Genomic DNA, 115,343 nt, shown 5'->3' with positions numbered 1-115,343 from the left:
AATCCCAGCGATACAAGTAATATCAGCCAGTATATCGATTATGATGATACGACAGGTGAATTAAGCTATGATAGTGACGGTTCCGGTATCACAGACCCTATTCATTTTGTCACGATATCACAGGGATTAACGTTTGAAGAAAATTGGTTTAGCGTCGTTTAAGCTATAAGGCCTTTACATTACTAAACTAATTTTTTATCTTTAACTGCTTATATTTATCTACCACAAACACCTAAAATACCTACTGCAAGTAACAGACCCACTTAAATTAATTTTTAAGTGGGTTTTATTTCTTGGGGTGATTACCAATAACTATTTCAGCACTTACACCCATTTGCAGCACATCATTTTTAAACTAAATACTCTCTATTCATGCAATTTAATTGATAATGATTATTATTTGTATTAATTTATCATTTTTAAATAGTTAAGCTACTCAATCATCTATCTCACCATTTATTTATGGTTTAGAATTACAAAAATGGAAAAATAATATGAAAAAAATCAGTATTTTAGTAGGCAGCTTACGTCAAGGTTCGTATGCTCGCAAAATTGCTAAAAATGTTATTCCTATGTTCCCTAAAGACTATGATGTACAAATTGTAGAAATTGGTGATTTACCTTTATATAACTTTGATTATGATGATCCGGAAATGTCTGATTTTCCACTACCCCAGGCCTACACCGAGTTTCGTGAAACCATCAAGGCATCAGATGGTGTTTTATTTATCACTCCAGAGAATAACAGAAGTATTCCAGCTTGCTTAAAGAATGCGGTGGATATTGGCTCAAAACCAAACGCGGATGTAGCATGGACAAACAAACCTAATGGTATTATTAGTCATTCAGTCGGTAAAATGGGAGGGTATAGTAGTCAGAAAAACCTGCGTCTAGCCTTATCTTATTTTGATATGCCAAGCGTTGGACAACCAGAGGTATTTTTGGGTAATTCACCCACTTACTTTGATGAAAATGGCAAACTCAATGCCGAAAGAACCATCGACTTTTTGCAAAGTTATATCAATCGCTTTGTTAAGTTGGTAGAAGAAAAAAGCAAAGTTTAATATCAATTCTGCACTTTTATAAGCCATCAAAAAACTGTTCTTTATTTAGCTTATCACCCTTATCTAGACAGATATTATGTCTATCCAGATAATCGTCATAGTCGAGTAGAGAACACCCCTACCCAACTACCAAACGCATAAGCTGAGTACTAACATAACCGCCAATAGTACCCACAGCATAACCTAAGATACCTAAGAATACACCTACAGGCGCTAATGATGGGTGGAAAGCAGTTGCTACAATCGGCGCTGAGGAGGCGCCCCCAGTATTGGCATTAGAGCCCACTGCTAAGAAGAAGAACGGTGCACGAATTAGTCTGGCCACAATAAAGACGATCATTACATGAATACACATCCATAATAAGCCGATTAATAATAATCGCCACTGAGAGACTAGACCGTTTAAGTTAATTTGCATGCCAATGGCAGCGATAAGTATAAAGATAAATACCGTTCCCATTTTTGAGGCACCTATATGATCTAAGCGGCGTACTTTGGTAAAGGAGAAACCCACGCCAATTAAGGTGATGATAACCACCATCCAGAAGAAGGAGCTGGCAAAGCTGTATTGTACTGCCCAGCTATAAGGAGAGAAGAATTCGGCTATTTGTCCCCCAATGAAATGAGCCAAGCCCACCATGGCAAAACACAGACCAAACATAACCATTAAATCGTTTAAGGTTCCGGGTCGAGCATTTTCACGCTCATAACTTTCCACAGCTGCCACTACCTTCTCAATGCTACCGGTATCTGCTCGTAAAAATCTATCGATTTTATCACTGTGTTTGGCCATGACTAACAGTGCCAGTAGCCACAAAGAGGCATTGGTGGTGTCAACCAATATCATCATGCCAAATAAATCATCACTGACCCCAAACAGCTCCTTCATTGCTGCTTGGTTAGCAGCGCCACCGATCCAGCTACCGGCCACTGCAGAGAAGCCACGCCATAAGGTGTCGTCAGTAAACATCTCAGGGGATATCCATTTGGCGATACCCAAACTTATAGGACCACTAATGATAATGGCTATACTGGCTGCAAAAAACATGGCAACAGCTTTCCAGCCTAGCCCCAAAATTTTGGGCACATCCATTGATAAGGTCATTAGCAATAAGCTGGCGGGTAATAAGTACGTGGCGGTAAAACCGTAGATTTGGGTGCCAATGCCGTCAGCAAATACTCCTAAGCTGTTCAAAATTGCTGGAATAAAACAACACAGTACAATACCAGGTAATACGGCATAGAATCTCCGCCAGAACTTGCCAGGCAATCCTTGGGTGTAAAATACCAGTCCGATAATGGCCATGATAATACCAAAGGCTAAAGGAAGGCTATCAATAGCCAAGTTCTGAAAAGGTAAGTTCGATAAATCTGGCATCTGCTGACTCCAGCATGGCTATAGAGTGAATAAACAATGAACTAAAAAGCGGTCAGTATAATAAAGCGTTATATGACCTGCAACACAATACTGCACTTAGGCATTATGAATTGGTTAATTGTAGCTTTATCAACACTTACTGGTACTTATCCAAGATGTTGTGCGTTAAAGATAGTACTTATTATGAATAGTATGTATTCAGACCCGCCTAAGTTATAAAACCGGTACATACAGCAATCAATGGGTCAGATAATTGGCATAAAATAAGTAAAAAATTTGCTAACTGCTTTTTTATTCGGAATAATGGCAGGGTAATCCTTAAGACGGGTAATCATTCAAAATGCTGAATGATTTATCGATCTAAACAGGAATTAAATTGAAAGATCTTCGACTAGCTAAAGGAAAGTATAATGAAAATAGCCGTCAGCGATGGCATCGACTATGCACTTAACTGTAATTATAGACTAACTGAAGTTGAGGCAACTGATTTTACCAATATCGCCGCCATTGTAGTGACTATGGAAGATCTGCCTAAGGTGCATGCAGAAATTGAGGACTTGGGCTTCTCAATTCCTGTTTTTGTGGCTATTAAATATGGGGATAGTGTTCCTGATGAATGGCTACCACATGTTTATGGCGTGTTAGAGCTGGCTGATGATCAAAAATATTACAATGGCCAGTTGGTAAACGCCGCTGCCGCTCATTATATCGAGACTTTAGACCCGCCTTTTTTCCAAGCGCTGCGTGAATATACCGATTATGGTAATGCGGCGTTTGATTGTCCAGGGCATCAAGGTGGTCAATTCTTCCGTCGCCACCCTTCTGGTCGTCGTTTTTTCTTATATTTCGGCGAGAACTTATTTCGCTCTGACTCCTGTAATGCTGATGTGGGCCTAGGCGATCTTCTGATCCATGAAGGTCCTGCTTATCAAGCTCAGGCGCATGCGGCCAAAGTTTTCAATGCGGACAAAACTTACTTTGTGCTAAACGGCACTTCCTCTTCAAATAAGATAGCCATTGGTGCCTTGGTGGCCCATGATGACTTGGTGTTATTTGACCGCAACAACCATAAGTCAGTATATCAAGGGGCGCTATCTATGAGCGGTGGTACCGCGGTCTATTTGGAAACCGAGCGCAATGCTTATGGTTTAATCGGCGGGATCGCATCACACTGCTTTGATGAAGCTGAAATACGTGATCGTATCCGTGAAGTGGCTCCAGAGCGTGCTGATGCCAAGCGTCCGTTCCGTTTGGCAGTCATTCAGCTCGGCACTTACGATGGTACTATTTATAACGCACGTCAAGTGGTCGATAAAATAGGTCATCTATGCGACTATATTTTATTCGATAGTGCTTGGGTCGGTTATGAGCAGTTTATCCCTATGATGCGTGATTGCTCTCCTCTGCTACTTGATCTAACGCCAGATGATCCTGGTATTTTAGTAACTCAGTCAGTGCATAAGCAGCAGGCAGGCTTCTCGCAAGCATCACAAATCCACAAAAAAGACAATCACATCAGTGGGCAGGCACGTTATGTGAATCACAAACGCTTTAACAATGCGTTTATGATGCATGTGTCAACCAGTCCGTTTTACCCGTTGTTTGCCTCACTCGATGTCAATGCCAAGATGCATGAAGGCAAAGCCGGTCAGCGCATGTGGCATGAGTGTATTATTGGAGGTATTGAAGCCCGTAAGATGCTGCTTGATACCTGCAGCTTAATCAAACCTTTTGTGCCGCCAACTATTGATGGTAAGCCTTGGCAGGACTATGATACCGAGCAAATTGCTAATGACATCCGCTTCTTTGAATTCAAAGCTGGCGAGCGCTGGCATGACTTTGAGCAGTATGAAGATAAGCAGTACTTTATTGATCCTTGTAAGCTGTTATTAACCACACCAGGGATTAATATGGAAACCGGTGAATATGAAGAAACTGGTATACCAGCCCCATTACTGGCTCATTATCTGCGTGAAAGTTCAGTGATACCGGAGAAAGCTGACTTAAACTCTATCCTATTCTTATTGACCCCAGCCGAGACATTGGCGAAGTTCCAACACCTTGTGGCACGCATTGTACGCTTTGAGGCTCACATCAAGGCCAATAGCTTGGTTAGTGAAGTATTGCCTTCATTGGCAAAGTCCTATCCTCAGTACCGCAAGCTAGGTATCAAGGAGCTGTGTCAGCGCTTGCATAGTTTTTATGCTAAGCACAAGCTAAACCTATTGCAGCAACAGATGTTTAAAAGACAGTATCGTCCTAAATTTGCGATGCGAGCCTTTGATGCGCATAACGCTTTTGTCCGTAATGATATTGAACTGGTGCCGTTATCGCACATTGAAGGCCGTATTGCGATGGAGGGGGCATTACCCTACCCGCCTGGCGTATACTGTATCGTTCCTGGTGAGGTTTGGGGCGGTGCCGTCTTAGACTACTTCTTAGCCCTTGAAGAAGGCGTAAATTCGCTTCCAGGCTTTGAGCCAGAAGTACAAGGAGTGTACTGGGAGTATGATGCAAATGGCCGTAAGCGTGCTTGGGCCTATGTGCTAAAAGATGAGTCTAAGCCTAGTTTAGAGTCACAGTTTAAGGCCCATGAAGCGCCTAAAGATTCAGACGCTGAGCCAGATAGTGACGTATTTTTAAATAAACAAGAGGCTCTGACTCCCTTCGGTCATATCTAATTGATTTAAATAAAAATATATTGATATAAAGCTTCTTATTTATAGCAAAAGAGCAATCCAATTGGGTTGCTCTTTTTTTATAGCTGGTTATTAATTACATTTTTTTTGAAATAAAAAATTGTTTTTAAATAAATATTTAGCTCTAAATATCAGCTTTAAGCACACCTATATTAAAAATACTCTCAACTATTATATAAGTATAACTATATACTAAGTAATTGGAGAGTAATTATTCATCTTAGCTTTCATATTAAATAGCACTACAAATCACCACAGCAAATAAGTTGAATGCCTTAACTGATACTTATGGTCCTAACTAACATTTATAGTTCTAACTAAATAAAGGATGAAACAGTTGCCAGTCTAGTTATCTAAATTCATGACGTACCAAAATCAAAAGGAAGTTGATATGCTGCCTGACAAAGAATTGAAAATTAAAAATACCAATTCGAGGCTATATAACGAAGACTTAGCCCCTACATTGGAAACAAAACGTAATTGGGGATGGTTTGAGATATTTAATGTATGGTCAAATGATGTACAAAGTCTTTTTGGTTATACCTTAGCCGCTTCATTATTTCTTACTTATGGGCTAAGTGGCTGGTCGGTGATGGCTGCAATTATGTTAGCAGGGGTTATCGTCATGTTTATGGTCAATCTAACGGGCCGACCTGGTGTTAAATATGGCATTCCTTTTCCGGTAGTTATCAGAGCAAGCATGGGCGTTAATGGCGCCAACTTACCTGCAGTAATGCGAGCCATAATTGGTATATTTTGGTATGGGGTACAAACTTACTTTGCCTCAACCGCGGTTGCTATTTTATTAACCCTAATAATGGGTGAATCATCCAGTACCTTCTTGGGATTATCTGCCACTGCCTGGCTAGCATTTTCAATCGTTTGGGTATTCCAATTAATGCTATTTTGGGCAGGTATTGAGCCTATTAAAGTCTTTCTAAATTGGGCAGGACCTTTGGTCTATGTGGTAATGCTGATATTGATGGGGGTTGTTTGGTACACTGCAGGTGCGGACTTAATGCCGGCTATCAGCACCATATTTAGTGAAAATAATGAATATCCGGGCACTAAAGTTGATGCCTTCACTGCTATTGTTGGTACCATGATTGCTTATTTCTCTGCTGTAGTCATTAATTTTGGTGACTTTTCTCGCTTTGTAAAAAGTGAAAAACAAATGAAAATTGGTAATTTGCTAGGATTACCTCTAAATATGGTATTCTTCTCATTTATTGCCCTAGTTATTACAGCCGGTACCTTAGTTTTATATGGTCAGCCGTTAACCAACCCATCAGATATTGTCGCACGTGTTGATGCATTACCCTTAACCATTGTGTCTGCTCTGACCTTTTTTGCAGCTACCGTCGGCATTAATATGGTCGCCAACTTTATCCCTCCGGCTTATGATTTAGCCAATCTTTTTCCAAAGTATATTAGCTTTAGAATAGGGGGTGTTATCACAGCGGTCATTGCCTTCTTTATCGGTGGTTTGTGGTTATCATTCATTAGCAAAGTCGGCATAGTAGGGTTTGTCAACATAATTGGTTCCATCATTGCGCCATTTTTTGGTATTCTAGTGGTGGATTATTACTTGATTAAAAAACAACAATTAGATATCCAGGCCTTATTTGATGCCTCTCCTTCAGGAAGATATTACTATCAGAATGGATGGAACATACGAGGTGTAATTGCCTTTGTATTAGCAGGTATGGTTTCCTTAATAATCTCATTACAACCCTCTTTAACTGCCCTTGAAGGCTTTGGGTTTATAATAGGTGCTTCTCTTGGTGGTCTAGTGTATTGGTTATTAATGCGCAAGCAAGAAGCTGATACCCTTGTTGAAGTCCCTGTAGTCTGAACACTCAATCATCCAAACTAGTTTAGTTGCAAAGTTTTTGGTTATCTCTATAGCAAAAGGTGAGGGCTTAATGAATTAAGCTCTCACCTTTGTTTGTATTTTTTATTGATTTTATAATAACAATATTCACCAATAATAAGCTTGAGAATAAAATTATGACGCTCAGTACTTTTAAGCATATCAATGTTATTGACAATATGAACGACTATCCTCGTGACTTAAAAGGTTATGCTAATAATCCTCCAGATCCAAAATGGCCGGGTGGAGCTAAGATTGCGGTACAGTTTGTATTGAATGTTGAAGAAGGCGCCGAAAATAATGTCATTCATGGCGACGCTCAATCAGAAAAGTTTCTCTCTGACATTTTAGGCACCCCTGCCTTTGATAACCGTCACCAATCCATTGAATCCGCCTTTGAATACGGTAGCCGAGTTGGGGTCTGGAGGGTATTAGATGCTTTTAAAGAATATAACTACCCTATCACCACCTTCGTATGTGCGGCAGCCGCAATGCGTACTCCACACATTATAGATCGTATTATTGATGATAATCATGAGATTGCCAGTCATGGTTTACGCTGGATTAATTATCAAAATATGTACCGTGAAACAGAACGAGAGCATATCCAGCAGGCAACTGAAATATTCAAAAAGATGCTAGGTTATCAGCCTACAGGCTGGTACACCGGGCGTGACAGTCCCAACACCCGTGAATTAGTGGTTGAGAACGGTGGTTATAGTTATGATAGCGACTCTTATGCTGATGAATTGCCTTATTGGCTCAATGTAAAGACTCAGCAAGACACTAAAATCATCAGAAAACCGCACTTAGTCATACCCTACTCTCTTGAAACCAATGACATGCGCTTTGCTTCAAGTCCAGGTTATACCAATTCAGAGCCTTTTTATCAGTATCTAAAAGACAGCTTTGACACCTTGTATGCAGAAGGTGAGATTAAGAATGGTACTCAAGTTCCTAAAATGTTATCAATAGGACTGCATTGTCGAATGATTGGAAGAGCTGGGAGGATAGTCGCTCTAAAAAAATTCTTAAAGTACATTAGTGAAAAGCCTGATGTGTGGGTATGTCGCCGCGACGAGATTGCCAAGCATTGGTATCAAAATCATCCAGTCACTGCTAATAATATTGCAAACTGGATGTAAATAAGCACAAGGTTATGGATCCAAGTTTGGACTAGACCCAAATACTTTAACTCGATAAATTTAGCTCTAATTTAAAAGGCGAAAATCACATGTCATTAACTACTATTGAACCTGGAAAAATAATTCTTGCTGACAATCTACCAGAAACTCTGCCGGAATTTGTAAAACAAACCAACGTCGCAGACCCCCGTCTAGGTGCCAAAGCTTTATTTGCCACAGATGACTTTTTTGCACCAAAAGAGCGTTTATTAAGTCATGAGCCTCCAGTGTTTGTGGTCGGTAAATTTGATGACAATGGCAAATGGATGGATGGATGGGAGACTCGCCGCAGACGCGGATTTGGTCATGACTATTGCATTATACAGTTGGCTCGCCCAACCCGCATCGCTGGTATTGATATAGATACCAGTCATTTTATTGGTAATTACCCACCTTCTGCCAGTATTGAAGCTGTTTATGCTCCTGAACTTATGAGCGAGGATGACACAGTAATTGCTGCGCGCAGCCAACAAGACTGGGATAATATGGCATGGCATAATCTGGTTGGCATGACCCCTTTAAAAGGCAACTCACATGAATTTATAACGATAGATGAATCTAAATCTGCCGTTACCGTGACTCACTTACGTTTGAATATCTATCCAGATGGTGGAATCGCAAGACTCAGAGTTTATGGCCATATCCAAATAGATGGCAATGAGTATACTGATGACACTATAGATATGGTTGCGGCTGTTAATGGCGGGCGAGCTATAGCCTGTAATGATGCTCACTTTGGCGCAGTAGAGAACTTATTATTACCTAATAAAGCGCCCAACATGGGGGAAGGTTGGGAAACCAGACGCCGACGCGAACCCGGCAATGATTGGTGTATAATTGCACTGGGAAGCGCTGGGATTGCTGAGGCTATCGAAATTGATACCAGCCACTTTAAAGGCAACTATCCGGACAAAGTATCGGTACAAGCTGCCTATGCCCCAACTTTAACTGACTCTACATTGGTTACCCAAAGTATGTTTTGGGAGACGTTATTAGAACCTCAAAAGACCATTGCTCATCATGTCCATGTTTTTGATGATCTAAATATTAAACAACCGATAACCCATATAAGGGTCAATATTTATCCTGATGGCGGTATTAGCCGAGTACGCTTGTATGGTAAGTTTTGTAAGAAGTTATAACCGTCATCTATAGGTAAGCTTATGAGTATTACATTGGTTGCTACACCTTTAACTAAAGCAGCATTTGCAGCTTTTGGTACGGTTATTGAGCCTTTTAATGATACTGAAAAAACAGCGCTGAACTGCTACGACATTAATAATGGTTATGCCACTCGCCACCATGCGATAGCTAAGGCTGATATTGAGGGTGGCGAGGTCGGCATGAGTATATTCATTGCCAAACCCAGAAGTATGCCAATCGAATTAAGTGTCATGGAGTATCACCCTCTCGGTACTCAAGCTTTCTTCTCAATGCAAGGTGAGGATTATATTGTTGTCGTTGCAGCTGCTGGCAAGCCTCCTCAATCGGCTGCTGATCTGTCGGTATTTTATGCCAAATCTGACCAAGGTATTCAATACAATACAGGTGTTTGGCACCATCCCCTATTGGCACTAAACAAAACCAGTGCTTTTTTGGTGGTAGATAGAGTTAACGGAGAAGGTAACAATTGTACTGAGATTGATATTAGTGACTGGAAGGTGCAAGTTGTTGTTTGATTATGAGCTACAAATATCTATAATCTTGCAACCAAACCTGATTTACAAATTGAGCTCTAGCCTTACCAAAGTTTGGTAAACGCTTAATCAAATAGCAATATTTATTTTAGAGAATAAAAAGCCTAGAAAATAATGGCCTTAAAATATTATTGTTTTAATAAAAATAAGGCCTGCCATACTTCGGCTGTATTTATTTGGCTGTATTTAAATCCACAAATTGCGAGCGATAAATGAAATTAATATCAAAAATTTCTGGTTTAGGCTTAACAGTAATGTTTTTGTCTTTAACAGGTTGTGCGACACAGCAGGGTCTTGAATCCTCTACTCAAAACAAAGCTTCCACCATCAGTAGCAGTCAAAGTAAAGATAAAGCAGGGTATAAAAATAAAGCAAACCCTACTGCCGTTCAGCCTCAAAAGAAAACTTTTTTCTTTTCGCCTGATGAAATTAAAGACATTAGCTCAGCCTTTAAATCTGGTAGTTGCGATTTGAGTAATTTGAGCCGCCAAAGTCAAAAGTATGGTTTGGAGGATACCTGGGTTAACTTATATGACAGGACCCCAAAGCCATTATCTGAGCTTAACAAGCAAGAAAAGTGCTTTTTGGCACAAAGCAATGAGTTATACGCTTACAGTGATGAGTTCTATGACGAATCGTCAGAAAGCCTAAACGAAACTTGGTATAAGGGCAATATCCCAAGTAATGCTAAAGTGGCGACCATGCGTTATTTGACTCCCGTTGCATTAATTCCTAAGTGCAATCCTGACCTAGGTCGTCCTGTTATCATTGATTATGAAAAAGATGAGCAAGGTAAAGTGGTACGCACCATCTTGGTAAATGAAGACTTTGACTTTAGTTGTGTCAACTAACGGTTATAGTGAGTTTATAAAAATTAACTCGTTTTAAAAAGCAGCCTAAGGGTTGCTTTTTTATGCGCTAAATTAATTAAAAGCAGAGTCAAATTTAAGGTTTACATCGAAGTTCTAGTGTACTAGAATACTGATACAAGCTGTGAGACTTAATAGTTGTCTTTAATGCTAATCTGATTATGTTTAATAAACCAGCTAACAATGACGCCATACCCTATGACTAATAATACTAATGATGCCTATCAAAGCCTAGTACAGCATCTCACCGAGCTAACCGATAGCCAGGAGATAGATGCCATATTAGCAGCCTTACTAACTGATAAAGAGCTACAAGACATTGCCAACCGAGTGCGAATCTTCGATCTATTACAGCAAGGAGTCACTCAGCGCGCTATCTCTCAGCAGCTTGGAGTTGGCATTGCCACAGTATCTCGAGGCGCCAAAGCCTTGCAAAGACAAGAAGAGGCGATTAATAAGTTATTACAAGTACATAGAAGATAAAGATACACTCTTACTTCTTTGACCCTTATGGCCTACCTTTTTAATCCCTAATTTATTTTACCATTGGAATTTATTTATGAGTCAAGAACCTGGTTACCCCTCACCAAAAATGATTGATATCCCCAGCAAGCCTATACGTATTAAGCTAACCGAAGATATTGATTTTTTTGAATTATTTAAGCGCATAGAGTCAGAGTTCGAAACCTGTTATTTGCTTGAGTCTTTAGGGGCTGAAGGCCATATGTCACGTCATCACGCGATTGGCTTCTCACCAGTAATGACCATTGCTGCCACTAATCGCAATACATTATCAATAACAGACAACTTAACTGGAGAGGTCCACAATTATCAGACAGACAATCCTTATCAGTTATTACGAGAGATAACACCTCAGCATGTATTGGCTCGTGATCAAACGGGCGGGCTGGTTGGCTACTTGGGTTATGATAGTGTTAACTTCTTTGAGCCTAGCTTAAATGCCAAATCCAGTGAGCACTTTGAGGCATTCAAATTTGGGGTTTATCTGGATGGCCTTACCTTGGATAAAATGACTGGCGAGATCTTCTATTTTTATTATCCTACTGAGCAACAGCAAAACCGCATCGATAAGGTGAAATCCCTACTGCAGACGGCTGTACCAGAATATACCAATCCGTCAGTAGAGTTTATAGGTGATGGTATGAGTAAGGAGCAGCATGCCCAAGCGGTTATGCGGGTTAAAGAAGACATCATCGCTGGCCGCATATTCCAATGTGAAGTGGGCTTCAAATCCAAGTATAAAATTAGTGGCGATCACATCCCTATTTATCAAAAGTTAAGAGAGGTCAATCCTTCACCGCACATGTACTTTATGAAATTTGGTGCCCAGCGTATTATTGGCGCTTCACCTGAGTTGTTATTTCGTTTACGCCAGGGGGAGATGGAAACCTATCCGCTGGCAGGAACTGCCAAAAGAGGCAAAGATGAGGTAGAAGACCGTCAATTGGCTCGTGCCCTACTTAATGATGCCAAAGAAATCGCTGAGCACAATATGCTCGTTGATTTGCACAGAAATGATATTGGCCGTGTCGCCCGTTTTGGTACCGTAAAAGTAAGAAATTTGATGGACATCAAACGCTACTCTCATGTACAGCACATCTCATCTGAGATTGTGGGTGTTTTGCACCCTGATGAGGATATGTTTAGCGCTTTGGCAAGTAACTTCCCTGCAGGCACGTTATCTGGTGCGCCGAAGATTGAAGCCATCAAGATTATCAATGAGCTTGAGCCAGATGGTCGCGGTGCTTATGGCGGTGCTTTGGGCTCATTTAACTTTAATGGTGACTGTATCTTTGCTATCCCAATTCGCAGTCTATTTATCAATGGCGAAGAGGCTTATGCCCAAACTTGTGGCGGCAATGTCTATGATTCAAACCCTGAAGATGAGTATCTGGAGATTCAGCGTAAACTATCGGCTATGAAAGTGGTGTTAGATAGCTTTATTAATGCTTAGCCATTAATACTTAGTCACTGCAAATCATCCTCTATCACAACAATATTCAAGGTCTGTCATGAACGTTTTAATTATAGATAACTACGATTCTTTTACCTTTAACTTATATCAATACGTGGGAGAAATCCTACAAACTAAACTTAGTCAACAGTATAGCAACAGTAAGGTCACTGTTAAACGCAACGACGAAATTACCCTAGAGCAAGTTAAGCAACAAGGCTATGATCGCATCATCATCTCGCCTGGCCCGGGATCTCCGGATGATCCAGCTTATTTTGGGGTGTGTGCAGAGGTGATTAGGGAGCTGGGTCCGACGACACCATTATTAGGCGTATGCCTAGGCATGCAAGGCATTGCTCATGTATTTGGTGGTGATGTGGTGCGTGCTGGCGTGCCAATGCATGGCAAGACCTCCCCGATTCGTCATGATGAGCAAGGCGTGTATCAAGGCCTGCCTCAAAATATTGAAATTATGCGTTATCACTCATTAATGGTAAAAGCAGACACCTTACCGCAGTGTCTCACCGTAACTTCTGTGGTAGCCAATGAAGCTTATGCTGATCAAGATTTAATGGTGAGTGTTAACAATGGTGAGGAGATCATGGGCATTCGTCACACTCAGTATCCTATTCAGGGAGTGCAGTTCCACCCTGAATCATTTGCCACCGAAGGTGCTAAACGCCTGCTATCAAACTTCTTATTACAGGTATAACACCGATTAAGGTAGTCAAAAAAGCCCAGTTAATGCAAATAACTGGGTTTTTTAATTAATACAGCTCCTAAGATCATGTTTGATAGATCATAAAAAGATAAGTGTTTACCAAATTTTATTATTATAACCACCAACTTTTAGTTATAATTATCCAGTAAATTTGTATAGATAAATTAATAAAATAAAGTAAGGTATATACCCCTAATGATCAGTTTATTTGATATGTTCAAAATTGGCATTGGCCCCTCAAGCTCACACACTATGGGGCCTATGGTTGCTGCTGGCAAATTTATAGATGAATTGCAGCAGCAATACACCCTAGCTGATATTGAACGTATTCAAATTGATCTCTATGGCTCGTTGGCTTCTACCGGAAAAGGCCATGCTACTGATACCGCTTGTATCTTAGGTCTATTAGGATTTAAAGCAGATAAAATTGATACCAATAAAGTTGATGAATATCTTGCCCCTGTGCTAAACAAAAAGTTATTGAATTTCGCCGGTGATAAGCTTATCTCTTTTAACTATGACACAGATATTGTTTGGCATCCGCAGACCACCTTGCCTCATCACCCAAATGGATTGAGCTTTAGTGCTTATAGTAACGGTAGTATCGTTATTACCAAAAACTATTATTCTATTGGTGGCGGCTTTGTGGCTACTGAAGATGAATACAGCTCAGAAGACACTGAGACAAGTAATAATGAAGCAGATAGCGTCGCTATTACTAGCGATAGCAATGTGCCCTATCCTTTTCGTAATGGTAATGAGCTATTGGCCCAATGCCAACGACATAACTTGAGCATCAGTGACGTGATGATGGCCAATGAGCTGTCTTTGCGAGATGAGACGACAATAAATCAATATTTAGACGAAGTTTGGGAAGTGATGCAGCAATGTGTGAAAAATGGCTGCAAAGGAGAAGGTGTCTTACCTGGCGGATTAAAGGTAAAACGCCGTGCCAAAGACATGTATCGTCAGCTGTTAGATGAGCTACAAAGTCCAAAAAAGAGCAGCGATAAGTTGATGGCCATGGACTGGGTAGATTTATTTGCTTTAGCAGTCAATGAAGAGAATGCCAATGGCGGGCGTGTGGTGACTGCGCCTACTAATGGAGCGGCTGGCATTATCCCTGCTGTACTACACTACTACCGTGATTTTGTACCTCACTACCGTCAACAAGGAGTTCGTGAGTTCCTACTAACTGCGGCTGCTATTGGCACCATAATCAAGCAGAACGCTTCAATATCTGGAGCTGAAGTAGGTTGTCAGGGAGAGGTTGGCTCGGCTTGCTCAATGGCAGCCGCCGGCTTGGCACACGTTATGGGTCTTAGTCCTGCCCAGTGTACCAATGCCGCAGAGATTGGTATTGAACACAATTTAGGACTGACTTGTGACCCGATCGGCGGTCTGGTCCAAGTGCCCTGTATTGAGCGTAATGCAATGGGTGCGGTAAAGGCTATTAATGCCGCTCGATTGGCAAGCCGCGGCGATGGCGAGCATCATGTTTCTCTTGATAAAGCCATCGCTACTATGAAAGCTACTGGCGCGGATATGATGGATAAATATAAAGAGACCGCCATGGGCGGGCTAGCCGTCCATGCTTATAATCCTGAACAGTATGCTGAGGGTAGCCGCATTGAGGTGGTTGAAATCGGTGTGGGCTATCCACAATGTTAAATTAACTACTCGTTATAAATCTGCCTGAGCGCATTTTCAAAATCCTGTTGAGACATAGCCCCCGGTATCGCATAAGTATCATTAATCACAAAGTAAGGCACACCACGTACTCCTAGTCGCATGGCCTCATCTTGATCAGCAATCACTTCTTCTCTAAATTGATCGCTATCAAGCAAAGCTGTTACATCCTTATCTAATCCAATATTTTTAGCAATAGCAGTGAGCACCTCGCGATTTGCTAGCTCTTTTTGGTCAATGAAATAAGCTTTATAAATGGCTTTCTTCAATTTATCGGCAAGTTCTGGCACATTCTGCTGTGCATACTTGGTCAAGCGATGCGCATCCATAGTGTTGGTAAACAAAGTATCGGCATAGTCAAAGCCTATACCCTCTTCTGTTGCTAGCTGTGAGATTTTTTGTAGTTGTTCGCCGGCTTGCTCGTGGCTAATGCCGTATTTTTTGGCAAAGCGCTCTTGAGTTGGACCACTAGACGTAAGTGGCGCATTAGGATCTAGTTGAAAGGCTTTTAATTCAATTTCGACGCTATCGGTTAGCTCATTTTGTGACTGCAATTTGGCAATAGCTTTGTCTAACCTGACCTCACCGATATAACAATAAGGGCAAGCAAAATCCGACCAATAGGTAATTTTCATCTTCATTCTCCACTCTTTTTTTTAATACTAATACAGCATAGCACAGTGTAAAGACTATCAAATTAGTGCGCTACCCGCTTTATTAAAGCTCAAGCATAAAGTCTTAAGCATAAAAAAGACCAACCCTAATCAGGGCTGGTCTCTTTTTAACTAATTAGCTTTTTGAGCTATTAATTAGCCATTGTTGCTACGACGAGCTGGACGACCTTCGCTTGAACGAGCCGCTCCACTACGACGTTGCCCTGCTGGCTTAGCAGCGACTGCGCCTGGCTTGCCACCGCCGCCGAAGCGACGACCTGAAGGTTTACCACCTGGACGACCTGCGCCGTTACCACGTCTTTCGCCACCAGCATTGTCATTAGACTTGCCACGGTAGCCTCCGCCACCATTAGCACCACGACGGTTGCCCGCACCTGGACCACCACGGCGATTACCACCACGACCACGTTTGGCTGCTGCGCCTACGTGCATGTCTTTGGTGTTTTTCTTAGGTTCCATACCCTCGATTTCTTCCACTGACATAGTGCGCTTCAAATAACGGTTGATGGCATCAAGTTGTGGACGGTCATCAATGCTACAAATATTGATAGCAATACCGGTACGGCCGGCACGACCACTACGACCGATGCGATGCACGTAATCTTCAGTTTGACGTGGAAGGTCATAGTTAAATACGTGAGTGATACCACTTACGTCAATACCACGAGCAGCTACGTCAGTCGCTACTAAGATAGTGATTTTGCCCGCTTTCACATCATTGATGATACGAGTACGCTTGGCTTGTGGTAAGTCACCATGCAAGAAGCTGGCTTTGTGACCTTGTTCTTTTAGACTCTTTGCTAGAGTTTCACAGCTACGCTTAGTGGCCGCAAAGATAATGGCTTGATTGACATCTTTTTGAGTTAATAGGTTGTCTAAAATACGGTTTTTGTGATTGAAGTCATCAGCATAATATACTGACTCATCGATGTGCTTGGTTTCAGCTTTGATCGCAATGCGTTCAGGGTTGTTGGTGAAGCTAGCAGCGATTTTGCCGACTGGGCCATCCCAAGTTGCTGAACACATAATAGTTTGGCGGCTCTTAGGCGCAGCTTGCATTACTTTTTCGATATCATCAGCGAAGCCCATGTCTAACATACGATCTGCTTCATCAAGAATTAGGATGTCTAATTCAGATAAATCAATGCGACCTGAGTTCATATGGTCAATGAAACGACCTGGGGTAGCGATAATAACCTGTACACCTTTGTTAAGGGCACGAATCTGACCACCGTAAGGAGCACCGCCCACTAAAGGTACGCTAAAGATATTGCGAGTTTTTGAGCTGTATTGACGAACGCTATCACTTACTTGGTTAGCAAGTTCACGTGTTGGGGTCAAAATTACCGTATGCACAACTTTATTAGTTGCTTTGTCACGAATAATTTTATCAAGCATTGGTAGTACGAATGCAGCAGTTTTACCACTACCCGTTTGCGCAGACAATAATAAATCACGACCGGCTAATGCTGGTGGGATTGATTGTGCTTGAATAGGGGTTGGGTGCTCATAGCCACTTGAAGTTAGCGCAGAAAGAAGTTCTGGAGCCAAATCAAGGTCAACAAAAGTAATCTGATCTTCAGTTTCTACATTGGTGTTTGGGTGGGTCTTGTCGTTTAAATCTTGGGTAGTTACGATACCGTCTACTTCGTTTGCGGCATTGTCTAAAAGAGCGTCTAAATTTGACATAAATGTGTGTCCATTAAGTTACTGCCACTATTAATTCGGCCAATGCTGAGGGCCAGTAGCGAACAGTTAAAGTTTTGTAGGTACAACACAGATAAGCGTAAATTAAGAAGTACATCCGATGTACAAGTTAAGAACGTATTTTGATGGTTGTTACCGGTGAATCGTTAGCGTCAATATCTTCTAATGTTAATAGTTTATTAGAGAGGTTATTGCAAAGGCTAACAGCAAAATCATCGGCAACAATTATAAAAGGTGTCTTCTCCAGACGACAATTGCGGGCGATGTTATCAATCAGCAAGCGCGTAGTATAGCACAACCAATTTAAATAGGTAGATTATTTAAAAATTAATTAAACCACCTACCTATCTTATTGATAAAATAGCTATTTAATCTAGTTGATAGGTTTTAGCTCTAATTCTACCGCCCTTTTCACTGCTGGTCTGGCAGCAATTTGTTTTGCCCAACGTTGTACGTTGCTGTAGCTTGAAGCGTCTAAGAATTCTGCTCCATTTTCATAAAGTTGGTCCAGTACAAGCTGACCGTACCAAGCCCAAATGATCATATCAGCAATAGTGTATCGCTCTTCCCCATCGCCAATCATATACTCTGAGTTGGCCAAGTGTTTATCTAACACATCCAGCTGACGCTTGGTTTCCATAGTAAATCGGTCAATAGGATATTGCATCGGGTAAGGGGCATAGCTAAAGAAATGACCAAAGCCGCCGCCGACATAAGGGGCACTACCCATCTGCCACATTACCCAGCTTAAGCAAACCGCTCGTTTATGAGCATTGTCGGTAGCTAGAGGAATAAACTTAGCAAACTTCTCAGCTAAGTACATCATAATCGCCCCTGACTCAAAGATATGCACAGGGCCCTCTTCATCTGAGTAATCCACTAAAGCAGGAATCTTAGAGTTAGGGTTAATGGTCACAAATTCTGAGCCAAACTGATCACCTTCCATAATATCTATTTTGAAGGCATCGTATTTTGCACCCTCAACCCCCAGCTCAGCTAATTCCTCTAGCAGGATGTTAATCTTCACACCATTAGGGGTATTTAATGAGTATAACTGTAGCGGATTATCGCCTTTGGGTAGTTTTTGTTTATGACGAGCACCAGCGGTAGGTTTATTAGTACCAGCAAACTTACCACCATTACCCTCTACCGGCTGCCAAACTTTTGGTGGAGTGTAATCGTTGTTATTAGGGGTGTCGTTATTGATAGTATCTTGTGTCATAGCAATTCCATTGGTTTATTTAATAATTAGGTCGTCTTTATTAAGCGATATTTATTAGTTTTTATCTTAGTTAATTAATTCAAGTTCATTAATATTAATTAATTTAGTGACCATTATATAGGCTTAGCTAAGCCAGTTGAGTATCAGTCTATTAACAAAGGGTGTGAATGAGTAAGCCTATTTATTATGTGGGCGCATCAGGTTATGAGTGGATATAGATTATCGGCATAAGAGTTGCTATCCTGACAAATTATCAATCTATAAAACCATGATAAAAGCAGTTATTAGCCAACCTGCATTATGCAAAATAGGTCTATATCTCTTTGAGAATCCATCTCTGCACAACATTATGATTAGGGACAATCTTTTATGAGCAGCTTTGACTTTACAACCAAAAAACAAACCTATCCTGTCAAAACCCATGTCAATAGACCCAGTGACAGTCAAAAAAACAACCTTAATATTACCTTGGTACTAATGACTGCCATTGGGGTGCCACATAGGAAGTATGGCACGCTTATTAATGGGCTAACCCAAAAAGGCTTTAGCGTAGTAAGTGCAGACTATCCCTGCTGTGGAGAAAACTTACCACCTATTAAGCGTGGTATAGATTATGGTTATAGAGACTTAGTAACAGACTTTGTGCCGAAACTGATTGACGCTGCCAAGCAAGCCACCCCTGATAACAAAATAATTTTATTTGGTCATAGCCTTGGGGCCCATATTGCAACTCTATACTCTGCCACAACTGACTTTCCGATGATTGGAGTTGCGACAGGTAATATTCATTATAAGAACTGGAAAGGTTTAGGGCAACTCAACATATTAGCCGCCATTGCAGCGTTTGAATTGCTTATTCGAGTTTATGGCTATTTACCAGGCTATAAGATTGGGTTTGGTCATAAAGAAGCCAAAACCTTGATGAAAGACTGGCTGCACATTGCCAAAACAGGTCGCTATGACTTTATGAAACAGTCATTAAATACAGGTCTGGGACATGGCTTGTTTATTAACATTGTTGGCGATGATTATGCCCCTTACCAATCCACCAAAGGACTATCTGACTTGTGCAGCGTATCACGGTTAAATAAAGTAGAAATTGATCCTACATTGAAAGGTAATCCACATAGTATTTGGCTAAAGTCACCCGATGCGATCATAGAAGAGGTGTATAAAAACCTAGATTTTTTTGATTAATATGTTTGGTTTATCAATTTGGCTAACTAAGCTTAACAGCAATTGGCTTACTAACCTTAACACTAAATAGTATTAACCCTAAATAGTAACTGCCATCTTCATGATATTATAGATGGCAGTTTTTTATTACTTACGCTTTTTTATTACTTACGTTTTAATGACGTTCTCATTAATCATAGCTTATTTAGTTACACCATTTAATCACACCTAAGTCTTTAGGTTCATATATGCCTGATAATCAAAAAAAATCTAATAATCGCGCTGCGGACACCCCCTCGCCTGTGCTAGATATTCAGCCCAAAGTTAAGCTTTCGCCATTACAATTAAAATTTTTACCTTATGTATTGGCAGTAGCTTTGTTTATGCAAATTTTGGATGCCACGATCCTAAATACTGCCCTACCTGAAATGGCTTTAGCATTAGGAGAATCACCTCTAAAAATGCAGTGGGCGGTAATCAGCTATGCGCTGACCCTAGCTATTTTTATTCCGATAAGTGGGTTTTTAGCAGACAAATATGGAACTCGAAAAGTCTTTTTAAGTGCAGTCGTTTTATTTAGTATTGGCTCTATATTCTGTGCCATATCGCCAAACTTAGATGTATTAGTCGCCTCTCGAGTAATACAAGGTATTGGCGGGGCGATGATGACTCCGGTAGCCCGCTTAATCTTAGTTAAATCTTATCCGCGCAATCAGTTACTGACCGTCATGAACTTCGCTGTTATTCCAGCGTTAATTGCTCCGCTGCTTGGCCCCCTGGTTGGTGGTTATTTGGTGCAATATGCCAGTTGGCATTGGATTTTTTTGATTAATATCCCTATGGGTGTGTTAGGCCTTATCATTGGCTATAAGCTGATACCTGATATTAGAGAAGTGGCGGGCAGGTTAGACTGGTTAGGGTTTGCTCTTTTTGCCATAGCGGCTGGTCTACTGACCTTGGCAGTTGAGTTCCTGTCTCAGCCCGGTGAAGCGATTTCTGGCATTACCATGTCAGCCATCGCTTTAAGTTTGCTCTATATCTATGTGCGCCATGCCCGTAAAGCGAGCAATCCAATATTTCCCTTAAGCTTATTTAATGTGCGTACCTTTAAAATTGGTATTACTGGTAATCTATTTACCCGTCTTGGCATCAGTGCTGTCCCCTATTTATTGCCCTTATTATTTCAGGTAGCATTTAAATATACCCCCTCGCAGGCAGGCTGGTTATTAACCCCAATTGCAGTAGGTGCGATGGGGATCAAGCCTTTGGTGAGTAAAATTATTCAGCGCTTTAGCTACCGTAAAGTGTTGGTTGCCAATACCACCTTTTTGGGAATTTTGATTATCCTATTGGCTCAATTAGACGCTTCGGTACCTTGGTATTACATTGCCCCACTGTTAGTGATTATGGGGGCTTGCAACTCTATTCAATTTAGTGCCATGAACACCATTACTATTGGTGATCTTGAGGGACCACAAACTAGTAGTGGCAATAGCTTAATGGCCGTAAACCAACAGTTGGCCATAAGTTTTGGTATTGCCTTTGGTGCTGCGATACTGACGGTCTTTAGTGATAGACTTAACTTTGAGATTGTGAGCGCCTTTAACGCCACTTATTATGTGCTCGGTATAATTACTATTGTATCGGGGTTGTCATTTTTACGGTTGAAACCAGAAGATGGTCGAGGTCTCTATTAAGCTCCGCTTTTGTTATATTAAAAAAAGTTATTCAAAATGTCCTATAATGGGGCAAGGGGTACTCCCTGGTACAGTCTATATCTGCAGTAAAGGTAATACTCTTATAAAAAACCCCCTGCATAAGTTATGCATAGCTTTAAGTAATGACTGAACATCAAGGTATAAAAAAATGTTGAATTTATCGCAACATTAGAGTATTTTTTTATTGTAACATCCATGTAACTAATCTGATAAGGACAGGGCCTATGAGCATGCAAGACGTCATTGAACGCATTGAAGAACGCTATCCACATCAACCTGAGTTTATTCAAGCAGTAAAAGAGGTAGCGAGCACTATTGACGTTGTATATGATCGCGATCCACGCTTCGCAAAGCATAAAGTATTTGAGCGTCTAACTGAGCCCGACCGTATTATTAGCTTTCGAATCAACTGGGAAGATGATGAAGGCAATATTCAAATCAACCGTGGTTGGCGTGTCCAGTTCAGCAATGCCTTAGGTCCCTACAAGGGCGGCATTCGCTTCCATCCTACTGTAAATGAGTCTATCTTAAAGTTCTTAGGTTTCGAACAAATCTTCAAAAACGCCCTAACGGGTTTACCTATGGGCGGTGCTAAAGGTGGTTCAGACTTTAACCCTGAGGGCAAATCAGATAGCGAGATCCGTCGTTTTTGCTATGCATTTATGCGTGAGCTTTATCGTTATATTGGCCAAGATATGGATGTCCCAGCCGGTGATATCGGAGTAAGTGGCAGAGAAGTCAGCTACATGTTCGCGATGTATAAGAACTTAACCAATCAATACACTGGGGTGTTAACCGGTAAAGGTGTTGGCTTCGGTGGTAGTTTATGTCGCTCAGAAGCGACGGGTTATGGTGCGGTTTATTTTTTACAAAATATGCTAAAAGCCAATAACGATAAAATGGAAGGCAAAACTGTCTTGGTATCTGGTGCGGGCAACGTGGCAGTACATGCGGCAGAAAAAGCTATTGCCTTGGGCGCTAAAGTCATTACTTTGTCAGACTCAAAAGGTACTTTATATGATGAGTATGGCTTTAACCAAGAAAAGCTGGATTGGGTAAAAGAGCAAAAAGCCAATCGTCAGCCTTTATTTGAGTACCACAGAAAATTTGGTGGTAGCGGTGTTTGGTTGCCTGGTCAAAAACCTTGGCAGTTTGACGGAGATATTGCTATCCCATGCGCTACCCAGAATGAAGTAACTGCAGAGGATGCAGAAGCCATGTATGATCATGGAATTCGCTACGTAGTTGAAGGCGCTAATATGCCACTGGATGCTGGTGCTATTGATTTTGTGCGCGAAAACAAAATGCGTTATGCTCCAGGTAAAGCAGCCAACGCTGGTGGTGTGGCAGTATCTGGTCTTGAGATGTCACAAAACTCAGTGCGCCAGTATCGTACTTTTGAAGATGTGGATAAGCAGCTGCAAATCATCATGAAAAACATCCATGATGATGCTGCACAAGCTTCTGAAGAGTATGGCTTCAATAAAGATGGCTGTATCGACTACATGTCAGGCGCTAACATTGCAGGTTATAAGCGTGTCGCTAATGCTTTAGTGGCTTATGGCATTTTAAACTAAGCAATTAGCTATGTGCTCTTAGTGCGCAAACAAAAGGGTGAACTAAATTAGTTCACCCTTTTTTATTGGTTTTTATTGAACGTTATTGGTTTATTGAGCATCATCGGTCTTTTAAGCGTTATTGATTTATTAAAGGTTATTTAGTTGACTACTGCTCACTTGATGATAGATAGAATCTCTAACGGCAACTCTATCGTCTCCAATATAACCTTCAGCGGTATGACCCCTACTTCAGCCTGAGTTTTGACTCTTTTACGAGTCACTGAATATATTTTGGCAGCTATGCCTTGATCCAATCTAACTTGACTATCAATATTGCTCAAAGGAGCATACATGCCCCCTAGTAATTGCAACTGACAATTTTTATAAGAACTGTCGCTCGATAAATTATCTGAGCAAATATGATCTAACACGCTACGTTGTTGTGGATTTAAGCTAGTATTATTGCTCTGAGTTACTGCATAACTAAAGCTGAAGCTAATATTGGCACTATTATCAGGATAGCGATAAATTGAAATAGGTTGGTCAATGGCGAGATCTGCGGCAGGTAGCTGTAATATCAACTCTAGAGCGTCATTACCTGTCGAAATAAGATAGGAGTAATTATCGCCTACCAATATAGTGCCCTTTTGTCTGACTCCATTTTGGGCTGGATAACCAATATGACGAATTACCTCTGAAATCGCAGCTGTTTTTTGAGTTTGCAAAAGTTTTCCGCTACCTGCCACAACGCTTTTTGTATCGCCAGATTGATAAGTGGATTGATAAATACGCTCACTGCATCCCAATAAGCTCGGAAGAGTTATGGCAATTATTGCACTAATGGCTACTCTGTTAAAAACCGTCGGTGCTAGAGTTTGGATTCGCGACAACATTTGATTCATATCCCAATTAAGCTTAAGGTTAAGTTTGAACCTTAAAAGGCTCAGAGAATTGTAGAATAACGAAGCCTACAATCGATAAGATGATCGCAATTTCATAGCGACCCGTAGCGACCGAAATTCCTATGGCTGCAGTATTCCATAAACTGGCAGCAGTAGCAGTACCCCTAGCCCCCTCTTCACTTTTGAAAATAGCGCCACCACCAATAAAGCCCATACCAGTAATAATGGCATACATTATCCTAGCTTCAGCATCGCCCTCGTATATGTCCATACCAACCAACATAAAAGCGCAGGATGCTATGGTCACTAATGGAAAGGTCCTTAGACCCGCCCCGCTTTCTTTCATCTCTCGATTCAAAGCGATGGGCAGTGACAGCATAAAAGCTATAAACAGCTTAAATAAATGGTAGCCCATCAATTGAAAGTTAATATCTATATCTAGCATGCTCTGCTCCCTATTCTTAGTATCATTAACATCCTTATTGAATAAAATGATAACGGAAATCAGAGTAAAAAACCGTTTATAGTCGGTTAATCTTTATCAGAGTTGGCATAGGTTTTGCTATTTGAGCTTAGTAATTAATTGAGATTTAATAGATTCATTGAGTTTAATGACTGGTAAGAACTTTTGGATTTATTTGCTTAGGCTATTTTATATATTATGTACTCGTATTGACCTTACAAACTTCATTTATATAACTCTACATCTGCTTTTGATTCACCCGCTTCATCAGCTCTTCTGCGCTCTCAACCCTTTCTGAGTATCGGTCTACCAAATAGTCAGCTTGGTCGCGGGTAAGCAAGGTAAAGCGCACCAACTCTTCCATCACATCGACAATACGTAAGTAATACCCTGACGGCTTCATACGCTTGCTGACACTACCATCAGCGTTCTCTACATCCTCAAACTCCAAGAATGCTTTTGGCACTGAAGACTGGTTCGGGATAGTGATCATCCGCATCCAGCGCCCTAATACCCGCAACTGATTCACCGTATTAAACGACTGCGAGCCCCCGCACACTTGCATTACTGCCAGCGTCTTACCTTGCGTAGGACGTACTGCGCCAAGTGACAACGGTATCCAATCAATTTGCGACTTCATAATGCCGGTCATTGCGCCATGACGCTCAGGAGAACACCAAACCATACCCTCACTCCACTGCACCAACTCACGCAGTTTAACAACCTTGGGATGAGTTACCTCTGCACTATCAGGTAGAGGCAATCCAGTTGGATCAAATATCTTAGCTTCAGCGCCCATAGCGTTCAGAATGCGTGCGCATTCCTCTACCACCAGACGACTGTACGATACCTCTCGTAAAGAGCCATATAACAATACAAACTTCGGTTTATGCGTCGACAGCTGACGTTTAAAGTCCTCTATATGCGGTACTTGGAATTGATTTGGATCAATATTGGGTAGGTTGCTAAGATCGGCTTGTGTTGAATTTGTCATAGTACTTTTATTTCAAATTGGTTAATTAATTATGTTGTGAGGTTTTAATCTGTTGTTTTATTTGCTTAGGCTATTTTATTAAGTCTAATAGTGCTTGTTTGCGCTCTACTTCGGGCAACTCTGCTAGCTGTAATAACTGTGCCACTCTCAGCTCAATAGTAGCAATGGCTTGCTCAAAGTTGGCTTTGGTATGCTCTTCATCCTCGGTACTCTTTGAGGGATCAACCAGACCCCAATGCAGCTTGGTTAAACCTGGTAAACTGCCTAGCCAAATTGGGCAAGTCTCGCCTGCTGCATTGTCACAGACGGTGATTAATAGATCCGGTGTAAAGTCGGCCATATAGTCACTATCATCCCAACTATTGCTGGTTAGCCCTTGTGTCGAATACCCAGCTTCTGTTAGATACTTAAGGGTTAACGGGTGCACCTCGCCTGCCGGAAAGCTACCTGCGCTTTTGGCAATCAGCTTAGGCTCACCACCTGTTTCATTATCATTTGCTATGCCCTGTTTGGATGCATATTGATTGGTAATGGCTTCGGACAACACACTGCGACAACGGTTATGGGTACAAATATAAAGGATTTTTAAAGGTTTCATGATTTAGAGTACTTTTATGGATTAAGTTTAGTGGATGGCTTTAAGTTGTGGGATCAGCTACAAGCGTTTTTATTTGCTTAGGCTATTTTATAAAAGTGAGGTTTTATCAATACCTATTGCTCATTGATATTTCACTAATTTCGCACAGGCTTACTGAGAATAACTTACAAATAATAGCTAGCTGATAATAGGTAGCCATAGTGCCAACGTCGTTAAGGTTGCCAACAATACAGGCACAGTTAGGATAATGCCTACCTTAAAGTAATAGCCCCAAGTGACAACCACTTCTTTACTTGCCAGCACATGCAACCATAACAAAGTCGCTAAAGATCCGATTGGGGTAATCTTCGGTCCCAAGTCCGAGCCTATCACGTTGGCATAAACCATCGCTTGGGTAATAGTATCCGGCTGAGTACTATCGGCTATCGCTAACGATTGAATCAGCACTGTGGGCATATTATTCATCACTGAAGACAGTCCTGCAGACATAAAGCCAGTGCCAATAGTAGCGGCCCACAGCCCCTGCTCGCCCAAGGCATTTAGGGCCACTGTTAAGTAAGCGGTTAGCCCTTCATTCTTAAGCCCATACACCACCAAGTACATGCCTAGTGAAAATATCACCACTTGCCAAGGGGCTTCTTTTAGCACTGTAGGCACAGACAACTTATGGTTGATTAAGGCAGTAATCAGCAAGGTAGCCGCCCCTACCCCAGCAATAGCACTGATAGGAATCCCCATCGGCTCTAATACAAAAAACCCTAGCAATAAAGCCGCCAATACTAGCCAGCCCATATAAAAAGTTGCTGGGTCTTTGATAGCGCTAACCGGATCAGGCAAACTGGCCACATCATAATGCTGAGGGATATCACGCCGATAGAATAGATATAACACTACCAAAGAACTGATAACAGAGACGATATTCACTGGCATCATCACTTGTGCATAACGGTCAAAGGTTATGTTAAAGAAGTCGGCCGATACAATATTTACTAAGTTTGAGACCACTAAAGGCAGACTCGCAGTATCGGCAATAAACCCCGCGGCCATAATAAATGCCAAAGTGGTCGCTGCTGACACCCTCATTTTTACCAACATCGCTATCACAATAGGCGTTAGGATTAATGCAGCCCCATCATTAGCAAACAGAGCAGCTACCACAGCACCTAGTAGCACAATAAGCACAAACAGCTTATGAGCACTGCCGCCACCGAAACGTGCTACATGTAACGCTATCCATTCAAAGAATCCAGCCTGATCGAGCAATAAGCTAATAATGATAATGGCAATGAAAGCAAAAGTAGCGTTCCAAACTATGTCCCAAACCACAGGGATATCATGTAGAGATATAACGCCGGTGAGAAGAGCCACCAGCGCACCTATACTGGCACTAATACCGATTCCTAGTCCTTTTGGTTGCCAAATAACAAACACTAGGGTAATGATAAATATTAATGCAGCGACAAGCATGGAACCTCTCTCGTTTAGAGTTAATGTGCTAATATGATTAAGGAATTGGTTCAAGTTATTATATTATATTCGGATAAACGAATATAGACCTAGTTACACAATATTTGAATTTATGTAATTTAAATTCATTTGAACTTTGTAAAAAACACCGAGATAAAACATGCAGCCCGTCACTTTCTTCAAGGCTTTGTCTGACCCAACGCGACTGAAATTGATATTAGAAATAAGCGCTCATGACGCTATTTGCGTTTGTGATTTGATAGAAAAATTACAACAACCGCAGCCTACCATATCGCGTCATTTAAGCCACCTACGTAAAGCTGGCCTAGTGACCAGTGAACGCAAAGGAACCTGGATGTGGTATGCCTTAGCCCCTGATCTGCCACAGTGGTGTATCGAAACCATTCGCCACATTGATCCAGAAGATATTTAGCACCAGCCAAATAAGCAACCAAATCACTATTGATAATTAATTTTTTAAAATCTATATTGATAGGCAGGTAAAAAGTACAAGATATACAAACAATAGGGAAATTATTATGCCTAATTCAGATTTCGCTGCCACAAATAACTCTAATAACCTTAAAACTGACCAAACCATTTTAGCCTGTATCGATGGCTCAAATGTGACAAAGTCTGTTTGTGATTATGCTGCTTGGTATGCCAATGAGTTAAACCTATCCGTAAGTCTATTACACGTTATCGATGTTCCTAAGTCCTACCGTCACGACTTAAGTGGTGCTATAGGTATGGACAGTCGTCACAGTTTATTGCAAGAGCTTACCTCACTTGATGAGCAAACAGCACGCATCGCCAACCAACATGGTGAAGCCTTATTGCAAGATGCCAAAGCACACATTTTAATCTCCTACCCTCAAGCGAATGTCTATAGTCATCTACGCCGTAGTAAGCTGTTACCCGCTATTGAGCATCATGCCAATGAAAGCCGGATTATCGTTTTGGGTCGCCGCGGTAAAGACCATCAAAATGATTACGTTAATATTGGTAGCCAAATTGAAAGCGTGGTGCGTGCTGTCAATCGTCCCATCTTAGTTTGTTCAGATGGATTTATTACTCCAGAATCCTTTATGGTGGCCTTTGATGGCAGCGAAACCTCAAAAAAAGCGGTAGATATTATTTGTAAAAATGAAATCGCCAAAAACTTAGTCGGCCATATTGTTATGGTAGGTCACCAAGACACCATTAATGAAAACGAGCTGTATAAAGCACAAAAGAAAATGAGTGATGCCGGCTTTAATATTACTGCGCACCTTATTGACAGCACTAAGATGGACTATCCTGATGTGGTTAGTGCTTTAACCGCATTCCGTAATGACCATAACATCAGTATGTTTATTATCGGCGCTTATGGTCATTCTAAGTGGCGTCGCTTCTTTGTGGGCAGTACCACCACTAAGCTATTGACCAAGACCACATCCCCTGTAATATTACTGCGTTAAGAGCCAATGTTAAAAGCCACTAAAACCAAAAAAACCTGAGACATGTCTCAGGTTTTTTTAATATTACTAAGCATTAATTAATAAGCCTTAGCAGTTATACCAAGTCCAAGAAGTCTGCCACAAACTCACTGGAAGGATTGGCAATCAACTCTTCTGGGCTGCCAATCTGCTCTACTGAACCATGATTCATAACCACAATCTCATCAGACACATCACGGGCCTCTTCTTGGTCGTGAGTTACCATAATACTGGTCACTCCAAGCTCATGGTGAATGTTCTTCAGCCAAGTACGCAGCTCTTTACGCACCTTAGCATCTAACGCCCCAAATGGCTCATCCAATAATAATAGCTTCGGTTCAACGGCTAAAGCACGAGCCAGAGCAATACGCTGACGTTGACCGCCTGAAAGTTGGTGTGGATATGCATTGGCCAATGTTGGTAGCTGTACCAGCTCTAATAGATAGTCCACTCGTTTTTTTATATCGGTATTGCTTGGGCGACGATCCTTTGGCAATAGCTTTAAACCAAAAGCGATATTCTCAGCAATGGTTTTATGACGAAACAAAGCATAGTGCTGAAACATAAAGCCAATTTGACGCTTTTGTACTGGAGTATCGGTCACATCCACCCCATCAAATAATATTCGGCCACTATCAGCATATTCAAGACCGGCGATAATACGCAATAAAGTGGTCTTACCACAGCCTGAAGGACCCAGTAATGTGGTCAGCTTACCGGTCGGCACAGTTAATGAAATGTCTTCTAAGGCTACGAAGTTACCAAAGCTTTTATGGACGTTTTGAATATCGATGCTCATGTTTATACTCTTTATTTTTTGATAAAGCTTAAAGTTTAATATAGGACTTATAGCTTAATAGGGTCAAATCAAATATATAGTGCTAGATACGCAGCTTACGAATTGCTATTACTAGAGACGGTAACTGCTTTGGGTTTGGTTGCCTTTACTACAAGCTTCGGCGCTGCAATAGCCTCGCGATTGATGCCTTTGGCGTATTTACGTGCCTGCATCTTACTCATGATTTGCTGTACCACTAGGGTTAATAATGCCAAGCCTGCCAATAAGCTCGATAACGCAAAAGCGGCGGTAAAGTTATATTCGTTATAAGCAATCTCAACTAATAAAGGCATGGTGTTGGTTTCACCGCGGATATGCCCTGAGACCACACTAACTGCACCAAATTCACCCATAGCACGGGCATTGGTCAGGATAATGCCGTAAAGCAGTGCCCATTTAATATTGGGTAGAGTCACATGCCAGAAAACCTGCCAGCCTGAAGCCCCCAAGGTTAACGCCGCTTGCTCCTCACTATCGCCCTGAGACTGCATTAAAGGGATTAATTCACGAGCAATAAAGGGAAAGGTAACAAATAAAGTAGCTAGCACAATACCGGGTACCGCAAAGATAACTTGGATGCCCATTGACTCAAGCCAGCCGCCAACGGTTGAGTTAAGACCAAATAACAGCACAAACATTAGACCGGCAACCACAGGCGACACTGAAAACGGCAAATCCAATAAGGTAGTCACCAGCTGCTTACCTTTAAACTGATAACGGGTTACTAGCCATGCGATCGCTAACCCCATGATAATGTTGATTGGTAATACAATGGCCGCTGTCAGCAAAGTTAGCTTGATAGCCGACACAGCTTCAGGCTCGACCAAAGCAGCAACATATAATTCCCAACCTCCTTTAAAAGCTTCATAGAATACCGCCATTAAGGGAATGACCAACATCACAACCATAAATATCGACGCGACACCAATAAACAAGGCGCGCACCCAAGGCGCATCACGTGTAGCGGCATTGTCCTGATAGTTGTAATCATTAGAGATTTGCATAATGCGGTCCTGATTTTAATATTCTAATTGTTCAATAGGCTGGGTTTAGCTTGGTACTACAAAACTGAGTCGGCCTACTTAGCCCCAACACGGCGCGATAAACGCCACTGCAGTAAGTTAATAGACAATAAGATCACAAAAGAGATCATCAGCATAAATAACGCCACTGCAGAAGCCCCTTGGATATCAAACTGCTCAAGCTTACTGATAATAATCAGCGGTAAAATCTCCGACTGCATCGGAATATTACCAGCAATAAAGATCACCGAACCATACTCCCCAGTGGCACGAGCGAACATCATGCCCGCCCCCATCAATAGTGCTGGGAACAGCTCAGGCAAGATTACGGTACGAAAGGTAGTCAAACGATTGGCACCAAGTACCGCAGCCGCCTCTTCATATTCCACCGACAGCTCTTCTAATACCGGCTGTACAGCACGAACAATAAAAGGGAAGCTCACTACCACCAGCGCCAACCAAATACCAATCGGTGTAAAAGCTACCTGAATACCAATCTTGTCAAAGAACTGACCAATCAAGCCATTTGGGGCATACAAGGTAGCCAATGAGATACCAGTAACCGCTGTGGGCAGGGCAAAAGGCAAATCTACCAAAGCATTGATCAAAGATTTCCCAAAGAAGTCATAGCGTACTAATACCCAAGCAACTAAGGTGCCAAAAACCATGTTGGTTAACATCGCATAAAACGACATCTTCAAGGACAAGATAATGGCCGCCTTAACTTGGGCTTGGCTAATGGCCTCTATAAATCCAGTCCAACCCATTTGGGTGGTGGTATACGCCATCATCGCAAAGGGTAAGATAACCAACAGCGATAAGCTGAGAACGGTAATCCCCATAGATAATCCAAAGCCAGGTAGCACATTACGTTGACGCAGCTTGGTTAACCAAGAGCGTTGGCGTACGGGAGTCGCTGTCGATGTGGTCTGCTGGGTCATGGATATCTCACTGCTTTTATTAAAGTTTGCTACTGCTAGAGCCAAAATACGGCGGTTTTATTGATGCTCATCATGCTAACAGGGGTTAGTTAGTAAGTTTAATGATGAATAAGGCTATCGTAGTGAATAAAAGGAATATAGCTCAGCTAGTTAGCCTATTTAACGGGTTACGACTTAACTTTTAACCTGATTTATAGCCAGTTGATCAAATACACCCCCTTCTTTGAAGAACTTATTCATAATCTCATCCCAGCTGCCAAAGACCTCATTGGCACGGAACGTATCAAGGGGTGGCAGCTTATCGCTATTGGCCGCCAAGATACTGGGGTTACTTGGTCGCAAGTAGTTGTTAGCAGCCACTTGCTGCGCCTCATCGCTCCACAAGTACTGTAGATATTCGGTGGCCGCCTCAGTGGTGCCTTTTTTGTCAGTCACTGCATTGACTACTGCCACAGGGTTTTCAGACTGAATGGTGTAACTTGGGTATACAATCTGCACCTGACCTTTACCAAACTTAGTCGCGGATAGATTGGCTTCGTTTTCAAAAGTGATTAGCACATCACCGATGTTACGCTGAACGAAGGTCGTGGTCGCAGCACGGCCGCCGTTTTCATAAACCTTCACATTGTTAAGCAGCTGCTTTATATAGGCTTGGGTTTTTGCTTCGTCGTTATTGAACTGATGCAAGCCATAACCATAAGCGCCTAAGAAGCTATAACGGCCACTGCCAGATGCTTTGGGATTGGCAATGACAATATCCACCCCAGGCTTAGCCAAATCATCCCAGTCTTTAATCTGCTTAGGGTTGCCTTCTCTAACCAAAAACACTGTGGTACTGGTAAAAGGCACTGCATTATTGGCAAAAGCTTGGCTCCAATCATCCGCAACTAAGCCCTTGTCTTGTAGCAGCTCAATGTCAGAGCCTTGGTTCATGGTTGCCACGTCGGCTTGAAGCCCGTTGGCCACGGATAGCGCCTGCTTACTGGAGCCCCCATGCGACTGACTTAAGCTTATGTTGCTGCCTGGGTGCGCCGCTTTATAATGCTTCACAAAAAGCGGGTTGTATTCTTTATAAAAATCGCGAGAGATGTCATAAGACACGTTAAGCAGTTGCACATTTTTATTCTCAATAGTGGTGACGCTGCCATCTGCATTGGTCACTGTGCTTTGCTGCTTTTGATTACCACAGGCGCTTAAAGCTAATGTTAAAGTGGCTAGGCCAACTAAGGTGCCCCACTGCCTTAAGGAGGCTGGCAAGTGAGCAGAAGCCAAATATGATTTATTGCGGTATATGCGATTGGAGTGTTTGCTATTAGCCATGAGTTATTTTTCCTAATACAAGCCAGATAAGTGTTTGTCGACTTAAGTATGCTCATGCTAACAGTCGCCCCTTATTGTATTTAGTGATTAATAAATCTATCTTAATGAGATATAGGAATATAGAAACTGTTGAGTCTTGGCTGCAGTAAAGTCATTAAAAGCATGGAAATTTAAACAAAAAAAAGCAGTGCCCCAAGGCAAGTTATCTTAAGAGGGATAACCGCCTGAGCGCACTGCAGGGTATTAATCAAAGCTCACTGTTAGGTGTTAAGTAAAGACAAGCTTTGACCAATTTGGTACAACAAGGTTTTTTGTTAAGGTCTGCCCTTATTTAGGAGCATTAATAGCTAACTGATCAAACACACCACCATCGCTAAAGAAAGTATCCATGATCTCATCCCACGTGCCAAAGACATCGTTAGGACGGAAAGTATCTACTGGTGGTAGCTTATCCCTGTTGGCCTCTAATACTGACTGTACGCTTGGACGTAGGTATAGATCTGCGGCCAACTGCTGCGCCTCATCACTCCACAGATATTTTAGGTATTCAGTTGCAGCTTCAGTGGTGCCTTTTTTATCAGTCACAGCATTGACTACTGCCACAGGGCTTTCTGATTTAATAGAATAATTAGGATAAACGATATCTACTTGGCCTTTACCAAACTGAGTGGTGGCTAAGTTTGATTCGTTTTCAAAAGTGATTAACACATCACCAATATTACGCTGAACAAAGGTCGTGGTCGCAGCTCGGCCACCATTTTCATAGACTTTTACGTTCTTTAATAAATCTTTGACATAGGCTTTGGTCTTGTCTTCATCTTTATTAAAAGTATGCAGCCCATAACCATAGGCGCCTAAGAACGCATAACGACCATTACCGGTTACCTTTGGATTGGCCATCACAATCTCAATGCCTGGCTTGGTTAAGTCGTCCCAATCTTTGATATTTTTTGGGTTATCCTTACGCACTAAGAAGACAATGGTACTGGTAAAAGGTACTGAGTAATCCGGGAATGCTTCGGTCCAATTGTCTGCAACTAAGCCTTTTTTCTGTAGTAGCTCAATGTCAGAGCCTTGGTTCATGGTCGCCACATCAGCTTGAAGCCCATTGGCCACTGATAGCGCCTGCTTACTTGAGCCACCATGTGACTGGTTGATACTGATATTAGCCCCTGGATGCAGCTCTTTATAATGCTTGACAAACAATGGGTTGTATTCTTTATAGAAGTCACGAGCCACATCATAAGAGACGTTTAACAGCTCAATATCTTGGCCTTCGGTACTGGCCGTTGCACCGTCAGTGCTGTCTGTTGCTGTGTCGTTTTTTTGATTATTACAGGCGGTTAAACCTAAAGCTAAAGTCGCCACTGTAGTGATAGAGGCCAACTTGGCTGCCTTAGTAAAAGGAGTTTCGCCGAATTTAAGGGTTATCGCCATGAGTTATATCCTTGAGAAGCGTTATTGGGTGTTTCATATTTTTTGATTAGTTAATATTGTCTATGCTAACAGCCTCGGTATATGATGTTTAATAACCATTAAGGCTATCTATGTGAATAATTGGAATATAAAAACAATAAGCAAAAGCAATTTTCAAAATAAGTGAATTTGTGGCATAATCAGCATATTTTTCTGTGTTAAATCTTGTAATAATTGTTTTTATCCGCATAATATTGATAAGCACTTGTGTTAATGAACAGTGATTGGAATTTATTTGTAGCAAGGAAGTTACAAATCGCAATTAAGCTATGTATAGCATTCAAGGCGGTATATTTATGAACTCAATTCTGACCCCAATGGCAGTTATCAAAGTGTTAATGCTAAGTGCTTTATGCACCAGCTCTTTAACCTCTTGTTATGTACAGCCAAACTCGCAAGTGGGCCTACCAGACCAGCCAAAACCCACTCAGCTACAGTCTGCAGCCAGCCCGGTTCTGCCAATGGGTCGTTATGTCAAAGTGGATAGCCCAGCCGCCACCCAACTGATCGTTGAAGTGACCAAAACGGGTATGGCAATGCCTGCCAAAGAAATCAAAATAAACTTAAGCAACCAATCTACCGATACCAAAGCCGACCAAACTTCTTGCCGCTACCAAGGTCTGGCCACTCTTATGGGTCAAGATGCGTTGCATGGCATGGTTTATACCGCTCCTATTAGCAATATTACCACGCATACCGATGGCACTAATCTTAATATTAAGCATGATAAAGGGCTGATATTTTTCCGATTTAAAGACAATATCTTGAGCGTAGACAGCAATAACCCTGAAGCGCTTAGCGTATTATGTCAGGGCAATAACACTCTAAAAGGTGACTATACTAAAAGCGGCAATTACACCAAGCTTAATTAGTTCACAGCTACCCAGCCGTTAAATTGACTTACTTTAACCAGCCTTTTGCTAGAGATACATTGAATAGCAAGATATTGAAAACAGAAGATAATCGTATTCGATAGAGGTATTAGCAAGATGCCTTTTGACTTACCAGGACTTAAGACACCTACCCTCAACCTTACCCTCGCTTTAATGACAGCGGCCATACTGATAGTGGGCTGCGAGGGCAATGGCGATACCCCAATCTCAACCCACTCATCTGCGTTAACCTACAATAATAGTGCCACTACCGCTATAGACAGCTCAGAGATTTTAAATAGCACAGACCGACCAGCTCTAGACGGCAAAGCTATAAACAGTGCAAATATAGATGGCTCAAATATAGATAGCATAGAACACAGGACACAGCCTGCTGATTCCGAATGCCCAATTCTCGGCAATGTGATTGTTGCCAAGAGTGTGCGCGTTATTGACGGCGACACTATTGAGATTATTCCAACTAAAGGTGCGTCTGAGCGTATTCGACTGTTGGGTATTGATGCGCCTGAGTCCAATCAAACGCATGGAGCTTATAGCACCCAAACCTTGCAGCAGTGCGTCAGTCAAGGACAAGTCAGCGTAGAATGGTTTGAACAAGATCGCTATCAACGTTTGCTTGGTAAGGTGCGAGCCAATGGCGTTGACTGCAACCTAAATCAGATTAAACAAGGAGCTGCTTGGCATTATAAGCAGTATCAAAACAGTCAGCCTGAGCGTGACCGCTTTACTTATGCCAACGCCGAGGTTAATGCCCGCCAGCAAGCGCTTGGACTTTGGGCCAATGCCTTAGTAACTGCCCCTTGGGATTATCGACGGGGTAAACAGGGTACTTATCAATTTGATAATACCCTATATCCAGTCGAGGGCAGCAACTGTACTATGAACGGACGACGTACTGCTGAGCACAGTAGCTTATCTAATACTCCGACCAACCCCAATCAAAACCCTAACCGAAGTACTAGTCAGCCAAGTGCCTTACTCTCAGCACCAGTAGTACCCTCTAGCAACGCAGCAAGTTCTTTAGATTGTGGCTCTATGATAAAAAAGACCTGCTCACAAATGAGCTCTTGCGAGGAAGCTAAGTGGCAATTGGCTTGTGGCAATACCCGCTTAGACGGTGACAAAGATGGGGTGCCTTGTGAGAGTATCTGTCCTGGCGGTTAATGCCCATCGATTAATCAATTAAGACCAAACAATAAAAAACCCAGTGCGATTATCACACTGGGTTTTTGTATTTTATTGCCGAACAACCACTTAGCTGGCTATTGGCTTATGTGGCAAGCTTATTATTTAGCACACTTATTGTAGTACTGACGGATGAAGTTATCTACTTGCTTATCTTTATCCGCTGCTGACTTAGCTTGTGGCACTTTGTACGCTTCAGCGATGATGTTCTTCGCTAAGGTTTGGTAAGCTTCGTTATCGCTACTGGTCTTCTTGGTAACTTGAGCTTTAGAAACACCATTTTGTCTATCATCCATGATGTTACCGGCCAAGCTGGCAATATCAACGCAAACTTCATTAAGATCCTCATTTGCAGCTTGTGCGCCCACAGAAGGAAGCATCATGGTCGCTGCCAATGCTGCTGCGGCTAAAGTTTTGTGTTTCATATTGGTCATTGTTAACTTGGCCATCACGTAAAATCCTTAAATTTTAATATTTAATTGTTTGGTTAAATAACTTAATTGGTTAATACAACTAAGTTATTCACCCTATTGCGTTTATTGCTCCCAGTATATGGATATTTCATTGCTACAATCATAACTATTCGTATCAATAAGGTTGCTGTAGCAAAAAAAGCTAATAGCAACAAACGCCCAAAAACCAGAAAACCTCTTAACCTAAGTAAGAGGTTTTTTAAAGTTTTGTTTGCAATAACTGCTTTGTATAGCTACCTATATCAGTTACGACAAGCCACTTTTTTAGCAGACTTGTTGATGCAAATATCTTGGTCATTTATGGTAGCCACTTCTGCAACACCGTCACGGAATATAAAGTAGTTGGCTCCCATATAGTTTACGCTGTAACGCTGAACGTTTTTATCTGAATACTGGAATGGGATAACGGTTTTATTGGCGCCATTGATGAAGCCCCACTTGCCATTTTTTAGCACGCCAGCTAGACCTTCGCTAAAAGGTCTAATCTCATCATAGATAAAAGGTATCGCGACTTTACCACTCTTAGTGATATAGCCCCATTTTTTGCCATCATACATGCCAGCCAGTCCTTGCTGGAATCCATAATAACCGCCGAAGTGACCATTGGTACCTTGAAACTTAGGAGGAATCACTTCTTTACCGTTTTTATCGATAAAACCATATTTACCGGATTGCGACTGCACCAGTGCCATGCCTTCGTTTACGCCATCGATAAAGCTGTATTTACTGTTAAAAGGCAGGATTACCTTGTTTGAGGTATCAATGATGCCATATTTACCATTTTTGGCGACGACGATACGGCCTTCAGAAGCGTCATTTGACCAAGTTTCATCATACTTGTCATCGGGGTCAATCAGGTTATCATAGATGGTCGGTACTACGAGTTTGCCTTGGGTGTTGAGATAGCCCACCTTGTCATTTTTCATGACCGCTAATACCCCATCACTGACAGTCCAGCTTACAGAATCATAGCCTTTTAAACTAGCAACAACCTTCCCTTGCTTATTTAACAAGGCTTGATAATTATAGTTTTTATCCTTAGCAATGAAATAGTTGCCATCTTCGGTACAATCAACTTCTGCGTAGCTAGACTTAGGTGGTTTACAGTCGTCCTCATAAGCTTGAGCAGATATAGAAAATAACGCACTTCCAATCATCGCTCCTAGTGGGATAAGTTTGGTAGTAAATGAAGCTAAGGTAGGCTTAATATACACGTCAAATTCCTTCTAAGTATGTGTAGATAAAAGTTGGGAGGTTAATTTCCCTATTGTTAGACTGTTTTTTTGCCTTTTTATTAAACAAATTATTGTTATTTTAGTCAATTACAAATTTAAGTTTTGCTTCATTTTATTTTGTAGTTCGTTTTAAATTTTAATTGTGGTTTTGACGACGTATATTGTCGTATGACAGGCTATTGCGATAGACTAATTCCGGTGGGTCGCTTATTATATTAATAGACTAAGTCTCCTGTATCCTTTTTGCTATAAATCATCATTATAGGAACCTTATTGATAAAAAAGGTAATATTATTATCGCTCAGATTACTGGTGGCTCCTATGACATTTGCTGCTTCTAAATTGGATGAGGCGCTACTAGATGAGGCGCTACTATAGGTTGGACTTATTAATAAAAATTATGAATTTACACATAAAGAGCTAATTACTGAGTTTTTTTGCGTGGTCAATAATGATTACTCGCAATCGCTACCCATGGACATCAAGATGAATGCCGACAACTGTCTTAATGCCATTATCAATTAAATTAAACCCAATATTCCCTAACCACCTATTCTTAAAATAATCCAAAGGATCTAACAAACATGCTGGACCTAAAAAATGCTTCTGCCAGTAACCCTGAACCTATTAAACAAAGTGAGATTAACAAAGCGGTATGGAATGCTTGTGATACCTTCCGCGGCGTTATCAGTGCCGATACTTACAAAGACTTTATCTTAACCATGCTGTTTTTGAAGTATTTATCGGATGTGTATAGAGATGAATACAACACGCTTATGGCGGAATACGGCGATGCGGACTTGGTAAAGGAGCTGATGAACAATCAACGCTTTGTGTTACCTAAAGGAGCAAGCTTCTGGGATCTATATGAGCAACGTCACCAACCGGGCAATGGTCAGCGTATCGATGAAGCGTTACATGCTATTGAAGAAGCCAATGGCAATAAGCTAAAAAACGTATTCCAAGACATAAGCTTTAACACTGACCGCTTGGGCAATGAGAAAAAGAAAAACGAGTTATTGCGTCATTTGCTGGAAGACTTCGGTAAGGATGTTATGAACCTTAGCCCTTCACGTGTGGGTAGCTTAGATGTTATCGGTAATGCCTACGAATTTCTAATTAAGCATTTCGCTGCTGACTCTGGTGCCAGTGCTGGCGAGTTCTATACGCCGCCTGAGGTATCGACTCTATTAGCGACAATACTTGAGCCTGTTGAAGGTGATTCCATCTGTGATCCAGCTTGCGGTTCGGGTTCACTATTAATTAAATGTGGCGCTATGGTTCGTAAGTCTACTGGCTCCAAAAACTATGAGCTGTTTGGACAAGAGGCCATTGGCTCTACGTGGGCATTGGCAAAGATGAACATGTTTTTGCATGGGGAAGACAACCACCGTATTGAGTGGGGCGATACGCTGCGTCATCCGTTATTGTTAGATGACAAAGGTAATCTACTTCAGTTCGATGTGGTGACTGCCAACCCGCCCTTCTCCCTGAGCAAATGGGGCTATGAAGACGCTGCCGATGATCCGCATGGTCGTTTCCACCGAGGTCTACCACCTAAGACCAAAGGCGACTATGCTTTTATTACCCATATGATCGAGACTTTGAAAAATGATACCGGTCGTATGGGTGTGGTGGTGCCTCATGGGGTACTGTTCCGTGGTTCTAGCGAGGGTAAAATCCGTCAACAGATGATTGAAGAGAACTTACTTGATGCGGTAATCGGTTTACCTGAGAAGCTGTTCTTTGGTACGGGTATCCCTGCGGCAATCTTAGTTTTTAAGAAGAATAAAGCGGATAAATCAGTGCTGTTTATTGATGCCAGCCGTGAGTATGAGTCAGGTTCGAACCAAAACAAATTAACTGAAGCAAATTTAGAGAAAATTGTCGAGACTTATCAAAACCGCGAGTTTGTTGATAAATACGCTTATGTTGCCAGCTTTGATGAAATAGCGGAAAACGACTTTAATTTAAACATTCCTCGTTATGTTGATACCTTTGAGCCAGAAGCTGAAATTGATTTAGAAGCAGTGCGGCAAGAGCGTTTGGCACTTAAAGCTGAAATGGCTGAACTTGAAACTCAAATGGAAGGCTTTTTGAAGGAGTTGGGTTATGGTGCCTAATGACTGGCAGATTAAACGTTTTGAAGAAGTTGCTTATGTTGGCAATGGACAAGTTGATCCTAGAGAAGAACCTTATCTTTCTATGTTACATATAGGACCAGAAAATATTGCATCAAACTCAGGACAGTTAAGTGGAACAAAAAAATGTTCAGACTTAAATCTAGTGTCTGGTAAATATGAGTTTGATAAAAACGCTATTGTTTACTCTAAAATTCGACCCAACTTGAATAAAATATGTAGGCCTGATTTTAGCGGGGTATGTAGTGCAGATATGTATCCAATTTGGGCTAAAGCAGATTTAAATATAGACTATCTATTTTACTATATGTTGGGTGAGAGCTTTTATAAAACGGCCGTTTCCATGTCAATGCGCACAGGAATGCCTAAAATCAATAGAACTGATTTAGATGCTATAAATATAAATATACCTCCACTACCCGAACAACAAAAAATAGCCGAAATCCTAACCACTTGGGATAAAGCGATTAATACCACTGAGCGTTTGATTGAAAACAGAAAACAGCAGAAAAAGGCGTTGATGCAACAGTTGCTTACCGGTCAAAAGCGTTTGCTTAATGATTCGGGTCAGCGTTTTTCTGGGGATTGGGAGGAAGTACAGTTAAAAACAGTCCTTGATTTGATGAAGAGCGGTTTATCTAGAAAGCTTGAAAATAATAATATAGGTATAGCTGTAATTCGATCCAATAATATGGGTCCAAAGTATACGACCGATACTGAGCTTAAGTACTGGTATCTTGAAGATCCTCAAGGAGCTAATGTTTCAAACTATATTTTAGATAATGGAGATTTATTGGTTAATTTTATAAATAGTCTAAGTCAAATAGGAAAAGCATGTATTTATAAGAAAATTAATAATACAGAAGCAATATATACTACTAATATTCTTAGGATTAAACCAAATTTGAGTAGAATAGACCCTGTTTATCTGTACTTGGTGACTCAGACCTCTAAATATGATTCGTATATAACTTCAATTACAAAACCTGCAGTTAATCAGGCAAGCTTTACTACAAAGGACTTCGGAAACTACCTATTTGATTTACCGAGTCTTAAAGAACAACAAAAAATCGCCGCGGTATTAACCAATGCTGACAGAGAGATAGAAGTGCTTGAGCAGCAATTGGCTGATTTACAGCAGGAGAAAAAGGCTTTGATGCAGCAGCTTTTGACTGGTAAGAAAAGAGTTAAGGTGGCTGGATAGGGTCATTAACTCAAGGCAAACAGATGGATAAAAAAACCACAATAAGCAACGATACTACTTCATCCAATCCTGTCGATGTTGAAGTAAAACCATTGGTGTGGTTTCGTCACAGTCCCACTATAGGTATCTTCTTATGCTTGCTGTTCATTTTATCTATCGTGGGATTGTATTATGATATCAGGTCGATAGCTTTTGTTATTGTCGTTATCGTCATGACATTCTTTCACTGGATGGATGTTAAAAAGCATTTCCAAGCAGATTCAAACCCCGGATTGGTGATCAGTACTCAACCAACTTTGGTTGCGGTTAGTACAGATTTAACCAAGGGGGTTGGCTCATATCCTGCTATAAAAATTATAAAGTGCTCTAAACTTAAAGGCGTTCACGTAGGTGATATGTTACCTACCGTCGCATCGTACCAAAATTACGAAGAACTCGACTTTCCATTTTGGCCAAACTTTAATCCTATTCCTGTGCGCTATGCCACCGACGATAAAAACACCATAAATAAAGCAATGCAAAGCTACTCAAAATCGCAACTACAAAACTTAAGGCAATACATTAAGCAGATTGAACCACCCTATGAAGAAGGCTTGTATCTTATTCATACCGAAGATAGTGATTGGAATGAATCAGATTACTAACTAGCGTTTATATAACCCACAGCTAAGGCATACCAGTAACAAAATACATCTGCAGCATTAATTAGAATTATTGAGTTAAATGAGTAGGCTCTTACGGGTAAGAAACGGGTTAAGGCGGATTAATAGGTAGGGTGCGTCCCACGCACCGATAAATATAACAATCTTGATGGTGCGCAAGGCGCACCCTACATCAATGTTAAACATAAAAGTAAGGATTAAAATATCGTCGAATCATTAATTAGCTTTCTAATTGCTTTAACATTAGTTGCTTGATATTTTATAAGAAGGACTTATTGAATCTGAGTTAGATTATTACTTATTCCTGCCGAGGTAATTCATAATATCAAAATGTATAGGTTAATATAGCTAGGGTGTTTGAAGAGCTCTAAACTGACCAACAGTGTCACCGCCTATCTTAAAATCCTGATATATATTGATATCAAAAAATGATATTGACTCAATCTCGCTGACAGGAATCAACATTGAAGCCGTATCAGCACATTCTGGATTGTAACAGATACCTTTAGGTATTCTTTCAACAATACCATGTTTTAGATAAACCTCTAAATAATTACAGTCTAAGTGCATATGTAGGTTTTCTTTAGCACGATATCCACTTAACATGGGTAGAATAATCAAGGTTTCGTCAGGTCCACTCGTAAAGTCTTCTTTAAGTAAGACCCCAACATATACTTTGCCTGAACTAAGAGATATTTTAAGATAAGAAGCGTTTTCAAGCGCTGTTATTATGATGTTCATCATGCCATCTAATTTTTTTAAAGCACTTAAATCCGGTGTAGCGTCTAATAGGTTTAAACGTATTTCATTAACGATAAGAGACGTTATCAAAACTATAAGACTGAAGATTAATTTTATGTAATTGTTATTGATAAGCGTGGTTATATGAGACTCAAACAAACTTAAATTAAGTATGTTCAACGATAGCAGGCTACCTATAAATAAAAGAATAATATATATAAGTGCTAATACTGAGATAGCTATGCCGACTGAAATTGCACCATCAGCACCTAGCATGACATAAGAAACCCAACCAGCACTTCGCTTCAGTTTATAATTCTTTTCATCAACTTCTGAATTAATTCTATAACCAAGTAAGAGTATTAAAAGAATGACCAGAATGGCCACTATTAATTGTCTTCATAGGCAGGTAATAATGAATGCATTTTTGCTTGCATGGATATTTGGCTTTCTATTTTGGCTCTTACTTCTGGGTTATCGTAGTTAGATCTAACATTACCATGCTCATCAATTAATAGTTTGCCATTACGACTTAACTTAACTTTAGGTTTATTAATTCCAAACGCTTTTTCTATTAAGTTACGTTCTCTTGAACTATTCATATCCCTCTCCTTTTATAAATATATTCTACAATAGTATTTATATACTTCTGCCATTACACTACTTTTTGGTTAAACAAGCAATATTAATTTTGTGGACCAATGTAGACTACTTAAATTAATTATTAAAATATTTTAACTAAAATCTTATAATTTACTCGTAACTAGCATCTAAAGCTTTGTCTTAGGTAAGGTCTAGCCTTAATTGAAATGGATATAATTAGTAATTTATTTAAAAAAAATATTATAGACCTTCTTGACTAAATATATTGACTCCACATTAATAATTAACTAAACTGGATTTAACATAACCGCCACGCTTAGTGCCCTTAGGGTAACGCGCAACCTTGGCGGTTTTTCTTTGTCTGAAATATAAAGCTCTTTAACAAATAAATATTATTAAAGAGCTTAGGTTAGAAGCGAGTTATAATGAATTAAGTTTTTAATATTTAAAAAAACGATTTAAATAATTAATACCTTTAAAGAGGGTCACATGTTAAAGAAAGCATTAGTTTTATTTTCTGTTTTACCTTTAACTGCTATGGCGGCACCTGTAGTAGAAGGCACTTATGTTAGCGGCACCAATAAAAGAGTACATTTGAGCAGTTTTAATTACGAAGGCTCTAAACATTATGAGCTATTTCTTGCCAATCTTATTGGTGATTCAAGTTTTGTTATAGCCAGTAAAGCCAAGCCTATCCAAGACAATCAAGCCGTTGTGTTTTCTGTACCAGAAAGTGGTTACTTGGACTACCAACCCAATTTAGGATGCCAAGTTGAAGTTTCTTTTACGCCTAATGAAATTCAATTAAAAAGCTTAAATAATTGTACTTCCGTTGAGAAAGCTTTTAATGGCTCTTACGTTTATTCCAAACAATCCAGTGTTGTTCCAAAGAAATATCAAGGTTCTTGGGGTGAGTGTGAATATCCTAAGACAGGTCGCAGCCAAGCTTTTCTAAGTGATAATGAAGGTTCTTCTAATGGAACTCAGAGCTTTAAAGTTATTAAAGTAACGCCCTACTCTTCTAACTTACTAAGCGTTACCGGGGCTTTCAATTACGAATCTGATCCTGTTGTCCATACTGTAGAGTATAAATACTTACCAAATAAGGACGTGCAAACAAAAGCTGATTGGAACGACTCTTTTACTACTTATAAGAAATGTCGCGATTAGATTATTCTGGCTACAAAATAACCGCCACGCTTAGTGCCCTTAGGGTAACGCGCAACCTTGGCGGTTATTCTTTGACTAAAACTTCAAACTAAGTTCTTAATGAATATTTAAAAACATTCATGAGTAAGACAACTGATCTATCAAATAGTTAACTTCTACCAAGTACAACTAGCAAACCTGCCAATAGAAATGCCATAACATACTGACCAATAAAATGAACAATGGACCATACTATTAAAAAAAATAAAACTCCAAAAAAACTATGCGGCTCCACTAAGTTATAACTAATTGTACCTGTAATAAAGAACAAAATTATGTTCATTACAACAGCTAAGCATCCCATAGTTGAATCATCTTGCATTTCAACCTCCTTAAATATTAGTAATTAATAAATTCTATTTGTTGTTATATCTATCGTTCTCATAGAATATAGATGAAATACTCCCTTCATATTCAACTTATCACTATGAGTAATTTAGTATTAAATACTATAAGAGTTAATAGTATATTTAATTATAATTTAACTAATATTAGTTTGACAGATGGATAAATATAGCTTGGCTATCTATTGATTAAATACCCTGTTAGATTACAATTAAATTAATAACTATAAGTAATTACCCACCTCACTTAAGATAAATATTGAAACGAGCCGTATATGGATATCAACCCAACCGTTAATTTTAGAGAAGAGTTTAGTGCCAAAATACCTGCTTTAACATTATTAATGACATTGGGTTATACCTATCTCACGCCAGCACAGTGTTTGGCTCTGCGCGACCCAAAAGGTAACCTACAAGCTTATTCAACGACCAAAAGCACCAATCAAGTGATGCTACTGCCGGTACTGCGTGAGTTCTTAGCAAAGCAAACCTTTCCCTTTGAAGGCAAGCAGCATCATTTATCTGACGCCAGCATTGATAAGATTATCGGACAACTTAATCCCGCCCTAAATCAAGGACTAAACACAGCCAACGAAATAATCTATGACGCCCTACTCTATGGCGTTGGGGTAACCGAATTTATCGATGGCAGAAAGACCTCACCCACTATTCAGCTTATTGACTGGCATAATATTGACAATAACCAGTACCATGTCACCGAAGAAATGGTAATACAGAATGCTGAGGCCACAGGTAATGTCATACCTGATATTGTCTGCTTCGTAAACGGCCTGCCTTTAGTTGTTATTGAAGCCAAACGACCAGACTCCAATAATCCTCACCAATCTACCAACGCCCAAGCCATTTCCCAACATATTCGCAATCAAGGTCAAAAGTACATTCCCCATTTGTACGCGTATAGTCAGCTATTATTAGCCATCAATGGTTATGAGGGCTTATATGGCACTTGTGGCACTCCTGATAAGTTTTGGGCTAAGTGGAAGGAGGAAGAGATTAATGAACTTGAGTTTCAATGCCTCAAAAACAGCCGTTTAGATTCCTCTCAGATTGACACCCTATTCAGTCAACGTAGACCCAATGATAAGGAGCAATACTTATCGCTTATTAACTCAGGGGAGTTGGCGGTCACTGACCAAGACCGACTTATTATTAGCTTGTTACGCCCTGATAGACTGCTGGATATGACCCGCTTCTTTACTTTATTTGACAGTCGTGCCGGCAAGATTATCGCTCGCTATCAGCAAGTATTTGGTATCAAAGCCTTAGTAAAGCGCATTAGTCAATTTGACAAAGATGGTAGCCGCGAAGGTGGGGTTATCTGGCATACCACCGGCAGTGGTAAATCCTTTACCATGGTGTTCTTGTCCAAAGCGCTAATTTGGCTTGATGAATTGGCAAAATGCCGAGTGTTTGTGGTCACAGACCGTATTGATCTTGAGAACCAAATTGCTCGCACTTTTATCTCAGCTGGAGCACTCAGTGATAAAGACAAGGCAAAAGCCAAAGCTTTATCAGGTCGTGATTTGGCTAAAAAAGTAGGACAAGGCAACGAACGTATTATCTTCTCTATCATCAACAAGTTTGGGGCAGCAGCTCAATATCCTGAATTTTATAACCCCAGTAAAAATATTATCGTCTTGGTCGATGAGGGTCACCGCAGCCAAAACGGTGCCAACAATATTATGATGCAAAAGGCATTACCCCATGCGGCCTTTATTGCCTTCACTGGTACGCCACTGCTGAAAGACGATAAGACCGAAAATAAATTTGGTAAGATTATTCACTCTTATACCATGCAGCAAGCAGTGGCGGATAAGACCGTTACCCCTTTATTGTATGAAGAGCGTATTCCAGAGCTAAATACCAACGATGCAGCCATCGATAAATGGTTTGATCGTATCACCCAAGAGCTGACCACTGAACAAAAGGCAGACCTTAAGCGCAAATTTGCCAAAAAAGGACAGCTTTACCAAGTCGAAGGCCGTATTGAACTGATTGCCCATGATATCTCAGACCATTTCCAAAACTTTAAGCAGCAAGGACTAAAAGGTCAGCTGGCATGCGATTCCAAAGCTTCAGCCATTCGCTATAAGCAAGCCTTGGACAGCATAGGTAAAGTGACCTCTGTGGTCGCCATGTCGCCGCCTGACACTAGGGAGGGTCATGCTGAGGTCGATGTAGAGAGTAAAGATATCGTCCAAAACTGGTGGCTAAATAATGTCGCCCCCAAATACGGTATGGACGATGTGCAATATACCAAAGATATCATCGAAGCCTTTAGCACCGACCATGGTCCAGATATTTTGATCGTAGTAGACAAGCTACTTACCGGCTTTGATGAACCCAAAAACACCGTACTTTATATCGATAAACCTCTCAAAAGCCACAACCTTATCCAAGCCATTGCTCGGGTTAACCGGCTACACAACAAGAAGCAATTTGGCTATTTGATTGATTATCGAGGGATACTAAAAGAGTTAGACACCACCATTGAGGACTATCAAAACTTAGCTGAACGCACCCAAGGCGGATTTGATATTGATGACCTGAAAGGTATGTATAGCTCAATGGAGACCGAGTACAAGAAGCTACCCATGCTACATAAGAAGCTTTGGGCTATGTTTGACGGTGTGCCTAATAAACAAGATGGTCATGCCCTACGTCAATCCTTATCGCCTAAAATGCAACAGCGAGACGGTGTCGTGGTGGATACCAACCTTAAACGACGAGATGACTTTTATTCGGCATTAACTGAATTTTCTAACACCATGAAAGTGGCACTACAATCGGCATCTTATTTTGATGACAGCTTCTTCGATAACAAGCGTGATCGGTATAAAAAGGACCTAAAAGCCTTCGTTGAGCTACGCAAACAAGTCCGTGAAGATGCCAATGAGACCATCAACTTTGATGAGTACGAGGATGATATTCGCAACCTTCTCAATAAGCACATTGCCGGTATTGAGGTCAAAGAGCCTGAGGGCGCTTATCTGGTCGGTAATATGGGGAAAGACATTAAGCCTGAGCAGCTAAGTGATGATGAGGCGCGCAACCAGACCGATAAGATTACCAGCCGAGTGACTAGGATGATTGAAGTCGACTTAGCAGATGATCCTTATGCCCAAGAGCACTTCTCAAAGTTATTAAAGCAAGCCATTGAAGAAGCTAAGGCCATGTTTGATGCGCCTGTTAAACAGTACATGATGTTTGCCGACTTTGAGCAAGATGTCAAAGCCCGTAAGGTGCCTGATGTACCCAATAGTTTTGTTGACCAGTCAGGAACGCATAATAAGCATGCTCAGGCTTATTTTGGTCTATTCAAACATTTATTTGGTAGTAATTATCTGCAAGAAAATGATTTAAATGAGGAAGTACTAGTCGACTATGCCTTCAAGATAGACGACTTAGTAAATACTGCTGTCACAGAGAATTCATTAAACCCCTCACAAATGGAGAATGACATCAACTTAGGCATGCTGAAGCTATTATTCCGGGAGATTGGGATAGACAATACCAAAAAACTGGCAAAAGAAGTGATTAATATTGCACGCCTTGGTTTGTCACGAGGCAAATAATGAAAGACAGCTGTTACAACGCCAAGCTACATTACGGACAACAGGTTATTGATTATCAGGTAGTGCGTAAGCCCAATAGCCGTAAATTACGTATTAAAGTACATCCGGATCAGCGGGTGGTAGTCACTGCGCCTATTGAAGCTACAGAAGCATTTATTCAAGCCTCAGTTGTTAAAAAATCTAGCTGGATATGGCAACACCTGCAAGACTTTTCCAATCAGAAAAGCAATGTGCTGCCTAAACGTTATGTCAGCGGTGAAACTCAATTTTACTTGGGTCGCAGATATGTGCTAAAAGTAAGAATTGACCCGGAGCAAGCTGAAAGCGTCAAACTGTATCGTGGTAAGCTCAATGTTAGTCTAGTTCAAGAGCCTTCAAACCGAGCCACCAAAGTTAAGAAGCTATTAGATAACTGGTATCAGCAAAAGGCCAAAGTGGTGTTTCATGAGCGCTTACTGGCGATGCTACCTAAGGCCGACTGGGTAGAAGGTACGCCATCATTTAAATTACTGTCTATGCAAAAACAATGGGGAAGCTGCTCCACTCAAGGTAATCTAGTACTGAATCCGCACTTGGTTAAAGCGCCTAAGGAATGTATTGATTACGTGATATTGCATGAGTTGTGTCATATTGCGGAGCACAACCACAGTGATAAATTTTGGCGACTACTGACTCAAGTGATGCCAAACTGGAAAGAAGTTAAATCACAGTTGGATGGCATGGCTGAGCTATATCTAAATGAATAATAATCAAACAAAAAAAGACGCTAAATAACTTAGCGTCTTTTTTGATCATTCGGTTTTATCATTCAGCCGTCTCAACCACAGGCTGACGCTTGCCGGCCTCAAGTACCGGCAAGTTAGCCTCAGTCGGTACATAGATAATCTGATCAATTTTGCCCTCGCGTAGCGCCTCACCGAAAGCACCAATGAACTCTTGCTCACGGTATTCAGGATATTCCTTGGCGGTTTTACCAATGATTCTAATTGCTTCAGCTCTTAATTGTGCCGACTCTAATTCTGCTCGAGCCTGTTCAATTTGTATCATCTTCGACTGGGTAGCTTCAGCCAAAGCCGCTTTACCCCGCATCTCTTGTGACCAGACTTTATAAAAGGGATAGCCGGCCATTATTACAACTATCAATATCACAGCGGTGATTATCCCCATGATGGTGAGCTTAACTGCAGATTCTGAATTCATACTTTTGTCCTTGTCTTGTGGGTGCGTTGCAAATCTAGCCTATAAAAGGGGGCCCATAGTAGCCACAACATTGATCCAAATACGGTAATAAATCGGCCATTTCCTCACCTCAGAGCGGGTGACCTCGACTGAATCAGCAATATAAGAATTCTGACGGATAATAATTTCTTCGGTCAATGCTTTGTCATAGAAAATGACGTTGTTTTCGTAGTTTAAGTCGAAACTACGCAAATCTAAGTTGGTCGAACCGACCAAGCTAATCTGATCGTCAATGGTCAATGTTTTGGCATGTAGTAGACCAGGTTTATATTCATAAATCTTCACCCCCGCCTCAAGCAGTTGCCAATAGTAGCTATGACTGGTGGCGGCAACGATAAAAGAATCGTTTTTTTGTGGGAAAATGATGGTTACATCGACGCCTCGATAAGCAGTGGCACAGATCATATTAATCAAGGTAAAATCTGGCACAAAGTACGGGGTCGAGATAACCAATGACCGTTTGGCATGCCCCATCAACGTACTCAAAAACTGCGGTGTGGTACCCTGACGCTGGGTAGGTCCATCAGCGAATACTTGTGCAGGATAACCGTCTGCTTGTGACTCTAGTATGAACGGAAAGCTATCAAACGGGGTATCAGGATTTTCCATAAGCCAGTCACTGGCAAACAGCATTTGGTTTTGGGCCACGATAGGACCTTGCACCCTTAGCATGATATCGACCCAAGGGGCGTACTTTGGCTTCACCCGAAATTCAGGATCAGCGCTGTTGCGGCTGCCCACATAACCAATTTTGCCATCAATAATAGTAATCTTACGGTGATTGCGTAAATCAATGCGGCTAAACATCAATATCTTAAAGATGTTGTCGATGGGTAGCGCCACACTCACCTCTACTCCCGATTGCTTCATCCGCTCCCATAGGGGCGATCTCAGCAGTTTGCGAGAGCCCATACCATCCACCATAGCTCGGCACTGCACTCCGCGTTTGGCAGCGCGCATTAACGCCTCAGCAATAGCAGTTCCCATCCCATCGTCCAACCATATATAGTACATGACGTGGATGTGATCGGTAGCAGCATCGAAGTCTGCTATCATTCGCTCTTCCGTGGTCTTAGGGTCTGGCATAAGCTCTGCTTTATTGCCCAAAGTGGTGTGAAAGCCATTTACTGAAGCTGAATAAGCAAAGGCTGGCTGGTACTCTTGATCAATGACCTTAGTCATGGTGTCTTTATTGCCCAGTACTGCCGGAAAGTTGCTGTTTAGCTGCTGAGTAATCTTGTTATAACGGTGCTCAAAGTTAAAGCCTAAATGTACCTCGCCGAACATCCAATACACCACTACCCCGCCGTATGGCAGTATGAATAGCACGACCAACCACGCCAATCGTGCTTGCGCGGTTAAATCGTGACGGGAAAGCACCCGAAGCGATACCGCAAGCCAAGTGAGTAAATGAAGCGCAAAGAGCAAATCTAGTAGCATTAACTATCATCCTTGATTATTTAACAGGATCATTTTATGAGTATACCTAAGCCTAAATAATATTTTAGTTTCAGAATGTTGCCTTGACTCAGCTTTTAACTGCCTGCATTTAACTAAATAGCTTTTAACAGACTATTATTTAACTGACCATAAAAAAACCAGCCTGAGCTGGTTTTACTACAACGGTATAAGATAAAAGCAATGTCAATAAATTTAGTCGGCCATTAATTTTAAAAACTGCGGGTTGGTCACGTTAATTTGTAAATAGTTTTGGTTCTGTGCCACTTTGCCAATGACACAAAAGCGGCTACCCACATAGTTATCAATTTTACCGTAGCGATTTTCAAACCAACGGTAGTCTTTATTCCATATCAAAGCAGTTAACGACTGATTTGGATACTTTCTATCAAAATTCATATAGTGACGGTTGGGCAAATGATTAATCTCAGCCAGCGTGCCACAAGCCATTACCGACTTACCCACATATAAATTCGCTTTACTGGCCTCAATCCTAGGATCAGCTGCAGTCGCTAAGCTACTTAGTAATAGAGCACTGCTTATGGCTGCTACCTTATTCCACATATAAAACTCGCTGTCGTTTATTTCGGTACTGAGATTTATTATAGTACTTAGTACGCTAATCAATGGCTAAAAACAATTTAATATTATACTTTTATTGATTATAACTTTCAGAGTAGTTATGTTCGATAATTGTTTACTAAATCTAGATTGATAATAGCATGATAAAAAGCAACATAAATTAAAAAAGCCAGCATGAGCTGGCTTTTGAAGACCTAATAACTTGACCTCTTATTGCGCAGAAGCCCCTACTAAGTGCACTTCAGCACGCTCTTCTTTGGCGATACCTGCATAGTATTCACGTAAAATCTGTAATACTTCTGGGCGACTGAAGTTCTCAGGTACTTCTTGATCCTCTGACAACGCTTTGCGTAGCTTAGTACCTGAAACTTTTACGTGTTGATCTGCATCATGCGGGCAAGTCTTGGTTGAAGCCATTGCCTGACAGCCATTACACCAGAAGGTCCAGTCTATCTTCAACGGCTGAGTTAACATAGCATCCTTGTCAATCTCATCGAAGATAGCTTGCGCATCAAATGGACCATAATAATCACCCACACCGGCATGATCTCGGCCGACAATCAGATGGCTACAGCCATAGTTTTGACGGAATAACGCATGCAATAATGCTTCACGAGGACCGGCATAACGCATATCTAGCGGATAACCGGCCTGGATTACGGTGTCTTTTTTGAAGTAGTTATCAATTAAAGTTTTGATCGCTTCTTGACGCACTTCGGCAGGGATATCACCTGGCTTCAACGCACCCAATAACGAATGAATCATTACTCCATCACAGATTTCGATAGCAATCTTCGCTAAATATTCGTGTGAACGGTGCATCGGGTTACGGGTCTGGAACGCAGCCACTGTTTGCCAGTTTTTTTCTTCAAATAAGGCACGAGTCTCAGCAGGTGTCTTGTAAATCTCAGGATATAACGTTGGGAACTCACCTTGGCTGAATACTTTAACGCTACCGGCAACGTTAACTTCTCCCTGCTCCATGACTTGTTTTACACCAGGATGCTCTTCATCAGTAGTGGTAAATACTTGCTGACATTCATGAGCCTTATCAATGGTATAGGTTTCTTCAACAGTGATCACCCCCATAATCTCGCCATCTTCAGCGACCAATGCCACCTCATCACCCGGTGCTAAGGTATCGGCCTGCTCTTTGCTGGTCGATAAGGTGATGGGAATGGGCCAGAATAACCCTTTATTATCACCGGTTTTCAGGGTCATCTCATCGACCACACCTTGCCAATCCGCTTGATTCATAAAGCCATCAAGTGGAGTAAAGCCGCCAATACCTAGCATAATTAAATCGCCACGCTCGCGTGAGCTTAGGGTAATTTGTGGTAAATCTTTGGCATTTGCTAAGGCTTGAGTTAACTCCTCACCTTCCAGTAATAAAGGCTTAAGCTCTTCGCTACCATGTGGCGGTACAATGCTGGTCTTGCCAAGGCGTTTTACAATCTTTTGCTCAGTCATATTTAAATCCAGTTGTTTTGATTCCAGTTGGTTGAATATCTAGTTAGTTGAATATACAGCTAGGTGGATGCGAAAAATTAGGTCGAAATCAAACCCTTACATCCCTTTGTAAATGTGATGACTGTAGACTAACGAAATTTACTTATTCTTATCTATGCTGTGTTTGGATATAGATATGACAGATATGAATTTATAAAAAACTTGGGGCATGGTTAGTATAGCTACATGATTTTTTGTTACCTAAGGGCATATTAACTATGTATAAGTACACTCATGCCGACCAAGCCATGGTTGACGAGCGGGTCGAGCAGTTTCGCGATCAGACCCGCCGCTTCTTAGCTGGAGAGCTACCTGAAGAGCAATATTTGCCGCTGCGCCTACAAAACGGCCTGTATATTCAGCGCCATGCGCCTATGCTACGTATCGCTGTGCCTTATGGATTATTGGCAAGCTATCAAGTGCGTAAGCTGGCTGAAATTACCCGCAAATATGACCGCGGTTTTGGTCACTTCACTACCCGTACCAACCTACAGTTAAACTGGCCTAAACTTGAAGAAGTGCCTGATATCCTAGCAGAACTGGCCTCAGTTCAGATGCATGCCATCCAAACCTCAGGTAACTGTATCCGTAATACCACTACCGACCCATATGCTGGTGTTAATGCCAATGAGATTGAAGACCCCCGCCCTTATTGTGAAATTATCCGGCAGTGGTCAACTTTCCACCCTGAGTTTGCCTTCTTACCTCGTAAATTCAAAATTGCAGTGATAGGCAGTCCTGAAGACCGTGCAGCTACTCAAGTGCATGATATTGGCCTGCATCTGCTAAAAAATGACGAAGGTGAAATTGGCTTTGAAGTCATCGTTGGCGGTGGTCTTGGCCGTACACCGATCATTGGTAAAACCATTCGTGAATTTCTACCACGTCAGCACCTACTAAGCTATCTAGATGCCATCTTGCGTGTCTATAACTTGCATGGTCGCCGAGATAACAAATACAAAGCGCGCATCAAGATCTTAGTTGAGAGCATGGGGGCTAGAGAGTTTACTAAGCTGGTCGAAAAAGAGTGGGAAACGTTCACCAAAGATGGCGAACTAACCTTGACCGAAGATAATTTTGAGACTGCAAAAAGCTATTTCCCAGAGTTTGATTACGAAACAATTGATGAGCTAGCCAGCAAATCTCAGTTAAGCAAACAGTTTGAAAATAAAGCTTTCGCTGATTGGTATGCACGCAATACTGTGCCACACAAAGTGGCCGGCTACCGGGCAGTTGTGGTCTCCTTAAAGGCTGGTTTGGTCGATGGCAAATACGTGCCTGCCGGTGACGTGACTCATGAGCAATTAGATCGCCTAGCTGACCTAGCTGATCAGTACAGCTTCGGTGAAATTCGTGGAACCCATCAACAAAACTTAGTTTTCGCCGATGTAAAACAAACTGATTTGTATGCCTTATGGGAAGCCTTAACTGAAATCAATCTGGCTCGTCCAAACATCGGTACCTTAACCGATATGATCGTCTGCCCAGGCTTTGACTTATGTGCGCTAGCTAATGCCACCACTTTTAACATCGCTGAGCAAATTGAAAAGCACTTCGATGACATAGACTATCTGTATGATCTGGGCGACATTCAACTCAATATGTCTGGCTGTATGAATGCCTGTGCGCACCACCATGTGGGTGATATCGGTATCTTAGGTGTCGATAAAAAAGGCGAACACTGGTATCAAATCAGCTTGGGTGGTAGCTCAAAATCAGATACTCGTTTGGGCAATATCTTAGGCCGCTCAGTGGCCACAGAGGAAGTAGCGCCAACCCTACAAAAGGTATTGGACGTCTATACCCAGCAGCGTCATGTCGAAGGTGATACCCCAGAGCCGTTCGCTGACTTCGTACAACGTGTGGGCATCAAACCATTTAAGGAGGCCGTATATGGGTAATCACAGCATTTTAGACGCTCAAGCGAAGGACATTACCGCTGAGGACAGCTGGTACGCCCTATTTACCTCTGAATTACCAGATGGTATTGCCTCAAAGACTATCCGTTTAAGCGAGCTACTACATAAGTCAGAGCGCTTAGATGTCATCTTACCACTGGCTGATATTTTATCACCGCAAGGCTTATTGTCTGAGGTATTGGCTTTAATTGCCAATTACACCAGTCGAGTGGGGTTATGGGCTGACACCAGCATCTCAACTGAGCAATTAGATGAGCTTTTGGCGGCTTGCCAAGACAGCGATCGCCCTTTATTAAATGCTTTAGATCTTATCGTGCTATATCAACCTGGATTTGCTGATGGTCGTAGCTTTAGCCAAGCACGTCACTTACGTCAAAAAGGCTTTACGGGCGAAATTCGCATCACTGGTCACTTTGGCCGAGATCAGATTGTGTATCTACAGCGCGCTGGTGTTGATAGCTTTGTGATTGCTACCGAAGATCTAACAGATGATATTCAAGCTGCTTTCTCGGTGCTGCCCTCCTCTTATGATGGCAACGTGGCCAGTCAATTACCAATGTTTAGAAAACAAGCATAGTGGTTTAGATAAACAAACTTAATTATTCAATTTTTAGAACCTTTGTGTTTTAGATTATTTTCATCAAACTTTTAAGGAATAAAGCATGACAATCGAAATCAATATCGATCAAGCCAACCAAGAGCTTCACGGCAAAACCCCTGAGCAAATCGTTGAGTGGGCATTGGCCAAAGCCGAAAACCCAATCATCACTACTAACTTCCGCCCATATGAGTCAGCTATTTTGCATTTAGTGGCCAAGCAAAAGCCGGACATCACAGTATTGTGGGTAGACTCAGGATATAACACCCGTGCCACTTATGACTTCGCTAATAAGCTTATCAAAGACTTAAATCTAAACGTAGTGACTTATATTCCTAAGCAAACCAGCGCTCATCGTGACGCAACCATGAATGGCATCCCAAGTGTTAATAACCCACTACACGAAGAGTTCACAGAACAGGTTAAACTTGAGCCATTTAGACGTGCGCTTAGCGAGTTAAAGCCAGACGTATGGTTTAACGCTATCCGTAAAGATCAGACTGAATTTCGTCAAGGTCTTGATGTACTAAGCCAGTCAAAAGACGGTGTGTTGAAAGTAGCGCCTTTGTTCTACAAAAACGATAAAGATTTAGACGCTTATTTAGAAGAAAACAACCTACCTAACGAGTTTGATTACTTCGACCCTACTAAAGTGGAAGAAAACCGTGAGTGCGGTCTGCATACTCAGCTGTAAGTTTTATTAATTAATTATTAGCTTTTAAGCTTCAATAACTTTAAAATAAAAAACACCGCCTAGCTTTTATTAGGCGGTGTTTTTTTGGTTTAGTTGATTTTATTAATCAAGACTATTTCTGCCTATTACCTTCTACCCCGTTTAGGCGCAGGCCCAAACAAGTCAGCTTGACCATATTTACGGGTATACTCTCGCATAAAAGCTCTTACCGCTTGCGAAGCTGTCGTGTCTTGATTGGCACACGCATGCTTGAATGAACTTAATAGGTTTTCTTCCACTTTGGCGGTAAATAATTTATCTTTGCCCATATTTTATTACCTTACACTTCTAATTCGCGTTTTTTGTTTAACACTTTGTTGTTTTGTTAGTCTCTTTTTTGCTAAAGCCATATATACCAATAGATTAAGGCATAACCAAACCTTCGTATATAGTTGATATATACCTATTATATATCATGTATATACCTACCTCAAATCCCTTTATCTATATAGGATAGCGAGAACTAAAATAAAGCTTAACTGAGATTAGAATAGCCATTATCCGACGTTTTATACAGCTTAAAACCAAATAGCTAGCCAATTGCTACCTCATAACTGTCAAGCAACTATTAAACAATTGTTAAACAAGCATCAAATAAAAATAAAGCCTTTATGAAAAATAAGAATTAAGTAATATCAATTACTTTGATGTTTGTTATATGCGATTACGACATAATGACAGCATATTTTAATGGTAATTTATGAGTTATGAACACCTTTCCCTTATTTTTTAAACTAGACAACCAGCCCGTACTCATTGTCGGTGGTGGTGAAGTGGCACAGCGTAAGGCAGATTTACTATCGCGTGCTGGTGCGCATATTACTGTTTTAGCACCACAAATTAGTGAAGAAATAGAACAGCTACTAGCAGATGACAAACACAATTTAATAGCTGAACAATATGATAAAAAATATTTAACGGGTATACGTATCGTTATTGCCGGTACTGATGATGAAGCGTTAAACCATCAAGTCCATGCTGATTGCCAAGCGCAGAATATTCCTGTCAATGTGGTCGATACCCCGCCACTATGTGACTTTATCTTCCCTGCTATTGTCGATAGAAACCCAATTATTATTGGCATCTCCTCCAATGGCAAAGCACCGGTGCTTGCTCGTCTAACCCGTGCTCGTTTAGAGACTTTAATCCCACAAGGTTATGGCAAACTGGCCAAGCTGGCTGGTGATATGCGGAATGAGGTTAAGTCAAAAATACCTACCTTAACTGGCAGACGTCAATTTTGGGAAAAAGCGTTCGAAGGGAAAGTTAGCCAACTAATGTTTGCTGGACGTGAAGCCGATGCCGAACAAACATTAAAACAAGACCTAGAATCCACGTATAGGCGATTAGTAAACCTAAAAGCCAATGATGGCTCTGATACTGATTTAGACAACCAGACCAATATTGGTGAAGTGTATATTGTTGGTGCCGGTCCTGGTGACCCTGAGCTATTAACCTTTAAGGCCTTACGCTTGATGCAACAGGCTGACATTGTGTACCACGATGCTCTAGTGTCTGATGCGGTGCTTGATCTGTGTCGCCGTGATGCTGATAAAGTATTCGTCGGTAAAAAACGCAGTAACCATGCCGTAGCGCAACAAGGTATTAACCAAATGATGATCGACGCTGCCAAGTCCGGTAAGCGTGTGGTGCGCCTTAAAGGTGGTGATCCTTTTGTGTTCGGTCGTGGCGGTGAAGAGATACAGGCGCTACGTGCTGCTGGTATTCCGTATCAAGTGGTTCCTGGCATTACTGCCGCTGGTGCCGCCTCTTGTTATACTGGCATTCCATTAACCCACCGTGACCATGCTCAATCGGTACGCTTTGTGACTGGATTTTTGAAGTCAGGTGAGCCCAATACCGGCTTTGCTGCTTTGACCAATCCTGAGGAAACGGTGGTGTTCTATATGGGACTGCATTCAATTGAGCGATTGACCAAGGGTCTGATGGATGCGGGACGAGATCCTAATACGCCGATTGCGATCATCTCTCAGGCCAGTTTACCGACGCAGCAAGTCATGACTGGTACTTTAGCAGACATAGTAGCCAAACATGAGGCAAATCCGCTACCGACCCCTGCTTTATTAATTGTCGGTGCAGTGGCTCAGTTGCATGATGAGCTGGCCTGGTTTGGCGATCATATTGTGGATACTGACCAACAGGCGCATGCGCTGAACATGGTTTAAGGTTTTGGAATCAACCTCTGTAATTTAAGCCAAAGGGTTTTATCTATCATAGATAAACCCCTTTTTTATTGCTACTTTATAGGATGAATACCCTTTTGAAACTGGATTCAAAATGACCGGAATAGAGTTAAGCCTACCTTTGAAACATGCCCGATTTGTCTTACAAGCCATTGACTTTAGGCTTGAAACTTGGAAGAAAGCTGTAGAATCTGGTGAGTTAGATGAAGATGAAATTTCTGATATAAACAACGATAGTATGTTACTTCAAGGTGTGCGAGATGAGCTTGAAACGAAGTTAGCCACACATCCGGCTCATGTTTCAAAACAACCGTCACTTAGTCGATGAATTTATGCTTATGAGCTGCCAGTCAATTAGATTTAAGCATACATGACAGTCTATTTTAGGTGGCTCTACCTTAGCTTACGATCCTTACTTTAAATCAATAAGTACAAAAAAGATTTACTTATGATTTTTATATGATTCATAGTATCTACACTAGATTAATATGACATTTAGGGCAAAGCTATGATTTATACCAATATACTGATGAAAGAATTTTTAGATATTAACGAAAGTGAAATACGAGAAGGTACATTAGATAAGGAGTTAGAGCTTATCTTAAAAGAAGGATTTTTACCGATAGGTGACTGCATTTTTTTAGAAAAAATATTCCCTTCAAGCTATGCTCGCTGTTCAATTGAAAAACATGAGATTGAAAGACAGTTTACTGATTTTTCGGGATATGAAGTTTCGACTAATAGGTTTCTTATAGAAGATTTTACAGACCAAGACCCGTTCATCCAGTCCCTCATATTTTCTAACAAATTCAAGAAAAAATGGCTTATAGATTTCCCTTTAGAGAGCGTTAATATAATAATAGGTTTTCAAGATGATGAGATTGGGAAGTTTGCAACTTTCACTTTTCACAAGAGTAGGAACGGTGAAGTAGTGCATGATATCAATAGCCTTGAATTATATACTCAGCCTATATACGTTGAAGTTATATCTGGCAAATCGACGCCTAAATAGAGCAGCCCCGCTTTTGAAGAACTGTCATTAAAAGTAAGTATGTGGTTTATCGTTCTATAGAGACTATTCCACCAGCTCAACGTCAAGCCATGCAAGTGCTTCACTTTCCTGATCATCGGTAAAGGTCTGCATATCCATTTTTGGGAATAATGGGTTTACTGTTTCAACGAGTTTATTCATCCAGTTAGGTGCCCCAACGATAGCGTAACGCTCTACCTTTTTCATAGCATTGATTTTCATGGATAACAAACCGCCACTATGCATTACAATAGAGGGCTCAAAACCACTATAGTTTTTCATTCTAGCAAGTAGTCTTACGCTATCCTGACCCTCAAGAAATGCTTCAACTCTCTGTATGATGTTCGGTATTTCACTTGCAGACAACACACCGTCTACTTCAAAAGCAAGTACATTGTCTTTATTGGTAGCTAAGAAACGAATAGCACTGCTCTTTGCTACAGACAGCTCAGACTTCTCGGCCGCCCAACTTAGGGCGGCATCTGATTCACTTGAGGGAAATACTTTCATTTCTATCATAGGAAATAGTCGATCAGCAAGAGAGATAGCAGCTTTTGGCCATTCTTTATCCGATACAAAAGCACATCTATTAACCTGTTTTATATGCCTAAATAGTTCCATGTCCGCTTTAGTCCCCTCTACTATCGAGTTTGCGGTCATGTCAGTCAGCTTTGTAACGTCGATGTAGAGACCAATTTGATCATGCTCTTGTAGTTTTTTTTCAAGAATTTTGCGATATTCTTGCAATCCTTCGCCGGTTAAAGTGCCTTCGAGTGCTAGGGCGATCACATGATCTGGTGCCGTTATTTGGTTTAACATAATAACATCCTTATTTTAGTTAACTTTCAGATTTAGCAAGGCTTAGCAAACAGTAGTTCTTCTTTAGCTGTCAAAGGTTCATAGCTTTGCACCTAAACGCTCAAGTGAGCGAATGCTTGTATTGAATAGAGGACTACTCGTGTTCATTGACTTTTTGCTCTGTTTGGATAAAAAAACGGGCGTATTTGATAGCTATAAAGCTATTGATAGCCCAGTACGTTTACCACAAACACCAAAGTGAAGTGACCTCCGCACTACGCGCAACAAATAATGGATCGCTCTCATCTTGGCTTTTGCCATGCGTTGGATCAGTATCCAGACGATATTTGACTTTCAAGCCAGCTTCTTCAATCCAGCCTATTAAATCCTCACGAGTACGTAGCTGTAAATGCTCGGCTAAGTCTGACAGTATTAACCAAACCTCTCCTGACTCTGTCAAATGCTGCTTTGCTCCCATTAAAAAGCCACGAAGCATGGCACTGTTGGCATCATATACCGCATACTCTAACGGCGAGCTGGGTTTGGCAGGTAACCACGGCGGATTACAAACAATTAGGTCGGCTAGTGGCGCCTGTTTTGGGTATAAATCTATTTGCTGTAACTCTACCGCCGATAGTCGCAAACGCTCAAGGTTGTCATCGGCACAGTCTAGTGCCCGAGGGTTTAAATCAGTAGCAATGATTTGTTTGACTCCACGCTGAGCCAAAATAATAGACAGCAACCCAGTTCCGGTTCCAATGTCATAAGCGACATCATGTACCTCTGGTAATGGCGCGTCGAGTAACAGTTGTACATATTCTTGACGGGTAGGCGCAAACACCCCGTAATGAGGGTGAATAGATATATCTAAAGCTTTAACTGGCACCCCTTTTTTACGCCATTGTGCGGCTCCTAGTGCTCCTTGTAGATCGCGAAAGGACATAACACAAGACTCATCCAGCTCACCAAAAGCAGCCTCACATGCCTGACTTACCTCAGGAGCTCGGCGTAGATTAAGCTGATAATTGGCATCGAATTGAAGTAGCAGACGTCCTAGTAAACGCGATCGCTGAGATTGAGCTAGGCGATTTTGATGAAATAGTTGAGGCAGGTCTTCAGACTCTGGATTTAGGCTTGAACTATGATTATCTTTACAAGCTTTAGCTGCTTTTTTCGCCGCCTTTTCAAGTTTACGCTGTTCAGCCTGGTCGATACGACGTTGCAGTGCTTGGATTAATTGCTTGGCATTATGGAAGTCGCCTCGCCATAGCATTGAAGTTCCGGCATTGGCCAAACGAAAGGCTTCATCGGCTGTGGTGGTATCATCGACTATAACGATACGCTTGGGTGGCGCATGATTACTTTGCGATAACCAGCGGGCTTTGTGCTCGCTACCGTCCTCTTCCCACTGCAAATATTGACTTGATTTTATAAACACAGGCTTACCTTTAAATTTCAACATATTTAATAATATTTCACTTAGGCATCATACACTAAATACGCTGCGACCTCCCAATAACCCAGTTTTATTATTCAATTCTATCTCTTTATTATTCGCCTCTGTATAACGATACGTCTGGTTATTTGAGCAGTCATAAACCTGCTTAAAATTATTTGTGGTATGATAATTCAGTGTCTAGTTCTGCTATTCAATAAGCAGTTTTTTCAACCCAAATTGTGTAGTACTTGTCTATATGTCGAATTCTAGCAAACACCCTACTATTAAGCCTTTAACCGTACTGCATACCTCCGACTGGCATCTAGGCCGTCGGCTGTATGGACAAATGCGCTACGATGAATTTGAGGCTTTTTTAAAGTGGTTAGAGACTACGATCAGCCACTATGACGTAGATGTGCTTATCGTTGCAGGTGATATATTCGATACCATGACGCCAAGCAATCGTGCACAATCGCTGTACTATGAATTTCTGGGTAGAGTCTCTCACTCCAATTGTCAACATATCGTCATAGTCTCAGGCAATCACGACTCCCCTACTTTTTTGGATGCGCCAAGCAATGTTCTTAAGTTCCTAAATGTGCATGTTATAGGTACAGCGTGTGAAAACCTAGAAGATGAAGTGTTGACCTTAAGCGACAATGAAGGCAATCCGTATTGTATTGTCACAGCGGTACCTTATCTTCGTGACCGAGATGTGCGTAGTAGTAGCGCTGGCGAGTCTAGCGAAGACAAAGACAGCAAAGTGGTAGCTGGTATTAAGACGCATTATGATAGCGTTGCTGATATTGCCAAAACCAAACAAAACGAGATTAGAAAACAACTAAAGCGCCACATACCCATTATCGCCACTGGTCATTTATTTGCCTCGGGTGGGCGTACTACGGATGATGATGGCGTACGCAATTTATACGTTGGCTCATTGGGTAAAATATCTGCCGATATGTTTGCTGACCACTTTGATTATGTCGCCCTAGGTCATCTGCACGTACCGCAACGGGTCGGAGGCTGTGAGCATATCCGCTATAGTGGTTCACCAATTGCAATGGGTTTTGGTGAAGCTAGTCAGCAAAAACAGGTATTGTTGGTCGAGTTTGGAGACTCGATTAACGAATCAACAAATGCATCCAGTGATAAAACCTTCACTGATACCCCTTCTCTATCTGCCTCTACTAATAAAACATCGGATATAACCTCTCAATTATCGTTTGAAGACAAGGTCAATCCAAATCATCAACCACAACCTGATCTTTTCATGGACGATTTATTTGCTGATATAACTGATGAACCTGTTGAAGATGATGTAAATAACAATAAACCGAACCAGTTAGCCAATATAGATAGTGATAATAGTGACGAAATCTTATCTAATACTATAACGCCAACTACGGTTTATCACGATTTAAGTAAACAGATGCGAGTTGTATCTGTTCCTGTACCGACGTTTCAAAAGTTAATGCAAATTAAGGGAGATATGTCACATATCCAACAGTCGATTAAGGCACTACCTAAGGATGAAAGCGTATGGCTAGAAGTTATTTATAATGGTAATGAGATTGTTAGTCACTTAAATGAAGATATTCAAGCGTTAATTGAAGATACTGATTTAAAGGCATTAAAGGTAAAAAACACCAATAATTATAATAAGGTGCTGTCTTCCTCAAGCAGTACCGAGACATTACAAGACTTAAATGTGATGGAAGTATTTGAGCGCTGTATGAGTGTGCATAAAGTTGCAGATTCGCAAAAAGAGGAGCTCCGCGAGGCTTATCAGCAGGTTCTGCATGAAGCGAGTCATGAGGATGTTAATTCTGGAGAGGTTTAGTTTTAGCGATATTAATAGTTTAAATAGGATTTTTTAGGATAATAATTTTAAAAGATTACAAAAAAGTCGAATCCATATACATAAATATTAAAAGTATAAATTCAAAATAAATTCAGTACGTCCTAGTATTTTATATCAATACTGATATAATCTATTTATTAGTAAAAGGGATTTTATGAAAGATATTGAGTTTCTGGGTACTTCATTAGATGAAGTCCGTTCATTTCCTGAGAACATAAAGCAAGATACAGGCTATCAACTTCATAAAGTACAAATAGGCGATATGCCAGATGATTTTAAACCCATGCGTAGTATAGGCAGTGGTGTCATCGAAATTCGACTCAAAGATGCTAATGGTATTTATCGAGTCATCTATACTGCTAAATTCGCTGATGTTATCTATGTTTTACACGCCTTTACTAAGAAAACTCAAAAGACACCCCAATCAGATATTATGCTTGCTAAAACAAGGCTAAAAGAACTTATAAAGGAATTACAAGATGACTAGATATACTTCTGTATTTGATGCTATAAGTGATACGCCAGTTCAAAGCGCTAACTTAAAGATGCGAGCTGAGTTGATGCACCATCTTACTGATATGATCAAGCATATGTCAGGTACTCAAAGTGAAATTGCTAAACATTGTGGTATTACCCAACCTCGGCTGAATGATTTATTGCAAGGAAAAATTAGCAAATTTAGTTTAGATGCACTCGTTAATATTAACGCTAACCTAGGTGTTGAGATTAGTTTGGATTTTAGTCAAGGGAAGCCACAAAATGAATTGGTAGATGCGGATTAAAATTTATTGATATTTGTAGACTGTAGACGAGTTAATCAATCTCCGACTCTATCTAGTTTAGCTGAGTAATATATGGAAATAATTAGCACACCAATTCTAATTTCAAATTTTAAACCTTTCAGATTAATATCACGTAACGAGTCTGATAAGTGGGAGCCTAGCCTAGAACAGATAAATCAATCATCATATGATTATGTAAAATTTCATAGAGCCAGCAAATTTTTCAATGCACATTTACCAAAACCAATGCCAGCCTGCTTTGGATTTGATGGTAGTTTAATATTACCGTTTATCGAAGAGTTTAAAAATGACAATTTGGTAGTCGAAGAAGTTAACCGAATTCTAGCATCAGTTCTACTCGGTGGTATTTATGTGGAATCAGTGTCACCCCTAGATATTTCTCAAGGTATGATGAACCTAACAGGTTATTACCGTCATTCTCGAACTTTTAGTAGCACTTCCGAATTTCACCGCGCCATAGGCGAATGTGATGCAGGTTCATTAGCTTCTATTAAACTACTCGAACCTGAAATCATCCAAGCAGATAAAATGATTTCAGCATACAACTATGGACATAAGATATTATCTAAATTACCTATACTTTCGCCTTCTCTTTTTATTAGTGCGTTTACATATCATAGAAGATATCAATTACGTGAAGCTCTTGCTCACGCTTGGATTAGTGCAGAGCAAATACTAGAACTTATTTGGACTAAGACAGTAGTTCAGAAATCAAAATCTATAAACATACCTAAACGTCGTAAATTCCTTGAATCTCAACAATGGAATTCTGCACATAAAATCGAAATACTTTATCAACAAGATTTCATACAAGAAGAACTTTACATACTATTGAGTGATGCAAGGACTGCAAGAAATAACTTCATCCATAAGGGGCAAACTCCTACTTATGAGCAGTCTTACTCATCGTTAATGTCATTAATTATCCTTGTAGAAGTTGCTTCAACAGTAAATCAAGTAGATTTTAATCGTTCTAATTTACAGCAACTCTTATCTAGTAATAAAAACCAATGTATCCCACAAACTTATATTTCTAGGAAAAGAACAAGAGAAGAGTTAAATGTAAAGTATTGGCGGGAATTAAAAGTCCTTCCAGGAGACAAGAACTGGCAGGGCGATTACGAATCATACCCCGATATAACACTAATAAAAATTGAGAAAGATTGATTTAGAATGATAATATTTCTGCGCTCTATTGAGGGTTTTTGGCATTGTAGCCAGTGTAGTGTAGCACCCTACCGACTACCCTAGCCTTAGTGGACTAGTTATATTAGATCACTTTTCAATGATAAGCTAACGTTGCATCAAAGGAGCGGTTTAGCCTCGATTGCAGTAGATATACTTGCTTGACTACACAGAAAATCATAGATTTTCTCTTGCGTCGGGTCAAAGCAGTGCTTTGCTTTAACCCTCCTCAGGTATCATAGCTAGAGGCGTTATCGCTGAGTCAGGAACGGCTATGGTTTATAGTCACCGCTCTAGTGGTCAAGTAAGATAGCAATAAAAAGCGAAATTAGCTCCAAATCATCATTAATTCCATTTTTACCTATTCACCTCCTAATAGCTTAAGAAAATACCATGCGCCTAATCGAACTACGACTTAAAAACCTCAACTCTCTGAAAGGTGAATGGCATATCGATTTTAGCGATAAAGCCTTTGTAAATGAGGGTATTTTTGCCATTACAGGACAGACAGGTGCGGGTAAAACCACGATTTTGGACGCGATTTGTTTGGCGCTTTATGGTGAGACGCCTCGTATTAATAGCATTAGTAAAAGTAGCAACGAGGTGATGACACGGCAAACCGCTGAATGCTTTGCCGAGGTAGTGATTGAGTTAAACGGAGCACAGTACCGATGTCGTTGGGGGCAGCGCCGAGCGTATGGCAAGCCTGATGGTAATTTACAAGACGCAACACATGAGTTGAGTCGGGTGAATCTTGAAGACCCTGATAAGGGTGATGAGATTTTAGAGGAAAAGCTGTCTCGCACAAAGCAAAAAATCATTGAACTAACGTCGATGGACTTTCAACAGTTTACCCGTTCAATTTTGCTCGCCCAGGGTAGTTTTTCTGCGTTTTTAAAAGCCAAAGCAGATGAACGTGCTGATATATTGGAGAAAATTACCGGTACGCAAATTTACGCTGATATTTCCAAAAATGTGTATGAAAAGTACCGCACTCATAAAGAAGAGTTAGAGCGCCTGCAAGCGGTTTCTGATAGTTTATCGCTGTTAGATGAGGAAACCGAAACCGCGTATCGCAAAAATATTGACACATTAAATACTGAGCTTACCACTAAAAAAACCAAGCAGGATAGTTTAGAGTCACAAATTAAATGGCTACAGGATGTCGCAGATTTAAAGCATAAATTGTCGCAATATACGCAAGAGGTTGACGATGCCGAGCGAGCTAAGCTGGGTTTTAAGTCAGATGCTGAGCGTTTGGATATGGCGAATAAAGCGCTTGAAATTAGCAATGATTACAATAAATTGCTAACCATTCGTAGACAGCTTACTGAATATACGACGAATAAAGAAGATAGCGCCAAACAATTGCTAGAGGTTGAGACAAAATTCAATCAAAGTCAGCAAGATTTAAAAACAGCCGAGTTAGCTGAGCATAAAGCGGTGAGTGAGTATAATAAAGCGCAACCGCTGATTCGTGAGACTCGCCAGTTAGATGGGCAGATTTTACAGCATCAGGAGCGTTTTCACGATCAACATCGTCGTCGTGATTCGCTTAATGCAAATATGACTAAGTTAAATGAGTCACTAAAATCTTCTAAAGACGAGCAGACGCAATTGCAGGAAAGGCTTGTTAAAACTAAGCAGTTTTTAGACACACGCTCGCATCATGAAGCACTGCCTAGTGATATTGAATCATTACATCAGCTTGGTAGACAGCTCAAAACGGTGTTGCACAATATTGCACATAAAGATGCGCAGAGGCAAGTTGCTAAAGCTAGTTTGGGTCAATTGACCGATAAGTTATCAAAACTTGAAAGTGGTCAAAACCAAGTTAGCGATGATATTGAGCGTAATAAGCAACAACTTGCAACGCTTAAACAACGTCAGCACAATCTAATGCAAGGGCAAACCCTACAATCCTTACGCCATCAGCACAATGAAATTGAGCAAAGCAGTCAACAGCTTAATGACATTAAGGTGCATCTCGAACAAGTGAGTCAGCTTGCATTGCAAGCTAAAGAAACACAAGCATTGCTACCTGATAGACAGCGAAATATCGATGTAATTCAGCAAAATCTTGCGGCTAACGAGGATAAGTTAAATCGCCTAAATACCGAGCTAGAAGATAAGAAAGTAAATTTAGAACTATCGCAACAAGTCGCTAAACTTGAGGATTTTATTCATTTATTGCAGGATGATGAGCCATGTCCATTGTGCGGCTCTCTTGAACATCCTTATGATGGCAACCACCCTTTGCTGAATAATAAGTCACAACCTGATCAAAACAAACCGACGCCTATAGAACTACTTAAAAACCGTATCAATGAATTATCGTCCGAGTATAAGAATGTTGAGAGGCTTATCTCTGAAGATAAAATTAAATTAGCGACCTCTAAACATGAGGTAGTAAACTATCAAAAGCAGCTTAATGAGCAACTAAGCAAATTAGCAGAGTTAGTAAGTCGCTATGAGTCATTAATAACTACTTTTACGCAAAATGTACTCAACCTTCCCCCTACCCTTATCGACATCATTGATAAACAATCGCTTTCAAAAAAGCTGAAAGCGTCAATTGCAGAGTTTGGTAGTAGTCTAAATAAATTGCAGGTCAACCATCCACAGAGTGACTCTTTAGAGCATAACCAGATAGATAGTGGCAATTTACAACAAGTCATCATCACTGCTGATGACTTGAGTTCATTGATTCAAAATACGCGACAGGACTTAGCATCGCAAAAGCAAACGTTAAATACGTTACTTGATGAAAACGACAAGCTAACTCATGAAATTAGTCAAAGTGAAAATAGCATCAAAGCATTGCAGGACAACTCCCAATCAACGATACAACAAATTAATGCGCTTAATACAGACATAAAATTAATAGAGCAACAAATTAAAAATGATAAGGACTATATAGAATCGAATTATGCAGAAATTAATGAGTCAATAACCCTCATTCGAAAATTGGTTAATCCATATAAACAAGACGATAACGATAAATGGTCTACCCTTGATACGACATTGACCAAACTAAGCAATGCTATAAGCAATAAACACGTTTTAATTGAGAGCGACTGTGAGTCGTATTTGGAGACCTTACGTGATCATTGTCGATGGATGCGTCAATTACAACAAGATTATAACCGTCAAAAAGAGCTTAGCCAGTCGCTTAGTAGTGAGATTGGTAACGTTGAGACACGAATCAATGGATTAATAAATCAGCTGGATGACGTACAAAAAGAGTTTAATGATTTAAATCTAGTTATTAATGATGTAAAGACCACCTTAGACACTTTACAGAACAAAAGACAGACTCTTTATCAAGATAAAGATATGGATGCTGAAGATAAACGATTGCAACAAGCAGTTAATTCAGCAAAAGAAAACTTAGCGCAGGCTCGTGAGCGCTATAATCGCTATCAATTACAAATTAAACAACTGAATGAGCATATTGATAAATTAAAAACAGCGATCTCAAAGGCTAACGATGACCTTAACAACCAACAAGTATTATTCGACACCTTATTAAAAGACAACCAGTTTGATAATGAGCATAGCTATAAAGATGCCATGCTTGAACGTGAAGCTCGTGAGGCTTTAGCAACTCAAAAGCAAAACATTGATAATAATTTACAGATTGCTTGCTATAGGCTTGCGGAGACAAAGCAACAGTTAGAAAACAAACTAGCGACGCCCTTAGTTAATTTAAATAATGAAAACGATAGTAACGTCAATATTAATACTGATATTGATTCTGCTAGTGCTATAAATCAAGCTGACTTTGATGCGCATACAATCTCATTAACTAATCAGTTAACGATACTTAAAAGTGAGATATCAGAATTAGACAGACAGATTGGTGCGCTACAACAACAGCTTAAAACCAATGAGAAGAATAAAATAGCGCTAGAAGAACAACTTGAAAAAATTAAAAAACAGCAACATACTTACAATATCTGGAATAATCTACGTGAACTGATTGGTTCGGCAGATGGCAAAAAATTCCGAACCTTCGCACAAGGGTTAACTTTCCAAATCATGGTTAGTAATGCCAATATTCAGTTAGAAAAAATGAGTGACCGCTACTTACTCACTCGTGATGAAGGCAGTCCACTTGAGCTTAATGTCATCGATAATTATCAAGGCGGTGAAGTTCGTAGTACTAAAAATCTATCCGGTGGTGAAGGCTTCATTATCAGCCTCGCTTTGGCACTTGGGTTATCAAATATGGCAAGTCAAAATATGAGTGTGGACTCGTTATTTTTAGACGAAGGCTTCGGTACCCTTGATGAGGATTCACTCGATATCGCACTTGATACACTGACCAATCTGCAATCAGAAGGTAAACTAATTGGCGTCATCTCGCACGTTCAGAGTTTAAAAGAGCGAATATTGACCCAAATTAAGGTTGAGAAAGTATCGGGTGGTCACAGCCAGCTTAGTGGGCCTGGTTGCCAACAGCTTTAAGCTTTTGGGGTAGCTACACCCGGCTACTACCCCAAAACGTTCAGATAAAATAGCTTAGATAAAGAGCTAAATTCTATATCGAATTAGCAGCATCATAGGCAGTTTTTATCGCCTGCGAGATATCCGCTACTTTTACACAGTCTCCCACCTCAATAACCTCAATGCCTTGTGCCAATAAGTCACTGCTATCAAAGACTTGTGGACGTGCCCCACTAGCAACTACCACATAATCCGCAACAAAGGGAATTATATTGCCTTGCTGATCCTCACAAGAAATATTTAATTCATACGCTGATTGCTGACCTTTTTGTGCCTCTTGCTCTTGAGCCTCCTGAAAATGGTTTGGCTCAATGCGAGTCACTTTAAGACCTGGATGCTGAGTAACCCCATAACGACGGTAGGTTTCTAGCACACTCGGCAATACTGTAATACCGATGCCCGCCCCTACTTTATCACTCATCTCAATGATTGCCACTTGGCATCCTTGCACAGCAAGGTATTCGGCTGTCTCACAACCGACGATGCCACCACCGATGATAACCACACGCCCTGCAACTTGCTGCTCACCTGCCAGCACTTTCCAAGCATCACAAACCTGAGAATCGTCTATACCAACAATAGGTGGCATAAAGCTATTGGCTCCTGTAGCAACAATCACAGTGTCTGGCGATAAAGCGAGAATACTATCCGTATCAGCCTCACGACCTTGCTGAATCTGTACGCCAGCTTGATGACAAGCTTGGGTTAAATCTTCAATACTACGACCAATTTCAGCTTTACGTGGTGGTACTGAAGCAATATTAAGCTGCCCGCCCAGATAGTTTTGTTTTTCGAAGAGCGTCACTTCATGACCTTTGACAGCAGCTACCCGAGCTGCTTCTAATCCAGCAGGACCACCGCCAATCACCACTACTTTTTTTGGCTGCTCAGCTGGGGTGATAGATCGAACCGCCTCGAAGCCATTTTCGGCATTGACCACACAAGCAATAAACGAGCGATTAAGCACAGTATCAACACAGCCTTCATTACAGCCTATACAGCGGATGATGTCTTGCGGACGTCCAGCAGCAGTTTTATTCACCCAGTCCGGATCAGCGAGTAAGGCGCGGCCTATACCTATCATATCCACTTTGCCCTCATTAAGTAGTTCCTCAGACATAGCAGGGTCTATAATACGCCCAGAAGTACTGACTGGGATTGAAACCACCTGCTTCACTGACGCGGTGATATCGGCAAAGAAGCAATAAGGCTGCACTCCCATCGGTGGAATGGTATCCGCCATATTACCAGTATGGTTTGCCTGAGCCACATGCAGCATATCTACGCCAGCCTGCTCAAGCCACTGAGCAAATATCGGTGCCTCATCAATGCTGACTCCGCCCTTGCCACGCTCAGGGGTAATCACTGGTAGCTTGTATTCAATGACCATCTCAGGCACAGCAGCCTTCATAGCTTTCACTAGCATCAAAGCAAATCTAGTGCGGTTTTCTAGAGAGCCCCCAAACTCATCGCTACGGGTATTCATTATCGGACTACACAATGCTCCGACCAATCTGTCTCCATGAATACTAACCACATCGACGCCCGCGCGCTGAGCGCGTTGAGCACAGGCACACATCTTATCAATAATCTGCATTAGCGCTTGTTGGGTTACCTCATTAACAAAGTGATCCATATCATGGTTAAGTTGCGAGCGCAGTTCAACCATTTTGCCCGCATCAAATAAGGCATTTAGAACGTCACTGTCATATTCTGGGTGAAATATCTGCACCCCAAGCTTGGCGCCATAAGCATGAACATTGTCAGCCAATTGTCTAAAGCTATCAATTTGACTGTCCTCATAAAGCTTCGGAGTCACTGCAAAGCTGCGAATAGGTGCCACATCACCTAACACGATATAACCAACACCACCCTTAGCTAGCCGGGTATAAAAAGCACGGCTTTGTTCACTGATGGTGCCATCTCTGTCTTCGTATCCTGTAGTCAAAGGTGGAAATAAGACGCGGTTTTTAAAGACCTGACCGCCAATTGTAATGGGTTGTAATAGGTTCATGGTGCTCTCTAAATATGTCGCTAGCTTGTATATGGCTGGCTAGATAGGTCGTAATATGGTTTTGTTAAACTATATCTGTTTCGTTTATTAACAAAGGTATTTATTTATAAAGGATTGTAAGCCATGGTGAGTATATAGTCGTTAGCAAACAACCATAAACCTACGAACTTAATGGCTGTGGTAACATTAGCATATACTAAAAGAACCACTATGGACCCATTATGAGTTATCACAATATGCCTATTTCCCATTCAGACCCTGTTGATCTTTTTCAACATACCCCGAATGACACCAAGTCACACTTGCTAGCTACTGGCTATCAGCTACTGGCACAAAAGGGCTTTACCGCTGTGGGTATCAAAAAAATACTGGATACTGCTGGCGTACCCAAAGGTTCTTTTTACCATTATTTTGCTTCCAAAGAAGCGTTTGGCGAAGCCATTATTCAAAGTTACTTTGAACATTATAAGCACCGCTTACAGGCTATCTCAGCACAAGATATCAGTGCGCAACAAAAGCTATCTCATTACTTTCAGTATTGGTACAACACCCAACAAAACGAATGTGACCACGAAAAATGCTTAGTGGTAAAACTTAGCGGCGAAGTATCCGACATCTCAGACCCAATGCGAGAAGCTTTAGAAGAGGGCTCACAGCAAACTATCCAGTGGATAAGTGAGCAGGTAAAAGCAGGCTGGGCTGAAGGCTCTATCCCTATTGCCAAAAATATTTCTGCAGAGAGTATCGCCAAGCGTTGGTACTATGCCTGGCTTGGAGCCAGCTTGATTGCAAAAACCAGTCGCTGCAACACAGCTCTTAATGAGGTGTGGCAAATGACGGCCTCAGAGATTGGGCTTGAAAAGATCCGTTAATAAAAACTGCACACAGTTGCTAATCAGTTATGTTGTTTTGTAAAGCTACTAGACGACTGGTCTAATAAATCTGTATGATTCTTAGCAAGATATTCATATTTATAATTTATATTGCCTATTATCTATTTCAGTTTTAAACAATTAACTAGTAACTTAAGGACAACCATGAAGAATTTCCAATATTACAACCCTGTACGCATTGTCTTTGGGGAAGGTCAAATTAGACAATTGGCTGACTTAGTACCTGCCAATGCTCGTGTGTTAATTACTTATGGTGGTGGCTCTGCAAAGCGTACCGGAACGCTTGATGAAGTTAAAACCGCGTTAAATAGCAATGGCAATCGTGAAATTTTTGAATTTGGTGGTATTGAACCCAACCCTGAGTTCACTACTTTATTAAAAGCAGCTGACATGGCAAATGTACAAAACATCGATTTTATTTTAGCTGTGGGTGGTGGTTCGGTAATTGATGGCAGTAAATTTGTGGCGCTAGTTTCACACTTAAAAGAAGAAGACGGCACAGTATCTCGCGATAAAGCATGGGACGCCTTAACCAGCTCTTGTAAAGATATTGACTCAGCTGTTGACCTAGGCACGGTACTTACTATCCCTGCTACCGGATCTGAGATGAATGCTGGTGGTGTCATTAACTATAGTGAGCGTCATGCTAAGCTATCCTTTGGTAACCCCTTAGCTTATCCGAAGTTCTCTATCCTTGATCCAATCAAGACTTTAACACTTCCTGAGCGTCAAGTAATGAACGGCATTGCCGATGCCTTTGTTCATGTCATGGAGCAGTATTTAACCTATCCTGTCAATGCCAAAGTACAAGATGCTTTTGCCGAGAGCCTATTAAGAATCCTTATTACTGAAGGCAAAGCTGTAAAGCAAAATCCTGAAGACCTAGAAGTGCGTAAAAACATCATGTGGACAGCAACTATGGCACTTAATGGTCTGATTGGTACTGGCGTGCCACAAGACTGGACCACTCACATGATTGGTCATGAGCTAACCTCTTTACATGGTATTGATCACGCTCGCACCTTAACCATTGTGTTGCCATCATTGATGCGTGAGTTGAAAGACAGTAAAAAAGAAAAACTATTACAGTATGCGCGCAATGTGTGGGATATCAATAACGATAATAATCAATTTACCGATGATGATGTAATTGAAACTGCTATTGCTTATACCGAAGACTTCTTTAAGGCGCTAGAGCTGCCTATCAACTTTGCCGATGCAGACTTAGATGAAAGCGCTATTGAGCCTATTATTAAGCAGCTTGAAGCACATGGCATGACCGAGCTTGGTGAGCATAAAGCCAATGATTTACAAGTTTCACGCCGTATTTTACAACGTGCTGCTAAAGCTTAATCGTGGTCTAAACTGCTATATATCTAACTTATTGCTTTAACTCTTAATTTACAAATAAGTAAGGTTATAAATTAGGTACAAAAGCACGACATAGGCACAGCTTCCCTGCTCTAGAATTGGTACTGCATAAGCTGCTGTATGTTTTATTCCTTTAATAAAAAGGAATTGCTTAAAACTTTTTAATAATAAAAACACTGAATAAACCCAATAACAATAAGGATAACTCCATGAGTTTTACTAACATTCAATCAGATACTTTAAACCGTCAAGTTAAATTGGCTAGCCGTCCACACGGTAAACCGGTTAATGATAACTTTGAATTAGCCACGACTGAAATCCCAACCCCTGCTGATAATGAGATGCTACTGCGCACCTTATACCTATCACTTGACCCCTATATGCGTGGTCGTATGAGCGATGCTGAAAGCTATGCTGATCCCCTTGAAGTAGGTGACGTTATGCTAGGCGCTACTGTCTCACAGGTAGTCAACTCTAATGTTGATGGCTTTAGTGAAGGTGATATCGTAGTTGCATATAGTGGCTGGCAAGACTATAGCGTCAGTAACGGCGAAGGGGTTTATAAGCTTACTAAAGACATGAGCAACCCATCATACGGCTTAGGGGTACTTGGCATGCCTGGATTTACAGGCTATATGGGCTTGACGGATATCGGTAAGCCAAAAGCTGATGAAACTCTAGTAGTAGGCGCAGCAACCGGCCCAGTCGGCGCTACCGTCGGTCAAGTCGCTAAGCTGCATGGTCTGAAAGTTATTGGTGTCGCTGGCGGCGAAGACAAATGCAAATTTGCAGTAGAAGAGCTTGGCTTTGATCAATGTCTTAATCACCGTGCCGATGACTTCGAACAGCAGTTAGCAGCAGCATGTGCAGATGGTATTGATATTTATTATGAAAACGTAGGTGGCCGTGTATTCGATGCAGTATTACCACTACTGAACGCCCATGCCCGTATCCCAGTATGTGGTCTTGCGGCCCATTATAACCAAACTGAACTGCCAGAAGGCAAAGACCGCTTAAGCTTACTGATGAGTAATATCTTAAGAAAACGCTTAACTGTCAAAGGCTTTATTATCTTTGAAGAGTATGGTGACCACTTCCCAGAGTTCTTACAAACTATGGGCAAATGGGTATCAGAGGGCAAAATAAAAACCAAAGAGCATATTGTTGATGGCTTACAAAACGCTCCAGAAGGTTTTGTCGACATGCTATACGGTAACAACTTTGGTAAAACAGTGGTCAAAGTTGCTGATCCTAAATAGCTTTTGACCCTATATAGCTGTTAGGCAGGAAATTAACAAAATAATAAATTTATAATAAATAATGGATTTTCTATGAAAATACTAATGGTATTAACCTCACACGATAAGTTAGCCGAAACCGGTAAGAAGACAGGCTTTTGGTTAGAAGAATTTGCAGCGCCATACTACGCATTTAAAGATGCCGGTGCCGAGATTACTTTGGCCTCGCCAGCAGGCGGTCAACCTCCTCTAGATCCTAGTAGCGATACCCCTGATGCTCAGACCGAATATACCGATCGCTTCAAACAAGATAGCGCGGCTCAAGAGCATTTAGCCAGCACTCATAAACTGGCTGAAATCAATAGTGAGGACTATGATGCAGTGTTCTATCCGGGTGGTCATGGCCCATTATGGGATTTGGCCGTGGACAAAAAGTCAATTTCGTTAATTGAAGACTTTGTAAAATCTGACAAGCCAGTGGCCTTTGTTTGTCACGCTCCTGCTGCTTTAAAAAACGTCAAAGTAAATGGTGAATACCTTGTTAAAGACAAAAAAGTAACCGGCTTTAGTAATACCGAAGAAGCGGCGGTTGGTCTAACGGACGTAGTGCCTTTCTTATTAGAAGATGCACTGAAAGAAAATGGCGGCCTTTATGAAAAAGGTGCAGATTGGCAATCTTATGTGGTTGAAGATGGTCTACTGATTACTGGCCAGAACCCAGCCTCATCTGAAGAGACAGCCCAGCGTTTAATCAAACGTTTACAGGCATAAGACAACAAGCTTCAAAATAAATCGTTTATCTTAGATAAAAAAACAGTGCCAAAAGGCACTGTTTTTTTATGCTAAAAATTTTAATGACTAGCTAAGAACAACTGACAAAATTGCCTTTAGTATCAATACACATTTGAGCACCATTAGGCGCATTACCCACCCAGGCTTTACCTCCGGTAAACACAAATGGCTGTGCGCCTTTGTAGGTGACTCCTCTGCCTCGGCGAAGCTTTGATTCTTCGAAATTAAAAGGAATAACCAGCTCGCCAGCTAAGTTAACAAAGCCCCATTTATTATCCATTTTTACCCCTGCAAGACCTTCAGAGAAAGGCATAGCTTGCTGGAATAAGAATTTAATCATTGGCACTCCGCTATAATTCACATAGCCCCATTTACCGTCACGCTGTTCTGGTTGCCAAACTTCGGTATTACTGAAACTTGGACTAGGCGCTGGTGTTTGAGTGATGCTTGGACTTTGAATCACTGTAGTGGTGTTTATCACAGGTTTGGCAGTTGAAGCAGTCTGTGTGGTATTGCGACTAGAAACAGTCTGAGCAGGATTTACAGTGGGCCTTCCATTAATATCTACCCACTGAGTACCGCTTCGGGTTGTGATGGTTGCTAAGTTACCATTAAAGTCACTGATACTTTGATAGTTGGGTGAAAAAGGAACAATCACTCGGTTTCTGGTGTCAATCACCCCAAAGTTGCCCGCCTTTTTTACCACGATACGGTTATTGCTCACCGCACGCGACCAACCCTTAGTTTGCCTATCGCCAGAAATGGTATCGTAGACTGCTGGAATAACTTCGCGACCAGAAGTATTGATATAGCCTACTCGGCCCATTCTCTGAACCGGAATAAGCCCCTCTTTTAGTTTACTGACATCGATACCGTTGTACCGCGATAAATCAGCAACTCGCCTGCCTCTTTTATCCAGTAAAGCTACCGGCTGACCGGAGTCTTTTAGAGCTAAAAAATAATCACTACTGGCAGTACAAAAAACATTGGAGTAGTAGCTTTTAGGAACCTGACAAGCATAGGCAGGCACACTTATAGCGCCTAATGCAGCACAAAGCGAGAAGGCTTTAATCAAATGCGACTGTGAATTACGAGTTTTATTTAAGGTCATGTCTCTAATAATAAATAAAATAATGTGTTTATTGAAAAATAACAGAATTCAAATAGATATACCATGTTTGCAATAAAATATTGCAAACGAGTAGTATTAAGGAAACTCTATTTCGACTATCTTTCTTGCTTCTATACGTTTTAGTTAAAGGCTCTCTAGTTAAATAGTATTCTCTAGTTAAAAAGTACTCTCTAGTTAAAAAGTACTCTCTAGTTAAAAAGTGCTCTCTAGTAAAACCAATAGATTAAGCAGCCTAGTTATCTAGCTCTAAGTTAGAGCAACCTTACTTCGACAAAAACTTCTGTTCAAGCCAGCGGTTCATAAACACATTATCGGGATCATAGTGCTCACGTATCTCCAAAAAACGTGCCATTTGTGGATACAGCTCATACAGCTCATCTTTACTAAGCTTATTGACCTTGCCCCAATGCGGGCGACCTTGCCACTTTTGCATATAGTCATAAAGCCAGTTAAATAAAGGCTCACAGTCCATACCTTTGTATACGTGAAATGAGAGTACCGCACAATCTTCACCCTGTGTTGGGCTAAGCATCCCGGTCTCACCCTTATGAGTACGCACCTCAATGGGAAAATGTGATAATTTATTATCTTCCAATAAAATATCGTTTATCTCGGTAATACAGGCCTCAAAATCTGACAGTTTAATAAAGTATTCTGACTCATTAAACTTAACCCCGCGCGGCGTTGGAAACACTTCAAAGCTATACCCTTCACGGTGGGTATTAGGGATAGAATTGGCTGAGATCTCACTTACCTTTTTAGTCAGCTTAGGATTCATTCTGGCCAACTCAGAGAGCAAATAAAATGCCCCATTGAGCTTAACTATACTGTCAAAATGATCTTTTATCTTCTGAGCACGGCGCATTGGCTTGGGGGGAATCAAAGACAGAGTCTTTTGTTGCAGCTTATTGGTGCCTGGAAATAAAAACCACTCCATGTGGCGATGAGCACGTGCTAGGTCATGAAAATTTGCCAGCCCTTGTTCAAACCCTATACGCTCATTGGATTCTCGTAAACCATATAAATCCACCACTTTTAGCGTCAGTTTGGTAAATACCCCAAGCATACCTAAGCTAACGTGTAGCGCATTACCTAAGTCATCAGTTTCTGCATCGCCTCGCTGATGACTGTGTAGCTCGCCCTTGCCATCTATCCACTCCCAAGCCACAACTTGATTGGCTACCGAACCTAGATCAATACCTGTACCGTGAGTAGCGGTACTGACCGCACCAGCAATAGTCTGCGCTTGCACATCCCCCATATTCTCAAGTGCCAAGCCATGCTCAGCCAAAGCAGGACCGATTTCATATAAATAAGTGCCAGCGTGCAACGTAGCCAATTTATTGACTTTATCCACCGAGATTAAACCGCGCATATTATGCAAGGTTACAGCGATCTCTTCAGGTCTGGCACAGTCACTAAAAGAATGTGCCGCTCCAGTAACCCGAACTCGCTTCTTGTCAGCACGGGCTTGTACGATAACTTGTTGTAGCTCCTCCACTGAATTAACCGAAAGTTTTTGTTCCGGCTCTGAGGTGACATAGCCAACCCAGTTTTGCCACTTATTATTTGTCTGCCAGTGTTTTAATGAAAACATCGTCCTTGTCCTCGATAAGTTGTCATGACTTGCGCAGTTCCATCTGCTATTAGCGGTGCATTATCACGATAACACACCAATTCATTAAAATGCTCAGCCAGCTCGCCAGCTTTGGCATGGCGACACCACACTGCCTCACCAATTCTTGGTATATTGCCCTGTTTGAGAACCTCATTATCCACCGCAAATGGGGTCTGTACTTCCCCAAACCCTTCATCAGGCAGTAAGGACAATCCTTTGGGGTAATGCACCACTGGTGCTTTATCAGCACTCACTGCGCCAGAAGCGATAAAGCCGCCCCCTTGGCAAGTAATCACTCTTTTTTCAGGTTGGCGTGTCACCGGTAGTACAAATCCTGCAGCCGGCATGAAGGGCTGCATGCTCTCCATATAATCAAAATATGCTGGCTTATAATAAGCTGAGCCCACCGTAATCTCGGTCACTTCTGGCTGGCTTGCGGTGAAGTCCATACTACCACTACCTCCGCCATTGACCAGCTTGAGCTGATACCACTGCTCAGTAATCCAGCGCACTATGCTTGCTCGGCGGCGACTAACTTGCTTTTTTGAGCCATTTTTTAACATTTTAATGGCAGGCGTGAGCAATGACTTACCTGGGATATGCTCTGCCAATCCAGCAATCTGAGCCTCATAACCCATTACCGCATCTAGCTTTATATGCGATAGGCCACCCGCCTTCTCCATTAGCTTTTTGACATCACTTTTGCGCATCAATGCCGAGCGCTTAGTGCCAAAGTACAGCTTCGGCAGGGGCATCGACATATTAATATCTAAGCACACCTCAATTTTTTGACCATGCCGCTTACCTATCTCATCAAGCAGACGTAAGTGCTCAATGCGATCGGCCATCCAAATCATGGTAGCGCCTTGCTGTGTATACTGTAATGTCTCAGCTATGCTTTGGGCGTCTAAAGCGGGATAAGCACATAAGATATTATCAAAGCCATTTTGTAGTAAATACACAGACTCGGCAGCACTGTAAGACATGAGGCCGATAAAGTGAGGGGTCTTTTTTTGGATATAGCGTAGAACATCGATAGAACGAATTGACTTGGTCGCGATGCGCAACTTAACCGCTTGGGTCTTCTGATTAACCAGCTCAATATTATGATCGAGCGCATCCATATCTAACCAAGCACTCACCTTAGACGGTGCAGGCAGTTGGGCAAAATCCATTTTTACTATCCTTACAACAAGTTAAAAACTATCAAAGTAGGTTTTTTATAAGTGCAGCTTTTATGAGTACGGCTATTATAAATGCCGATGCTTTATAGCATCCTTCTTATCCTAACAGATTATTTTAATCTTAAAAATAAAAAAGCAGCAAGACAAACTAAATTCTGTCTTGCTGCTATTGTCACATATTACCGGCTTAATTCAGCACAAAGCTTGTTAATCTAATGTAGCTCTTCAAAGTGCCCTTGTATATAGGCCTGCCCTTCGACATCCAAACACTCAGCCAATGTGCGACTCCATTTTGGCTGACGGTCTTTATCTACCAATAACGCACGCACCCCTTCACTAAAGTCAGGATAATTAACGCAGTGCAGAGCTACATTAGTCTCCAGCGCCATAACTTCCGTCAATGACAAGTTATGGGCGCGCTGATACATCTCATAAGTAATCGCTTTAGTCACCGGACAACCATAACGATAGTTTGCGACCGCAGCTTTGCACCAATCACTATCAGCAAGGTCTGGGCAGAAGTTTTTGATATTTTCATCTGATTGTAAAATGTCGTCTATTTTATCCAATCCACCGCAGTTCATAAGCCTTTGAATAGACTGCATAAATTTAGCAATATTACTTGGCGCAAATTCAATATTTGCAGCAGATTGTGCACTAAAGTCACTTAGCGCTTTGGTGGTTATTTGATGTAATTTACTGCTTAGGCTATTTAGGGTGGGTTGACCTAAAGCCTCACTCCAATCAGCCTCACATAAGCTTTGTAGCATGGCATCAAAATCTTGGCTGCTCATTTTGAAATCTGCCAAGTTACATAGTAGAGCATCGTTAGCATTGGCATCAGCACCTGTTAGTCCCATAAATAGACCTGTCTTAGCAGGGAATCGCTGTAAAAACCAACTGCCAGTTGCATCTGGGAATAAGCCAATATTCACTTCTGGCATAGCAGCACGAGTAGTCTCCGTGACAATACGATGGCTACTGCTGCTTAGTATGCCCATGCCACCGCCCATTACAATACCACTACCCCAGATGACAGTTGGTTTATGATATTCATGCATTTGGGTATCTAAATGATACTCACTGGCGAAGAAGTCAACTGCTTCTGGCGGGGCTATGCCCTCTCCGTCCCACTCTTGACGTGCTTGATACAACTGACGAATATCACCACCGGCACACAAAGCACGCTCGCCAGCACCGTGAATTACTACCGCTACAAGATTATCGATCTGTTCCCACTCGGTCAGCTTTGCACTAATTAGCTTACACATATTGGTGGTCAGTGCGTTTAAAGACTTTTCACGGTTTAAGGTAACCAAGCCTATTAATAGACCTTGGTTGATTTTTATTTCTTCAAACAATACCTCTGTACTGTCAGCTGCCGGTATGCCCTCGGCAACTAAACTTGTTTTATTCAATTGCATATAAATGTTTGCCCTAATTTGAATAGCTTTCTTAGTTTTTGTGTTTTATGCTAAAAAATATAAGATAAATAAAAGGATGTCCCTTATTTTAAATATAGGATTGTAAATATAGTCCAAGATAGTCAGGTCATCCCAATGGTATATCCTTACCGAATCTGATAACTGCCCATTATCAGATCCGTTTTAATTAGGAGCCTATACTATCATATTGTTTTTTATACAAAAAGCCGCAGCACTCAATACTACTGAAGCAGCCACACCTTTGACAAATAAAACATTTTACAATTTAAAGAAGTAATTAGTTTCTATAAGCACAAAAAACGCTACTATATTTTTATAAATCTACTTGAGCTTATCAAATCTAGTGACAACCGCCCTTTTTGTGCGAGAGCTTAAAGATTCACCGTTCGATGTTTGTCTGCCAGCATTCTATTGCCAATGTTCACCACACCCTAAGGAAATATTATTAAAACCAGTTGGTCCACGTCACAATCAAAGCGTAATTTCTCAATGTTATTGCCGATGAGTTTACTTGCATTAGTAGTCTCTACCTCACCTGCTTGCGGCGGTAGTGACTTGGATGAAGCTTCTAGCACTTCAAACCTACCTGCTACTTCTGAATCCGCTCCAGCCACAGTTTTTACAACGCCAAATATGCCCGCCACGCCAAATGTGCCACCAATATCTAGTAGCCATGCGTTTTATGATAGCAACTCAGCACTTGATAATTTACAGCTCGATGACAGTACGCGTCAGCATATCTATGTTGCGACAACGGGTAGTGATAACGCATCAGGTAGTGCCAGCTCACCTATCCTGACTCTACAAAGAGCCACAGAACTGGCAACTGCTGGTACGACAGTACACATTGCCGCAGGTAGTTATAAAGGGCCTGTGTATATTAAAAATTCTGGTACACTGGCTAAGCCGATTATCTTTGAGCCAATGCAAGCCGCCAAAGTTATCATTACCGGCACGCCAAGCGTGGCTGATGAGCATCTATTCCATATCGAAAACCAAGCTTATCTGATCATTCGCGGCTTAGAGTTTACTGAATTTTGGACCAATAACGAGCAGATTACGCCCACTGCCATCTATATTACTGGCAGTAGTCATAACCTCCTAATCGAGAACAATTATATTCATGATCTAGGAACGCGTGTAAATAATGACAAGGGTAATGCGCATGGCATTGCGGTTTACGGTACGCAGCCTATTAAAGACATTCAAATTAATAATAATCGAGTAGAAAACCTCGCTTTAGGTCGTAGTGAAGCGGTAGTCATAAATGGCGATGTCAGTAACTTTGAAGTAAACCACAACCAAGTCAATAATAACAATAATATTGGTATCGACATCATTGGTTTTGAAGGAACAGCAGAGACCGATAACGACTATGCTAGACGGGGTGATATCATCGGCAATACGGTCACACACAATAGTATCAGTGGCAATCCCGGCTACAAAGGCGACGACCCTTCAGCGGGTGGTATTTATGTCGATGGGGGTAAGCAGGTATTTATTCACAGCAATACCGTGACTAACAATGATATTGGTATCGAAGTCGCCAGTGAAAACTTCCAAAAGCTGACAGAAGAGGTCTGGGTAGAGAGCAATACGGTCATCAACAGCACCTATGCTGGTCTTGCAGTGGGTGGCTATGATCAGCAACGCGGCGGCGTCAGACAAATTACCCTTGTTAATAATACGGTCGCCAATAATGACCTTGGTAACCAGCAAGGCGGACAGCTACTACTGCAATTTAATATTCAAAAGTTAACTATTAAGAACAACACATTTACCAGCTCTCCATCAGGCTATATGATCGTTGCCAATCCGCTTGATCGCGGTGAAGTTATCTTCCAAAATAACCGTTATCTGCCTCACAACAGCAATTCGTCCTTAATATGGCTACTAGGCAATAAAGAGTTTAACAGTAGTAGGGCTTTTGAGAACTGTGCAGTATTGCAACGATGCAAATAGCGATCAGCTTTGTACTTTATATAAAGAAGCGGGTTCAACTCCCGCCATCACTACCGAACATAATCTCATAGCTATATAAGATTGGTGATAGTGCAAATCAACTTATCCATAATAGTACGAAAAAAAGCCTGCAAATAGACTGCAGGCTTTAATTGATATGTTAGGTGAAGCCATTGCTGTAAACATTCTTAAAAAATAGCCAATACTATTACTATTTAAAATAGGTTTAAATTAAATACTTTTTCCGCAAGTAACAGTTCTATTTTGTCTATCGAAATCTAAGGAAACGTATTCATACCCTTTGACCAAATATCCACTCGCATCGTTTTTAGTAACATTAGCATCATCGCCTGTCGGCACTTTAAAGGCTGAGCGTAACTTCACAAATGCATCATTACCAAAATATAGTTTACTAGAAAAATCGTTGTAGCCTCTATGTGTCTCTATTTTTTGCAAAGGATGTCCAAAGACAACGGCATTTTTTAATCTGACTGTCGTTGTAGCGTTTGGATCATCTCCTCTTGGTTCACTTACTCTTTGAACATCAGCAATGACACCTTTTTGCTCTTGAACAAGTCTTTCTATATCCACTAAGTCACAACCCTCTAACATTGGTCTTATATAGCCACCTACTTCTATAGCATTAGCCTGTGTATTAGCTGTCGTTTGGGGTGCTGGTACTAATATTGCTCTAGTGACATCGTTTACTACATCTCCTAATCTATATTTACCATCTTGACTAGGGGCACATCCTGAAAGCAATGCGAGACCGACAGTAGCAGCGATTATATTTCTATAATTTTTTTCCATGGAAACTCCCATTTTTTAGACTGATTGAAAAAATATGTATAAAAATCAAACAACAATTAAAAGATTACACTACTTAGTATAGACAAACAATAATAACTAGCTATTCACGAAAAGATGTATCCCTTTTTAATTTTTGTAAAAATATTCCCACGCATCTGGTAAAGGCTGAAACCCCGAAAGCTACAAGCGGTTAAAGCTATTGCCATTAAAATAGTTATAATCTGTTTCATATTATTTGATCTCTTACAGTTGATATACCAGTTGCTTTAATACAGATTGCCCACTCCTTAAACAAAATAGCCGCCACAAAATCATGTGACGGCTATTAAGTCTATATTACATTCAAATATTAATACTACTGCCATATAAAAAAGAAATTAAACGCCAGTCTGATTGGCATACAGCTCACGCATCACTTTTTTATCATGTTTGCCCACTGAAGTTTTTGGCAGGACATCGACAATCATGTGGTTCTCAGGGATGCCATACTTAGGAATCAGCCCTTTTTCAGCCGCTTGTTCTACTAATGCAATAATATCTTTTGGATTGGTATCTTCAGCACCTGGTTTTAATACGATAGCAGCAAGCGGACGTTCGCCCCACTTCTCATCTTGAATTCCAATCACTGCTACGTCATCTACTGCAGGATGTAGCGATAAAATCGTCTCAATCTCTAATGATGAGATCCACTCACCGCCGGTTTTAATAACGTCTTTTAAACGGTCTGTTATTTGCAACCAGCCATCCGCTTTAATCGAAGCAATATCTTGGGTGTGCATATAGCCACCTTCCCATAGCTCGTCGCCAGCATCTGCGTTTTTGAAATAGCTTTGGGTCAACCACGGTGCTCTTAGCACCAGCTCACCGGTCTCTTTTCCATCATGAGCTACTGCCTTACCCTCACCATCCCATAGCTGCTGCTCAACCAACATTACAGGCTTACCACTTAAGCAGCGACGCTTCACATCGTCCTCAAAGCTAAGCTCACCCTCATCGCTACTAAATTCGGTAATACTGATAAGTGGTGCAGTTTCTGACATGCCATATCCAGTATATACCTCGATTCCACTTGATAGTGCTGTCGCAGCCAAACCTTCGGTTAAGCGTGAGCCACCGATGATCATTTTTAGACCATTAAACTTCTTACCTTCTGCCTCTGCTTGCTTCAATAGCATCTGCAGGATAGTCGGCACACAATGGGTGATACTGACTTTTTCTGTTTCGATTAATTTCAGAAGTAAGTCTGGAGCATAACGGCCGGGATAAACTTGTTTTAGACCTAACATGGTGGCGGTATAAGGGAAGCCCCAAGCCATGACATGGAACATAGGTGTCATTGGCATATAGACATCACCAAGAACCACGCCTTGCTTTTGAGGTAAAGTACCTAAAGACGCGGCTTCAACAAGGGTGTGTAGTACCAATTGACGATGACTAAAGAACACCCCTTTCGGATTGCCGGTAGTGCCTGAAGTGTAGAAAGTTACAGCAATGGTATTTTCGTCGAAATCTTCAAACTCAAACTCATCACTGGCAGCTGCTAATAGCTCTTCATATTCGCCCAGCACCATTGATTTTCTTTCAGGCAGCACATCTTCACAGGTTACACCATTATCATCAAGCCAAATGATGTGTTCAATTGAAGAGTTTTCAAATTGATAGTCTTTTACCATCGGTGCAAATTCAGAATTTAACAACAGTACTTTTGGTTTGGCATGATTTATGGTGTACAGGATTTTTTCTGGAGACAGTCGCACATTTACCGTTTGTAAGACATATTGCGACATAGGAATGGAGAAATACGATTCAAGGAATCTAGGAGTATCCCAGTCCATCACGGCAACAACATCACCTTTATCAAGATTTAACCCATCCAGCACATTAGCAAGTTTAGCAATGCGTCCAAATAGTTGCTCATAGGTCATACGCTGTTTGTCTGCAAAGACCACTTCTTGCTTTGTAGCAGTCATTTTAGAGCGGTTAAGTAATTGCTTGATGGTTAAAGGATAGCTATAGGCTTGTTTGGCAGAAGGGTAAAGATTACTCATGATATAGTCCGTTATTTCATAAATTAGAGTGGAATATTTGTATTATCACTATATATCCACTAGGTCTGTATAACCGTTAGAAGTAGTGTTTAACAATAACTGTAAGATAATAAGTACAGTTAAACAGATCAATGAGTTGTCAATTATAGTGATAGTAGCCAGTTATAAGCTGATAATTAGAATCGTAATAATGACAATACTGTCCAGATCCATGTGACAGTAATTCATCATAGTCAATTAATTTAACGATGTAAACATAAAATTCAGTACAACGAAAATTAGTGTAAAAAAACGATAAGATATTGATTAGCTATACAATAAAAAAGAGTGAGCACAGATTATTTGTTAAATATTCTGCACTCACTCTTCAATTTTCAATCTAACAGAGACTAAACTTCAGTTTGACCCGCAAATAATTCACGGATTAATTTTTTGTCATGCTTACCTACAGAAGTCTTCGGTAATTCATCAACAAATTTGAAGTATTCAGGTACGCCATATTTAGGAATAAACCCTTTATCTGCAGCTTGTTCTGCCAACGCTTTAATATCTTCTATCGTTGTGTCTTGGCATTCAGGCTTAAGAATGATGGCAGCCAGTGGGCGCTCTCCCCATTTTTCATCACGAACCCCAATAACGGCCACATCCGCTACCGAAGGATGCAGCGATAAGATCGTTTCAATCTCCAAGGAAGAAATCCACTCGCCACCTGACTTAATCACATCTTTTAGACGGTCTGTGATTTTCATAACGCCAGTTTCATCCATGTTGGCAATATCTTGGGTGTGCATATAGCCGCCTTCCCACAACTCATTACCCGCATCAGGATTTTTGAAGTAGCTTTGAGTCAACCAAGGGGCACGTAGTACCAATTCACCAGTTTGCTTACCATCATGTGGTAATGACTTATTGTCACCATCCCAAAGTTGCACATCTACCATAAAAATAGGCTTACCGGTGTAGCTACGACGCTTAGCTTCTTCCTCTAATGTCATCTCTGGATCGTCTGCTCTAAACTCAGTCAAACCGATAAGTGGTGCGGTCTCCGACATACCATAGCCGCTGTACACCTCGATACCAGCACTAAGCGCTTGTTTTGCCAAACCTTCAGTTAGACGCGAACCGCCAATAACCATTTTAAGCCCTTCAAACTTATACCCTTCGGCCTCAGCCTGCTTCAATAGCATCTGCAAAATGGTCGGCACACAGTGAGTGATCGACACTTTTTCTTCTTTAATAAGTTTGATCAGTACATCGGGGGCATAACGACCCGGATAAACCTGTTTTAAGCCTAACATCGTAGCGGTATAAGGCAGACCCCATGCCATTACATGGAACATAGGTGTCATTGGCATATACACATCGCCCAATACCAGTCCCTGCTTCTGTGGTTGCACCCCTAAAATAGCGGTTTCGGCTAAAGTATGAAGTACCAATTGACGGTGGCTAAAGAATACCCCTTTTGGATTGCCAGTCGTACCAGAGGTATAGAAGGTTACGGCAATGGTATTTTCGTCAAAATCTTTAAACTCAAACTCATCACTTGCAGCTGCTAATAGCTCTTCATACTCACCCAATACGCGTGATTGGTTATTACCAAATACCCCATCACTGCTCATACCGGCATCATCCATCCAAATGATGTGCTCAATCGATGAGTTCTCAAACTGGTAGTCTTTTACCATAGGTGCAAATTCAGAGTTTAACAACAGCACTTTAGGTTTGGCATGGTTGATGGTATACAATACTTTTTCTGGAGAGAGTCTAATATTTACGGTCTGTAGTACGTATTGAGACATAGGTACTGCATAATAGGCTTCCAAAAAGCGATGCGTATCCCAATCCATAACAGCAATAACATCCCCTTTTTGCAAATTCAAACCATCAAGGACGTTAGCCAATTTGGCTACACGCTTAAACGCATCAGCGTAAGTCATCCGCACTTTATCTGCATAAATAATCTCTTCATGCATTGAAGTGGCTTTTGTACGGTTTAATAATTGCTTAATAGTTAAAGGGAAGTTATAAGCTTGAGGGGCGGAGATGTAGTGATTGGTCATTGAATAGTCCATTATTTGAGTTATTGACATGGGCTGGTAAACTTAGACAGTCTAAGCTTGGTATCAGTTTTAAACGGCAATAATCATAATCAACTCAAACAGATATGTAAAGAAAAGTATTATATTGTTTACTTTAATAGTTAAGCTAGCTTCATTGCAGGTTGTATTTAACAGGCTATTGTTTTTGGCACAAATATGCTTAAATACCGCCTTTTTAAAAGCCTCGCTTAAGTGCTATGCTATGGTAGCGCTATTTGTAATCTCCTCTTAACCCTACACTGTAAAGTATAAACTTTAAATTTAAGACTGATAATTATGCCTAAGCCAGATTTGTCTCGCCTTGATACTTTATCCCCACAAGATAGTGACTTTGATATTGATAACTTCAATGCAGACGACTTCAATGACTCCATTGACGATGAGCTTGAGAATACTGTTCTGAGATTAAGTGACTACTTAGCCGCTGTTGAATTGGTTATTAAAGAGACCTTTCGTCACAGTGTCTGGGTAAAAGCTGAGATTCGCAATCTGTCTAGCAAAGGCGGTCATTACTATTTTGAATTGGCTGAAAAGGACGATGACGGTAAAGTCATTGCTAGCTGCCGCGGCAACCTTTGGCGCTTTAAAGCGGCTCGGGTGCTAGCCAAGTTTGAACGCGCCACTGGCATGAAGCTGGAGCGTGATGTGACTGTACTGCTAAATGTCACCGCAAGCTTCCACCCTTTATACGGCTTTTCTTTAGCCATCAATGACATTGATCCGAGTTATACTTTAGGCGATTTGGCGCGTCAATATGCAGCCATGCTAGAGCGCTTAAGTGGTGAGGGTTTGCTTAACTTAAACAAACAAATCCCTGCCCCCTTTGATATCGAGCATGTGTTAGTTATTGCTCCAGAAAAAGCGGCTGGACTCGGTGACTTCCGAGCTGATGCGGATAAACTACAGCGCACCAACGCTTGTCATTTTCACTATTATCACGCCACTTTCCAAGGCAATCATGCACCAAAAGAGATTCGTCATGCCATTACCAAAGGCATGCTCACTTTTAGAAAACAGTATGAGCGTGATCCAGATTTAATGGTCATTATTCGTGGTGGTGGTGCTGTTGGGGATTTAGCTTATTTAAATGATTATGAGTTGGCGGCTTTGATCGCAGAACAACCTGTCCCAGTTTGGGTAGGTATAGGTCATGAACGCGACTCGGTAATTTTAGACGAGGTAGCACATACCAGTTTTGATACCCCCTCAAAAGTTATTGCCGGTATTGTGAACCACCTTGCCAGCCTAATGCAGCGTACTCAAGGTTATGCCGATGCGATTCAGCGGCTCAGTCAACAACAACTGACTCAGGCGGCTATGTCCACTGAGCGTCAATTCTCAGCCATCCAAAGCTTGAGCCAGCATAACTTGCAGCATTGGCAACATCTAACCGATCGTCATTTTAATAGCATAAAACAACATGCTAAATTTGAATTGCGCGAAGTAACGCTAACCACCGAAAGTAACATGCAACGCATTCGTCAAATGAGTTACAACCATTTATCAAGGGCTACTGACGCCATTGACTCACTACATCACAGTACCAAAGCCAACAGTCAAAAGCTGATAAATGATGTAGCAAAACAAGTGCGTTATTATCAACAAGTGGTTTTGATTCAAAACCCTGCCCGCCTACTTGATCAAGGGTATGCTTTTGTTCAAAACTCAAACGATAAATATCTAAACTCGGTCAAAAGCATTGAAAAAGGCGACTTCATTAAAGTTGCCATGAGCGATGGTGAGCTAAACGCAGTGGTCTATAATGTGACCCCTCATTCTCAAACTAACTCTGACTCTGAACAAAGCTAACTCTAAGCCCTGATTTTTTTGATTTTATTCCCTTAACTTTTAATTTTCACAATTATTTTGATTTATCATAAGGATTGCATTATGGCCACACGTACCCGCAAAAAAACAGCGCCAAAAACCTTTAAAGCCGCCTACCAAATTCTAAAGACCAATGCCGAGGAGCTACAAAACTCAAATGAGCCTGACATTGATAATCTGATGGATACCGTTGAGCAATCCATCGCGGCTTATAAAGTATGTCAAGCTCGTATTGAAGCGGTACAACAAGCACTTGATGCCGCTTTTGATGAAGATGCTGATAGCGAAGATGAAGAAGTAGCCGCGCAAGACACTACTAATGAACAAGACTCAGAAGCAGCCTCATCTGAGTCGTGAATATTCTAATCGCACCCGACTCATTTAAAGAAAGCCTTGAAGCTATCGACGTCTGCAGTGCTATTAAACAAGGCTTCAGCCAAGTCTTTCCAGAGGCCAGCTATACTTTACTACCTCTCGCTGATGGCGGTGAAGGCACCTCTGCCGTTTTATCTTATGTTTTACACGGCCAGTGGCAACAGCTTCAAGTACACGACCCCTTGATGCGTCCAATAACTGCGAAATACTTTCTCACAGTTGATGGTATCGCTGTCATTGAAATTGCTGAGGCTTGTGGCCTGCACTTACTGGCCAAGGAGGAGCGTAATCCACTACTTGCTAGTAGCTTCGGCGTGGGTGAAATGATGGTCGATGCAATTCAGCAGGGAGCAACAAACATCCTAATTGGTTTAGGCGGTAGCGCGACCAATGATGCTGGGGCCGGCATGCTTCAAGCATTGGGGGTTAAATTACAAGACGCTACCGGCACTGTATTAAAGCCAGGAGGCGGTAACCTTAATCAGCTACATAGCATTAAGCATCAAGCTTTGCAGAGTCTATTGTCTGGCGTCACAATTAGCGTAGCCTGCGATGTAACCAGCCCGCTTTGTGGGCCTACCGGTGCCAGTCATGTCTTTGGCCCACAAAAAGGGGCAACTGTAGAAGAGGTACTCAGTCTTGATAAAGCACTGGCTCACTTTGCTACTGTGACCCATACTTATATTAGCGGTGATGATTGTAGCCATATTGAGGGCGCCGGTGCGGCAGGTGGTTTAGGCTTCGCATTAATGGCCTATTGCCAAGCTGAATTAAAGTCAGGATTTGATACCATTGCTAAGATGGTAGAGCTAGACAGACACTTAGCCAAAGCCGACTTGGTCATTACCGGCGAAGGTAAACTTGATGCTCAGACGGCTATGGGCAAGGTTGCCAGCGGTGTGGCATTACGCACTAAAGCCATTAACCCAGAGCTACCTGTGATCGCTATATGTGGAAGTGTAGACTATCAGCACACTTCTCTTGATTCCCTGCCAAAAACAGACCAAGCAGTACAGCAGCTATCCCCTCAAGACTCCCCTTTTGATGCGGTATTTGCCAGTATTCATCAGTTAGACAGCATGCAAGTTGTATTAAAAAATGCCTATCCTAATGTCAGGTATACTGCCCTCCAAGTGGCATCTACTCTCTCATTAGGACGGCAGTTATTCTATACAAAATTACATACAAAATGATTGGCACCTATTATTATTCAGTCTAAAACCTGTTGTTTGATATCAAAAATATTTAGCATAAAAAGTATTTAGCATAAAAAACATTTAGCACCAAAGTCATTCAACACCACACAACAGCTTAGCTAATTAATCCGTTACTTTAGCCCGTTAAGCGGCGGGTAATCAAATGTTTAACGGGTGGCAATCTATTACTGACATGTAAGATACCTTCTCGCATCAAGCGAGCATGTGGTTTGTCATTGGTAAACAGCTTAACAATCGCATTAGTACCATGATAAATAACACGGGTGTCTTTTTGATGGCGTAAGTTATATTCTCTTAATAGACGATCACTACTTATATCACGACCTAGATAATACGATCTTTTGATTAGTTTGCTCAAGATGTGCTGGCTTTGTAATCCAAGATTAAACCCTTGGGCAGTGACTGGGTGCATACCACAAGCAGCATCACCAATCAGAGCACAGCGCTTAGTATAGAAGCGATGTGCGTGCACCCCTGCTAAAGGATACTCAACCACTTCACTTACCAGAGTCATCTTGCCAAATCGGTTATTGAGTTGTTGACGAATATGTTCTGCAAGTTCAACGTCTGTCATATCGCGAAGCTGCTGCGACTTGCGACTATCGATTGTCACCACACAGTTAGTCACATGATCACTTAGCGGCAATAATGCCAATGTTGAGCCGTATAAGAAGCATTCCATAGCAGTATGGTCATTTGCCAGTTCATGCTCTAAGCGAAATACCATCACCGTGCGTCCAAAGTCAAATGTATCACTCGCTATGCCCATTTGACGACGTATGGTTGAAAAACGACTGTCTGCTGCTACTAGCAGTTTGGCAGTTAAAGTTTCACCGTTATCTAAGACGACCGTTGCCTTTTCGCTATCACTATAAGCTGTTTGTACTTTATGATTTAATTTCCAAGTGATATTTGGTTGATTGGCTACGCTGTCATAAGCGGCTCGGCGAATGTGGTAATTTGAAACAAAAAATCCCAAAGTATCAATGGCTTGCTTCTTACTATTTTGTTTAGGTGTTGGAAAATGTAAGGCATAGTCGAAGCCACCGTTAACAACCTTAGCCTGCCTTAAAGGATAGATTTCATCATCAGCAAATAGCTGCCAAACCCCAATATCTTGTAATATCTTTTTTGAGGGGTGAGTTAAGGCTATTTCCCGACCATCAAAAGGTGGGTGAGCCAGTTCATCTGAAGAATGGGGATCTATAACAGTAATCTTTAAATTAGTTGCAGCAAGACTACGGCAAAAACACAGTCCTGCAGGACCTGCACCAACGACAATAACATCACTATGTTGCGTCATAACCACCTCTTTTAAGAGCAGTATTAGAAGTCTTATTGTAACAATATTAATAATGAAAAGACATCATAAACAAGAATAACTCTCATCTTAAGCTAGCTATCACTTTTAAATATTATGCTTATACCAAAACTAAAGATTAACCAATCTGCAAAAGTCAGCACCAATATGACCAACCGTAAGCTTAGTGGGTTTGACAGTACTAGGATGTTTTGAACTCATTTCAAAGTTATTTTATAGAACAGATATCACTTATGAGCGCCACCTGAACTATATCCAGTACGGCCATTACTACCATTATTATTACTTCCACCGCCCACACCGCCTGGGATAATGATAATACCACCACCGCCTCTTGTAGCAGACTCCTCATCGGGATTAGGACCAGTAGGTGAAGGCTTTGAGGCCACACCCATCATAAAGCTTACAATTAACGCCAGTACAATAATCACCACAGAGATACCCTGGGTACCTGCCGAATGATAATTAAAAGGCCCAGTTTCAACCTCAGCACTTACATAGTCTTTTTCAGCTTCACTGGCTCTAAAGTAGATAATGTAAATTAAGATAGCGCCAATGATGCCAACAATAATTGATCCGCCTGCCAGTAGCCATACCGCAATCTGCAAAATAGCGTGCCAGGTGAGCATTTTTTTTAGGCTACCCTCTTCACTAAAGCCACTTCGCTCATGAGTATTCTCAGGCTGAAGGTAGCTACCAAACCACTGCTCAAGCTTGTGATAAGGCAAAGGTATGGCATGGGTATAGGTAATCTCACGCTCAGTCTGCTCAGAGGTAATAACCTCATCACCAGAGGTATAGTCGATTAACAGATCGCTATCATCGGTTTTAACTTGCCAGTTAAAAGCCCCCATCGCAAAGGTCACACGATTGCGATAGCCCGAATCCACTTGACGCCACTGCCTATCATCATAGTGCAACTGACCTCGTTCAGAGACTGGCATCTCACTTAATACTCTCGCTACAAACCATCCTCTAGACTCCTCAGATAGCCATAAGAAGCCGTCGGTTAAGCTGTATAGCAGATACTCTGTCCAAGAAGCGAACTCTCCCACCTCTTGTAAGCGCATGATACCGATAACCACATAATCATGATAACCTTGCGCCGCAGCATCTCGCTGCGTCTCGGTTAAAGCAAATTCACTTACCCCAACAATGTCTTCTGCTGCAATACGGGCTTTTGCCCCTAATGGTAAGCTACTGTCAAAGTGCTGCATTGTCGAATGCATGGCAACTAGCTTAGCGGTGCTGCCCGTCAGCTTGCTTTCGCTATGACACGCAGGACACACCAAGTACTCAGTAGCGCCTGCTACATAAGGCATTGGGCTACCACAGTTGGGGCACTCAATTTTGCTAATCTTAACGCTATTGCCTGAGGCTTTATCTGACACCTTGCTTTGTGAGTCGCTTTGCCCCATAGCACCGGCTTGATTGACAGTCACTTGTTCATTAAGCTGCCTATCCTCTTTCAGCAGCTGAAAGTTCAGTGCAGCAAATTCAATGGCCTCACCTTTATGCACCACAGGCGACTGACTGCTACCCGACTGGGCGTAGTCTAAGCTGATCAACTTACGCTTGTAACGGGCATCAATAACCCAAGTTTGCCAACCTTCACCTACGATAAAGGGCAACTCACCCTCGCCAGCGATAGCATAAGCTTCGCGCCTATCACTGACCTGATAATTAATCCCTTCAAAGCTAATGCTATCATTAATAGCTAAGTTATCATAGGCCGGAAGATTGCTTTTCTCGCCCTCTCCTAAGGTTAAAGTGTATAGACCTAAAGCTTCGGACAGCCAACCAATTCTGCCATCAGCGAACTGCAGATACCACTCGTTCCATACGCCTTGACCGTATTGCAGCTGCACCCGACCAATCACCGCAAAATCAGTACCGTCAATACTACCGACACTGCCAATTTGAATCGGTGAATAGTCCTCAATGGTCAGCGACTGTTTACCTTGGGCCTTTAGTGCCTCACCATCACGCAGCACTGTGGTCTGACAGTATTCACACACTGCCATCACTGAGCCTGGCGAAGCAAACTCTACCGGCGCACCACAAGACGGACAAGCGGCCGTAAACGTCAATACATTGAAGTTACTAGGCAGCTTGGGCGCCGGCGGATTGTCTTTATAAGACTGGTTGGATTTATCAATCATTTAGACAGCTGAGTTAGAATCTTAGTTTTTGTTTCGTCATAATCTTCTTGACTAATCAGACCTTGATCAAGTAGTGCTTTTAATTGACTAAGCTTAGCCGCAAAGTCTACTGGAGCCGCTTCGGGGGCTGCAGCTGGTTGAGAGTTTTGTTGAAGCTGAGCTTTTGGTGCCATGGCCTCACTCATTACCTGCCCCATGTTCATACCCACACCAAGGCCAGCACCGATACCTGCCACACCCCCTTCATTCTTAGCCGCATGCTCAATGGCTTCTGCTGCCTGATAACGGGTATAAGCATCCATATCGCCAATCATGCCCATTGAAATACGCTTGTCTAAAGTTTTTTGCAGCTCTTCAGGCAATGACACGCTTTCAACCACAAAGGACTCAACCGATAAGCCATACTTAGCAAAATCTGGTTGTAACTCTTTTTTGATCTCATCGGCCATTAGACCTTGGTTGGCTGCCAAATCAATAAAAGGCACTTGGCTTTGGCCCAGACCTGATGCCAAATCTGAAACGATTAGATTACGCAGCTGCGGTTCAATTTGGTCAGCGCGGTAGCTGTCATTCATCCCAGTAATGGTCTGATAAAACTGCGTCACATCATTGATTTTGTATGAATACATACCAAAGGCACGTAGGCGAACCATACCAAAATCTGCGTCACGTACAGTTACTGGCTGAGTGGTGCCCCATTTACGACCTTGCTGCAAACGGGTGCTAAAAAATAACACGTCCGACTTAAAGGGAGAGTCAAAACCCATACGCCAGTTTCTTAAGTTGGTCATTACCGGCAAGGTTTCAGTAGTCAGCTCATAACGGCCGGCAGTAAAGATATCTGCAATTTGACCTTCATTAATAAAGACCGCCACTTGACCATCACGTACAGTTAAAGAGGCCCCATTTTGGATTTCATTATCCGCCATAGGAAACTTCCACATCAGTACATCATCGTCTTGCCAATCCCACTCAATGGCATCAATAAATTGCTTTTTAATAAAACTTCTAAGGCCCATGATCTTTATCCTTTATTTTGATTTATATGTGTATTTAAAATTGTATGTATGTTCTATGCTTAATTTATGGTCTTTATTTACGATATAACTATGACAAGATACCGGTGTTAATAATACCGAGTACCAAGCCACTTACACCCAGTAATCCACCGACTGCCATATTATTCAGCCTAATATGCTCTGGCACATTGCCAATTACTTTTACCATGACAAAATAGCCAGTAATTTGTACCAACATCGCCACCACACTCCAGATGACAAAGGGCAAGAAGCCGGTGTTATAGATAGCACTTGCAGCAAGGGGTAGTGAAAAGCCGATAATGGTACCACCAAAGCTCAGGGCGGCCGCACCTGAACCTTTACGGATCAGCGCAATCTCATCATAAGGAGTAATGGCCATATAAATAATAGCGAATAAAACCAGCATCACCACACTGCCACCGAAGTAGAAAGCGTAGTAAACCAGCTCCGTTTGCAAACTATCAAAATTTTGCATGTGTTATGTCCTAAGCTTTGACTTATAAAGGGTTAGATAACTTACAGCTTAACACTGCCGTTTAAACTTAAGCAACTGTGTATTCAAAGTTTATTTCGAGACCAAAACCCTCTATAACATGATAGAGTAATTTTAATTATTTAGTGTTGAGAGTTGTTGGGAATCTGATGCTGACGAGACACAGTGTTAACGTGATGTTGACTTGGTTTAAACAACTGCAAACAAGCATTAAATAGTGCATCGGCTTTTGCACTATTTTCATGGGCTACGTTGCACACATATACATCCAATGTCACCGTCTGATATTCGCCCCAAGTGTGCAAACACAAATGGGATTCGGCAAGCAGTAGAGTTAAGGTCACACCACTGGTTTGAGTTTGGCTTGACTGCTGTAAGTTAACCTCACTTTTACTGAGTCCAATCCCCTGCTCCCCTTCCTCACCCACATGCTGTTCAAACTCATGTACCGCATGTCCTACCAAAGTTAGCCCCGCCTGCTCTACCGCTTCGGTCAATAGCCCAAGTAAAGGCTGTGAGCTGGTTAATAATTGGGGGTCGCACTGACACTGCCAAAACTCTGCCAAGATGTGCTTACCAGTCATAGGGTTATCCTGTGAACTTGACTGTCGATTGGTTGCAGTGACATTAGGGCTGTTTTTATTGCTTAGGCTATTTTTCATTGACTCACTTAATTTGATTTTAGGGCGTTGATTTTAATACGGTTATCGACCCAGATTACTATTGCTAATAAATACTAAGGACCAATTGCTAATAAATACTAAGGACCAATTGCTAATAAATACTAAGGACCAATTGCTAATAAATACTAAGGACCAATTGCTAATAAATACCACCAAGCCTTACTTACTAGCATTAGGTGTTGCGGCGTTATAGCAGCATTTATTTTATTTACTTTATTGCTGTTCTACTTTATTTCTATACTGACTTTATTCGGTATAAGCTCATTACTAAACAAGCTATTCATCAGACCAGTCTTGTACATAGTAATGCACCAGTATTTGCTTATCTAAAGTGTTTGGCTCCACCTCAACCGGCTGCATATCTGGCGGGAATGTAAACATTTCACGACTGACTGAAGGAGTCAAAAACTTCATAGGTAAATCATATTGTGTGGGCGGCGTAAAGAAGGCATTCGGACTACCCACTATAAACCCCCACTCCCCAAATGAGGGCACGTATGCGTGATATGGCGTGGTCTTAAACCCAGAAACCTGCAACGTTTTATCAATTGACCAAAAAGATTTGGGCGCATAATAAGGCGAAGTAGCTTGTACTACCATCAGTCCCTCTGCGGTTAAATGGTCTTTCACCATATGGTACATAGGTTCAGAATATAGCTTGGCTAAGCTGTAATGTGATGGATCAGGTAAGTCAATAATAATGGCATCAAAGACCTCATCATTTCCCTCGAGCCACTTATAGGCATCAGCATTTATCACACTCACCTTGGCATTATTTAGCGAATCATCATTAAGCTTTTTAAATCTGGGCGACTCCGCAAAGAACTGCGTCATCTCCGGATCTAAGTCGACCAAAGTAATATGATCCACAGTCTTATACTTTAAGACCTCACGAGCCGCCATCCCATCTCCGCCGCCTAAGATAAGTATATTTAAATCTGGCTTAGTAGCTCGAGTGCTATCGCTAAGCTTCTGCATAATTGGATGCACTAAAGCCTCATGATAGCGGTATTCATCTCGGGTAGAAAACTGTAAGTTACCATTTAAGAATAGCTGCAGATGACCACTTTTTTCAGTGACAATTAAACGCTGATACGGGGAGTTTGTAGCAAAAACGACTGGTGCTTTAAATAACTTTTGTTCTGATAATCCCACCAAGCGATCAGCAAAAATTAAACCGGTCAACAACAACACCATCGCTACCAAAATACGCACAATCAGCCGACTTCTTATCTTGGCATGGTTTGCACGTTGCTGCTTCTGTTCATCAGCATTCAAACCTTGATTGTCAATTAACGCGACTTTAGGATAGAAATGCCAAGCGGTCCAGCCTGCTACCAATACGTTCAATATCCCAAACAGCACCGCTGAACGGGCCAAACCAAGCATCGGTGCCAACACTAAAGGAAATAATAGTGAAACCGCCAAAGCCCCCAGATAATCAAAGGTCAATACACGGCTAACCAGCTCATGGAAAGCCTGCTTTTGTGAGTTAAAAATGCGCATTACCAGTGGGATTTCCATACCCACTAAGGTACCGATACACACCACTAGCGCATACAAAATGGTCTTGAAGGTTGGTAACCAAGCGAAGGCCAAAAACAGCCCAATAGCAGATAACCCACCGACCAGTCCTACCAATACCTCAATCTCAATAAAGCGTTGTAACACCTTATCCTCAGGCACGTACTTCGACAGATGCGAGCCAATACCCATTGCAAATAAATAGGTACCGATAATGGTAGAAAATTGCAGTACTGAGTCACCCAGCACATAACTTGCCAGCGCTCCAGCGATAAGCTCATAAGCTAGGCCACAAGAAGCAACAATAAAGACCGACAACACTAAAAGTGAGTCGGTTTGCAAACGTTTAAAGGACAAATTCATAAATCAGATTCTTGTATTTCTTATATCGCGGGTCATTGGCATTGCACAGATGAGCTGTTTTTTTACTTAACAGGTTTTAATGCTACTTGGTCCACAAAGACACCGTATCCTGACTGCGCCATTTTATCGACTGGGATAAACTGCAATGCGCCGCCATTAATACAGTAGCGCAGACCCGTTTTGTCTTTTGGTCCATCATTGAATACATGCCCTAAATGCGAGTCGGCCACTCGAGAGCGTACCTCAGTACGCACCATATTGTAGGCAGTATCTTTGTGCTCAGTAATCACCTCTGGCGCAATAGGTTGCCAGAAGCTGGGCCAACCACAGCCTGAGTCATACTTATGGGTCGATAAAAACAAGGGCTCACCACTGACCACATCGACATAGATACCAGGTGCAAATAAGTGATCATACTCATGACTAAAGGCACGCTCGGTACCTGCCTTTTGGGTAATGTTATACTGCGCTTTGGTTAAGGTGTTTTTTAAGGCATTTTTATCAAAATTAGCATAACGCTTTGGGTTCAGCGCCTCTGCTACGGTAGTGGCAGGTGCTAGCTTAGGTGCTTTGGCTGTGGGTGCTAACTTATCATCCGCCATGCTTAAATCAATATGGCAGTAGCCATTAGGATTTTTGGCCAGATAATCTTGGTGATACTCCTCCGCTAAGGAGAAGTTTTTTAGCGGTTGATGCTCGACCACAATAGGCTTAGTGTATTTGGACTCAATAGACTGTAGCGCCTTATTAATCACTTCTTTATCAGCTGCATCGGTATAGTAGATACCGGTACGATACTGGACACCACGGTCATTGCCTTGTTTGTTTAAACTGGTTGGATCGATAACGCGCAGATAGTACTTTAAAACAGTTTCTAAATCTATTTTATCGGTGTCATACACTACCTTAACTGTTTCGGCATGACCAGATCCAGCTATCACTTGCTCATAACTTGGGTCAGTCAGGCTTGGATTGCCATTGGCATAGCCAGATATAGCATCCACCACCCCATCGACACGCTCCATATAGGCCTCTAATCCCCAGAAGCAGCCCCCTGCCAAATATATAGTCTTGGTATTAATAGGTGCACCATCAGAATTGTAGTAGACCCCATTTTTATTATTAGGGCTATCGGCTTTGGCATTCGCTGTGCTAGCCGCGCCTGTTTGAGTGGGTTTAGCGCTGCTATTTTTTAGCGCTGCAAAGTCATTACCTGCGTTTTGGGCCAAAGCATAGGCCTGCTCTTCACTCAAATTACCTTTAATCAGACGTACTAAGTTACCCTGCTTATCAAAGATAGCCCAACTGGGATAGACCTGTACCCCCAACTGTTTGATTAAGCTACCCGAGCTGTCCATTAATACAGGCAGCTTAGGATAATCTGCCTGTACCCCTGCATACCACTGAGTGAAGTCTGTCGTCTCTTTTTCATTGAGATGCCCAGGACTGGCCACCGTCAGTACATTTAATCCTGCAAAAGCCGCATCTTTTCGCCACGTTTCAGTTTCTTCAAGCGTCCCTAAGCACAAGGGACACCAACTTGCCCAAAATTTTACCAAAGTTGGTTTATTAGTATCCAACACCGCAGCGCCATTCTGCCCCAAGCCTTCAGTTAGCTGAGGCAACTCCTTTAATTGATTCAACACATCGCTTGGCAGCATATCTCGGCTGTCAGTAATACCACTGTTTGAGGACTCCGCTGTGGGCTTAGCATTATTATCTTGAGCCACTTTGCCACAGGCAGGCAACAAGCTGCCGCTAGCTACAATAAAGCCCGTCAATAGCACAAGGCGCTTTAATTGTGGCCGCTTGTGAACGGATATGTGAGTTGCTGAGTGTGACATGGGTGCAGTACCTTTTTATTTACTTAGGCTATTTCGCTTAAGCGATTTATATTCATAACCTTCAGGCTATATCTCTATAATGGCGACTGTTGGTTATTATTGCAAAGGAGGATTTGTGATAAGTATAAATTTAGATAGGTTTTAATAGTTCTATTTGTTGAACGAATTAGGTGTAGATATCTATTAGACTTGGGTTATTTTTCTTCTGTGTTAATCACACAACCCTTCACTGGCATACTGCGGCAAAATAACCACTTCTACTTGATACCCTGCAACCTTGTTTTCGGTTGCCATTAGATTTCGTGCAATACGTAATTTATATTTACCATCCTCCGGAAGACAGCCTTGGTACACGATGCCCCCCTTACCTCCGATTTGCTGCTTGGATGGCATATATAATACGCCGACGTTGGCCGTCTCAGGTGTACCTGCTTTTGGTAGCAAATTAATCACAGCATATTGACCTTTTTCAGCCTTAAACTGATACCAAGTATCTTGCCTGCCGGATAAAATCTGACCAGTTGCACTACCCACCACACTGCCCTGATTAAACTTAATCGATTTAATCTCTTTCGCTACGCCTACTGAACTAAACGTCACTAGCGCCGTGATAGTGATAAGGTTAAAAAAGGTTTTATAAGATATTTTCATGGTAATTAACCTCTTTTATTCTTCGAAAATTTCGATTTTTTCAAAACTTATATTATTTAAACTTATATTATTTAAATGACACCCTACCCTTTAGTCACCATAAAGCGCTCAACATAAGCATCAGCAGGATTGTCCTGTAATTGCTGCGGAGTACCTGTTTGGACCAAACGTCCGCCGTTTAAGATACTAATACGGCTGCCAAGCTTGATCGCCTCGTCAATATCATGGGTAATAAACACAATGGTTTTATTCAGCTTGTGCTGTAACTCAAGTAACTGGTCCTGTAATTGACCTCGGATTAACGGATCAAGTGCCGAGAAGGCCTCATCCATCAAAATGATGGGCGTATCCACAGCCAAGGCTCGTGCTAGTCCAACTCGCTGCTGCATACCCCCTGATAACTCGTCAGGATAGCTACTCTCTATACCCTCAAGTCCCACCTCAGACAGCCAATGCCGTGCTATCTCATGACGCTCGGACTTAGGCATTTTTCGTACTCGAAGTCCATAAGCCACATTTTGGATTACAGTCATGTGCGGCACCAGACCAAAGTGTTGAAACACCATACTGACGTTGTTTTGGCGAAACTTCTGAAGTGGCTTATCACTTAGACTTAAAACATTAATAACTTTGGATTGATCGGACAATCGCTCGGCACTATCTAGATAATCGGGCGTACCTGCGCTGTGCTGAGTATCAATCCAAATTTTGCCTTGAGTGGGATCAATTAATCGGTTGATATGACGGATTAAGGTTGACTTACCGGAACCTGATAACCCCATAATACAGTGTAGTTCGCCCACCTCAACACTTAAATTTATATCATATAGCCCCACCGAATAGCCGGTCTGCTCTCGCACCTCAGCACTACTCATGCCCTGCTCCAATAGCTTAAGCACTTTGGCAGCTTCACTGGTACTGGCATCAAAAACTTTACTGACGTTCTCTAATCGTATGTGACTCATGGGATCATCTTTTGCTAAATAGGTAAAATAAAAAAAGAGCTTAGTAGGGTTTTCAAAGTGGTTTAGGGTGCCTGTTTATAATTGTGGTTTGAGTGTTTTAGCTCATCACGCGCCCGTCGCCCCTGACCAAATGCCTGAGTAATACGGTCAATAACAATCGCCATAATTACAATAGCTGTCCCTGCCTGCAAGCCCTGACCGATATTTAGGGTCTGAATGGATTGTAGTACATCTTCGCCAAGCCCTGGCGCACCAATCATTGAAGCCAATACCACCATAGACAACGACATCATTACCGCTTGGTTAATACCAGCCATGATACTTGGCAGCGCTTGCGGCAGCTTAATCCAAATTAGCAACTGCTTGTGATTACTGCCAAAAGAGCGGCCCGCCTCTACCATCTCATGCGGCACTTGCTTGATACCAAGCATAGTCAGACGAATCAGCGGCGGCAAAGCATAAATAACGGTGGCAAATAACGCTGGCACTTTACCAATACCAAATAGCATCAGCACTGGAATTAGATAAACGAAACTTGGCATGGTCTGCATCACATCTAGCACTGGTGTCACCACCCGACGCAAGCGGTTACTGCCGGCCATTAAGATGCCCATAGGAATACCAATCAGCATAGTCACAATCACCGAGACAATCAGCAATGCCAAGGTCTGTACTAAGGCTGCCCACAATCCAAAGGCACCGATTAAAAATAGCCCAATAGCACAAGTGGCCGCAAACCAAATCTTACGAGTTGCTAGCCAGCCAAGTAGCGCTACCAAGCCAATAATCAGCCAAGGCGGCGTAATATGCATTAGCCTTTCTATCGGTAACAGTAGATAGGTTAAGGTGAGGTGACTAATGGAGCGAAACACTTCACCGAAATTTTGGACTACGTAGCTAAGTGAGTTATTTAGTTGGTTTTCAAATGACCATTCTGGGAACCAGCTAAAGTCGGCAAGGGTGTTGCTATTGAGGTTAGCTTGTCCTGAATTATTGGCCAAAGAACCATCAGCGCCCTCTAAGGACACATTAAGCGCATTGGCTAAATTTTGCGCTGCTTCAGGCGTTAGCCACTGCTGCCAAAGCTGCGGGTTTTGTTGTAAAAACAGTTTAGCTTGCTCTTCCCCACTGCGCTTGCTCTCACTCATCTGCAAGATAGCACCGTTAAGAATATCGGGGGTAAACTGCACTTTTTTAAAGGCCGTAACCAGCTCGGGATGACTGTCTAGAAAAGGGGTAGAGACTGCGACACCTAGATTCGATACCGGAAAACCTGAAACACACTTGGTCTGACTTCCGGCATCAAGCAGCTCATCCCAACACTGCTCATCGTGCTTGGGAAAAGGAATCTCGGCAAAGTCATATTTGGCCATAAGACCGGTGGGCTGCCAGTAATAAAACAACAGCGGTTTACGCTGCTCAAAGGCAGATGATATCGCCGCATCCAGTGCTGCACCAGTACCAGGGTGGACATTATTGAATTTAACCCCTTCACTATTTGGGGTGGTTAAACCGGTATTTTGGAGCAAATGAGTATTAAATACCTCACAGGTCCAGCCAGTAGGACAGTTCAAAAACCTCGCATTCGAAGGATTTTCAGGATCGGTAAATAAATGGGCATATTTGGGTAAATCCCGATAGCTCTTAAGCTCAGGATTGTCCTCAAGTACATATTTGGGCACATACCAACCTTGGGTAGCACCGCCCTGTAAGGTATCGCCTATGACGGCTGCTTTATTTGCTGCAATCGCCTCTTCCATAATCGGCGAACGTCCAATCCACTGCTCCCCAATGACTTGTATGTCATCTTGCGCCAATGCAGTTTCTAAGGCAGGCCCAGTTCCTGGCACCAACTCAGTTTCGCAGCCATAGCCCTGCTCTGCAATAGTTTGCAGCACTGAGGAGATAAATTGACCACTCTCCCAAGTCAAAGAACCAAACTTCACTGGCTTGCTATCGCCCGCCCCACAAGCTGCTATAGCCGGTGACGACAATAGGGAGAAACACAACAGTAGCAGGCCCAATAAAGAGTAGTGTTTGATACAGTGATGTTGACGTGAGTTAGATGGGCGCAAAGCAATACCTATTTTTTATTATTGTGGTAAAAATGTCTAAATGATTCGAAAATCACATATATCGGTTATACCGTAATTTAATAAAAATTACCAATACAGAGTGTAGCTTTTAAAGTAAAGGCCCCTCTAAAATTTTAGAAGGGCCTTTATTAATAGGATTACTGATTTACAAAACCAGTTAGTAAGTTATTGACTTAGTAGCTGACTATTTTATTAAAAACTTCAGTCCTTTTCTAAATAGCTCACTATAAGGCGGTAACATGAGACTCATCGCATTAAGTTTCGATTGCACAAACACTGGTTTCATATGACTTAAACGCTCAAAACCTGTTTTTCCATGATAAGCACCCATACCTGAATGGCCCACGCCCCCAAAAGGCAGCTCATGTTGGGCCACATGCATAATGACTTCATTGACCGCTACCCCGCCTGAAACGGTGTAATTGCGCACGTAGTCAATATCCTCATTATTTTCACCAAAGATATATAGCGCTAAGGGGCGCGGACGACTGTTGACGAATTCGACTGCGTCACGCAAACCATTAACATGTACTAAAGGTAAGACCGGTGCAAAAAGCTCGTTTTGCATTACCTCACTCTCTGGATCTGGATTAAGCACAATCACCGGAGGCATTAAACGAGTTTCTGCATTGGCCGTCACATTGGTCAATGGAACAACCTGCTCAGTAGGCAATTGTTCTAAATAACCTTGGACTCGCTTAAACTGACTGTCGTTAATAATGCGGGTATAGTCTTCATTATTGGCAATACTCGGATAGTGCTTTTCTACCCACTGCTTCGCTAATTTGACAAACTTACTGTGCAGTGAAGAATTAATCAATACATAATCAGGCGCAATACAGGTCTGACCAGCATTTAGTGTCTTGCCCATCATCACTCGATTTACGGCATTTTCTAAATTCACTTCATCTAATATAACAACCGGAGACTTTCCGCCTAGCTCTAAAGTCACAGGCGTCAAGTTAGGAGCAGCGACAGCCATCACTTTTTTGCCCACATTGGTTGAGCCCGTATAAAGCAGATGATCAAAAGGCAAGGCACTAAATGCCTCAGCTATATCTACCTCACCAACAACAACAGACACCACATCAGATGAAAAATGACGAGAAACCGCTTCGGCAAAAGCTTCAGCAAATAGTGGCGCCGATTCACTCATTTTAATCATAATGCGGTTGCCAGCAGTCAACGCATCTATCATAGGGCCTACTGCCAAAAACAGAGGATAGTTCCAAGGAACCATAATACCCACCACCCCTAAAGGTTGCGGCTGAATCTCATTATGGGCAGGGCGATAGAGGGTTGAGATAGGCACACGGCGGGTCTTCATCCAAGACTTGCCATGCTTCTTGGCATGAGCAATCCCTTGGAAACTTGGAAATAGTTCTGCGAAGTTAGTCTCGTCTTTACTTCGATTACCGAAGTCTTGACTAATTGCGTCAGCGAAAATCTGCTTACTTTCAGCCAACATATCCTCAAGACTTTCAAGTAAAGCTTCTCTATCCGTCCATGAATTGATAGGACGTTTACGGCTCAGTTTGTGCATATAGTCAAACTGCGAGGTTAACTGCTCTTTTGTGGTAATAATACTTTGACTCATTCAAACATCCTTATGATTGTGTCATTATTAATTGTTATGTAACTCACTAGGCCGATATACTATTTTATAAACATAGCACTTTTATAAACATAGCATTTTTATATCTTAGGCGATAGCAACTCTGTAGCTTATAACATAGTAGTTTTACATCACAGAATTACAACCTATATCGACATATCTGTTAAATATTCAGCCCAACTTGTAAGTCTGTATAAAAATAGCACAATTAATTGTTGATGGTGCTATTAATTATTTAGTTTCGCTCGTTGGTAAAGCTCGTAAAAACCCTTTTTGCAAGCTTAGCGCAAGCCTATCAACTATGCATTAGACCTAATATTGCTGTCTTTGATTATAAGAAACTTACCCCAAACCTTGCCTTTTTTAGTTATCATAGGGTGTTTAAAACTTTCACTGCTGTTGATGGTGAATTTATTTATAACAATCTGTCTCTTAAAACTAAAAATTAGTTGATTATGGCTGTTTTAAAATGAATAACAATACTAGCCCAAACCCTACTCCAAATAATGCTCCAATCATTCGAACTCTATTAAATGCCGACTATAATGGCACTCATGATGCCATGCTAAACACTACTTTGTCGCGTATTGAGAGTAAGAAACAAGGTATCACAACCCCAGATGAGCTATGGGTAGTTGAGCATAATGATGTTTATACCTTGGGTCAGGCAGGCAAAGAGGAGCACATTTTACAACGGGTAGATACACCGATTATTCACACCGACCGCGGCGGACAAGTGACCTGGCATGGCAAGGGACAACTGGTATTATATTGGCTAATTGATTTGAACGAGGCCAATTGGTCAGTCCGTGATATGGTATCCCATGCTGAACAAAGTATCGAAGATGTGTTAAACAGCTGCTTGGCTCAGGACTCACAACATCAATTTTATGCCAAATCTCGGCGTGATGCCCCTGGGGTGTATATCTACAATAACGACGATTTAATGTTAGGTAAGATAGCCTCCCTAGGCTTTAAGATTAAGCATGGTTTTAGTTATCATGGCATTGCCTTAAACCTGACTTGTGACTTGGCAGTATTTAATGCCATTAATCCGTGTGGCTATGCAGGAATGAAAATGTTAAAACTAGAAGACTTTGTAGACTTAGCTGCGACACCAGAAACGCCAATCAGTGATTTAGCTGTAACCAAACAGTTGCTGTCAAACATCCAAAAGCGTCTTGCAGGCGATATCCCGCTACACCCTATCAACAAATAATAAAGCAATTCATCACGAGAGTTAAATTATGACCACAGACACAAGCTTTGGGACAGCAACATCTTCTCCTGAGCATACTGACCTCAATATTACGGCAAGCCTAGAGTCTGTGCCTACTAACGATGAAACCCATCAGACTTCTGCGACCGACAGCTTGCTAACCAACCCTAATACCTTAATACTAAATGAGCTATTAAGTGATAAAGAGACACCTTGGCAGGTTCATAATTGCAAAATTATAGACAAGTCAGTAACTCAAGAACAGCTATTGCCGTTTATTTATCATCATGATGCCCTATCTGATGAGCTAAAGCAGTTGCACCCTTTAACCGGCAATCTGTTAAAGCAATTTCAAACACCCATGTCAGCACGACAGGCGGCTGAGCTGCTGGGTATAGATGCTGCCTTAGTCCCTACTCCTTGGATGGTAAAAATAACAGGTACTTTGGTTATGTTTTGCGAGCGGCTACAGATTGCACTGAGGCTAAAATTCACCAATACTGCCAAAGACTATGATCCTGTCTATACTGCGACCGCTGACAAGGCAATAGAAGCTTCGATGCAAGACTGGCATTTTTATGGCGATATTTTTGTGCTCAATAAAGGCAGCAAACCGCTGATCATGACGGTTGATCCTGAATGGATAGAAATTCCACAGTTGCCAGAATATCAACTATTACCTGGGGAGTATGGTTTGGCTACTTTGGCCTTATTAGAAGAAAACAAGTCCCATATTGCTAATTTGCAAGAGGCTATTAGCCAAAGACTGGTATAGTAATTTAGCCAAATGAATCATAATATTAGGTTATAGATAGACAATCTTATTTGCTTTAACCAAAATCGGATTAATAGGTTACAATAGCCGATAGTAAATGAACCTCTAAAGATAAAAAGGATGTTGTATGCAATACCGCTCTAAGACTTCAACTTCAGGCCGTAATATGGCAGGCGCTCGTGCTTTATGGCGTGCCACGGGTATGACTGATGGTGATTTTGACAAACCTATTATTGCCATTGCCAACTCATTTACTCAGTTTGTGCCAGGTCATGTCCATCTAAAAGATATGGGACAATTGGTAGCAAGAGAGATTGAAAGAGTCGGCGGTGTTGCCAAAGAATTCAATACCATTGCTGTCGATGACGGTATTGCGATGGGTCATAGCGGCATGCTGTACTCTTTGCCTAGCCGCGACTTAATTGCAGACTCAGTAGAGTACATGGTAAATGCTCACTGTGCAGACGCTTTAGTGTGTATCTCCAACTGTGACAAAATTACTCCAGGTATGTTAATGGCAGCTATGCGCCTAAATATCCCAGTGATCTTTGTTTCAGGCGGCCCAATGGAGGCAGGTAAAGTATTGGCCGAAGACTTAGCGCCAAGCCACAATCTAGATGCTCCAGTAAATGAAGATGGCAAAAAAATCCGTAAGCTTGACTTAGTAGACGCTATGATTGACGCCGCTGACGATAATGTTAGCGATGCTGATGTGTTAGAAATTGAGCGCTCAGCTTGCCCAACTTGTGGCTCATGTTCGGGTATGTTCACTGCCAACTCGATGAACTGCTTGACCGAAGCTTTGGGTTTATCACTTCCAGGTAACGGCTCCTTACTGGCTACTCATGCCAAACGTGAAGCCTTGTTCCTTGAGGCCGGTCGCCGCATTGTCGATCTAGCCAAACGTCGCTATGAGCAAGATGATGAGTCGGTATTGCCACGCTCTATCGCTACCAAAGCCGCTTTCGAAAACGCCATGAGCTTAGATATCGCTATGGGCGGCTCAACCAATACCATCTTGCATTTATTAGCAGCAGCACACGAAGCGGAAGTTGACTTTAAGATGGCAGATATCGACCAGTTAAGTCGCCGTGTGCCGTGCTTGTCAAAAGTTGCTCCTGCTACCCAAAAATACCACATGGAAGATGTGCATCGTGCCGGCGGAGTATTGGCCATCTTGGCTGAGCTAAACCGCGCTGGGCTATTAACCACAGACATTCCAACTGTACATAGCAGTACCCTGCAAGAAGCTTTAGAGATGTGGGATGTGATGAATACGGATCATCCTAACCATGAAGCAGCTCGTGACCTTTATATCGCAGCACCAGGTGGTGTGCGTACCACTCAAGCATTCTCCCAAAACAAAGCTTGGTCAAACCTTGATCTAAACCGTGAATCTGGCTGTATTCGTTCTGTCGAAAACGCTTACTCTACCGATGGCGGTCTAGCAGTGTTGTTTGGTAATATTGCTGAGCGTGGCTGTGTGGTAAAAACTGCCGGTGTAGATGAAAGCATTTTAACTTTTACCGGTCGTGCCCGTGTATTTGAATCACAAGATGAAGCGGTCGATGCTATCTTGGCAGATAAAGTAGTAGCCGGTGATATCGTTATCATTCGCTATGAGGGACCAAAAGGTGGTCCGGGTATGCAAGAGATGCTATACCCCACTTCTTACTTGAAGTCGAAAGGTTTGGGTAAAGAATGTGCGTTACTAACCGATGGTCGCTTCTCTGGTGGTACCTCTGGTCTATCAATCGGTCATGCCAGCCCAGAAGCGGCTGAAGGTGGTGCTATTGGCCTAGTTGAGGAAGGTGATACTATCCACATTGATATCCCGAACCGTAGTATCAATCTTGAAATCTCTGATAGCGATCTTGCTAAACGCAGAGAAGAAATGGAAGCTCGTGGCAGTAAAGCTTGGAAGCCGGTTAACCGTGAACGTTATGTGAGCCAAGCTCTACGCGCTTATGCTGCCATGACTACCAGTGCTGACACCGGTGCTATCCGTGATGTGAGCCAAGTTGAGCGTTAAACTGTAAAACATGGTCATTGTAAAAAAGTCAGCTTCGGCTGGCTTTTTTAATGCGTAAAATAAAGCTGGCAGTGCCCCTACTGTTTTGAAGTGACTTATAAAAATTACTTCATTTAAAAAAAGCCGTTTCAAGATTTCGAATTTACCAAACTACTAAGCTTATTTGTTTCCATTAACTAAAGAATAACGGTTTTTGTTGGTTATTGCTTCATTATGACTGCCCTTAATATTTTATAATTTATTTATCTGCCGCTGAGATTTCTGGTCTGGCTCACCCCAAACATAAGGGTCGGTTTGCTGTTTTATGCAGATAAATTGAGGTAGATAAAATTACTACCTTCCACCTTCTAAAGTAATTGGGTCATTATGATAGAAAACTACAACCACTTTTTATTAGTTTGCGGCATTGCTTTTTTGATGGGAGGGCTTGCTCCTTATTTTTTAAAACGTTTGCCCCTGTCTTTACCCATGTTACAGGTTATATTTGGCTTGATTATGGGTTACTTTTGGACCAGCTTTCCTTTTTTAAGTCCTATTGATAATGGCACGTTTGTCGAAAAACTTTGTGAACTGGTAGTTTTGGTGTCGTTAGTTGGTGCAGGTATTAAACTTGATACCCCTCTTAAATACCAAAGATGGCGACCTACTATACGTTTGTTACTGATAACCATGCCTTTATGTATCGTGGCTATGGCCGCATTGGGTCATTATATATTTAGTTTAAGTCTAGGCGCAGCGCTACTACTTGGAGCGGTATTAGCACCGACCGACCCTGTACTGGCCGCTAGTGTTCAAGTGGGTCCCCCTAATGGTGATGGAGAAGACTTACCTCGTTTTACGCTAACCTCAGAAGCGGGTCTTAATGACGGTCTTGCCTTCCCTTTTGTTTACCTTGCTATCAAAATTGCAGAGCAATTCACTACCACCGACAAGGTAACCGAAAGTCTACTATTTGATTGGTTTACTATGGATGTGGTTTGGCGAATTGCAGCAGGTCTAGCTATTGGTATAGCCGTCGGAAAATTTATTGGCCGTATTGTTTTTTCCAATAGAACTAAAGAGACAGTAATGTCACAAGGCTACCTAGTCATCGCCATTACTCTTCTCGCTTATGGATTGGCCGAGTTTATTCATGGCTATGGCTTTATTGCAGTGTTTGTGGCGGCATTTGCTTTTAGACGTACCCAACATGGCCATGATTACCATGAGGAATTGCATGACTTTGCCGAGCAATCAGAAGGTTTATTGATGTCATTAGTGTTGGTTATCTTTGGAATGGCACTGGGTCAAGGACTTAGTTCTGGGGTAGAGCTAACTTGGCAAGTTTATGCAGCGAGCCTAATTATATTGCTATTAGTACGCCCCCTTGCAGGCTGGATAGGCTTAACAGGCTTGAGCTTACCTCATAAACAACGTTTCGCTATTGCGAGCTTAGGCATACGGGGCATAGGTACTTTTTACTATTTGGCTTATGCGCTAAATAAGGGCGTTTTTGATCCTACTGAAGCCAACGATTTATGGGTTATTTGTTCCATCGTAGTGATTGGCTCAATCTTTATCCATGGCGTAACTGCGCCCATGTTGATGAAGCTGTCTACTGGAACAAAGTAACTTAAAGCTGTCAGTGAGTAAAATAATCAACTAGCTTTGTTTATCAAGCCATTGCAAAATGGTTTCGGTAATCGCAAACTGGCGAATATCGGTACTCATGACCACATCATAATTATGGACGTAGGCCACAGCAAGCTCCCGCTTAACATCACACCAAGCCACTGAACCATTGTAGCCCATGTGACCAAAGGCACAGCTTAGCTCCTCATCATTAAAGCAGCGGCTAAAGACTCTATGATAACCCAGACGCCACTGCATACTGTGCGGATTAGCGGCTGGCATAATGGCATCTGCACCTTTGACATGAATCTGTGACATTTGCTGAAATACTTGCTCAGATATAAACTGTTTACCCTGCCAGCGCCCTTTATTGGCAAGCATGGCATACATCTTAGCCAGCGCATCAGCTGAAGCCACATTATTTGCTGCGGGTATCTTTGCCATCAGTGCATCAGCAGTATAATAATTAAAACCCGAGCGGCCAGCAGGCACTAAAGCATACTTAAAGTCTTGCATTTGGATGCTACTCATATCAAAATATAAATTGGCAATATCCAAGGTATTTAATATTGGCTTATCAACATCTTGCTGCTCATAAGCACTCTGCCAACACGGATAAGCCATCAGATTTTGATAAACTTGTAAAGTCTGCTCACTATCAGAGCGCAGCTTAGGCTTAGCACTTCTTTTTTTAGGGGCAGAGGAATCTGACTGTGAGTCGTCTGTTAATCCGATAAAGCTCTCGAAGTCCTCAAAGTTCTTAGCCAAAGTAGCCACATTAGCCAGCTTTTGCTGAGGGACTCCAAAGTAGAGGCTACCTTCTATACCCAGCGGTTGTGCCAAATATTCATCGATAACTTCATTCAGCGTTTGCTTGGTTACTTTTTCTATCAGACCTCCCAATACCCAGCCAGAAACTAGAGCACTATAAGCACTTGTCGCCTGCTCATTGGCTGGAATCCTAGGACTCATCGCCTCAACCCGATTTAACATCTGTGTCCAATCCAGCATATCCTCTGCTGTATCGGTTATGGCTTGAATATTAAATAGCCCGGATTGATGAGTAAGCACTTGGCTCAAAGTGATGTCCTGCTTACCATTTGCTGCAAACTCTGGCCAGTACTTTGCCAATGGTTGGTCATAGTCCAGTAGGTTATGAGATACAAGGATATGAATCAGCGTTACCAACACCCCTTTTCCGGTAGAAAAGTTGAGCGACAAAGTATCTTTGCTCCATGGAATTTGGGGTACGGCGTAGCCAACATTGGCCTGTGCAATCAACTCTCCCTTATGATAAACCACCACAGATCCGCCCGCCGGCGCGTCCTCTAGCTGTAAATTTTTCATCAATTGGGTTAATTGAGCTTGCAGATTATCCATAAATTAACTCTAAAACTAAATTTTAAGAAATGAGATGAGCAGACTATAAAAGGCCTACTTTGAGCGTCTATTTGGCAAATGACAGTCTATTGTTAAAGGCAGCCAGTCATTAAAAGCAACCTGTTATTAAAGACAGTCAGTTAAAGACCATCAATTATTAACAAGGGCAAATATTAGCGAGGCACCAATAAACGCATGCGAACTTCCTCTTCCAGACTACCTAAACCATGCTCCTTACCACGCTGCATAGCAGTATCCATCTTACGACCGCGCAGCCACCCAGCACGCAAGGCTATACAAGCGCCTACTCTATTGCCTGAACCACAATGAAGTAAAGTTTTTTTGCCATGATGCGCTCGTAACGCTTTATCAAACTCCAACAGATTGATTTGCTTTAGATCATCAGCCCCTGCAATAGGCAAGTGAGTATAATGAATACCAGCCGCTTCTACCGCAGACTTTTCATCAAAGCTCAGCTCAGACTCAGGCTGTAGATTGATGATGTGCTCTATACCCGCCTCAGCAATTTTAGTAATCTTTTCTGGAGACAGTTTACCCGTTACTACAGTATTAGCATCCGGGAACTTAGCATTGTCTAATACTTGCTCTAGCGAAGCTTGTAATGACAGTGGTTCTTGTTGTTGGTTTTCAGTACTTTCTGCTGTTGCTGCAACCTCATTGGCCA

The 115,343-nt window shown here is 41.6% G+C and carries 95 protein-coding genes (2 of these 95 cut by a window edge); 48 read left to right on the top strand and 47 right to left on the bottom strand.

The annotated features are described in order from the left end of the window. Together G561_RS0102240 and G561_RS0102235 are read left to right on the top strand one after the other, a co-directional pair. Positions 1 to 162: the 3' portion of a reprolysin-like metallopeptidase gene (locus G561_RS0102240; protein ID WP_028858108.1), read on the top strand. Its footprint begins 1,800 nt before the window's first position; 162 of the gene's 1,962 nt are visible here — the last part of the coding sequence; its start codon lies off the left edge, out of view; the stop codon is at positions 160 to 162. Positions 163 to 494: 332 nt separating this feature from the next. Further along, positions 495 to 1,064, top strand: a complete 570-nt coding sequence (locus tag G561_RS0102235) for an NADPH-dependent FMN reductase (protein WP_028858107.1) — start codon at positions 495 to 497, stop codon at positions 1,062 to 1,064. Between the two features lie 118 nt (positions 1,065 to 1,182). Here G561_RS0102235 and G561_RS0102230 read toward each other — a convergent pair whose 3' ends face one another. Beyond that, complete coding sequence (locus G561_RS0102230; protein WP_028858106.1) at positions 1,183 to 2,442, bottom strand: DUF819 family protein; 1,260 nt, start codon at positions 2,440 to 2,442, stop codon at positions 1,183 to 1,185. Positions 2,443 to 2,852: 410 nt separating this feature from the next. Between G561_RS0102230 and G561_RS0102225 the strand changes: the two genes are divergently transcribed. The 10 genes from G561_RS0102225 (at position 2,853) to G561_RS0102180 (ending at position 15,131) form a co-directional block, all read left to right on the top strand. Next, on the top strand, positions 2,853 to 5,123 hold the full coding sequence (locus tag G561_RS0102225; RefSeq protein ID WP_028858105.1) for an ornithine decarboxylase: 2,271 nt from the start codon (positions 2,853 to 2,855) through the stop codon (positions 5,121 to 5,123). A gap of 409 nt (positions 5,124 to 5,532) precedes the next feature. Further along, on the top strand, positions 5,533 to 6,996 hold the full coding sequence (locus G561_RS0102220) for an NCS1 family nucleobase:cation symporter-1 (RefSeq protein WP_115342966.1): 1,464 nt from the start codon (positions 5,533 to 5,535) through the stop codon (positions 6,994 to 6,996). Between the two features lie 155 nt (positions 6,997 to 7,151). Next, positions 7,152 to 8,159 carry an allantoinase PuuE gene (puuE, locus tag G561_RS0102215; RefSeq protein ID WP_167667691.1) on the top strand — a complete coding sequence of 336 codons (1,008 nt, stop codon included), beginning with the start codon at positions 7,152 to 7,154 and terminating at the stop codon, positions 8,157 to 8,159. An 89-nt stretch (positions 8,160 to 8,248) separates the two neighbouring features. Continuing rightward, entirely contained in the window at positions 8,249 to 9,340 is a 1,092-nt protein-coding gene (gene alc, locus G561_RS0102210; protein ID WP_028858102.1) for an allantoicase, read from the top strand. Positions 9,341 to 9,361: 21 nt separating this feature from the next. Then, a complete protein-coding gene (locus G561_RS0102205; protein ID WP_028858101.1) occupies positions 9,362 to 9,877 on the top strand; it encodes an ureidoglycolate lyase in 516 nt (171 codons plus the stop codon). A gap of 230 nt (positions 9,878 to 10,107) precedes the next feature. Beyond that, positions 10,108 to 10,746, top strand: coding sequence for a hypothetical protein (locus G561_RS13790; protein WP_037031490.1), 639 nt, complete (start codon positions 10,108 to 10,110; stop codon positions 10,744 to 10,746). Between the two features lie 216 nt (positions 10,747 to 10,962). Next, the gene (locus tag G561_RS0102195; protein ID WP_037031489.1) at positions 10,963 to 11,247 is read left to right on the top strand and encodes a Trp family transcriptional regulator; all 285 of its coding nucleotides are present in this window, start codon (positions 10,963 to 10,965) and stop codon (positions 11,245 to 11,247) included. A gap of 76 nt (positions 11,248 to 11,323) precedes the next feature. Further along, positions 11,324 to 12,739, top strand: a complete 1,416-nt coding sequence (locus G561_RS0102190; RefSeq protein ID WP_028858099.1) for an anthranilate synthase component I family protein — start codon at positions 11,324 to 11,326, stop codon at positions 12,737 to 12,739. Positions 12,740 to 12,797: 58 nt separating this feature from the next. Then, positions 12,798 to 13,451, top strand: a complete 654-nt coding sequence (locus G561_RS0102185) for an anthranilate synthase component II (RefSeq protein ID WP_028858098.1) — start codon at positions 12,798 to 12,800, stop codon at positions 13,449 to 13,451. A 204-nt stretch (positions 13,452 to 13,655) separates the two neighbouring features. Then, entirely contained in the window at positions 13,656 to 15,131 is a 1,476-nt protein-coding gene (locus G561_RS0102180) for an L-serine ammonia-lyase (protein WP_028858097.1), read from the top strand. Positions 15,132 to 15,136: 5 nt separating this feature from the next. Here G561_RS0102180 and G561_RS13785 read toward each other — a convergent pair whose 3' ends face one another. The 3 genes from G561_RS13785 to yghU all read right to left on the bottom strand — a co-directional run bounded on the left by G561_RS13785 (position 15,137) and on the right by yghU (position 18,752). Beyond that, positions 15,137 to 15,784 (bottom strand): DsbA family oxidoreductase, encoded by a 648-nt coding sequence (locus G561_RS13785; RefSeq protein ID WP_037031506.1) that lies wholly within the window; start codon positions 15,782 to 15,784, stop codon positions 15,137 to 15,139. A 174-nt stretch (positions 15,785 to 15,958) separates the two neighbouring features. Continuing rightward, the gene (gene csdA, locus G561_RS0102170) at positions 15,959 to 17,512 is read right to left on the bottom strand and encodes a DEAD/DEAH box helicase CsdA (RefSeq protein WP_028858096.1); all 1,554 of its coding nucleotides are present in this window, start codon (positions 17,510 to 17,512) and stop codon (positions 15,959 to 15,961) included. Between the two features lie 391 nt (positions 17,513 to 17,903). Further along, the gene (gene yghU / locus G561_RS0102165; protein WP_037031487.1) at positions 17,904 to 18,752 is read right to left on the bottom strand and encodes a glutathione-dependent disulfide-bond oxidoreductase; all 849 of its coding nucleotides are present in this window, start codon (positions 18,750 to 18,752) and stop codon (positions 17,904 to 17,906) included. A 369-nt stretch (positions 18,753 to 19,121) separates the two neighbouring features. Between yghU and G561_RS0102160 the strand changes: the two genes are divergently transcribed. From G561_RS0102160 to gdhA, 3 genes are all read left to right on the top strand, one after another. After that, on the top strand, positions 19,122 to 19,949 hold the full coding sequence (locus G561_RS0102160) for an alpha/beta fold hydrolase (protein ID WP_028858094.1): 828 nt from the start codon (positions 19,122 to 19,124) through the stop codon (positions 19,947 to 19,949). 227 nt (positions 19,950 to 20,176) lie between these two features. After that, positions 20,177 to 21,625, top strand: a complete 1,449-nt coding sequence (locus G561_RS0102155) for a DHA2 family efflux MFS transporter permease subunit (protein ID WP_081794341.1) — start codon at positions 20,177 to 20,179, stop codon at positions 21,623 to 21,625. A gap of 245 nt (positions 21,626 to 21,870) precedes the next feature. Next, entirely contained in the window at positions 21,871 to 23,223 is a 1,353-nt protein-coding gene (gene gdhA / locus G561_RS0102150) for an NADP-specific glutamate dehydrogenase (RefSeq protein ID WP_028858092.1), read from the top strand. Between the two features lie 155 nt (positions 23,224 to 23,378). On the opposite strand, the gene G561_RS0102145 is transcribed toward gdhA, so the two are convergent. The 5 genes from G561_RS0102145 to G561_RS0102125 form a co-directional block, all read right to left on the bottom strand. Beyond that, entirely contained in the window at positions 23,379 to 24,098 is a 720-nt protein-coding gene (locus G561_RS0102145; RefSeq protein ID WP_028858091.1) for a hypothetical protein, read from the bottom strand. Positions 24,099 to 24,126: 28 nt separating this feature from the next. Next, positions 24,127 to 24,552 carry an MgtC/SapB family protein gene (locus G561_RS0102140; protein WP_028858090.1) on the bottom strand — a complete coding sequence of 142 codons (426 nt, stop codon included), beginning with the start codon at positions 24,550 to 24,552 and terminating at the stop codon, positions 24,127 to 24,129. 256 nt (positions 24,553 to 24,808) lie between these two features. Beyond that, on the bottom strand, positions 24,809 to 25,564 hold the full coding sequence (arsH, locus tag G561_RS0102135; protein WP_028858089.1) for an arsenical resistance protein ArsH: 756 nt from the start codon (positions 25,562 to 25,564) through the stop codon (positions 24,809 to 24,811). A gap of 70 nt (positions 25,565 to 25,634) precedes the next feature. Beyond that, positions 25,635 to 26,162, bottom strand: a complete 528-nt coding sequence (locus G561_RS0102130) for an arsenate reductase ArsC (RefSeq protein WP_028858088.1) — start codon at positions 26,160 to 26,162, stop codon at positions 25,635 to 25,637. Between the two features lie 177 nt (positions 26,163 to 26,339). Continuing rightward, positions 26,340 to 27,629, bottom strand: a complete 1,290-nt coding sequence (locus G561_RS0102125; protein WP_028858087.1) for an arsenic transporter — start codon at positions 27,627 to 27,629, stop codon at positions 26,340 to 26,342. A 160-nt stretch (positions 27,630 to 27,789) separates the two neighbouring features. Here G561_RS0102125 and G561_RS0102120 point away from each other — a divergent pair, with 160 nt between their 5' ends. Both G561_RS0102120 and G561_RS0102115 read left to right on the top strand, forming a co-directional pair. Further along, positions 27,790 to 28,062 carry an ArsR/SmtB family transcription factor gene (locus G561_RS0102120; RefSeq protein ID WP_028858086.1) on the top strand — a complete coding sequence of 91 codons (273 nt, stop codon included), beginning with the start codon at positions 27,790 to 27,792 and terminating at the stop codon, positions 28,060 to 28,062. 106 nt (positions 28,063 to 28,168) lie between these two features. Next, positions 28,169 to 29,089 (top strand): universal stress protein, encoded by a 921-nt coding sequence (locus G561_RS0102115; RefSeq protein ID WP_051584321.1) that lies wholly within the window; start codon positions 28,169 to 28,171, stop codon positions 29,087 to 29,089. A gap of 94 nt (positions 29,090 to 29,183) precedes the next feature. On the opposite strand, the gene G561_RS13780 is transcribed toward G561_RS0102115, so the two are convergent. The 5 genes from G561_RS13780 to G561_RS0102090 all read right to left on the bottom strand — a co-directional run bounded on the left by G561_RS13780 (position 29,184) and on the right by G561_RS0102090 (position 34,665). Continuing rightward, positions 29,184 to 29,906 carry a sulfate/molybdate ABC transporter ATP-binding protein gene (locus G561_RS13780; RefSeq protein WP_081794340.1) on the bottom strand — a complete coding sequence of 241 codons (723 nt, stop codon included), beginning with the start codon at positions 29,904 to 29,906 and terminating at the stop codon, positions 29,184 to 29,186. 95 nt (positions 29,907 to 30,001) lie between these two features. Further along, the gene (gene cysW / locus G561_RS0102105) at positions 30,002 to 30,949 is read right to left on the bottom strand and encodes a sulfate ABC transporter permease subunit CysW (protein WP_028858084.1); all 948 of its coding nucleotides are present in this window, start codon (positions 30,947 to 30,949) and stop codon (positions 30,002 to 30,004) included. Between the two features lie 74 nt (positions 30,950 to 31,023). Further along, positions 31,024 to 31,908 (bottom strand): sulfate ABC transporter permease subunit CysT, encoded by an 885-nt coding sequence (cysT, locus tag G561_RS0102100; RefSeq protein ID WP_037031486.1) that lies wholly within the window; start codon positions 31,906 to 31,908, stop codon positions 31,024 to 31,026. Positions 31,909 to 32,082: 174 nt separating this feature from the next. Further along, positions 32,083 to 33,228 carry a sulfate ABC transporter substrate-binding protein gene (locus G561_RS0102095; RefSeq protein ID WP_081794339.1) on the bottom strand — a complete coding sequence of 382 codons (1,146 nt, stop codon included), beginning with the start codon at positions 33,226 to 33,228 and terminating at the stop codon, positions 32,083 to 32,085. A 327-nt stretch (positions 33,229 to 33,555) separates the two neighbouring features. Beyond that, positions 33,556 to 34,665, bottom strand: coding sequence for a sulfate ABC transporter substrate-binding protein (locus G561_RS0102090; RefSeq protein WP_028858081.1), 1,110 nt, complete (start codon positions 34,663 to 34,665; stop codon positions 33,556 to 33,558). 335 nt (positions 34,666 to 35,000) lie between these two features. Between G561_RS0102090 and G561_RS0102085 the strand changes: the two genes are divergently transcribed. Together G561_RS0102085 and G561_RS14910 are read left to right on the top strand one after the other, a co-directional pair. Continuing rightward, positions 35,001 to 35,576 (top strand): hypothetical protein, encoded by a 576-nt coding sequence (locus G561_RS0102085; RefSeq protein ID WP_227674040.1) that lies wholly within the window; start codon positions 35,001 to 35,003, stop codon positions 35,574 to 35,576. Between the two features lie 117 nt (positions 35,577 to 35,693). After that, a complete protein-coding gene (locus tag G561_RS14910; protein WP_051584320.1) occupies positions 35,694 to 36,761 on the top strand; it encodes a thermonuclease family protein in 1,068 nt (355 codons plus the stop codon). A 122-nt stretch (positions 36,762 to 36,883) separates the two neighbouring features. Here G561_RS14910 and G561_RS0102075 read toward each other — a convergent pair whose 3' ends face one another. Both G561_RS0102075 and G561_RS0102070 read right to left on the bottom strand, forming a co-directional pair. After that, positions 36,884 to 37,231 (bottom strand): hypothetical protein, encoded by a 348-nt coding sequence (locus G561_RS0102075; RefSeq protein ID WP_028858079.1) that lies wholly within the window; start codon positions 37,229 to 37,231, stop codon positions 36,884 to 36,886. 266 nt (positions 37,232 to 37,497) lie between these two features. Continuing rightward, complete coding sequence (locus tag G561_RS0102070; RefSeq protein ID WP_028858078.1) at positions 37,498 to 38,469, bottom strand: WG repeat-containing protein; 972 nt, start codon at positions 38,467 to 38,469, stop codon at positions 37,498 to 37,500. A gap of 605 nt (positions 38,470 to 39,074) precedes the next feature. On the opposite strand from G561_RS0102070, the gene G561_RS0102065 reads away from it, so the two are divergent. The 3 genes from G561_RS0102065 to G561_RS0102055 are packed head-to-tail and all read left to right on the top strand — an operon-like array spanning position 39,075 to position 42,479. Further along, complete coding sequence (locus G561_RS0102065; protein ID WP_051584319.1) at positions 39,075 to 40,613, top strand: type I restriction-modification system subunit M; 1,539 nt, start codon at positions 39,075 to 39,077, stop codon at positions 40,611 to 40,613. Further along, positions 40,603 to 41,835 (top strand): restriction endonuclease subunit S, encoded by a 1,233-nt coding sequence (locus G561_RS0102060; RefSeq protein WP_028858076.1) that lies wholly within the window; start codon positions 40,603 to 40,605, stop codon positions 41,833 to 41,835. The genes G561_RS0102065 and G561_RS0102060 overlap by 11 nt, the downstream gene beginning before the upstream one ends. A 23-nt stretch (positions 41,836 to 41,858) precedes the next feature. Then, positions 41,859 to 42,479, top strand: coding sequence for a DUF3239 domain-containing protein (locus G561_RS0102055; protein WP_028858075.1), 621 nt, complete (start codon positions 41,859 to 41,861; stop codon positions 42,477 to 42,479). Between the two features lie 366 nt (positions 42,480 to 42,845). On the opposite strand, the gene G561_RS0102050 is transcribed toward G561_RS0102055, so the two are convergent. Next, positions 42,846 to 43,625 carry a hypothetical protein gene (locus tag G561_RS0102050; protein WP_028858074.1) on the bottom strand — a complete coding sequence of 260 codons (780 nt, stop codon included), beginning with the start codon at positions 43,623 to 43,625 and terminating at the stop codon, positions 42,846 to 42,848. Positions 43,626 to 43,627: 2 nt separating this feature from the next. Continuing rightward, positions 43,628 to 43,840 carry a hypothetical protein gene (locus G561_RS0102045; RefSeq protein ID WP_028858073.1) on the bottom strand — a complete coding sequence of 71 codons (213 nt, stop codon included), beginning with the start codon at positions 43,838 to 43,840 and terminating at the stop codon, positions 43,628 to 43,630. A gap of 490 nt (positions 43,841 to 44,330) precedes the next feature. Here G561_RS0102045 and G561_RS0102040 point away from each other — a divergent pair, with 490 nt between their 5' ends. Next, on the top strand, positions 44,331 to 45,011 hold the full coding sequence (locus G561_RS0102040) for a hypothetical protein (protein WP_028858072.1): 681 nt from the start codon (positions 44,331 to 44,333) through the stop codon (positions 45,009 to 45,011). Between the two features lie 148 nt (positions 45,012 to 45,159). On the opposite strand, the gene G561_RS0102035 is transcribed toward G561_RS0102040, so the two are convergent. Further along, positions 45,160 to 45,372, bottom strand: coding sequence for a hypothetical protein (locus G561_RS0102035; RefSeq protein WP_028858071.1), 213 nt, complete (start codon positions 45,370 to 45,372; stop codon positions 45,160 to 45,162). A 297-nt stretch (positions 45,373 to 45,669) separates the two neighbouring features. Between G561_RS0102035 and G561_RS0102030 the strand changes: the two genes are divergently transcribed. Together G561_RS0102030 and G561_RS0102025 are read left to right on the top strand one after the other, a co-directional pair. Then, on the top strand, positions 45,670 to 48,990 hold the full coding sequence (locus G561_RS0102030) for a type I restriction endonuclease subunit R (protein WP_028858070.1): 3,321 nt from the start codon (positions 45,670 to 45,672) through the stop codon (positions 48,988 to 48,990). Next, complete coding sequence (locus G561_RS0102025; RefSeq protein WP_028858069.1) at positions 48,990 to 49,736, top strand: M48 family metallopeptidase; 747 nt, start codon at positions 48,990 to 48,992, stop codon at positions 49,734 to 49,736. The genes G561_RS0102030 and G561_RS0102025 overlap by 1 nt, the downstream gene beginning before the upstream one ends. A 58-nt stretch (positions 49,737 to 49,794) precedes the next feature. Here G561_RS0102025 and G561_RS0102020 read toward each other — a convergent pair whose 3' ends face one another. The 4 genes from G561_RS0102020 to sat form a co-directional block, all read right to left on the bottom strand. After that, a complete protein-coding gene (locus G561_RS0102020; RefSeq protein WP_373277675.1) occupies positions 49,795 to 50,157 on the bottom strand; it encodes a hypothetical protein in 363 nt (120 codons plus the stop codon). A gap of 72 nt (positions 50,158 to 50,229) precedes the next feature. Continuing rightward, positions 50,230 to 51,669 carry a cardiolipin synthase gene (cls, locus tag G561_RS0102015; protein ID WP_028858067.1) on the bottom strand — a complete coding sequence of 480 codons (1,440 nt, stop codon included), beginning with the start codon at positions 51,667 to 51,669 and terminating at the stop codon, positions 50,230 to 50,232. Positions 51,670 to 51,882: 213 nt separating this feature from the next. Then, positions 51,883 to 52,251 (bottom strand): hypothetical protein, encoded by a 369-nt coding sequence (locus G561_RS0102010; RefSeq protein ID WP_028858066.1) that lies wholly within the window; start codon positions 52,249 to 52,251, stop codon positions 51,883 to 51,885. 228 nt (positions 52,252 to 52,479) lie between these two features. Next, positions 52,480 to 53,739, bottom strand: a complete 1,260-nt coding sequence (gene sat, locus G561_RS0102005; RefSeq protein ID WP_028858065.1) for a sulfate adenylyltransferase — start codon at positions 53,737 to 53,739, stop codon at positions 52,480 to 52,482. Positions 53,740 to 53,996: 257 nt separating this feature from the next. Between sat and G561_RS0102000 the strand changes: the two genes are divergently transcribed. The 3 genes from G561_RS0102000 to G561_RS0101990 all read left to right on the top strand — a co-directional run bounded on the left by G561_RS0102000 (position 53,997) and on the right by G561_RS0101990 (position 56,989). Then, positions 53,997 to 55,679, top strand: coding sequence for a nitrite/sulfite reductase (locus G561_RS0102000; protein WP_028858064.1), 1,683 nt, complete (start codon positions 53,997 to 53,999; stop codon positions 55,677 to 55,679). Beyond that, on the top strand, positions 55,672 to 56,274 hold the full coding sequence (locus G561_RS0101995) for a DUF934 domain-containing protein (RefSeq protein WP_028858063.1): 603 nt from the start codon (positions 55,672 to 55,674) through the stop codon (positions 56,272 to 56,274). Before G561_RS0102000 ends, G561_RS0101995 begins: the two co-directional genes overlap by 8 nt. A gap of 85 nt (positions 56,275 to 56,359) precedes the next feature. Further along, positions 56,360 to 56,989, top strand: coding sequence for a phosphoadenosine phosphosulfate reductase domain-containing protein (locus G561_RS0101990; protein WP_037031485.1), 630 nt, complete (start codon positions 56,360 to 56,362; stop codon positions 56,987 to 56,989). Positions 56,990 to 57,114: 125 nt separating this feature from the next. Here G561_RS0101990 and G561_RS0101985 read toward each other — a convergent pair whose 3' ends face one another. After that, positions 57,115 to 57,297, bottom strand: a complete 183-nt coding sequence (locus tag G561_RS0101985; RefSeq protein WP_028858061.1) for a hypothetical protein — start codon at positions 57,295 to 57,297, stop codon at positions 57,115 to 57,117. 438 nt (positions 57,298 to 57,735) lie between these two features. On the opposite strand from G561_RS0101985, the gene cysG reads away from it, so the two are divergent. The 3 genes from cysG (at position 57,736) to G561_RS0101970 (ending at position 60,244) form a co-directional block, all read left to right on the top strand. Continuing rightward, the gene (cysG, locus tag G561_RS0101980; protein WP_028858060.1) at positions 57,736 to 59,214 is read left to right on the top strand and encodes a siroheme synthase CysG; all 1,479 of its coding nucleotides are present in this window, start codon (positions 57,736 to 57,738) and stop codon (positions 59,212 to 59,214) included. Positions 59,215 to 59,326: 112 nt separating this feature from the next. Continuing rightward, on the top strand, positions 59,327 to 59,560 hold the full coding sequence (locus tag G561_RS0101975) for a hypothetical protein (protein ID WP_028858059.1): 234 nt from the start codon (positions 59,327 to 59,329) through the stop codon (positions 59,558 to 59,560). A 180-nt stretch (positions 59,561 to 59,740) separates the two neighbouring features. Further along, complete coding sequence (locus G561_RS0101970; RefSeq protein ID WP_028858058.1) at positions 59,741 to 60,244, top strand: hypothetical protein; 504 nt, start codon at positions 59,741 to 59,743, stop codon at positions 60,242 to 60,244. A gap of 63 nt (positions 60,245 to 60,307) precedes the next feature. On the opposite strand, the gene G561_RS0101965 is transcribed toward G561_RS0101970, so the two are convergent. Next, positions 60,308 to 61,081, bottom strand: coding sequence for a SpoIIAA family protein (locus G561_RS0101965; RefSeq protein ID WP_028858057.1), 774 nt, complete (start codon positions 61,079 to 61,081; stop codon positions 60,308 to 60,310). A 220-nt stretch (positions 61,082 to 61,301) separates the two neighbouring features. Further along, entirely contained in the window at positions 61,302 to 62,522 is a 1,221-nt protein-coding gene (locus tag G561_RS0101960; protein WP_051584318.1) for a methyltransferase, read from the bottom strand. Positions 62,523 to 62,754: 232 nt separating this feature from the next. Here G561_RS0101960 and G561_RS0101955 point away from each other — a divergent pair, with 232 nt between their 5' ends. The 5 genes from G561_RS0101955 to G561_RS0101935 all read left to right on the top strand — a co-directional run bounded on the left by G561_RS0101955 (position 62,755) and on the right by G561_RS0101935 (position 70,820). After that, positions 62,755 to 64,341 carry an exonuclease SbcCD subunit D C-terminal domain-containing protein gene (locus tag G561_RS0101955; protein WP_028858055.1) on the top strand — a complete coding sequence of 529 codons (1,587 nt, stop codon included), beginning with the start codon at positions 62,755 to 62,757 and terminating at the stop codon, positions 64,339 to 64,341. 175 nt (positions 64,342 to 64,516) lie between these two features. Next, positions 64,517 to 64,849, top strand: coding sequence for a type II toxin-antitoxin system RelE/ParE family toxin (locus G561_RS0101950; protein ID WP_028858054.1), 333 nt, complete (start codon positions 64,517 to 64,519; stop codon positions 64,847 to 64,849). After that, on the top strand, positions 64,842 to 65,144 hold the full coding sequence (locus G561_RS0101945) for a helix-turn-helix domain-containing protein (RefSeq protein ID WP_028858053.1): 303 nt from the start codon (positions 64,842 to 64,844) through the stop codon (positions 65,142 to 65,144). Before G561_RS0101950 ends, G561_RS0101945 begins: the two co-directional genes overlap by 8 nt. A gap of 72 nt (positions 65,145 to 65,216) precedes the next feature. Continuing rightward, positions 65,217 to 66,332: a hypothetical protein gene (locus tag G561_RS0101940; protein ID WP_028858052.1), complete on the top strand. Its 1,116-nt coding sequence runs from the start codon at positions 65,217 to 65,219 to the stop codon at positions 66,330 to 66,332. 411 nt (positions 66,333 to 66,743) lie between these two features. Next, a complete protein-coding gene (locus tag G561_RS0101935; protein ID WP_028858051.1) occupies positions 66,744 to 70,820 on the top strand; it encodes an AAA family ATPase in 4,077 nt (1,358 codons plus the stop codon). Between the two features lie 73 nt (positions 70,821 to 70,893). Here the strand turns inward: G561_RS0101935 and bilR are convergent, their stop codons facing one another. After that, positions 70,894 to 72,873, bottom strand: a complete 1,980-nt coding sequence (gene bilR, locus G561_RS0101930; protein WP_028858050.1) for a bilirubin reductase, long form — start codon at positions 72,871 to 72,873, stop codon at positions 70,894 to 70,896. Positions 72,874 to 73,094: 221 nt separating this feature from the next. Here bilR and G561_RS0101925 point away from each other — a divergent pair, with 221 nt between their 5' ends. From G561_RS0101925 to G561_RS0101910, 4 genes are all read left to right on the top strand, one after another. Continuing rightward, positions 73,095 to 73,745, top strand: a complete 651-nt coding sequence (locus tag G561_RS0101925; protein WP_028858049.1) for a TetR/AcrR family transcriptional regulator — start codon at positions 73,095 to 73,097, stop codon at positions 73,743 to 73,745. A gap of 165 nt (positions 73,746 to 73,910) precedes the next feature. Beyond that, complete coding sequence (locus G561_RS0101920) at positions 73,911 to 75,119, top strand: iron-containing alcohol dehydrogenase (RefSeq protein WP_028858048.1); 1,209 nt, start codon at positions 73,911 to 73,913, stop codon at positions 75,117 to 75,119. 227 nt (positions 75,120 to 75,346) lie between these two features. Beyond that, positions 75,347 to 76,396, top strand: coding sequence for an NADP-dependent oxidoreductase (locus G561_RS0101915; RefSeq protein ID WP_028858047.1), 1,050 nt, complete (start codon positions 75,347 to 75,349; stop codon positions 76,394 to 76,396). 72 nt (positions 76,397 to 76,468) lie between these two features. Then, on the top strand, positions 76,469 to 77,146 hold the full coding sequence (locus G561_RS0101910) for a type 1 glutamine amidotransferase domain-containing protein (protein ID WP_028858046.1): 678 nt from the start codon (positions 76,469 to 76,471) through the stop codon (positions 77,144 to 77,146). Between the two features lie 91 nt (positions 77,147 to 77,237). Here G561_RS0101910 and G561_RS0101905 read toward each other — a convergent pair whose 3' ends face one another. From G561_RS0101905 to G561_RS0101890, 4 genes are all read right to left on the bottom strand, one after another. Continuing rightward, positions 77,238 to 78,278 (bottom strand): WG repeat-containing protein, encoded by a 1,041-nt coding sequence (locus tag G561_RS0101905; RefSeq protein ID WP_028858045.1) that lies wholly within the window; start codon positions 78,276 to 78,278, stop codon positions 77,238 to 77,240. Positions 78,279 to 78,561: 283 nt separating this feature from the next. After that, positions 78,562 to 79,896 (bottom strand): D-arabinono-1,4-lactone oxidase, encoded by a 1,335-nt coding sequence (locus tag G561_RS0101900; RefSeq protein WP_028858044.1) that lies wholly within the window; start codon positions 79,894 to 79,896, stop codon positions 78,562 to 78,564. Then, complete coding sequence (locus G561_RS0101895; protein ID WP_051584317.1) at positions 79,884 to 81,092, bottom strand: alanine racemase; 1,209 nt, start codon at positions 81,090 to 81,092, stop codon at positions 79,884 to 79,886. Before G561_RS0101895 ends, G561_RS0101900 begins: the two co-directional genes overlap by 13 nt. A 221-nt stretch (positions 81,093 to 81,313) precedes the next feature. Continuing rightward, entirely contained in the window at positions 81,314 to 82,525 is a 1,212-nt protein-coding gene (locus G561_RS0101890) for an enoyl-CoA hydratase/isomerase family protein (RefSeq protein WP_051584316.1), read from the bottom strand. A 522-nt stretch (positions 82,526 to 83,047) separates the two neighbouring features. On the opposite strand from G561_RS0101890, the gene G561_RS13770 reads away from it, so the two are divergent. Then, entirely contained in the window at positions 83,048 to 84,508 is a 1,461-nt protein-coding gene (locus G561_RS13770; RefSeq protein WP_162165203.1) for a right-handed parallel beta-helix repeat-containing protein, read from the top strand. Between the two features lie 231 nt (positions 84,509 to 84,739). Here G561_RS13770 and G561_RS0101880 read toward each other — a convergent pair whose 3' ends face one another. The 3 genes from G561_RS0101880 to G561_RS0101870 all read right to left on the bottom strand — a co-directional run bounded on the left by G561_RS0101880 (position 84,740) and on the right by G561_RS0101870 (position 89,426). Beyond that, positions 84,740 to 85,318, bottom strand: coding sequence for a hypothetical protein (locus G561_RS0101880; protein ID WP_028858041.1), 579 nt, complete (start codon positions 85,316 to 85,318; stop codon positions 84,740 to 84,742). A 377-nt stretch (positions 85,319 to 85,695) separates the two neighbouring features. Next, the gene (locus tag G561_RS0101875; RefSeq protein ID WP_028858040.1) at positions 85,696 to 87,366 is read right to left on the bottom strand and encodes a fatty acid--CoA ligase; all 1,671 of its coding nucleotides are present in this window, start codon (positions 87,364 to 87,366) and stop codon (positions 85,696 to 85,698) included. Between the two features lie 389 nt (positions 87,367 to 87,755). Next, on the bottom strand, positions 87,756 to 89,426 hold the full coding sequence (locus G561_RS0101870) for a fatty acid--CoA ligase (RefSeq protein ID WP_028858039.1): 1,671 nt from the start codon (positions 89,424 to 89,426) through the stop codon (positions 87,756 to 87,758). A gap of 315 nt (positions 89,427 to 89,741) precedes the next feature. Here G561_RS0101870 and xseA point away from each other — a divergent pair, with 315 nt between their 5' ends. From xseA to G561_RS0101855, 3 genes are all read left to right on the top strand, one after another. Continuing rightward, positions 89,742 to 91,274: an exodeoxyribonuclease VII large subunit gene (gene xseA / locus G561_RS0101865; protein WP_028858038.1), complete on the top strand. Its 1,533-nt coding sequence runs from the start codon at positions 89,742 to 89,744 to the stop codon at positions 91,272 to 91,274. 81 nt (positions 91,275 to 91,355) lie between these two features. After that, positions 91,356 to 91,649, top strand: a complete 294-nt coding sequence (gene xseB / locus G561_RS0101860; RefSeq protein ID WP_028858037.1) for an exodeoxyribonuclease VII small subunit — start codon at positions 91,356 to 91,358, stop codon at positions 91,647 to 91,649. Then, positions 91,646 to 92,860, top strand: a complete 1,215-nt coding sequence (locus G561_RS0101855) for a glycerate kinase (protein ID WP_028858036.1) — start codon at positions 91,646 to 91,648, stop codon at positions 92,858 to 92,860. The genes xseB and G561_RS0101855 overlap by 4 nt, the downstream gene beginning before the upstream one ends. Before the next feature lie 139 nt (positions 92,861 to 92,999). On the opposite strand, the gene ubiM is transcribed toward G561_RS0101855, so the two are convergent. From ubiM to G561_RS0101800, 11 genes are all read right to left on the bottom strand, one after another. Then, complete coding sequence (gene ubiM, locus G561_RS0101850; protein WP_028858035.1) at positions 93,000 to 94,187, bottom strand: 5-demethoxyubiquinol-8 5-hydroxylase UbiM; 1,188 nt, start codon at positions 94,185 to 94,187, stop codon at positions 93,000 to 93,002. Between the two features lie 245 nt (positions 94,188 to 94,432). Then, a complete protein-coding gene (locus tag G561_RS0101845) occupies positions 94,433 to 96,367 on the bottom strand; it encodes a DUF4178 domain-containing protein (RefSeq protein ID WP_167667690.1) in 1,935 nt (644 codons plus the stop codon). Further along, positions 96,364 to 97,386, bottom strand: a complete 1,023-nt coding sequence (locus G561_RS0101840; RefSeq protein ID WP_028858033.1) for an SPFH domain-containing protein — start codon at positions 97,384 to 97,386, stop codon at positions 96,364 to 96,366. Before G561_RS0101840 ends, G561_RS0101845 begins: the two co-directional genes overlap by 4 nt. An 88-nt stretch (positions 97,387 to 97,474) precedes the next feature. Beyond that, on the bottom strand, positions 97,475 to 97,882 hold the full coding sequence (locus G561_RS0101835) for a DUF350 domain-containing protein (RefSeq protein ID WP_051584314.1): 408 nt from the start codon (positions 97,880 to 97,882) through the stop codon (positions 97,475 to 97,477). Positions 97,883 to 98,022: 140 nt separating this feature from the next. After that, positions 98,023 to 98,562: an S-adenosylmethionine decarboxylase family protein gene (locus G561_RS0101830; RefSeq protein WP_228707618.1), complete on the bottom strand. Its 540-nt coding sequence runs from the start codon at positions 98,560 to 98,562 to the stop codon at positions 98,023 to 98,025. A 297-nt stretch (positions 98,563 to 98,859) separates the two neighbouring features. Continuing rightward, positions 98,860 to 100,470: a polyamine aminopropyltransferase gene (locus tag G561_RS0101825; RefSeq protein ID WP_051584313.1), complete on the bottom strand. Its 1,611-nt coding sequence runs from the start codon at positions 100,468 to 100,470 to the stop codon at positions 98,860 to 98,862. 62 nt (positions 100,471 to 100,532) lie between these two features. Next, the gene (gene msrAB, locus G561_RS0101820; protein WP_051584312.1) at positions 100,533 to 102,314 is read right to left on the bottom strand and encodes a bifunctional peptide-methionine (S)-S-oxide reductase MsrA/peptide-methionine (R)-S-oxide reductase MsrB; all 1,782 of its coding nucleotides are present in this window, start codon (positions 102,312 to 102,314) and stop codon (positions 100,533 to 100,535) included. A gap of 210 nt (positions 102,315 to 102,524) precedes the next feature. Beyond that, a complete protein-coding gene (locus G561_RS0101815) occupies positions 102,525 to 102,965 on the bottom strand; it encodes a hypothetical protein (protein WP_051584311.1) in 441 nt (146 codons plus the stop codon). Positions 102,966 to 103,048: 83 nt separating this feature from the next. Beyond that, positions 103,049 to 103,930, bottom strand: coding sequence for an ATP-binding cassette domain-containing protein (locus G561_RS13765; RefSeq protein ID WP_051584310.1), 882 nt, complete (start codon positions 103,928 to 103,930; stop codon positions 103,049 to 103,051). Positions 103,931 to 103,992: 62 nt separating this feature from the next. Next, positions 103,993 to 106,005 carry a glycine betaine ABC transporter substrate-binding protein gene (locus tag G561_RS0101805; protein WP_227674039.1) on the bottom strand — a complete coding sequence of 671 codons (2,013 nt, stop codon included), beginning with the start codon at positions 106,003 to 106,005 and terminating at the stop codon, positions 103,993 to 103,995. Positions 106,006 to 106,210: 205 nt separating this feature from the next. Then, positions 106,211 to 107,623 (bottom strand): coniferyl aldehyde dehydrogenase, encoded by a 1,413-nt coding sequence (locus G561_RS0101800; RefSeq protein WP_028858026.1) that lies wholly within the window; start codon positions 107,621 to 107,623, stop codon positions 106,211 to 106,213. Between the two features lie 487 nt (positions 107,624 to 108,110). On the opposite strand from G561_RS0101800, the gene lipB reads away from it, so the two are divergent. From lipB to G561_RS0101780, 4 genes are all read left to right on the top strand, one after another. After that, positions 108,111 to 108,860 carry a lipoyl(octanoyl) transferase LipB gene (lipB, locus tag G561_RS0101795; RefSeq protein ID WP_028858025.1) on the top strand — a complete coding sequence of 250 codons (750 nt, stop codon included), beginning with the start codon at positions 108,111 to 108,113 and terminating at the stop codon, positions 108,858 to 108,860. Between the two features lie 28 nt (positions 108,861 to 108,888). Further along, positions 108,889 to 109,635: a hypothetical protein gene (locus tag G561_RS0101790; protein WP_028858024.1), complete on the top strand. Its 747-nt coding sequence runs from the start codon at positions 108,889 to 108,891 to the stop codon at positions 109,633 to 109,635. Between the two features lie 127 nt (positions 109,636 to 109,762). After that, complete coding sequence (ilvD, locus tag G561_RS0101785; RefSeq protein WP_028858023.1) at positions 109,763 to 111,667, top strand: dihydroxy-acid dehydratase; 1,905 nt, start codon at positions 109,763 to 109,765, stop codon at positions 111,665 to 111,667. Positions 111,668 to 112,033: 366 nt separating this feature from the next. Continuing rightward, the gene (locus G561_RS0101780; RefSeq protein ID WP_028858022.1) at positions 112,034 to 113,278 is read left to right on the top strand and encodes a cation:proton antiporter; all 1,245 of its coding nucleotides are present in this window, start codon (positions 112,034 to 112,036) and stop codon (positions 113,276 to 113,278) included. Positions 113,279 to 113,308: 30 nt separating this feature from the next. Here G561_RS0101780 and G561_RS0101775 read toward each other — a convergent pair whose 3' ends face one another. Both G561_RS0101775 and G561_RS0101770 read right to left on the bottom strand, forming a co-directional pair. Then, a complete protein-coding gene (locus tag G561_RS0101775; protein WP_028858021.1) occupies positions 113,309 to 114,658 on the bottom strand; it encodes a serine hydrolase domain-containing protein in 1,350 nt (449 codons plus the stop codon). 173 nt (positions 114,659 to 114,831) lie between these two features. Then, on the bottom strand, positions 114,832 to 115,343 hold the 3' portion of the coding sequence (locus tag G561_RS0101770; protein ID WP_028858020.1) for a protein tyrosine phosphatase family protein. Its footprint extends 1 nt past the window's final position; only the last 512 of its 513 coding nucleotides appear in the window; only part of the start codon is in view: it crosses the right edge, with 2 bases visible at positions 115,342 to 115,343; it ends in the stop codon at positions 114,832 to 114,834.

The sequence above is a fragment of the Psychrobacter phenylpyruvicus DSM 7000 = NBRC 102152 genome, assembly GCF_000685805.1.
GTDB classification, from domain to species: Bacteria; Pseudomonadota; Gammaproteobacteria; order Pseudomonadales; family Moraxellaceae; genus Psychrobacter; species Psychrobacter phenylpyruvicus.
This window is presented reverse-complemented; position numbering and strand designations above follow the sequence as displayed.

Excerpts from the sequence above, each read along its gene's own strand:
- G561_RS0102075 (WP_028858079.1), bottom strand. The coding sequence starts at position 37,231 with ATGGCCAAGTTAACAATGACCAATATGAAACACAAAACTTTAGCCGCA.
- G561_RS0101790 (WP_028858024.1), top strand. The coding sequence starts at position 108,889 with ATGACCACAGACACAAGCTTTGGGACAGCAACATCTTCTCCTGAGCAT.
- G561_RS0101935 (WP_028858051.1), top strand. The coding sequence starts at position 66,744 with ATGCGCCTAATCGAACTACGACTTAAAAACCTCAACTCTCTGAAAGGT.
- G561_RS0101845 (WP_167667690.1), bottom strand. The coding sequence starts at position 96,367 with ATGATTGATAAATCCAACCAGTCTTATAAAGACAATCCGCCGGCGCCC.
- alc (WP_028858102.1), top strand. The coding sequence starts at position 8,249 with ATGTCATTAACTACTATTGAACCTGGAAAAATAATTCTTGCTGACAAT.
- G561_RS0102205 (WP_028858101.1), top strand. The coding sequence starts at position 9,362 with ATGAGTATTACATTGGTTGCTACACCTTTAACTAAAGCAGCATTTGCA.
- cysG (WP_028858060.1), top strand. The coding sequence starts at position 57,736 with ATGAACACCTTTCCCTTATTTTTTAAACTAGACAACCAGCCCGTACTC.
- csdA (WP_028858096.1), bottom strand. The coding sequence starts at position 17,512 with ATGTCAAATTTAGACGCTCTTTTAGACAATGCCGCAAACGAAGTAGAC.
- G561_RS0102040 (WP_028858072.1), top strand. The coding sequence starts at position 44,331 with ATGTTAAAGAAAGCATTAGTTTTATTTTCTGTTTTACCTTTAACTGCT.
- G561_RS13765 (WP_051584310.1), bottom strand. The coding sequence starts at position 103,930 with ATGAGTCACATACGATTAGAGAACGTCAGTAAAGTTTTTGATGCCAGT.
- G561_RS0102115 (WP_051584321.1), top strand. The coding sequence starts at position 28,169 with ATGCCTAATTCAGATTTCGCTGCCACAAATAACTCTAATAACCTTAAA.
- G561_RS0101825 (WP_051584313.1), bottom strand. The coding sequence starts at position 100,470 with ATGAATTTGTCCTTTAAACGTTTGCAAACCGACTCACTTTTAGTGTTG.
- G561_RS13780 (WP_081794340.1), bottom strand. The coding sequence starts at position 29,906 with ATGAGCATCGATATTCAAAACGTCCATAAAAGCTTTGGTAACTTCGTA.
- G561_RS0101920 (WP_028858048.1), top strand. The coding sequence starts at position 73,911 with ATGAAGAATTTCCAATATTACAACCCTGTACGCATTGTCTTTGGGGAA.
- xseB (WP_028858037.1), top strand. The coding sequence starts at position 91,356 with ATGGCCACACGTACCCGCAAAAAAACAGCGCCAAAAACCTTTAAAGCC.
- G561_RS0101830 (WP_228707618.1), bottom strand. The coding sequence starts at position 98,562 with ATGAAAAATAGCCTAAGCAATAAAAACAGCCCTAATGTCACTGCAACC.
- bilR (WP_028858050.1), bottom strand. The coding sequence starts at position 72,873 with ATGAACCTATTACAACCCATTACAATTGGCGGTCAGGTCTTTAAAAAC.
- G561_RS0101840 (WP_028858033.1), bottom strand. The coding sequence starts at position 97,386 with ATGGGCCTTAGAAGTTTTATTAAAAAGCAATTTATTGATGCCATTGAG.
- G561_RS0101945 (WP_028858053.1), top strand. The coding sequence starts at position 64,842 with ATGACTAGATATACTTCTGTATTTGATGCTATAAGTGATACGCCAGTT.
- G561_RS0101775 (WP_028858021.1), bottom strand. The coding sequence starts at position 114,658 with ATGGATAATCTGCAAGCTCAATTAACCCAATTGATGAAAAATTTACAG.
- G561_RS0102090 (WP_028858081.1), bottom strand. The coding sequence starts at position 34,665 with ATGGCGATAACCCTTAAATTCGGCGAAACTCCTTTTACTAAGGCAGCC.
- G561_RS0102095 (WP_081794339.1), bottom strand. The coding sequence starts at position 33,228 with ATGGCTAATAGCAAACACTCCAATCGCATATACCGCAATAAATCATAT.
- G561_RS0102180 (WP_028858097.1), top strand. The coding sequence starts at position 13,656 with ATGATCAGTTTATTTGATATGTTCAAAATTGGCATTGGCCCCTCAAGC.
- G561_RS0101965 (WP_028858057.1), bottom strand. The coding sequence starts at position 61,081 with ATGTTAAACCAAATAACGGCACCAGATCATGTGATCGCCCTAGCACTC.
- gdhA (WP_028858092.1), top strand. The coding sequence starts at position 21,871 with ATGAGCATGCAAGACGTCATTGAACGCATTGAAGAACGCTATCCACAT.
- G561_RS0101800 (WP_028858026.1), bottom strand. The coding sequence starts at position 107,623 with ATGAGTCAAAGTATTATTACCACAAAAGAGCAGTTAACCTCGCAGTTT.
- G561_RS0101890 (WP_051584316.1), bottom strand. The coding sequence starts at position 82,525 with ATGCAATTGAATAAAACAAGTTTAGTTGCCGAGGGCATACCGGCAGCT.
- G561_RS0102235 (WP_028858107.1), top strand. The coding sequence starts at position 495 with ATGAAAAAAATCAGTATTTTAGTAGGCAGCTTACGTCAAGGTTCGTAT.
- G561_RS0101925 (WP_028858049.1), top strand. The coding sequence starts at position 73,095 with ATGAGTTATCACAATATGCCTATTTCCCATTCAGACCCTGTTGATCTT.
- G561_RS0101900 (WP_028858044.1), bottom strand. The coding sequence starts at position 79,896 with ATGTTTTCATTAAAACACTGGCAGACAAATAATAAGTGGCAAAACTGG.
- puuE (WP_167667691.1), top strand. The coding sequence starts at position 7,152 with ATGACGCTCAGTACTTTTAAGCATATCAATGTTATTGACAATATGAAC.
- sat (WP_028858065.1), bottom strand. The coding sequence starts at position 53,739 with ATGACTGAGCAAAAGATTGTAAAACGCCTTGGCAAGACCAGCATTGTA.
- G561_RS0102195 (WP_037031489.1), top strand. The coding sequence starts at position 10,963 with ATGACTAATAATACTAATGATGCCTATCAAAGCCTAGTACAGCATCTC.
- G561_RS0102140 (WP_028858090.1), bottom strand. The coding sequence starts at position 24,552 with ATGCTAGATATAGATATTAACTTTCAATTGATGGGCTACCATTTATTT.
- G561_RS0102030 (WP_028858070.1), top strand. The coding sequence starts at position 45,670 with ATGGATATCAACCCAACCGTTAATTTTAGAGAAGAGTTTAGTGCCAAA.
- G561_RS13785 (WP_037031506.1), bottom strand. The coding sequence starts at position 15,784 with ATGAAAATTACCTATTGGTCGGATTTTGCTTGCCCTTATTGTTATATC.
- G561_RS0101955 (WP_028858055.1), top strand. The coding sequence starts at position 62,755 with ATGTCGAATTCTAGCAAACACCCTACTATTAAGCCTTTAACCGTACTG.
- yghU (WP_037031487.1), bottom strand. The coding sequence starts at position 18,752 with ATGACACAAGATACTATCAATAACGACACCCCTAATAACAACGATTAC.
- G561_RS13770 (WP_162165203.1), top strand. The coding sequence starts at position 83,048 with ATGAGTTTACTTGCATTAGTAGTCTCTACCTCACCTGCTTGCGGCGGT.
- msrAB (WP_051584312.1), bottom strand. The coding sequence starts at position 102,314 with ATGTCACACTCAGCAACTCACATATCCGTTCACAAGCGGCCACAATTA.
- G561_RS0101970 (WP_028858058.1), top strand. The coding sequence starts at position 59,741 with ATGATTTATACCAATATACTGATGAAAGAATTTTTAGATATTAACGAA.
- G561_RS0101905 (WP_028858045.1), bottom strand. The coding sequence starts at position 78,278 with ATGACCTTAAATAAAACTCGTAATTCACAGTCGCATTTGATTAAAGCC.
- G561_RS0102065 (WP_051584319.1), top strand. The coding sequence starts at position 39,075 with ATGCTGGACCTAAAAAATGCTTCTGCCAGTAACCCTGAACCTATTAAA.
- G561_RS0101985 (WP_028858061.1), bottom strand. The coding sequence starts at position 57,297 with ATGGGCAAAGATAAATTATTTACCGCCAAAGTGGAAGAAAACCTATTA.
- G561_RS0101995 (WP_028858063.1), top strand. The coding sequence starts at position 55,672 with ATGGGTAATCACAGCATTTTAGACGCTCAAGCGAAGGACATTACCGCT.
- G561_RS0101815 (WP_051584311.1), bottom strand. The coding sequence starts at position 102,965 with ATGAAAATATCTTATAAAACCTTTTTTAACCTTATCACTATCACGGCG.
- G561_RS0102225 (WP_028858105.1), top strand. The coding sequence starts at position 2,853 with ATGAAAATAGCCGTCAGCGATGGCATCGACTATGCACTTAACTGTAAT.
- ilvD (WP_028858023.1), top strand. The coding sequence starts at position 109,763 with ATGCAATACCGCTCTAAGACTTCAACTTCAGGCCGTAATATGGCAGGC.
- G561_RS0101960 (WP_051584318.1), bottom strand. The coding sequence starts at position 62,522 with ATGTTGAAATTTAAAGGTAAGCCTGTGTTTATAAAATCAAGTCAATAT.
- G561_RS0102085 (WP_227674040.1), top strand. The coding sequence starts at position 35,001 with ATGAACTCAATTCTGACCCCAATGGCAGTTATCAAAGTGTTAATGCTA.
- G561_RS0102125 (WP_028858087.1), bottom strand. The coding sequence starts at position 27,629 with ATGCTTGTCGCTGCATTAATATTTATCATTACCCTAGTGTTTGTTATT.
- G561_RS0102035 (WP_028858071.1), bottom strand. The coding sequence starts at position 45,372 with ATGCAAGATGATTCAACTATGGGATGCTTAGCTGTTGTAATGAACATA.
- cysW (WP_028858084.1), bottom strand. The coding sequence starts at position 30,949 with ATGCAAATCTCTAATGATTACAACTATCAGGACAATGCCGCTACACGT.
- G561_RS0101880 (WP_028858041.1), bottom strand. The coding sequence starts at position 85,318 with ATGGAAAAAAATTATAGAAATATAATCGCTGCTACTGTCGGTCTCGCA.
- G561_RS0101940 (WP_028858052.1), top strand. The coding sequence starts at position 65,217 with ATGGAAATAATTAGCACACCAATTCTAATTTCAAATTTTAAACCTTTC.
- ubiM (WP_028858035.1), bottom strand. The coding sequence starts at position 94,187 with ATGACGCAACATAGTGATGTTATTGTCGTTGGTGCAGGTCCTGCAGGA.
- G561_RS0102020 (WP_373277675.1), bottom strand. The coding sequence starts at position 50,157 with ATGGGGATAATCACCGCTGTGATATTGATAGTTGTAATAATGGCCGGC.
- G561_RS0101950 (WP_028858054.1), top strand. The coding sequence starts at position 64,517 with ATGAAAGATATTGAGTTTCTGGGTACTTCATTAGATGAAGTCCGTTCA.
- lipB (WP_028858025.1), top strand. The coding sequence starts at position 108,111 with ATGAATAACAATACTAGCCCAAACCCTACTCCAAATAATGCTCCAATC.
- G561_RS0101895 (WP_051584317.1), bottom strand. The coding sequence starts at position 81,092 with ATGGATTTTGCCCAACTGCCTGCACCGTCTAAGGTGAGTGCTTGGTTA.
- G561_RS0101780 (WP_028858022.1), top strand. The coding sequence starts at position 112,034 with ATGATAGAAAACTACAACCACTTTTTATTAGTTTGCGGCATTGCTTTT.
- G561_RS0102060 (WP_028858076.1), top strand. The coding sequence starts at position 40,603 with ATGGTGCCTAATGACTGGCAGATTAAACGTTTTGAAGAAGTTGCTTAT.
- G561_RS0101835 (WP_051584314.1), bottom strand. The coding sequence starts at position 97,882 with ATGCAAAATTTTGATAGTTTGCAAACGGAGCTGGTTTACTACGCTTTC.
- G561_RS0101915 (WP_028858047.1), top strand. The coding sequence starts at position 75,347 with ATGAGTTTTACTAACATTCAATCAGATACTTTAAACCGTCAAGTTAAA.
- cls (WP_028858067.1), bottom strand. The coding sequence starts at position 51,669 with ATGCTACTAGATTTGCTCTTTGCGCTTCATTTACTCACTTGGCTTGCG.
- G561_RS13790 (WP_037031490.1), top strand. The coding sequence starts at position 10,108 with ATGAAATTAATATCAAAAATTTCTGGTTTAGGCTTAACAGTAATGTTT.
- G561_RS0102055 (WP_028858075.1), top strand. The coding sequence starts at position 41,859 with ATGGATAAAAAAACCACAATAAGCAACGATACTACTTCATCCAATCCT.
- G561_RS0101910 (WP_028858046.1), top strand. The coding sequence starts at position 76,469 with ATGAAAATACTAATGGTATTAACCTCACACGATAAGTTAGCCGAAACC.
- G561_RS0102230 (WP_028858106.1), bottom strand. The coding sequence starts at position 2,442 with ATGCCAGATTTATCGAACTTACCTTTTCAGAACTTGGCTATTGATAGC.
- G561_RS0102145 (WP_028858091.1), bottom strand. The coding sequence starts at position 24,098 with ATGTTGTCGCGAATCCAAACTCTAGCACCGACGGTTTTTAACAGAGTA.
- G561_RS0102190 (WP_028858099.1), top strand. The coding sequence starts at position 11,324 with ATGAGTCAAGAACCTGGTTACCCCTCACCAAAAATGATTGATATCCCC.
- G561_RS0101875 (WP_028858040.1), bottom strand. The coding sequence starts at position 87,366 with ATGAGTAATCTTTACCCTTCTGCCAAACAAGCCTATAGCTATCCTTTA.
- G561_RS0102185 (WP_028858098.1), top strand. The coding sequence starts at position 12,798 with ATGAACGTTTTAATTATAGATAACTACGATTCTTTTACCTTTAACTTA.
- G561_RS0101975 (WP_028858059.1), top strand. The coding sequence starts at position 59,327 with ATGACCGGAATAGAGTTAAGCCTACCTTTGAAACATGCCCGATTTGTC.
- xseA (WP_028858038.1), top strand. The coding sequence starts at position 89,742 with ATGCCTAAGCCAGATTTGTCTCGCCTTGATACTTTATCCCCACAAGAT.
- G561_RS0101990 (WP_037031485.1), top strand. The coding sequence starts at position 56,360 with ATGACAATCGAAATCAATATCGATCAAGCCAACCAAGAGCTTCACGGC.
- G561_RS0101870 (WP_028858039.1), bottom strand. The coding sequence starts at position 89,426 with ATGACCAATCACTACATCTCCGCCCCTCAAGCTTATAACTTCCCTTTA.
- G561_RS14910 (WP_051584320.1), top strand. The coding sequence starts at position 35,694 with ATGCCTTTTGACTTACCAGGACTTAAGACACCTACCCTCAACCTTACC.
- cysT (WP_037031486.1), bottom strand. The coding sequence starts at position 31,908 with ATGACCCAGCAGACCACATCGACAGCGACTCCCGTACGCCAACGCTCT.
- G561_RS0102220 (WP_115342966.1), top strand. The coding sequence starts at position 5,533 with ATGCTGCCTGACAAAGAATTGAAAATTAAAAATACCAATTCGAGGCTA.
- G561_RS0102155 (WP_081794341.1), top strand. The coding sequence starts at position 20,177 with ATGCCTGATAATCAAAAAAAATCTAATAATCGCGCTGCGGACACCCCC.
- G561_RS0102130 (WP_028858088.1), bottom strand. The coding sequence starts at position 26,162 with ATGAAACCTTTAAAAATCCTTTATATTTGTACCCATAACCGTTGTCGC.
- G561_RS0102000 (WP_028858064.1), top strand. The coding sequence starts at position 53,997 with ATGTATAAGTACACTCATGCCGACCAAGCCATGGTTGACGAGCGGGTC.
- G561_RS0102120 (WP_028858086.1), top strand. The coding sequence starts at position 27,790 with ATGCAGCCCGTCACTTTCTTCAAGGCTTTGTCTGACCCAACGCGACTG.
- G561_RS0102025 (WP_028858069.1), top strand. The coding sequence starts at position 48,990 with ATGAAAGACAGCTGTTACAACGCCAAGCTACATTACGGACAACAGGTT.
- G561_RS0102160 (WP_028858094.1), top strand. The coding sequence starts at position 19,122 with ATGAGCAGCTTTGACTTTACAACCAAAAAACAAACCTATCCTGTCAAA.
- G561_RS0102010 (WP_028858066.1), bottom strand. The coding sequence starts at position 52,251 with ATGTGGAATAAGGTAGCAGCCATAAGCAGTGCTCTATTACTAAGTAGC.
- G561_RS0102045 (WP_028858073.1), bottom strand. The coding sequence starts at position 43,840 with ATGAATAGTTCAAGAGAACGTAACTTAATAGAAAAAGCGTTTGGAATT.
- arsH (WP_028858089.1), bottom strand. The coding sequence starts at position 25,564 with ATGACAAATTCAACACAAGCCGATCTTAGCAACCTACCCAATATTGAT.